We start from the raw sequence: 83,867 nt of genomic DNA, 5'->3' as shown, positions 1-83,867 counted from the left end.
AGGTTGTGACGGGTTTGTTCGAGCTCATGATTGATAAGGGAAAACTCGTCGCTGCCATAGGTGTGAATACGGTGATCCAGTACCCGCTCGGAGATGCGTTGCAGGCCCTGTAGCGATTGGTTGACCTGCTTGCGGATAGTGCGAGTCAGTAGTTGGACCAATGCCATCAGTAGGGCGAGGATCACCACCATCTGCTGGGTACTGCTCCAGAGGTACTGCTTGAAGGCGGTATCGGCACTATCCAGATAGATACCGGCACCGAGCACATAGTTACCGACCGGTATCAGATAGCTGGCTTTTTCCACTCGGCTTTGGCTGCCCGGTTTCGGGAAATCGTAGTGGATAAGTTGTGGTTGTTGCTCGGCAATCACATCGGTAAAGGTATCTGCCAGATAGCGTCCTGTCTCTTTGATCGTGGTGCGGGATACCGGTTTGCCCTCTTTGCTCGGGTCGGGAGAGAAACTGACAAAGCGACCCTCATTATCGACCAAAAAGAGATAACCGCTCTGGTTTTCACCCCAGCGTGCATTGTCCAGCAGTTGGTGGCTTTGTTGCAAAAAGGCTTCCGGCGTCAGCTCTTTTTGCATGGCTGCCAGCGTATTGGCGTAACTTTCTACCTGCGATTGGAGCCCCTCTTCGAGCGCACTCTTCACACTCTCTTTTGCGGCATTAGCATTGAGCAGAGCCCCGACTAGGCTCAGTACCAGCATCAGCAGCATAAGTAGATTCATCTTGGTTGCCAGGCTCAGGCGCGCCAGAGTGCGCATGGTCCTTGATGGACCCTGAGTTGGAACATTCTCGCTACATGTTGGTGATAACATCACACCATCCATAATTTATCTCACCCATAGATTAAACACTCAAATCGAGCGAGCGGATTTTAGACAGTGGTCCGATCAGAATACAATCTAATTCTGTGCATATATCACACTAATTACCTATGGCGTTTATTGACATTTCAACTTCATTTCCTGTTGGAGCTCTTTTGGTTGGCAATGGGATTCTTTTGGTGAGGGTTAATGTTTTAAACGATCGTGTGTCAATGCGGCGGGGATGAATAGCGAGATGACGTGTCGGTTGGGTGTCAGCAGTGGCCCATTAACGGCGAGTTAACAACTAGGTGGGGTGGGGGAGGCTGAAATGAAAAAACCGGGCGATTCGCCCGGCTTCACTTGAGGTTTATGCTTGGCCTCGCCACTCGAGGATGCGATGCCGCAGGCCTTCGGCATCCAGTCCCAGCTCGCGGTACATCTCCTCCTGGCTGCCCTGCTCGATGAAGCGATCGGGTAGTCCCAGCGCCAGCAGTGGCTTTTGCAGGCCATGGCGTTGCAGGGCTTCCCCTACCGCAGAGCCGGCTCCGCCCATCAGCGCGCCATCTTCCAGGGTGACCAAGGCATCATGGCTGGCGGCCAGTTCAGCCAACAGCGCTTCATCCAGGGGTTTGACAAAGCGCATGTCAACGACGGTGGCGTCCAGGGTTTCGGCGGCTGTGAGGGCATATTTAAGCAGCGGACCAAAACAGAGCAGCGCCAACTTCTGGCCCTGACGTACGACCTTGCCCTTGCCTATGGGCAGGCTACTCATAGTCTGCTCCGGGGGAATGCCGGTACCACTACCACGCGGATAACGCACTGCCGCCGGGGCGCCTAACTGATAGCCGGTATAGAGCATCTGCCGACACTCATTCTCATCGGAGGGGACCATGATGGTGAGGTTGGGCACGGTGCGCATAAAGGCGATGTCGAAGGCGCCTTGATGGGTGGGGCCATCGGCACCGACTATGCCTGCTCTATCTATGGCAAAGAGCACAGGCAAATTCTGCAGCGCCACATCATGGATCAGTTGATCGTAGGCGCGCTGCAGAAAGCTGGAGTAGATGGCCACCACGGGTTTTTGTCCACCAATGGCTAATCCGGCTGCCAGGGTCACCGCATGCTGCTCGGCAATGGCGACATCGAAGTAGCGATCCGGGTATTGCTGCGAGAAGGCGACCATGCCGGAGCCTTCGCGCATGGCGGGGGTGATGCCGACGAGCTTCTCATCCTGGGCCGCCATGTCGCATAACCACTGGCCGAAGATGGTCGAGAAGCCAGGCTTACCGCCCGAGCTCTTGGGCAGGCAGTCATCATCCGGGTTGAACTTGGGCACACCGTGATATCCGATAGGGTCCTTCTCGGCGGGCTCGTAGCCCTTACCCTTCTTGGTCATCACATGGAGCAGCTGCGGCCCCTTGAGTTGACGCATGTTGCGCAGTGTGGTGATGAGGGCATTGACATCGTGACCATCGATGGGACCGATATAGTTGAAACCAAACTCTTCGAACAGGGTGCCGGGGATCACCATGCCCTTCAAATGCTCCTCGGCGCGGCGCGCCAGCTCCTTGACCGGCGGCAGGCCGGAGAGCACTTTCTTGCCCCCTTCGCGTATGGTGGTGTAGAGCTGGCCTGAGAGCCAGCGGGCGAGATGATTGTTTAGCGCCCCCACGTTCTCGGAGATGGACATCTCGTTGTCATTGAGGATCACCAGCAGATCTTCATGCAGATCCCCGGCATGGTTGAGTGCTTCGAAGGCCATGCCGGCGGTCAAGGCACCGTCGCCAATGATGGCTACCGCTTTGCGTCCCTTGCCCTCTTTCTTGGCGGCTATGGCCATGCCCAATGCCGCGCCAATGGAGGTGCTGGAGTGGCCGACCGAGAGGGCGTCGTACTCGCTCTCTTCACGCCAGGGAAAGGGGTGCAAACCATCCTTCTGGCGTATGCTCTGCATGCGCTCCCTGCGTCCGGTCAGGATCTTGTGCGGGTAGGCCTGGTGGCCCACATCCCAGACCAGGCGATCAAACGGGGTCTGGTAAACATAGTGCAGGGCGACAGTGAGCTCGACCACGCCAAGGCCGGAGGCCAGGTGACCACTGCTGCGGCTGACCGAGCGCAGCAGGTAGCGGCGCAGTTCGTCGCACAGGAGGTTCAGACGTTCCTGGGGCAGTTGGCGCAACTCATCTGGCGTATTGGCCAGAGCCAGGGTCGGATAATGGGCTATATCAAGACTCATCGGTTACTTCTATTCGCGTTCAATAGGTACGCTCGACAATATAGTCGGCGAAGGCTCGCAAGAGGTGCGTATTGTAGGGCAAAGGCGCCAGCGCGGCTAATGCCTGACGGTGCAGGGCGTGGGCCAGATGCTTGGCATCTTCAAGCCCCAGCAGTGCCGGATAGGTGCTCTTCTCCAGCGCCAGATCCGAGCCTTGGGGCTTACCCAGGGTGGCGGTGTCACCTATGATGTCGAGAATGTCGTCCTGCACCTGGAAGGCTAGACCAATGGCCGCAGCATACTGTTGCAGGGCCGCCAGCTGTTCGCCCTGGAGTTGATGGTGGCAGAGGGCGCCCAGGGTGACGGCGCATTCGATGAGCGCACCTGTCTTGTGGCGGTGGATCTGCTCCAGGGCTTCCAGCCCCACCTTCTGCCCTTCGGCCGCTAAGTCCAGGGCCTGACCGCCACACATGCCAGCGTAGCCTGAGGCGCGAGCCAGTTGGCTCAGCATCTGGATCTGGTTGCGCGCCAGGGCTGAGGGCAGGGGATGGTCGGCCAGTATGCTGAAGGCCAGCGTCTGCAGGGCATCCCCGGCCAGAATGGCGGTGGCTTCATCGAAGGCCTTGTGCACGGTCGGGTGGCCGCGGCGCAGGTCATCATCATCCATGGCGGGGAGATCATCGTGGATCAGCGAGTAGGCGTGAATGCACTCTATGGCGGCCGCCGGGCCATCCAGCAACTCATCCGCCACGCCCAGCATGTTGCCGGTGGCGTAGACCAGGAAGGGGCGCACGCGCTTGCCACCCAATAGCAGGCCATGGCGCATGGCGGCTTTCAGATTCGGGGCAACATCACTCAGGGCATCAATATGCTGCTGTAACAGCCCATCTATGCGTTGCCGGTAGTGATGTGAAAAGGCATCCAGCGTCACTTATTCCTCTCCTTGGGTGGTAGTGAAGGGGGCCAGGCGCTCCTCGCCCTGTTCCGCCAACAAGATCTGTACCTTCTGCTCGGCCTGGTTCAGCTTCTGCTGACCGGCGCGTACCAGTTGGACGCCGCGCTCAAACTGTTTGAGGGCCTCCTCCAGCGGCAGCTCGCCCTGCTCCATCTGCTGGACTATGGTTTCCAGCTCATCCAGGGTGGCATCAAAAGTGAGGGCATCGACGCGTTTGCCGGCCATGGTGTCCTTCCTCGGTATCGGGGGCCATATTGTCGACATCTTAACATCTCTGCCGCCAATGGGGGAGCAAGCCGTGCCTTGGCTCGTGAGCTGAGCGGCTGGCCGGCTGATTTTTGTCCCCTATGCGCAATTAAGCAGATCTAAATCACACGCAAATTTTGGTCTTGCCCTCGGCTTGGGTATAATTCGCCGCCAAGCAGAGGTCGGGGTCCCCCCTGGACTCCTGGCTTCGGTCTCTGGCCCGGTTTTATCTGGTGTCAGGCCCTCCCTTCTGTGGTTAACAAGAGCGTTCGTTATGAAATTTATCATCAAGCTATTCCCTGAAATCACCATCAAGAGCAAGTCTGTGCGCCAGCGCATGACCAAGGTGTTACAGGGCAATGTCCGCAACGTGTTGCGCCGTGTCGATCCGCTGGTGCGTGTTCGTATGGATTGGGACAAGCTGGTGGTCACGTGTGACAACGAAACGCCCGCCACCCGCGAGGCGATGATCCAGATACTGGGTTGTACTCCCGGCATTCAGGCGTTCCTCGAGGTGCAGGAGTCCCGTTATAGCGATATCCACGAGATTTATACCCGCACTGCCGCCGTGTATGGCGACCAACTGGCAGGCAAGAGCTTCTGTGTCCGGGTCAAGCGCCATGGCAAGCAGCCGTTCACCTCCATCGAGGTGGAGCGCTATGTGGGTGGCGGCCTGAATCAGAACCATGTGACCGGCGGCGTGCGGCTGAAGAACCCGGATCTGCAGATCAATCTGGAGATAGAGGACGACAAACTCTACCTTATCACCGCCATTTACCCCGGTTTGGGTGGTTATCCGCTCTCCACCCAGGAGGATGTGCTTAGCCTCATCTCGGGTGGTTTTGACTCGGGGGTCTCCTCCTATCAGTTCATCAAGCGCGGTTGCCGGGTGCACTACTGCTTCTTCAACTTGGGTGGTGCCGCCCACGAGGTGGGGGTCAAGCAGGTGGCCTATTACCTGTGGAACAAGTTTGGCTCCTCCCACAAGGTGAAGTTTCTGGCCGTGCCTTTCGAGCCCATAGTGGCCGAGATCCTGGAGAAGATCGACAACGGCCATATGGGTGTGGTGCTCAAGCGCATGATGATGCGGGTGGCCTCCCAGTTGGCCGAGAGCATGGGCGTCGAAGCCCTGGTAACCGGTGAGAGCCTGGGCCAGGTCTCCAGCCAGACCCTGACCAACCTGTCGGTCATCGATCGGGTCACCGAGACCCTGATCCTGCGTCCGCTCATCGTCAGTGACAAGCAGGATATTATTGATTCAGCTCGCCGCATCGGTACCCTGGAGTTCGCCGAGACCATACCCGAGTATTGCGGCGTCATCTCCAACAAGCCTACCGTCAAGGCGCGGATGGACAAGGTGCTGGAGGAGGAAGCCAAGTTCGACTTCGCCATTCTGGAGCGGGTGGTGAGTGAGACGCGCTGGATGGATATCCGGGTCATAGCCGAGGAGACCCGCGAGCAGGTACAAGAGGTGGAGACGGTGCAGGCGTTGGCGGCCGGTGAGGTGATACTGGATATCCGCTCACCGGATGAACACGAGGAGCGGCCGTTTAGCGTCGAGGGTCATGAGGTGCGTCATCTGCCCTTCTACAAACTGGCTACCCAGTTTGGTGACCTGGATCAGTCCCAAAGCTACCTGCTCTACTGCGATCGCGGCGTGATGAGCAAGCTGCAAGCGCTGTATCTCAAGGAGCAGGGCTTTAATAACGTCAAGGTGTATCGCCAGGCGTGAGAAGCTAGCTGGATGAGTCAACACAACGGGCCCGATAGGGCCCTTTGTGTTCGTGGTGTGTATTCAACAGCCTATGTTAGACCAACAGACCGGCGGCGACCTTCTGGGCCAGCGTGGGGCCTTCTAGCACCCGGACGGCGGCGAGGGCGAAGGCCACGGCTGTGCCGGGTCCCTGGCTGGTGATGAGGTGCTCGGCTTCATCGACCACCACGGCTTGCGCCACATAGTTGACGAGCTGGCCCTCGGTGCCGGGGTAGCCTGTTACTTTGGCGGAGCCAAGCAGGTCATGGTGGGCCAGTACCACGGCGGGGGTGGCGCAGATGGCGGCGCGCCAGGCACCACGAGCGCGCTGGGCTTTGAGCATCTCGATGAGCTGCGGCGTGTCACGCAGGTACTCGGCACCGGGTAGCCCGCCAGGCAGCAGGATGAGATCAAACTGCTCCCGGGCCACACTCTCCAGCAGCACATCGGCCACCAGTTTGACGCCGCGGGAGGCGGTGACTTGCAGGCGGCCATGTGGACAGACAGAGGCGACCGTGACCTTGACCCCCCCGCGCACCAAAACATCGATACTGGCTACGGCTTCCAGCTCTTCACAGCCGGGGGCGATGACGACGAGGGCGTGTTTACTCATGGGAGTGCTCCTTGGCTTTGATGGCATGATATAGCTGTTGTTGTAGTGGCAATGGAATGCCCAGCGGCAGAGCCTGACGTAACAGATAGCCGCACATGTAGTCGATCTCGGTGGGGCGCTGGTGGGCCAGATCCTGCTGCATGGAGGAGTAGTTCTCGGCGGTGAGGCGGGCCACCTGCAGCACCTTCTCAACCCAGACTTCTTCACTCTGGGGCAAGCCCTGGCGCAGCAGCAGGGGCTGCAGTTCGTGACATAAGGCCTCGATCTCCTCCCGGCGTGCCAGCAAAGCGCCATTCTGCTCGCCGCTTAAGGCAGTCAGAGGGTTGATGATGCTGTTGATCACCAGCTTTTCCCACTGCTTGAGATGGATTTCACTGCTCCAGCCGGCGTGGGGCAGTGCCTGTGCCAGTACGTCAGCCAGGAAGGCATAGCCTTGAGCTGCATCGTTGCCTGGGCCTATCCAGGTTTCGCCGGGGCCGGTATGGCAAAACTCATCGACCCCCAGGCGCAGGGCGCCGTTGCTGGTAATGCCGAGCAGCAGGGGGTTCTCGGGAAAGGCACGCTGCACCCACTCTTGGGTGCCCATGCCATTGTGTAGTAGCAGTATGGGCGTGTGGCTGGGCAGGCGACCAATCAGTGGCTCCAGGGCCGGTTGTACCTGGTAGGCCTTGGTGGTCACCAGCAGCAGAGTGATGTTGTCGGCATCCTTGGGTTGCAGGAAGTCGGGTTCGAAGCGATAGCCGTGATCATCAAGATCCCACAGTTGCAACTGCAGGGGCAGGCGCACGGCACCGCCATCGGTGCGCAACAGGCTGATCTGATGGCCAGCTTTGGCGAGTAGCCCGGCCAGCACTCCCCCCAGGGCGCCACAACCAAGCAGGGTCCAGTGTTTCATCTGAGTTGCTCCCATTTGCGATACCCTTGGCGCAGTAGCAGGTAGGTGGCGACGCCTGCCAGATCCGCCAGCCAGTCGAACAGGCTGGCTGTATGCCGGGTGCCTATCTGCAACACTTCAATGAGCAGGCCGAAGGCCAGTACCCAGGCGACTTTATGCCACAACTTGCCGGGGAGGGCCTGTTCGCTGATGGCCAGCAGCAGGCCAAATGCCAGGCTATGCACCCACTTATCCATGTTAGATACATAATCGGGAATAGCAAAGGGGCCCAGCCCGCGCCAGAGCATCAGGGCGCAGATCAGTAGCAGCAGTAGACGAGCAAGACGAGGCGACATGGCAGACTCTTATGTGACTATTGGCGGGATTCTAGCAGAGAGAGTCATTCAGTGTGGCCCCCTTCTTATGCTAGATTATGGCCTTTTGTTGGGATAGACAGGAAGCACACCATGCCCTCTTTTGACATTGTCTCTGAAGTATCCATGAACGAGATGCAGAATGCGGTGGAGAATGCCAATCGCGAACTGCAGACCCGTTTCGATTTCCGCGGCGTTGAAGCCTCTTTCGAGTTTACCAAAGAGTCTATCAAGATGGCCGCCGATGCCGAGTTTCAACTCAAGCAAATGGAAGACATACTGCGCGACAAGGTACTCAAGCGCAACATTGATGCGAGCTCTCTGGATTTCGCCGAAGTGGTCCACTCCGGTCGGCGTTATTCGCAAGAGGTGAAAATTAAGGAAGGGATCGAGACCGAGATGGCCAAGAAGCTGGTCAAGCTTATCAAGGAGGCCAAACTCAAGGTACAGGCTGCCATTCAGGGCGACGAAGTGCGGGTGACCGGCAAGAAGCGGGATGATCTGCAGGAGGCGATGGCGCTGGTCCGTGGTGCCGATCTGGGTCAGCCCTTCCAGTTCACCAACTTCCGCGACTAAGCCTGTCAGTGGTTAACATCCAAAACGGAGCCAAGCGCTCCGTTTTTTTATCAGGCGCGCCCTGCTCTGGCCGCTGTTGTGCCCGCGCTTTCCTGTGCCCTGTCATGGCACAGTGACAGCCCATAGGGTATGGTAGCCGCTCCTTTTTGTTACCTTGTTATCCGTTATGAGTGATAAACCCTGGCTCGCGCTGCTGCTCTCCCGTCGCATGTTGATCTGTCTCTTCACCGGCTTCAGCTCCGGTCTGCCACTCTACTTGTTGCTGAACCTGGTACCAGCCTGGCTCAAGAGCGAGGGGGTGGATATCAAGGCCATAGGCCTGTTGGCGCTCATCCAGTTTCCCTACACCTGGAAGTTTATCTGGGCGCCACTGATGGATCGTTTCACCGTGCTGCCGCTGGGGCGGCGTCGCGGCTGGATGTTGCTCTGCCAGCTCATTTTGCTCTGCTCGATTGCCGGTATGGGGTTGCTCGACCCAGGCGGAGAATTCTGGAGCATAGCCGCCCTGGCGGGTTGCGTGGCCTTCTTTAGCGCCAGTCAAGACATAGTGCTGGATGCCTTTCGGCGCGAGATATTGAGTGATGAACAGCTGGGGTTGGGGACGTCGCTGCATGTGAATGCCTATCGTATCGCCGGACTGGTGCCGGGAGCGCTCGCCTTGATCCTGGCCGACCATCTGCCCTGGGCCCAGGTTTTTTTCATCACGGCGCTCTTCATGTTGCCCGGGGTGGCACTCACTCTGCTGGTGAAGGAGCCGCAACTGGTGCGGGTGCCGCAAACCCTGCGCGAGGCGGTGGTCGAGCCGTTTCATGAGTTTATGACCCGGCAAGGGTGGCGCAGTGCGCTGCTGATACTGCTATTTCTCTTTCTCTACAAGCTGGGGGACAGCATGGCCACGGCGCTGGCCACCCCCTTCTATCTGGATCTGGGCTTCAGCAAGACCGACATCGGCATCATAGCCAAGAATGCCGGATTGTGGGCCAGTGTGCTGGGGGGGCTGCTGGGGGGTATCTGGATGATCAGCTTGGGGATCAACCGGGCGCTCTGGCTGTTTGGCCTGGTGCAACTGGGGTCGATCCTGGGGTTTGTCTGGTTGAGTGGTTTGACGCCCAGCCTCTGGGCGCTGGGGCTGGTGATTGGGTTTGAAGCGCTGGGGGTCGGGCTGGGTACTGCTGCCTTTACCGCCTTTATCGCCCGCACTACGGATCCGCGCTATACCGCCACCCAGTTTGCGCTCTTCACCTCACTGGCTGCGGTGCCGCGTACCGTGGTGAATGCCAGCACCGGCTATCTGGTGGCGGCCCTGGGGTGGCAACATTTCTTCTGGCTCTGCACCCTGTTGGCCGTGCCGGGTATGGTGTTGTTGCTGAAGGTGGCGCCCTGGCATGACAAGAGCCCAGTCAGCAGTAGTCAAACCTAGCCCAGTCTCTTCTCCCAATAAAAACAGCCCGCACTTGCGGGCTGTTTTTATTGGTTAACCCAATGGCTAGGGCAGCAGCGTCACTTGCTTGAGCAGTATGGGTTGCTGCGGCACGTCATCGGCTTGCAGGTCAGGGTTAAAACCAGTTGGTTGGGCGGCAATTTTATCCAGCACCTCGATGCCGCTCACCACCTTACCAAACACAGTGTATCCCCAGTTGACTCCGCCATCCAGGGCCTCGTTGTTCTTCAGGTTGAAGTAGAACTGGCGGGTGGCACTGTGCGGATCGCCGGTGCGCGCCATGGCCAGGGTGCCGCGGCTGTTGCTCAGGCCATTCTTGGACTCATTCTCCACGGCCGGATAGTTGGGCAGCGACGTGAAGTGGCTGTCATAGCCGCCCCCTTGCACCACGAAACCGGGGATCACCCGATGAAACAGGGTGCCCTGATAGCTGCCATCCTTGACGTACTTGAGGAAGTTCGCCACCGTCTTCGGTGCCTTGGCGCTATCGAGCTCCACCACCAGCTTGCCGTAGCTGGTCTCCATCTCGACTCGCACCACTTTGGCGGCGGGCGCCACGGTCTGCGCCTGCGGCGCGGCCAGAACCAGAGTTGGCAGCAGGGCCAACATAGCTAACCATGATTTCATCAGTTACCGCTCCGAATGTAGTTGCGAACCTGGCTGTCACCCAGCATCTCGTTGAGCAGAGTCGCGATCTGCTCGTTCAGCATCACTTCTATGTCGCCGGTATCCGGCAGGGTCGCTGTCTCCTGCATGGCTGACTTGCGATACTCCTTGGTGATGTGGGAACCATTGTGCTCGGCATTGAGTTTGACGCGGATAGCGATCCGGGTCTTGTAGACCAAGCCCGGCTTGGTCACCTCGGCCTGCAACTGCTCTATGCCCAGGGTCAGGTGGTTTTCCGCATCATTGGTGATGATGGCTCCCTGCTTGGCATACCCCTTGGCCAGACGATCGGCCAGCAGAGTGGCGGGCGCCACATTGTTGGGGATCAGCACCTCAGGCTTGCCGCTGAGCTTGATCTTGATGATCTGGCTACCAACCCGGGCATCATTGCTATCCACTTTGATGCGGGTGCCCTGAGGCAGTATGTTGTCTGGCTGATCGTTGAGAATGGGGTTCAGGCTGGCCGACTCGGGCCAGGTGGTGCTGCAGCCACTCAGAGCGAGGGCGAGCAGGGCAAACAGTAGTGGTTTCATAACAGCTCCCTAAGATTTTATGGCTCGTAAAATAACAAATTTTTGGTTGTTGGCGATAGTTTGTACCTGGCCAAAGAGTCGCGGTAACTTGCTGTGGTAGCCCAGATGGCGATTGCCGACTATCCACAGTTCACCTCCTGAAACCAGACAGCGTTTGGCATCGCAAAACATCTGCCAGGCCAGATCATCAGTGAGGGTGTGTTGCTGGTGGAAGGGGGGGTTGCACAGCACGGCTTGCAGCGACTCATCCGGTTGCTGCTCCAGGGCATTACCCAGCATAAAATCACAGCGTCCCAGATCCTGGGGCCGGTTATGGGCCACATTCTGCCGACTGGAGGCGATGGCCATATGGGATTCATCGACGAAGAGCAGCCTGGCCTCCGGATTTTGTGCCAGTGCCGTCAAGCCAATCACGCCGTTGCCACAGCCCAGATCGGCTAGGGTGCCCGTCAGCTGGGAGGGCAGATGCTGCATGAAGAAGCGGGCACCAATGTCCAGGCTGCCACGGGAGAAGAGATTGGCATGGTTGCTGATGAGATAGCCATTCTGCTCCTCCTGCCAGCAGGTAGGATAGGGATTTTCTGGTGCCCCAGGTTTGCTCACGCTACAGAAGATGAGCCGGGCCTTTTTCCAGGCCAACGAGGTGCGAGTAGGGCCGAGGATGCGCTCAAACAGCTGCAGGGTAGAGCTGTGAATATCCCGGCTCTTGGCGCCCGCCAGGATCAGGGTCTGCTCGGTGACCACCTCACGCAGTTGCAGCAGTTGTTGCTCCAGCAGGGCCAGGGTCTTGGGGATCTTGATCAGCACCACAGCGGGATGCTCCGGCAAGGGCGCGAGCACATCTTGCTGCGTGACCCGCTCGGCGGCCAGTTCATTCCTGGCCAGGTTGCGGCGGCTTGCCTCCTGCGCCAAAAAGGAGTCGCTGACAGAGAAGGGGTGACGTTCGTGTAATGCGCAGGCCAGGGCACCGAAGCCATCGTTGAAAATGAGCACAGGGCCAGAGGCCAAGGGCAAGCGCGCTTCCTGTTCGGCCAACTGCTGTAGTAGAAACTCATCTGCCGCTTCCCAGGCCTGGAGGCTGGCATCCAGGGTGGTTGGGTAGCGCTCCAGGGTGAGGGCATGGCCTCCCAACTCGATTTGACTCATGGTGCTGTTAATTGCCTAGGCTGCGATTAGAATGGCGCTATTCTACCTGCCCGCAGGTGATTCACCAATCTATGCCCATATGAGGCTAGGCTCACCCTGCCCGTCTGGTCAGCCAGAAGTACCAGAGTACCATTGAGGAGAAGATGATGACCATGCAACAGCAGATCGAGCTGAAATTGCAGCAGGTGTTTGCCCCCACTCATCTGGAGGTGCGTAATGAAAGCCATATGCACCGTACCGAGCCCGGCGCCGAGAGTCACTTCAAGGTAGTGCTGGTCAGTGAGCGCTTTACCGGGCAGCGGCTATTGGCGCGCCACCGGGAGGTCAATGGCGTGTTGGCGGAGGAGCTGGCCGGCGCCATCCATGCGCTGGCGCTGCATACCTATACCCCCGAAGAGTGGCTGCTGCAGGGCGCCGCGCCGCGCACCCCCTCCTGTGTGGGCAAGCCAGAATAAGATGGTAAGGTTTGCCGTTTACGGCCTCGCTCTGGGGCTCTGGCTACCCTTATTGGCACAGGCTGACACCCTGCTGATGGCCAATGGCGATCGCTATTCAGGCAGGGTCAGCCAGCAGGGCGATAGGCTGCTGATCGCGCTGGATTATGGTGGCAATCTGAGCCTGCCGCGCAGCGCCGTCAGTCAGTGGCAGCGCAGCAACAGGGCCGCTGCCCCCGACCAGGGCGCTGCGGTGTCGACCGTAACGGCCACGACAGCCGCAACGGTGGCCGTATCACCGGCGCTGGCCGACGCAGCTAAACCCGAGGCTACGGATCAGTGGAAACTGGGCGGTAATGGCGATCTGGATATGCGGCTAAAGCGCAACAGCAAGCAGACCAATAACTTCTTCTTCAAAGGCGATCTGGAGCTGGAGAATGCCAGTTGGCGTCATACTCTGGCGGGCGAGTACACCTATGAAACCTCCGATGATGTCACCAAGACCCATAAGTACAAGCTCGAACCCTCGGTGGATTACTTCTTCAATCACCAAGCGTTCTGGCGCAGCACCATCAGTTACAACTACGACCTGCTCTCCCCCATTTACCTGCAGCTCGATTATCTGACCGGTCCTGGCTATCGCTTCTGGAATGATGACAAGAAGAAACAGCGGCTGGAGCTGATTGCTCAGGGGGGCATAAGTTCGCTGAACTGGAGTGATGCGGCGCCAGCGCTGGTGCTGCTCTATGGTCACCATAGCGCCGGCTATCCGGTGGCGCGGCTGCAGTGGGATTACCGCCAGCCGCTGTTTGACAAACAGCTGGAGCTCTATAGCGAAGGAACTTACCAGAAATACCTGCACCAGGCTTCGTCCTACATCTACATCAATTGCTCCATTGATGGTTCGGTTGGTTTGCGTTACTACCTCAATGACCATCTGCGTATTGGTTTGTTCCAGGAGCTGGAGTGGGATGATGCTTGGCTGCAGGTCAATTCGATAAAGTATCCGCTCAATGAGAAGGAGTGGCGGCAGAAGATCAGTCTGGGCGCCCAGTTTTGAGCAGAACCCGACTTGAAAGAAGCGGCTCAAGCGGTTTGCTCAGTCACGCTGATGGTAAATGTAGACCTGAGTAAAAATGGCGACTCCCCTGATACAGAAGAGTCAGCAGGAGAGTCGATAGGCGAGTTAGCGTGAAGCAGAATAGTAGCTTAGACCCGCAGATCCAGCTGTTGCACAGTTCCCGCCTTGCCATCCTCTGTCAGATACAGGCCAGTCTGGCGCAGTACGGCGGGGCTTTGGCCTATTTGGCCATCTCCCTCGCTTGACGTGGTGGGATCCGCTGCCAAGTGCATAAACGGGGTGGCCGCGTTTTGCAAGAAGATGGCGCCTATCTGCTTGTCGCCCATCGTCAGCAGGGCCTCGCCGGGTCGGTAGAGGCGCAGTTCGGCAAACTGCTTGTCACCCTCGTCGAGCACGCCATTGCCATCCTGATCCAGGGCTGCCAGATCGGCAAAGCCATTGCCAGATTGCACACCAAATAGCTCGGTGCCGTTATCTATCTGGCCATTGTTGTTGCGATCCATGGCTAAAAAGGCGGAGCCTGCGGCCAGTTGCGGCAGCTCCTCCTGCTGGCCATCCCCCTCCAGATCGAAGCTGAACTTGCCCGAGGTGAAATCGGCGACCAGCCCATCCAGATTGAGCACCAGGGGGTCTTTCAAGGCGCCAGCCCGGGTGAGCCGATCGCTGGCGCTGACCAGTTGGTAATCCAGGGCAAAGCCCAGCTCCAGCTTGATCTCCCGACCATCGGCCGTGGTGACACTGCCATGGGCGGCAAATTTAAGTTGTTCCTGCTCCAGTTTGAGATCGGTGACGCGTACTGCGGCATTATCCTGTGGGTTGCCGCTGGCCTCCGGCGGCGCTTGCTGGGGCGTGGCGGCCCCACCATCGCTGGCTGGGGTACTGTCACCAGACGTTTGCATGGTTTTGGGCAAACTGATCTTGATGCCGGTGAGCGATTCGATCATCACCTTCATCAGGCGTAGCTGGTTGGGTAGGGAAAGCTCTTGCTGCTCTTCATCGGTCAGTTCATGGCTGGCGCCAGTGGCGGCCGGGTCGCTGCTCTTTTTCTCCGGAACCTCTTCTGACTTTATTCGCCCCAGGTTGAGCTTCATCTGTTGTTGCAGTTGTTTGCGATTGAGCTGGGTATCCCGCAGCAGCGCTTCGCTACCGGGATCGCTGGTTCGCTTGCCCAGGTTGGATGCGCTTTGGTTGCCGCGCCACTCTGCTTGGCTATAGCTCTCCTGGTTTAATGTCAGACTCTGCTCCTGCCCTGGCTGCAGTGTGCCGCCTAACTGTTTGACTTCGCGCTGTTGCAGAGTACGACTCTGATACTCGGCATTCAGATCCAGTTTTTGTTCTGTGATGCGCATGAGTGACTCCACAAATGATTTCTCCGGCTCTTAGGTTATCGGCACCGTTAGCCCAGGGTTTAACATCATTTACGCATAACAAAGAGGGCTGATAGATCAGCCCTCTCTAATTACCCTGTGAGTGCTTACTATCGCCAAGTGGGTGGCAGGCAGAGACCTGTGCCTGCCAAACCACAATACCCTCCGGGATTCTTGGCCAGATATTGCTGGTGGTAGGTTTCGGCAAAATAGAAGGGGGAGGCTTCGACTAACTCTGTGGTGATGGCTCGTGTGTCTCCGGCCTGGTTCATCACGTGTTGAAACGCCTGACGGGTGGCTTCTGCCTCAGCGGCTTGCGCCTTGGTGAGGGTAAAGATCATGGAGCGATACTGGGTGCCCACATCACCGCCCTGAGCCATGCCCTGGGCGGGATCATGTTGCTCCCAGAACAGTTTGAGCAACTCGCCATAGCTTAGCTGGCGCGGGTCAAACACCACCAGCACGCTTTCGGTGTGGCCCGTCATCCCAGAACACACCTCCTGATAGCTGGGGTTGGGGGTGGTGCCTCCCTGATAGCCGACGGCGGTCACGTAGACCCCGCTCTGCTGCCAGAACAGACGCTCCACGCCCCAGAAGCAGCCCATGGCAAAGTAGGCCCGCTCCAGGCCTGCCGGGTAGGGCGCCAGCATGCTGTGGCGGGAAACAAAGTGCAGCGGATTGAGTGGCATGGCCTCACTGCGGCCCGGCAGTGCCTCGGCCGGGCTAATCATCTGGGTCTGGCGCATGGGCGCTCCTCTGGTTCGATTCGGTTTAGATACCAAACCCTTCATTACGCAGCTGGGCGAAAGCCAGATCGGCGGCATGGAGGGTGGCATCGATCTCGGCGTCCCCGTGGGCTAACGAGAGAAACCCCGCCTCGTAGGCACTGGGAGCCAGATAAATACCCTCTTCGAGCATCAGGTGGTAGAAACGTTTGAAGGCAGCCAGATCGCAACGGCTCAGCTGTTCGAAGCGCGTAATGACGGGCTCTTTGGTGAAGAAGAAGCCGAACATGCCACCGACCTGGGTGATCGTCAGAGGGATGGCGTTGCGCTCGGCCGCGAGCTTGAGCCCCTCCGCGACCCGGCGGCTCTTGTCATTGAGAGCCTCATAGATACCGGGTGCCTGGATGGCTTTTAACATGGCAAGCCCGGCGGCCATGGCCACCGGATTACCGGAGAGGGTACCCGCCTGGTAAACCGGGCCGACCGGCGCCAGATGTTCCATCACATCCCGACGCCCGCCAAAGGCGCCCACCGGCATGCCGCCGCCGATGATCTTGCCCAGTGTGGTCAGATCCGGTTGGATGCCATAGTAGCCCTGAGCCCCTTGCAGGCTGACGCGAAAGCCGGTCATCACCTCATCAAAAATGAGTAGTGCGCCGAACTCATCACACAGGGCGCGCAACCCTTCCAGGAAGCCGGGCTCGGGGGGAATACAGTTCATGTTGCCCGCCACTGGCTCCACTATGATGCAGGCGATCTCGTCTGGATACTGGGTGAAGGCACTGCGTACCGACTCCAGATCGTTATAGATGCAGGTGAGGGTGTGTTTGACAAAATCGGCGGGCACCCCAGGTGAGTTGGGCTGCCCCAGGGTGAGGGCACCCGAGCCGGCCTTGACCAGCAGGGCATCGGCATGACCGTGGTAGCACCCTTCAAACTTGATAAACTTGTCGCGACCGGTGAAACCACGAGCCAGGCGAATGGCACTCATGGTCGCCTCTGTGCCCGAGTTGACCATGCGGCTCATCTCCATGGTGGGCAGCAGGCTATGCAGGGTTTCCGCCATCTCCACCTCCACGGCGGTGGGGGCGCCGAAACTCAACCCCTTTTCGACCGCTGCCAGTACGGCGGCCTTGATGGCGGGGTGGTTATGCCCTAGCAGCATGGGGCCCCAGGAGCCGATGTAGTCCACATAGGCTTTGCCATCCACATCATAGAGATAGGCGCCATCAGCATGGTCGATGAAGCGCGGGGTGCCGCCCACGCCGTTGAAGGCGCGAACCGGTGAGTTGACGCCGCCCGGTATGGTATGGCGAGCCTGATCGAAGAGTTGGGCGGAGCGAAGATGTTGTTCTGTCATGGATGGGTCCTCAGCAATTGCGGTGCCTGGCAGGGGGGGCCCTGTCGTCATGACCGCCGGTGAACATGGCCGACTAATGATAATGACCGACTATAGCAAAAACCGCGGTCAGCAGATATCAGCCCCGTTGTCGGCCAGGTGTGAGTGGGGTATGGACTCAATTAGCCTAGCTGGCTTTTGGCCAGAGTCACAGCCGGGCCGCGTATTGGGATCTTTTCTACTTACCTGATGGCCTGTGGCGGTGAATACTTGAACTGTGAACTAGGGTATTGGATAATCCCGCTTAATTGTGTAAGAGAGGTCAACAATGAGCGAGATAGCCGAGGTTCAATTCCCCATCCAGATGACGGATGCGGCCGCCAACAAGGTCAAGAGCCTGATCACCGAGGAAGAAAACCCGGATCTCAAGCTGCGCGTCTATATTACAGGCGGCGGTTGCTCCGGTTTCCAATACGGTTTCACCTTCGATGAGAAGATCAATGAGGGGGATACCGTCATCGAGAAGAGTGGGGTCACCCTGGTCATCGATGGCATGAGCCTGCAATATCTGGTGGGTGGCAGCGTGGATTACATCGAAGGGCTCGAAGGCTCCCGCTTCCTGGTCACCAACCCGAACGCCACGGCTACCTGTGGCTGCGGCTCATCCTTCTCTATCTAGCTTGCCCGATCCAGCTTGCCACTCTGGCCAGCTGGCTCGGTAGCCCGGAGGCTCTATGTCTGCACTACCCCTGACCCATGATCTCAACCGCCTCGCTCTGTATATGCGCCCCTCCTGCCCCTATTGTGTACGCGTGACCGATTTTTGCCATGAGGCGAAGATTGAACTGGCGTGCCGCAACATAGCTGAAGGCGAACATCTGGAAGCCCTGATGGTGGGCGGTGGCAAGCGCCAGGTGCCCTGTCTGCGGATCCTGGATGGCCAGGGGCAGAGCCACTGGCTCTATGAGTCGCTGGATATTATCAGCTATCTCAAGCAGCAGTTTCCGGCGGTTTGAGTTAGCCCAAAACGAGAGAGGGCTGCAGCGAGGCCCTCTCTATATGCAAATCTCAACTTGTCATAGAAGTTTCTCGCATTTGTCATGTGACAAAACTGTCATAATTCCCTGCTATGCTGGCGCTCTAATTTTCCGGTGGAGCTGGACCATGCGTGCTGTCATTTCCCTGTCGTTCTTACTGTTTACCCTCTCATCCCTGGCGGCGACGCTGGAGCTGCGCGGCCCATTGCAGCTGCTGGCGACCACACCCGAGCAGTCGGTCGAGGAGAAGAGCCTGACTCTGGCTCCGGGTGAGCATCAGCTGCTGGTGCGCTATCTGGATGTGATCCCCTCGCGTAGCAACTCGGAAAATGATCAGGAGTTTCGCTCCGAGCCACAGGTGGTGCGCTTTACCGTCTCTGGCGACGAGAGCCTGACCCTGAGCGCCCCCGCCTTGAATAACCAGGCCGCCATGGAGCAATACGCCAAGCAGCCCAAGCTGGAGCTCAACGGCTTGGCCACCCCGGCGGTTCAGGATGTGTTGCCTGTGAAGGGGTTTATGTTGGGTGTGGATTATCAGGATCTGCTGGCCAACTATAACCGGGGAAGTGGCTCTGCCGTGTTAGCCAGCGGCGTTGCGGCCACTTCTACGACGGCAGCAACCGCCACGACTGCGACCGTCGCCACGACGGCGGTAGTTGCCGGGGCTAGCGCCGTGGCCGCGGCGAAACCTGCCCCATCGGCCCCGTCCACCACGGGCGCCAAGGAGCAGGCACTGCAGCAACTCTTCTTGCAAGCCACACCAGCTGAGCGCAAGCGTTTCATGAGCTGGGCGGTACAACAATTATAAGTAGGGACGGCAGGGTTTTTTTGCTTTGTTTGCCGGGGCAGGGCGAGTAAGCTCTGCCAACGAATCGCCTGCGAGAGCCTGACATGTCTGAACTGAGTGCTGCCTTTTCCCTTCATCCTACCCTGGCCGCTGACACTGTCTGGCTTGGGGATCTGCCCCTGAGTCGGGTGTTGCTGGCCCGGGAGAGCCGTTACCCCTGGATCATACTGGTGCCTCGGCGCGCCGGCATGCGGGAGTGGTACGAGCTGGAGGATGAGGCGGGTGTGCTGTTGGCCGAATCGTGTAGCATAGCGCGGATGATGCAGGTCTCCCTGATGCCGGATAAGCTCAACATAGCGGTGATAGGGAATGTGGTGGATCAGTTGCATCTGCACCATGTGGCGCGCTTCCATGAAGATGCGGCCTGGCCCAAGCCCATCTGGGGCTTGTTGCCAGCCAAGCATCACACGGATGACTCCCTGCAGGCGGCGGTGAAGCGCTGGCAACAGTGGTTGGCGGTCTTGCCCGAGTTCACCAAGGCGAGCTAGTGTTAGCGTCACCTTCCTTTTTATCGTCACAAAAAAGCCCCGCATAACTGCGGGGCTTTTTTGTGGCTCTCTTTTCGTGGCTGTTGTTGGCGCGGGTTAGCCCGCCGGACAGAGGCAGCCCAGTATGGCCTGACGGCTGGCGCCGGTGACCGCAGAGAGATTGCCGGCACGGCCATCCAGGAAGCTCTTGGCAAGCCAAGCGAAGGCGATGGCTTCAACCCAATCCGGGTGCAGCCCCAAGGCATCGGTAGAGTCCAGATGCCAACCAGGCAGCAGATCCATCAGCCGGTAGACCAGGGCATCGTTGTGTACGCCGCCGCCACAGATGAAGAGTTCCGGCGCCTTCACTCCGCTAGCCAGGGGCAGCAGGGCATCGCTAATGGAGCGGGCGGTGAATTCCAGTAGCGTGCGCTGGACATCCTCCAGGCGCATGGGGGGCCGCTCGGCGAGGAAGAGCTCCATCCAGGGCAGCGTGAAGGTTTCACGCCCCGTGCTCTTGGGGTGCGGCATGTGAAAGTAGGGGTGTCCCAGCAGGCGGTTCAACAGATCGCTGTTGACCCAACCACTGGCGGCCCAGGCGCCCTTGGGATCGTAATGGCCGCCTTTGTGCTTGCGATACCACTGATCCATCAGGGTATTACCGGGGCCGGTATCGAAGCCGAAGACCTGATCATCCGGGCCTGGCAGCACAGAGACATTGGCGATGCCGCCTATGTTGAGGATCATGCGCGGCCCCGTTTTGGAGCCGAACACCGCCTGATGGAAGGCGGGGACCAGGGGGGCGCCTTGGCCACCCAGGGCGACATCCTTGGCGCGAAAATCACAGATCACATCTATGCCGGTCTCCACCGCCAGGCGGGCGCCGTTGCCGATCTGCAGGGTGAAGCCCAGCTCGGGTCTATGACGTATGGTCTGGCCGTGGGAGCCGATGGCGCGGATCTGACTGGGGTGGTGGCCGGTTTTGGCCAGCAGGGCGCGCACCGCCCCGGCAAAATGGACGGCGACTATCTGATCCATCTCGCCCATGCGGTCAATTTCATTGGGGCCCGGGTTACACAGGGCATGCAGCCGGTTGGTCACCTTCACCGGCCAAGGATGGGCATGGCTGGCCAGCAGCTCGGGGCGCTCACCGTGAAAACGGACCAGTGCCGCATCTATGCCATCCATGCTGGTGCCGGACATCAGACCGATAAAGAGATCGCTCATGGCTTACTGCTCCTCTGGCCTGGTGTGGCGGCTATCCTTGGGGCTGGGCAGCGAAGGGTCGCTGACGCTGGCATAAGCCTGGTCAGTGACGTGAGACAGCGTTCGCGGCGCGCGATGATACAAAAATAGGTACAAACCAAACTGCCATGTTCTGATAAAAGGACAAAAAGAGAGCGGAGTCATGCTAGTTAGCACGCAGGCCGCGCCAGTTTACAGGCTTTCCATTGCCGCCGCCATTCCGTAAGATGGCTGGGTTTTTTCATTTATGTATGGAGTAGCAAATAATGTCCCAGCTGGAAGCCGCGCTCGCCGAGATAAAGCGCGGAGCCGAAGAGATACTGGTCGAAGCCGAGCTGGTCGCCAAGCTCAAAGAAGGCCGTCCCCTGCGCATCAAACTGGGCATGGACCCGACTGCACCGGATATTCACCTGGGTCACACTGTTATCCTCAACAAGCTGCGTACCTTTCAGGACCTGGGTCATGAGGTGATACTGCTGATTGGTGATTTCACTGCGCTGGTGGGGGATCCCTCCGGCAAGAATTCCACCCGTCCGCCCCTCTCCGAAGAGGCGATCCAGGAAAATGCCAAGACCTATGCCGAGCAGGCATTCAAGATCCTGGATCCAGCCAAGACCCGGATTGAGTACAACTCCAGTTGGCTCAAGGAGCTGGGCGCCACCGGCATGATCAAGCTGGCGGCCAAGCAGACCGTGGCCCGCATGCTGGAACGCGACGACTTCAAGAAGCGTTACAGCAGTGGTCAGTCCATCGCCATCCATGAATTCCTCTACCCGCTGCTGCAAGGCTATGATTCAGTGGCGCTGAAGGCGGATGTGGAGCTGGGCGGGACCGATCAGAAGTTCAACCTGCTGATGGGGCGCGAGCTGCAAAAAGATGCCGGTATGGCCACCCAGTGCGTCTTGATGATGCCGCTGCTGGTAGGGCTCGATGGCGTCAAGAAGATGTCCAAGTCCGCCAACAACTATATCGGCGTTCACGATGCGCCCAACGACATGTTCGGCAAGATCATGTCCATCAGCGATGAGCTGATGTGGAGCTACTACGAGCTGCTCTCCACCCGCCCACTTCCGGAGATCTGCGAGTTCAAGGCCGGTATCGCCGCTGGCACCCTGAACCCGCGGGATGTGAAGATTTGGCTGGCCAAGGAGATCATCGCCCGTTACCACGATGAAGCGGCTGCCGAAGCGGCGCACAACGACTTCACCCAGCGCTTCTCCAAGAACGCCATTCCCGACGAGATGCCGGAAGTGACGGTTGAGGCTGGTGCCGAAGGCATGGCCGTGGGCAATCTGCTGAAAGAGGCCGGTTTGGTGGAAACCACCTCCGAAGCCCTGCGCATGATCAAGCAAAATGCCGTCAAGCGTGAGGGTGAAGTGGTCAGCGATGGCAAGCTGCTGGTCACCGCTGGCACTAGCGTCTGGCAGGTCGGTAAGCGCAAGTTTGCCCGGATCACTGTTGCCTAGCGCTTGTGGCAGCTAGTCGTTGATAAAAACCCCGGTCGTCACTGACTGGGGTTTTGTTTTTTAGGCGCTAACGTGCCCCAGTGGCCGCCCCGCAACCGCGCTGAGCTGTAGATTTCTCTTGGCCTTCAACCCCTCACCCCTGTAACAGAGCTCGGAATAGCCGAAAGGACAAGCCGGGCTGCAACTTGCATACTCATCCTTTTTTCCGTCAAGAGATGCGCCAGACATAGACCTAATGAATCCGTTTATCACCTGACGGAACCCCGCTTTATCACATTACAGAGGAGGCCATAGTGGTAACACAGCAACCATCCCTAGCACCCCGTTGTACGCTTTCACTCCCTATCCTGATCCCCAGTCTCATTCTGATCGGCGTACTGCTGCTGATCTGCTCCCTGCAACCCGAGGCGGCGGCTCGTTTCTTTGGCGCCGGTCAAAGCTGGATCACCCAGCACTTAAGCTGGTTCTATGTGCTGGCGGTGGGCCTCTTCCTGATCCTGCTGTTGGGGCTGGCCTTTAGTGAATACAGCTCCATACGTCTGGGGCCGGATGACGCCCGGCCAGAATTCAGTTTCGCCTCTTGGCTCGCCATGCTCTTCGCCGCTGGCATGGGGATAGGGCTGATGTATTTCGGGGTGGGTGAACCCATGATGCACTTTATCGCTCCCCCGCAAGGGGCGTCCGGCACGCCGGCGGCGGCGAAAGAGGCCATGGTCACCACCTTCTTCCACTGGGGCTTCCACGCCTGGGCTATCTACGGCATTGTCGGTCTGGTGCTGGCCTATTTTGGCTTTCGCTATAATTTGCCCCTCACCATTCGCTCCGGTCTCTATCCCATCTTCAAGGAGCGTATTCACGGCCCCATTGGTCATGCGGTGGATGTGTTTGCCCTGGTGGGTACCATCTTCGGGATCGCCACTACCCTGGGTTACGGGGTGGTGCAGATCTCGGCCGGCATCACGCGGCTGACCGGGTTTGACACCTCGGGCGATCTGTTCCGGTTTGGCCTGATTGCGGCTGTAGTCGGCCTGGCGGCCATCTCGGCTGTCAGCGGTCTGGATAAGGGGGTGCGCCGTCTCTCTGAGTTCAACCTGCTGCTGGCTATCGCCCTGCTGCTATTTGTGCTCTTTGTCGGTCCAACCGAGTTTATTCTCGGCGCGTTGTCGGAAAACATCGGCAACTATGTCTCCCAGTTAACCGAGCTGACCTTTCGCACCTTTACCTACTCCGAGCCCAACCAGAGTGGCTGGTTTGGCAACTGGACCCTGCTCTACTGGGCCTGGTGGATCTCCTGGTCGCCCTTTGTCGGCCTCTTCATCGCCCGTATCTCCCGGGGGCGGACTCTGCGCGAATTTATTCTCGGTGTGCTCTTTGTCCCGACCGCCTTCAACCTGCTGTGGATGACGGTGTTTGGCAACAGTGCCATCTGGCTGACGCTCTATGGTGGCCAGCCGGCGCTGACCGATGCGGCCAGCAATGTGGATGCGCTGCTCTTCACCTTCTTCGATCTGCTGCCGGGCTCGGATATCACCTCGGCCCTGGCTGTGGTGCTGATTGCGGTCTTTTTCATCACCTCGGCCGATTCGGGAGCCTTTGTCATCGACAATATTGCGACTCAGGGTCATGTGCGCTCGCCTATCTGGCAACGCCTCTTCTGGGCTGCGCTGTTGGGGCTGACGGCGGCCATTTTGATGGCCACCGGCGGCCTGGCGGCACTGCAGTCGATGACGCTCATCGCCGCCCTGCCGTTTACCTGCATCATGCTGTTGCTCTGTTACAGCCTGTTGCGCGGTCTGCAGGCGGATCGCGCCCACTCCACTCTGAGCCTCTCGCCCGCCTCCGACTTCTGGAATGGCAAACATTGGCGCTCACGTCTGGATAGATTGGTGCGGCATACCGGCTCCCGCGAGGCGCGGAGTTTCATCGAGAAGCGGGCGCTGCCAGCCCTGCAGAGTGTCAGCGACGAGCTCTCGCAGCGCGGGGTGGCCTGCCGGGTAGAGCAGGCAGACGAGATGCAGATCGCCCTGGTGCTGCCTCAGGAGGGGCGCCGTGACTTCCTCTATGGCCTGCGCATTGAATCCCGACCGGCCCCGGCCTTTAACCCGCTGGCGGCAGCCCACAGTGGCGATCAGGAGCTGTGTCTCTGCGAGGTGATGACCTTTTTTGCCGATGGTCGCGCCGGTTACGATATTCAATATCTGACCCAGGATGAGATCAGCGCCGATGTGTTGCGCCAGTATGAGCGTTACCTGAGTTTGCAGCAGAACGACCATATCGAGCTGCTCAACTCGGCCCCGGAGCATACCCCCGAGCCTCCCGCGCCAGCGGCATAAGCGAATAAAAAGGATCCTGCGGGATCCTTTTTCCTTTTGTGCTGCTGCGCTGGCGTGGGGCTAAATGGATCTTGGCCCTTTCTCTAGTCATAACGGCGGGTTAATTTTGTGGTTCTGGCGGAGGCGGTGCGGCATAGTTTGTCATGAACCAGAGAGAAGATTAGCACTCTGGCTGTCCAGTAGAGGCGGAAAGATGAGTACAAGTGAGCGCGTGAAGATTAAAGAGGTCAGAGTCCTCTCTGATGACTGGTATCTGCTGAAGAAGACCACCTTTGACTATTTACGCCGTGATGGCCATTGGCAAACCCAGAGTCGCGAGACCTATGATCGTGGCAATGGTGCGGTGATCTTGCCTTATAACAAGGCGCAGAAGAGTGTCATCCTTATCCGTCAATTTCGCTTTCCAACCTATGTCAACGGTCTGGCCGATGGCATGTTGATTGAGGCGTGTGCCGGATTGTTGGAGCAAGATCACCCCGAGGCGTGTATCAAGAAAGAGGCGGAGGAGGAGACGGGTTACCACTTCGAGTCGGTGACCAAAATTTTTGAAGCCTACATGAGCCCAGGTGCTGTGACCGAGCGGCTCTACTTCTTTATCGCCGAGTACACCTCGGCCGCGAAACTCTCCGTCGGCGGCGGTAATAGAGGCGAGGGGGAAGATATTGAAGTGTTGGAGTTGCCGCTGGAAACCGCCCTGCAGATGATTGAGCGGGGTGAGATCATAGATGGGAAAACCATCATGCTGCTGCAGTACCTAAAGCTGCACCAAATAGTGGCTTGAGTGTTTAGACTCCAGTCAACAATCAGGGCGCCTCATGGGCGCCCTGATTGTTGCTGCTCTTAGGCGGCGCCTGTCAGGCATTGATGCTAAAGCGGTATGAGTCAGATGGTCCCTCTCCTGCCCTGACTCTTAATGCACAGCTTCCGCCACTTATTTTTAAGGGGAGGGAGTTGGGCCTGTGAAACATCAAGAGCCAGCCTCTTTCAACGTGTTGGATAGATAGCTCCCCTCCTCGTGCCGACCCGATTTTCGGAAAGGTCCGTCACCGACTATGGCTTAGTTTCTTGCCATTTTATTCACCCCGGGGGCGATAGGGATTTGCAAGCGGGTTGTCACGAGGTAGAGTGGTTATCCAAGTGACACCTTTTGGGGTGTTTGTGACTTGGGCTCCCCCCCAATGGTCCCCGCAATGCCAAGGGCGGTAGCTTGGATGGGATACAGTGGCTTGATCTCGATTATTCCCCCCAGCTGTTGCTGGGTTTATATCGGTTGCGTATCGATATATGCCGAACCCAAGCAAATGAGGGTTTGCAGAAAGATTGCAAACGGTAAAATAGACGGCATCTACTGGTTACGGTGATATAATTTTAATCTCGGGTGTAAAGTGAAAAGTGAAAAGTATCATACTTAAAATTCAAAGATACACAGCGTTGATTTATGCGGTGGTGCTGATTTTTTTATCGGCCGACTTAATATGGGCTACTTTTTTTATTGAACAAGTCCCCATGATTTTTGGCCGAGTGGTCATTGTCATCTGTTTGATGGTCTTGGCAGTGTCTCTTGCTTTGAACAAGGTTTCAGCATTAAAAATAACGGGTGCGTTATGTATCGTCTTTTCGATATTTGCACCCTTGGCTTTGTTCAATCCGTTCAGTGTTGGCGATTTGTTGCTGGCGGGTAAGGCACCGCCAGATGTAGTCTATTCATTAGCATGGTTTATCCCTTTAGAAATTCTGCTTATTTTTTCAGCCTATTTTCTTGACTATCAACCTACGGATAAAGAAAGACCAATGTTAGCCAAGGAGGTTATTTTTTCAGTTCAAGGAAAGTGGCCATTAATGTTTAGTCGAGCCAAGCTATTCCTGGGGCTGGTTTATATATTCTGGGTGGCTTTTACACCATTACATGGTACGTCCGCTAATTTTTTTAAGGGGATATTTATACTATCGGCTATCCTTGTGTTAGCCAGTGCTTTAATTGGTGTAGTTAAATGGTTCTATGTAAGAAGCAATGGTCAACCTTTCTTCTCGGTTCGTTTGCTCCATTGTGGCATATTACTACTGGCGTTATTAATAGCGTTGATCCGTATTATCAGTATTGAAAATCAGGCGATTGCTTATCTGACAGGTAAGGCCGATGAGATAAAATTACTTTGCGATAGCCAAAAGGTATGCCCCTCAGGCATTCCGGATTGGAAAGATGGGAAATATTACGACTTTCAGAGTAAGGATGGAACGAGTTTCTTGATGCGCTATCAGCCGGATAAAACCAAATTCAATATATTGATAAATTATGGTCTTGATGCGGGCTATTTTTTACATGGTGGTATTGGTATGCCGGTGGGCAACGGTTTGCTGGATATATCACTTGAGAACAATAGAACGCAAACACCATCTACTGCTTGTAAACGCTAACTATATCCTTGATATCTCATAGGTACGCAACGAAGTGTAATCGTATGAATGAGATAATAAATGACAACATCAGTTCGTAGCTTGGGCTTCGAGAGCTGAGCCTACGAAGCTCAACGGGCTACAGATAAGTAGTCTTATTAAATTTTAAGGTGGGTGTGTGAAATATATATTATTGGTTTTATCATTGTTTATGTTGGTGGCGTGTAGTGCGGTTACGCCGGTAAAAAACGACTCTCAATTATATTTATCCGGTGCTAATAACAATCAGTCGACACAGTATGGATGGTATCAGGTAAATGAAACTACTCTAGGTTTTAGAGGTGCTATTGTACCTGGTGCCTATGATGAGTTGTTAAAACACTATCAACCTAAAATTAACACCCTGATTGTTAACTCGGGAGGTGGGGCCGTTGATGATGCAGCAAAAATTGGTCTGTTAATTCATAAAAATAAGTTGTCAGTCATAGTGGATGGATATTGTATTTCATCTTGTGCTAATTACTTTGTAACCGCTGCTTCTTCGGTTTATCTTCTAAATGGGTTAATTGGTTACCATGGAAACATCACCAGTTGTGTCTCAATATATGGTGGTGTAGATAAGTTCATATTGAAAGGCGTGTCGGATCCAAACAGTATCAGCTCCGATGAATTGAATGTAGCAAAAAAACAAACCATCAATACGATTGAACGTGAAAAGGATTTTTACGATGCGATTGGGCTTCCGCCTCTATATTTGAGTCGCTCATGTAAGCCTGATAAAGGGGTGGGTGATGGTGTGACATATGCCTTTATAGCCCCCCCGCTTGAAGAGTTAAAGCAGTATCATGTTAATATCACTGGTGGTGTGCAATCCAATGATAGAAAAAATGAATATGAGCTTTCATTTAATGCTCATGTTTTGGTGGGTAAACTCTAGAGTTAGATTGCGCATCTCCGATTCTCTCTCTTATACACATAGTTGGCTGATTGGTGAGATAAATGCCGAAGAAAGCTTCGAACAGCTCCTCCCCCTGCCAAGGGGGAGGTTGGGAGGGGGTGGCTTTTGATGTTTCACAAGCTAAAAAGCAAACCCTACCCCAACCCTCCCCTTGAAAAAAGGGGAGGGAGCCTCAGCTTCCCTGGATTTCTCATTAACGGGATGGGCGTTGTGTATAAGAGACAGCGGTTATCCCGCCACCCCATCGTCAGCCGTTACCCTCCCGTAGGTCCGATTAGCGAAGCGTAATCGGACGCATGGGGTCATCTCTCTGGTGACAAATGCAAAGGAGAGCCCAGATGAGAGGTTTTTTTTCGAGAATGATGTTACGCATAAAAACTTACGCAGCGGTGTGGCAATGATTTTATGGTATGGTTTGGCTGTTAATTAATCGATAAATGTTGGATGTTGGACTTAGAAAATTCAGCCCAACGAGATGAATCATTATGGTAATAAAGGTGAGTTAATGAATGTTCAACATAATATCTTGTTTATAAAACTTGGTGAAAAAGGGGCTTTTGAATCAGAGTGCATAGAAGAAAAAGGTATCATAAAGCTTGGCTATAGAGAAATACCGCATGAGTTATGTGAGAATAATAAGTGGGATGATGTTGATGTTATTGTTGAAGATAAATATAACACTAATAAGGGGGCTACAACAAATCACAGGAATCAAATAAAGAAGTTTTATACAGAACCACAAACAACAATGTGGATAACATTTTTTAACGGTAAATTATGGTATTGCTATGCTTGTCCAGAAGTTATCTATGATGTTAAAGAGAAAACAAAATCGAGAAAAACTGTTGATGGTTGGCATTCTGTTGACTCAAATAATAACCCGCTATTCATTCAAGGGTTAAGTGGAAAACTTACCAAGGTTCAGGGCTTTAGAGGAACCATCTGTGATGTCTTAGAGAAAGATTATCTAATAAATAAAATCAACAATACTCAAAATCAAGCAATACAGAATGTTGAAGATAATCTTTTTGCTCTAAAAAATAGTGTTGCGCAGTTGATTAAGAATCTTTCACCACAAGATTTTGAAATATATGTTGACCTGATATTTAGAAATGCTGGCTGGTCAAGGGTTGGTTTCCTTGGTAAAACCATCAAAACAATCGATATTGAGTTGTTAGCCCCAGTTACAGGTGAACGTGCTATTGTTCAGGTTAAATCACAAAGTGACCTGAAATTATTTCATGAATATAGAGAGCGCCTTCTTAGCCATTCAGGCTATCACCGTTACTTTTTTGTTACACATTCGCCAACAAAACAGCTAGAAGAATATATAGACAATAATGCTGTTGGAGCTATAAATATATGGGATGCAAAGAAATTGGCGGAGTTATCTATAGATGGTGTTTTAATTGATTGGTTGACTAGCACAGTTGGTTAGTAGCTAAAAAGGATCCCTGAAGGATCCTTTTTAGTTTAAGCAACCAATCGCCAATTAGCGGTTAAGCTTGGCCTTGATAATGGCAACGACCTCGTCGATGGCCACTTCGCGTTTTTCGCTACCACGGCGCTGCTTATATTCGACGATACCGCTGTCGATACCGCGCTCGCCGATAACGATGGCGTAGGGGATGCCGATGAGTTCCATATCGGCAAACATCACGCCCGGGCGCTCCTTGCGATCATCAAACAATACATCGATACCGGCGGCCTTGAGTTCGCTGTAGAAGCGCTCGGCCAGCTCGGCGACGCGGTGGGACTTGTGCATGTTCATGGGGATGATGGCCACTTCGAAGGGCGCAATGGCATCTGGCCAGATGATACCGGCGTCATCGTAGTTCTGTTCGATGGCGGCGGCGACCACGCGGGAGACACCGATACCGTAGCAGCCCATCTCCATGACGGTGGACTTGCCGCCTTCGTTGAGCACAGTGGCCTTCATGGCTTCGGAGTACTTGGTGCCAAGCTGGAAGATATGGCCCACTTCGATACCGCGCTTGAGCAGCAGGGTGCCCTGGCCGCAGGGGCTGGGATCGCCTTCCACCACGTTACGGATATCAGCTACTTCATAACCGCTGATATCGCGATCCCAGTTGGCGCCGGTCAGGTGCTTGCCGGTCTCGTTGGCACCGCAGATAAAGTCTGCCAGATGGGCGGCGGCGCGATCGACGATAATGCGACCGGCAAAACCGACAGGACCGATGGAGCCCGCATCACAACCGGCGGCGGCCTTGATCTGTTCGTCATTGGCGAAGGTGAGCGGCTTGGCGATGCCCGGCAGCTTCTCGGCCTTGACGTCGTTGAGCTCATGGTCGCCACGCAGCACTAGGGCGATGACCGCCTGTTGCTGCTTCTCATCCTCTTCGCCCAGCACCAGCAGGGTCTTGGCGATGGCAGTCGGTGCCACCTTGAAGAAGGCCGCCACCTCCTCTATGGTGTGGACGTTCGGGGTGTCGACTGTGGTCAGGGCCGCGCTGGCGGCTGGGCGCTCACCGGCGGGTGCCAGGGCTTCGGCCATCTCGATGTTAGCGGCATAGTCTGAGCCGGTGGAGAAGGCGATGAGATCTTCACCGCTGTCGGCCAGCACCTGGAACTCGTGGGAGCCGGTGCCACCGATGGAGCCGGTGTCGGCCTGTACCGGACGGAAATCCAGTCCCATGCGGCTGAAGGCGGCGCAGTAGGCGGCGTGCATCTTGCCGTAGGTGTCGACCAGGCTCTCCTTGTCGATATGGAAGGAGTAGGCGTCCTTCATCAAAAATTCACGGCCGCGCATCACGCCGAAACGGGGGCGCACTTCGTCACGGAACTTGGTCTGGATCTGGTAGAGGTTCAGCGGCAGCTGCTTGTAGCTGTTCACTTCATAACGAACCAGATTGGTGATCACCTCTTCGTGGGTCGGGCCCAGCACGAAGGGGCGGTTGTGGCGGTCGGTCAGGCGGCAGAGCTCGGGGCCATACTGCTCCCAGCGTCCAGACTCTTCCCACAACTCGGCGGGTTGTACCACCGGCATGGAAACTTCAATGGCGCCTGCCTTGTTCATCTCTTCGCGCACAATATTTTCAACCTTGTGCAGCACCCGCAGACCGGTGGGCAGCCAGTTGTAGAGACCGGAGGCCAGTTTGCGGATCATGCCGGCGCGCAGCATCAGCTGGTGGCTGATCACCTCGGCGTCGGAGGGGGTTTCCTTCTGGGTGGAGAGCAGGTATTGGCTGGTACGCATGGATGGGTAACCTTGTGTGGCCGCCAGGGCATGGCGGCGTGGCTAAAATCAGTGGGGCGAAATTCTAGCAGGCGGTTCGGTTGAACTTAAGGGGAAAATGCGTTTGCCGCAAAAAGCCTGGCCTCTTGCCTCTAGCTTCACGGCCGCGGGCGCACCGAATAGTCAGGGCGCCCCAGAAAGGAGTCTCTCTATTGTGTGTCAACGGGCTATGCTCAAGAGAGTCGGAAATAGGAGGTCAACCTATGGGGTCTTGCTGGGGATTCAAGCTCATATTGCGACTTTTCCTGGTGTGGGCGATGGCTTTGGCGAGTGCGCATGCCGCCCAGACCTCGGTGCTGTTTCTCAACCCGGGTAAAGTCCAGGAGAGCTTTTGGGGGGATGTGGATGAGCTGATGGCGGCCGCCGCAGAGGATTTGGATCTCAAGTTGGAGGTGTTCCACGCGGCGCGGGAACACTATCGGATGGCCGAATTTCTAGCGGACCGCCTGAAGCGACCGCCCTTGCCGGATTATGTGGTGCTGACCAATGAGAAACAGGTGGGCCCCAAGTTACTGCAACTGTTGCACTCTTATCCCATTCCCGTCTTGTTCATCTTGAACGATCTGGCTCCTGAGCCGCGAGTCGAACTGTCGCGGGATCCCCACTGGCTCCAATATCTGCTGCCGGCCGTGGTGCCGGATAATGGCTGGGTTGGCGAGCAGACCATGGCCAAGTTGCTGAGCCTGGGGACGGCAAGAGCTCCTCTGGTGGTCATGCTCTCTGGTGACAAAGTGACACCCGCTTCCGTAGCGCGGGACGCCGGGGCTAAGGAGGCGCTGCTGCACCATGCGCAGGCTCACCTGTTGCAACAGGTCTATGGCCAATGGGATGAGCCCATGGCTTATGCCCAGATGCAGGTGCTGCTCAGACGCTATCCGCAGTTGACCCATGTCTGGACGGCCAATGACCATATGGCGTTTGGTGCATTGCGCGCCCTCCAGGAAGCTGGCCGAACCCCGGGGCGGGATGTCTGGCTGAGTTCGGTCAATACCTCGGCTCAGGTGCTGCAATTGCGGCGCCAGGGGAGTATCTCTGTGCTGGGGGGCGGCCACTTTGTGGCGGGAGCCTTGGGCTTGCTCTTGATCGATGAGCACAGAGCGGGACGGCCACTGCCCTCCGTCACCGATCTCTCCTTTTTTGCACTCATTGAGCCGGATACCCCGCTATTTGCAAGGTTGGTGCAGCGGCAGTGGCGGAGTATAGAGTTCAAACGCCTGGAGCAACGACAAGAGCAATTAATCCATTTGGAGACGTGGTTCTATTGATGATGCACTGGATTAACCATCGACTTGGCCGTCAGCTGTTGTTGAGCATGCTGGGGCTGGCTCTTCTCTTGACCCTGCTGATGAGCGCGGGACAGCTAGCTTATTTTTATCACCGGGCTCAGCACCAAGGAGAGCAGGAAGTCGAGCGTCTGGTAAGGGGGAAGCTGCAACTGCTGGCGCAGGATATGTGGGAGCTTGATTTCCCACGCATTCAAAGCGCGTTGGGGGATATTCTGGCGCATCCCCTTGTCTCATCTGTTGCTTTGGCGGGGCAAGATGGGATCGGCTTGGCGTTGGGGGTCTCACATCGGGGCGACAGAGTGCATGACTATCCTATTTACTGGCATGGCGCGATTGTGGGTACCTTGACCGTGCATCTGACCCTGTCGCGTCTCTATGCTCCGCTGTGGCAGGATATCCGTCTGCAACTGCTGCTGAACCTGCTGGCGCTACTGCTGGTGTGTGCGGCCCTGTTCTGGTTGATACAGCACTGGATCACCCGGCCGGTTAAAGCGTTACTGACTCTTACCCAGGGGTTGGATCTGGCCTCCTTGGATAAGCGTCCGCTACCCGACCCGGTAGTGCACAGCCGTAACGAGTTCTATCAGTTGGGGATGGCGTGGCTGGCCATGCGTCAGCGTTTGCGCAGCGGCTTGGCTCAGCGATTGCGCGCCGAGCGGCGATTAAGTCAGCAACAGGATGAGCTGGAGATCCAGATAGCCGAGCGCACTCTGCAACTGGCCTGGCATGGCGCCATGGATGAGCTCATTGCCGAGCTCTCCATGTTGTTTCTGACCAGTACCATAGAGTATACCGAACCCATTTTAGCCAAGGCGATGGGGAAAATGACCCGCTTCATGTCGCTGCGGCACTTCCAGCTTATTGAATTCCATGGCGAATTATTCTGCTATCGCTATGGTGATGACACAGATAGCATAGCGCCTCTGTTGACGAGTGACACGCCAGCAGGGGCCCGACTGCGCCAGTGGTTGCGGCAGCCCGGTCCCTTATTTATCGAAGATGGGCTGCAACTTCATGCTGGCACTCAGTCGCGACTGGTGTTGCAGGCACTGGGTTGGCGTTCCCTCATTATTCTCCCCCTGTTGGATGGCGCCTTGGGCAAGGAGCGGGCCTTTGGGGCCTTGCTACTGGGTTGGCCTGATACGCCCTGTTACTGCACTGATGAGCTACGGGGAGGCTTGCGCCGCATCGCTAACCTGATCAGTCTGCTGCTGATCCGCGAGCGCCAGCAGTTGCGCATGGAGCAGATGCAAAGCGATCTGCGCCATGCCAACGCCAGGTTGCGGGAGCTGGCAGATCGCGACCCGCTGACTGGGCTCTATAATCGCCGCCCCTTCGATCAACGGGTCAATCAGGAGCTGACAGAGGCGGTTCCCTTTGCCCTGCTCATGTTGGATATCGACTTTTTCAAGCGCTACAACGATCGTTATGGCCACCTGGCAGGGGATAAAGCGCTGATGGCTGTGGCTGAGGTGCTGCAGGCCGAATTACAGGAGCAGGAGCTGGTCTCCCGGTTTGGCGGTGAAGAGTTTTCGCTGTTGTTGCGAGTGACGGATCCCCAGCTGTTGCGGCAACGGATCAGCGCCATTCTGGTTCGGGTGGCGCAACTGCGTTTGCTGCACGAGGATGCCCCTCTGGGCTGGCTGAGTGTCAGCATAGGGGCCGTTTTGTGGCAATCGGAGCCGGGGTTGAGCTGCGCTCACCTCTTGCATCGGGCCGATGAGGCACTCTACCTGGCCAAGCGCAATGGGCGATGTTGTGGTTATCTCGGTAATTTACAGATTCTGCCGCTGGGTGAGCCAATCACGCTAGCGGATTATCTGGCGGGCAAAAAATAAGGCAGCGCTTTGTGATATGCTAACGGCAGAGTTTGCCGCTGGAGCACAACATGATTAGATATCCGGTTGATATTCATAGCCATACCCTGGCCAGCACTCATGCCTACAGCTCCATCCACGACTATATCGCGGCCGCCCGAGCCAAAGGTATCCAGTTGTTTGCCACCACGGATCACGGCCCCGAGATGGCCGATGCGCCCCATTTTTGGCATTTCATCAATTTACGGGTCTTGCCACGCATGGTCGATGGGGTGGGGATCTTGCGCGGCATTGAAGCCAATATCCAGAACGTATTCGGAGAAATAGACTGTAACGAGCGGATGCATGCCGGGCTAGACATAGTGTTGGCCGGGCTCCACGAGCCGGTGTTTCCGCCCAGTGACCAGGAGAGCCATACCCGGGCCATGGTGAATGCCATGGCCAGCGGCAAGGTGGATATCATCAGCCACCCTGGCAATCCGGCGTTTCCCATCGATATCGAGTGCGTGGTGCGGGCTGCGGCGCAACATAATGTGGCGCTGGAGATCAATAACTCCTCCTTCAGTCACTCTCGAACTGGCAGTGAGGCCAACTGCTTGGCTATCATAGCGGCCGCTCGAGATCTGGGGGCGACGCTGGTGTTGGGGTCCGATGCCCATGTGGCGTTCTCTTTGGGGGAGTTTACCCAGGCCGAGCAGTTGCTCGCGGAAGCCAAATTCCCGGTAGAGCGACTGCTCAATGTCTCGGCGCGACGCTTGCTCACCTTTCTTGAGCAGCGTGGTCACCCGCCTATCGCCGAGTTCTCTGCTCTGTGATGGTGGTAGGGCTGCTTTTTTGGTGAACAGGGAGCTAGCATGAAATTATGGTGGGTGTGGGCACTGCTGCTGGTGGCGATGACCTTGACCATGCGACAGCTGGCCAGTTATCAGGATGCGGCTGATCTGCAAGCGATGCAGGTTGCCCCGATTGGCCTGAGCCATACGCTTCCTCCTGAACTGCTCGAGAGCGATCGGGATCATGCCAGTTGGTTGGGGAAAACCGGCTTAAGTGCCAACGCCGAGCTGGAACTCATCGCCTATCTGCGGATGAAATTGGGGGAGGCGAGCGACGATCCCTCGGCTATCCAGCCTGAGGATATGCTCTATCTGGGGGCATTCGAGCAGGATGATGGTCAGGTCTATTATTGGCTCTTACCCCATCAGGGGATGGGGGATCACTATGCCACCGCCTCGGTTCCCTCCAGTGGGCGCGTGATCTTCGGTCTGGCCTCAACCCCCCCGCAGACACTGGAGAGCGGCAACCAGCCGCCTATGGAGCCCGATCTCAATCCAGCCGAAGAGGAGAGCCTGTTCGCCCTGCCTTGAGCTGAGCTCCTCTGCATTCGCGATCCGCGCAAATTAAAAGCCGCACTCGTTACCGGGCGCGGCTTTCGGTTTTTGGGGCTGGCATGGTTACTGTTGCACCTGTTGCACCTGTTGCACCTGTTGCCAAAAAGCCGCACTTGTTACTGGGCGCGGCTTTCGGTTTTTGGGCTGGCGTGGTTACTGTTGCACCTGTTGCAAAAAAGCCGCACTCGTTACCGGGCGCGGCTTTCGGTTTTTGGGGCTGGCGTGGTTACTGTTGCACCTGTTGCAAAATGGCGGCTTGCTGGGCGCTGGCCGCCTGCTGCATGGTCTGCTCCACCTGTTTGGCTTTCTCTAGGGCCTGCATTTGGCTCTCCAGCAGCACATTTTTCTGGGGTGCTTTGGCGGGCTCCGGCTGGCCGCAGCCCACCATCAGCAGGGCCAGGCTAGCCAGGGCGGTAGAACGGTAGACAGAGCGGATATGGGTATGCATGGGACTCTCCTTGTGGTTGCACTTCACTCGATAAGATCGATGGCAACGACCTGATTGACGCCATCTGCCACCTGCCAACGGATATTGAACTCATGCAGATGCACGCCATATTCGCGTTCATCCACTTGCTGTTTGCGATACGCCGGGCGTGGATCCTGGGCCAGCACCTGGCGGATAAACTGCTCCAGCCGGGGGTAGCGAGCTTCCTGAGCGGCCAGCACGGCTTGGGCGGCGGGCAGGAAAGTCACCGCCATCTGCGGCGGGGCTTCGGCGGCAAAGCCGCCCTGGGCACAGGGCAGGCTGTCGGCATAGGGCACATAGGGTTTGATATCCAGTATGGGGGTCCCATCCACCAGATCTATGCCGCCCAGCTCTAGCCAGAGGGCGGCACCTTGTTGGGTGACCCCCTTGAGTTCGACCACAGACAAGCCCAGGCCGTTGGGACGGAACGGACTGCGGCTGGCAAACACGCCGACCCGTTCATTGCCGCCTAACCTGGGGGGGCGCACTGTGGGGTGCCACCCCTGCTCGGCACACTCATGGAACTGGAAGATGAGCCATAGATGGCTGAACTGCTCTATGCCGCGCAGGGTCTGGGGGTCGTTGTAGGGGGCGAGCAACTCCAACCGTGCCGTGGCACAGGTCACCAGACCGGGTTGGCGCGGCACGGCAAACTTCTCCCGATAGGGGGAGTGGATCACCCCGATAGGTTGCAGCGCCAGAGGTTGCAGGGCGGCGCCTGTGGTTTGCTGCGTCATGCTCACTCCTTGGGCGGGGCGACCTTCAGCGCCTGACCGTAGCAGACTACGCTGCTCAGACAGCCTGGCGTTTTATCCAGCGTCACACACTTGGAGAAGATCACGCCATTGCCGCCCATATCCGCCACTTTGATGCGGCCATCGGTGCGGGCATCGCCCTCAGTGGGGGCGGGTTGGTTGGCATCCTGTTGACAGGCATTACCCTCCACTGTACCCAGCACCAGATAGTTGAGATCGGCAATCTGCTCGTTCGTCACCACAGTCACAGAGCCGGGTTTGAAGTAGTTGGTGAAGTTCTCTTTATCCAGATTGGTGTGAAAGCTGTAGCCACTACAGCCTGCCAGCAGCAGGGCGGCCAGCAATAGGGGGCGAAGAGGGAGAGTCATGAGAAGTCCTGGCTTGCTTAAGAGGCGGTCATTATAGGGCCTGGGCACTACTGGCTCCAACTGTGCATTGCCCGGGCTGAGGCATAGTCGTGAAGAAAGCGTCGCTCAGCTTGGCGCGACGCCTTCCTCTGGGCGGGTGTTAGCGCAGCCGCTGTTGCAGGCTCTGGTAGTAACTATCCTGAGCCAGCAGCGTCTGGTGGCTGCCGCTGGTGCGGATCTGGCCGGCCTCCATCAGGGCGATACGATCCATTCGCTCCAGACCGCTCAGGCGGTGGGTGATCATCAACAGACTCTTGCCGCGAGCATGTTGGAAGATGAGATCCAATATTGCCTGCTCTGTGCTGGGATCCAACCCTTCGGTGGCTTCATCCAGGATCAGCAGTGGGGCGTCATGGAGCAGGGCGCGGGCCAGCCCCAGGCGGCGCAGCTCACCGCCAGAGAGCGGGCGCCCCCCTTCTCCTAGCCACAGGGCTAGAGCCTGAGCCGGGGCCATGTCGGAAAGCAGACTCTCCAGTCCCACGGCTTGCAGCACGGCCACCAGATCCGCATCGCTGGCGCTGGGGGCCGCCAGGCGCAGGTTCTCGGCCAGGGTGGCGCTGAACAGGTGTACGCGCTGGCTCACTACCGCCATGCTGGCGCGCAACGCCTCTTCGCTCAAATTGGCCAGTGGCAGCCCGTCCAGCCGCAGCTCGCCGCGATCGGCTTGCCACTCCCGACTGATGAGCCCCACCAGCGTGGATTTGCCGCAGCCGGTGGCACCGAGTATGGCCAGCTTCTCGCCTGGCGCCAGGGTGAGATCCAACCCACGCAGCACGGGTTCGGGCTGGCCCGGATAACTAAAGTCGAGCTGGTTCAGCGTCAGGGGGAGGGCCGCGTCTGTGGCCAGGGTCTCGTGGCCGAAGCGCAGGGGTTCGGCGTCCTGGGTGATTTCGTTGAGGCGCCGCGCCGAGCTGAGGGTGGTGGCCAGATGCTGAAAGGCACTCGCCAAGGGGGCGATGGCCTCAAAGGCTGCCAGGGTCACGAATACCATCAGGGCGATCAACGGGTCTGGCCCCCGGCCACCCACACCATCGGCACTGAGCCAGAGGATCGCCAGCATCAACAAGCCGCTGCCGAGGGTCAGCAGGGCGCTGGAGAGGCCGCTCAATAGACTCATGCGCCGTTGAGCGGCAATCAACTGGCTCTCTTCTTCCTGTAACTGAACACGCTGGCTGGCCTCGGCGGCAAACAGCAGCAGCTCGGCTTGATTATCCAGATACGCCACATAACCGGTGCGCAGTCGACTGCGGCTCTGGGCCAGTTGTCGCCCCGGTTGCCGCCCTAGACGATAGAGCAGGGTCGGGATGGCCAGGGCTATGGCTAGCAGGCTCAGGGTCACTATCTTGGCCAGGGCCAGATCCAGTTGCCCCAGGCTCAGCAGCAAGACACCCAGCGTGAGCAGGGCTGTGATGAGTGGTGTAACCAGCCGCAGGTAGATGTGATCCATGGCGTCAATATCGGCCACCAGGCGGTTGAGCAGGTCCCCCTGCCGGAAGCGTTGTAGGCTGGCGGCGGGCAGCGGGGCCAATTTTTCCCAGAATTGGATGCGCAAGCGGGTCAGCAGGCGGAAGGTGGCATCGTGGCTCACCACTCTATCTCCCCAGCGGCTGGCGGTGCGGACTATGGAGAGGAAACGCACGGCGCCGGCGGGTAGCAGGTAGTTGAACTCCTGCCGTCCACCCAGGGTCACGCCGGCCACGGCCGCCGCTGCCAGGAACCAGCCAGAGAGTGAGAGCAGACCTATGCCAGCCAACAGGGTGAACAGGGTGAGCAGCAGCCCCAGGCTGAGCAACAGCCAGTGGCGACGATAGAGGCTCAGGTAAGGTAATAGATCGCGCATCGGGGCTCCTTATGCCTTGGCCTGTGTCGGCTGGCGTTGCAGTAACTGCTGCAGCGCGCCTTGGGTGGTAGCGAGTTCGGCTGGGGTGCCCGCGGCGACCAGTTTCCCCTCCTCGAGCATCAGGATCTGATCGGCATCGGCCAACTGCTCCAGCCTGTGGGTCACCATCAGGGTAGTGCGCCCCTGTTGCAGTGGCGCCAGGGCGGTGAGTATCTTCTGCTCATTGAGACTATCCAGGCTGGCGGTGGGTTCATCCAGCAGCAGCAACGGGCAGGGTTTGAGCAGGGTACGAGCCAGGGCCAGGCGCTGAGCCTGACCCACAGACAGACCCGTGGCCCCATCGCCGATCAGGTACTCCCACCCCTTCTCTTGCACTATGTCGCTGGCCCCGGCTTGCGCCATCACCTCTTCGAGTCTGTGGTCATCCACTTGGCGCCCCAGCGTCAGGTTCTGCTTGAGTGTGCCATGCAGCAGCTTGGGGTTTTGCCCCAGCCAGCCGATGAGCGTTTGCCACTCTTCAAGCTTCAGGCTGGCCAGCTCCTGGCCGTTGATGGTCAGGCTGCCACGATAGGGTAAGAAGCCGAGCATGGCAGCGAGCAGCGAACTCTTACCCGAACCGGTCTTGCCCACCAGGGCGGTGCGGCTGCCAGCGGCCAGGGTAAAGCTTACGGGCCCAACCAGCACCTGGCCTTCCGGACTTAGCACACACAATTCATGGGCGCAGAGGGTGAGCTGCTCCGGGTTGCGCAGCGTCTCATGGCCTGAGCTAACCAGGGTCAGGGGTTCGGCGAGAAAGGCTTCAATCTCATCGGCGGCGCCTATGGCCTGGGCCTTGGCATGGTAGTGGGCGCCCAGCTCGCGCAGGGGCAGGTAGAAGTCTGGCGCCAGCAAGAGCACAAACAGCCCGGTGAACAGGGTGACCTTATGGCCGTAGTCGCCGAAGTTCAGGTGTTCCAAGTAGCTGAAACCAAAGTAGACAGCGATGATGGCGATGGAGACCGAAGCAAAAAACTCCAGCACGGCGGAGCTTAAAAATGCCAGGCGTAACACCTCCATGGTGCGTTCGCGAAAATCTTCCGAGGCGCGGGCTATGCTGTCGCGTTCGGCATCGGCACGTCGATAGAGGCGCAGGGTGGCCATGCCTTTCAGGCGATCGAGAAAATGGCCGGAGAGGCGGCGCAGGGCGGCGAAGTTACGGCGGTTGGCATCGGCCGCACCTAATCCGGTGAGTATCATGAAGAGCGGAATGAGCGGTGCCGTGCCGAGCAAGATGAGCCCGGCCGCCCAGTTTACCGGGAAAATCGCCATGAGGATCAGCAGGGGTTGCAGGCCGCTGAGTTGGGTCTGGGGCAGATAGCGGGCGTAGAAGTCATGAAGGTTTTCCACCTGCTCCTGCAGCAGGCTGGCCCAGCTGCCGGCTGGTTGTCGTTGGATATAGGCGGGGCCGCGGCGTTTGAGCTCATCCAGCAATTGAGCGCGCAGGGCGCAGCGTACCCGAGTGGCTCCGGTGAAGGCGCTCTGCTCTTTAGCCAAGGCGAGCAGGCTGCGCAGCAGCAGTAGGGCCAACAGCAGGGCAAACTGGGGTAGCTGACTCTGTTTGTCGAGGCCATTGACAATAAACCCCTGCAGCAGAGTGGCCAGCAGCCAGGCCTGGCCAATCAGCAGGCCGGCACTGAGGCCGCCAAGCAGCACAGTGATGGAGGGCCAGGGTTTGGCCAGCCGAGCCTGTTGCCGTAGCCAGCGGGTGAGGGTGCGTTGCCGGAGTTTATCCATAGTCATCTGCGTCGCCGATTAAAATTCAGGGCAAATCTATCTTTACACAGCTGGCTTGGCAATCGCTCATCGGCATCTGGATGATTTCGGGAGCGCCAGCTAGGGCGGGTTCCAGAGCGGATTGTTGCTATGCTTACCAGAGAGGGCCGCAGGCTTGGCTGTAAGGGTGGGGTGGTATGGCAGGGTTTTATTCGATCCGGCAGAAATTTGCACTCGTCTATTTCGGCATCCTGCTGCTGGGGCTATTGGTTTTGCTGCTCAACTACTATGGGCGGATCCACCCGTTGCTGGAGAAGACGGAGACACGCTTTGCCGAGGAGAAGCAGCACCGAGTCTCTTTGGTGTTGCAGCGAGAGTTGTTGGGCTTGCACCGGGTGGCTCATGATTGGGGCAATTGGAGTGCCATGGCTAATTTTGTACAAAAGCCCACGCCGCAATTTATTGCCGATAATTTCAGCCAGGCAACGCTGCAGGGTTTGGATCTGGCTCTGCTGGCGGTGTTTGATCGGCAGGCCAAGTTGCGCTATTTTTCGGCGGCCTTGGCTCAGGAGCCGGTTGCTTACTGGCAGAGCTTTCTGACCTCTCTCCAGGCTCGTCTGCCGATCGTGACCGCCATGCTCGCATCTGAGGCTGTGCCACCTTCCCTGAGTGGTTTTTTGTACACAGAGCAGGGGGTCGTGCTGTTGACCCTGCAACCGGTAACTCGCACAGATGGGCGCGACTCCTGGTTTGGCTTTGTGCTGATGGCCAAACGCCTGGATCCTGACTACCTGCTCCAGGTGGCAGGTCTTAACAATGCGCACTTCACCATGCGCCCCATGCCGGTTGCTGCCTCGTTAACCGGTGTGGAGCAGATAGAGGCTCATCGATACCGCTCCGGTCAGTATCAGATCAAGAATGGTGATACCCGGACTGAGCTGCAATTTCGGTTACTGGATATTAACCAGCAAAATAACCTGCTGGCGACGCTCACCTTTCCTCGCGAGCTGGATGAGATTAATGGCCGCAGTCTGGAGGCGGCGGCGTGGTTTATCTTCTGCTCTTTGGTCGGGGTGTTCTTGTTGCTGGGGTGGTGGATCAATAAATCAGTGCTGCACCCCCTGTTGATGTTGCAGCGTTATGTGCTGGCGGTGCGGCAGAGCAATGATTTTGTGGAGGAGCCGCTACTGCCCCAGGATGAGATAGGGGCGCTGGGCCGCAGTTTTACCGGGCTGTTGGATGAGCTCATTCTCAAGCAGCGGACTCTGACTGAGCTCTCCTACCGGGATCCGCTGACCGGGGTGGCCAATCGTCGCCATTTTGATGAGGCGTGGCGTCAGCTCTTTGTCAGGAGCCAGCAGCTGGGGCACCCCATAGCCCTCTTGATGATAGATATCGATTACTTCAAGCAATACAACGACTACTATGGTCACCCGCAAGGGGATGTGGCGTTGCAGAGGGTGGCGGCCTGTTTTGTTGACCTGGCGGTGGAGCCGCTGGATCTGGTGGCGCGCTACGGCGGCGAGGAGTTTGCGGTGATCCTGGCCGACTGCGATGAGACCCGAGCACTGTTCCTGGCCGAGAGCATGCGCGCTGCCCTGGCGCGGCAGGCGCTTCCCCACCAACGCAGCCGTTGTGCTCAGGTGATGACGATCAGTTGTGGTGTCATGGTCGGAGTGCCCGACGCACAGATGGATGCCAAGCGCTGGTTACTGCAGGCCGATGAGGCACTCTATCAGGCCAAGTCGTGCGGTCGCAATCGAGTCACGATGTTCCTCAATGGCCAGGAGGCCCAGTTGGGTGACTAATTCTCCGACGCTTTGCTCATTCCTTGCGCAAACGCACCAGAGTGTGAGCCCATAGCTGCTTTTCCTCGTTGATCCGAATGAAAAAACGCATATAGTAGTGCCCACACCAAGCGGGTGTAGTTCAATGGTAGAACTTTAGCTTCCCAAGCTAATAGCGTGGGTTCGATTCCCATCACCCGCTCCAAGTTCCTGCCTGGCGGGCATCGTATAATGGCTATTACCTCAGCCTTCCAAGCTGATGACGCGGGTTCGATTCCCGCTGCCCGCTCCAAGTTTTCCCCTGCATTTTCCAATCATTACCCTATTGTGCGGCGTTTCGCTGATCTGGCTCCGATGCTAGAATGACCCTCATTTGGTCGGGCTCGTCAGATCGAGCATCATTTGAAACAAGGCATCAAGCATGAAAGTCAAAACCCGTTTTGCCCCCAGCCCCACTGGTTTCCTGCATGTGGGCGGGGCTCGTACCGCTCTCTACTCCTGGCTCTTTTCCCGTCATCATCAGGGCGAGTTTGTCCTGCGTATTGAAGATACGGATCTGGAGCGTTCAACTCAGGAGGCCATAGACGCCATCATAGAGGGGATGAACTGGTTGGGTCTGAACTGGGAGGAGGGTCCTTACTATCAGACCAAGCGTTTCGATCGCTATAACGCGGTGATCGACGAGATGCTGGCCGATGGTCGTGCCTACAAGTGCTACTGCTCCCGTGAGCGCCTGGATGCGTTGCGCGAAGAGCAGATGGCCAGTGGCAATAAGCCGCGCTATGACGGTCGTTGCCGCGATAGCCATGAGCCCCATGCGGCCGATGAGCCGTGTGTCATTCGCTTCCGTAACCCGCAGGATGGCGTGGTGACCTTTGATGACCATGTGCGTGGTCACATCGAGTTTGCCAACAGCGAGCTGGACGATCTCATCATCCGCCGCACCGATGGCGCCCCCACCTATAACTTCTGTGTGGTCATAGATGACTGGGACATGGAGATCACCCATGTGGTGCGTGGTGAAGACCATGTCAACAACACGCCCCGCCAGATCAACATCTATCAGGCGCTGGGTGCCCCGGTGCCGGAGTTTGCCCATGTCTCCATGATCTTGGGTGACGATGGTACCAAGCTCTCCAAGCGCCATGGCGCTGTGAGCGTGATGCAGTATCGGGATGATGGTTATCTGCCCGAGGCGCTGCTCAACTACCTGGTGCGCCTGGGCTGGTCCCACGGGGATCAGGAGATTTTCAGCATGGCCGAGATGATCTCACTGTTTAGCCTGGATGCCATCAGCAAGTCGGCTTCAGCCTTCAACACCGATAAGCTCAAGTGGTTGAACAACCACTATATCCGCACTCTGGATGCAAGCTATGTGGCCAAGCACCTGGAGTGGCACATGGCGGATCAAAAGATTGATTACGCCAATGGTCCGGCGTTGAGCGCCGTTGTTACCCTGCTGGCCGAACGCTGCCATACCCTGGTGGAGCTGGCAGGCCAGAGCCGCTACTTCTACGAGGAGTATGAGGCCATAGATGAGGCCGCCGCCAAGAAGCATCTTAAGGCCGCCGCCCGCGAGCCGTTGGCTGTGATCCGCGACAAGCTGGCCGTGCTTGGCGAGTGGGACGTGGCGTCGCTGCACCATGTTATTCAGAGCACAGCCGATGAGCTGGGGCTGGGGATGGGCAAGGTGGGGATGCCGCTGCGGGTTGCGGTGACCGGTCTGGGCCAGTCGCCCTCCATCGATGCCGTAATGCAGCTGGTGGGGCGTGAGCGCGTGCTGGCTCGTCTGGACCGGGTCTTGGCCCTGTTGGCCAGCCAGAGCGAATAAGCTGACTTTCCAGTGAGTTAGTTAAGACCCCGGCCCAGCAGGCCGGGGTTTTTCTTTGGTGCCGCGGGTTAGCTATCGAGCCGACTGCCTGCCACTGCACATATGTTGCGCGACTGATGCAGCTAGCTACATTTTTTTGTTGACAGCTTTCGGTCTGCTGCCTAATATGCGCCTCGCTCGTCGGGTTAGCCACTCGACGGCAACCAGCTATCAGAAGACAAATTACCGTGCTGCGGTAAGAGTTGTGGGGTTATAGCTCAGCTGGGAGAGCGCTTGCATGGCATGCAAGAGGTCCGCGGTTCGATCCCGCGTAGCTCCACCATTAAACTCCTGTTATTCTGATAAGGTGTGCCGCACCTTAAACGGCAAGCAACATGCTACCTTGGTAGCCAAGTTGTGGGGTTATAGCTCAGCTGGGAGAGCGCTTGCATGGCATGCAAGAGGTCCGCGGTTCGATCCCGCGTAGCTCCACCAAATATTCCAGGCAGATGCTTAGGCATTTGACAGCAACACCTTTGTGGGGTTATAGCTCAGCTGGGAGAGCGCTTGCATGGCATGCAAGAGGTCCGCGGTTCGATCCCGCGTAGCTCCACCACTTTCCAGTCCGGTGTCTTTGACATCTGAACCTCTGATTTGGGGTTATAGCTCAGCTGGGAGAGCGCTTGCATGGCATGCAAGAGGTCCGCGGTTCGATCCCGCGTAGCTCCACCAAATCAAGAAAGCCCGTCCTCGTGACGGGCTTTTTCTTTTGTCCGCAAACTCGGCTCAGGCGGGGCGTGGCAGCGTGACTGTGATGAGCAGGCCACCTTGGGGCGCATTCTCGGCGGCGATAGTGCCGCCATGGGCCTCAATGGCTCGCTTGGCTATGGCCAGCCCCAGGCCATGGCCTCGGGTATCATCGGCATGGTGGAAGGGTTCAAAGATTTCGCCGAGCAATTCGGGTGGTACTCCTGGGCCTGTATCCTGGATCTGGATCCGGCACCCCTTGTCATCGGCGGAGAGCGCCAGCGTGACGCAAGCACCGGCCGGCGTATGTTGCAGGGCGTTGCGCAGCAGGTTATCGAACGCACGCCACAATAACTCACCGCGGCAAGGCAGCACGACCTCGTGCAGTTGATCCAGCTCCAGGCTGATGCTGTGGCCGCTGCTTTCGAAGCGGGCATCCTCTACCAGACTCTGCAGTAGGGCGACCAAATCCAGATAGTCACCCTGGGTGTAGGGAACTCCCGACTCCAGACGGGCCAGGGTCAACACCTCGCCTATCATGTTATCCAGTCGTCCAGCCTCATACTCCAATCGATCCAGCATCTCCTGCATGCGCTCAGGTTTCTGCCGAGCTAACCCTATGGCCACCTGCAGGCGGGCCAAAGGGGAGCGCAGATCATGGGAGATATCATTGAGCAGCCGCTTTTGGGAGCTCATCAGCTGCCCAAGTTGCCGGGCCATGCGATCGGCATCGCGGCCCAATTCGCCCAATTCATCGCGCCTGGCCCCCATCTGGGCACTCACCTCGATCTGGAAATCCCCTTCGGCTACCTGGTGCAGGCCATCCCGCAATATCTGGATTGGTCGCACCAGAGAGCGCGCCAATAGGGCACTGAAGAGCAGACTGGAGAGCAGGGCGCACAGCGGCAGGAGGAGGGGGGTATCCAGGATATCAAACAGCAGGAAATGCTCTTGATCGACCATATTGTTGAGGATAAACAGCAGCAGCGGCTGGCCATCGGCTGTGATGACATGGCGCACCGTCGCGTGAGGGTCATCGGCCTGTTCGCGGGCCAGATGTTGGGCATCACGCCATGCCTGTGAGGGAACAGGGCGCCCAAGCAGGTCAATGCCTTGTGGTGTCACCATCAACGGTAAGGTCTGGAATGGCCCCGGGTCTGGCCTACTGCCGGGGTTGGGCATGGTTGCAGGGGCGGGTGCCAAGCTAGCCGGATCCGGCTGTCCGGGCGGTGCGGTGAATATGGGGGGGCGCCGGGGGCCGAGATCGTGGCGCTGCCACTGCCCTATGACCACCTTGGCGTCAGCCAGGCGCAGATCCCGGGCCAGGTTATCCAGTATGAAGCCGACCCGTTTGTCCTGGGCCAACTGCTCGGGGTTACGCAGCTTGGCCTCGTTGTAGAGCATGACCACAGCTCCGGCTCCCAGCCCCATCAAGAGCAGAGATAACCAGAAGCCGCAGAGAATGCGCCAAAACAGGCTCATGCCTCCTCTCCGAGCAGTTGGTAGCCGATGCCGCGTATGGTTTCGATGGGGCTACGGCCATCGGCCCGTTCCCCCAATTTCTGGCGCAAGTTGCTGATGTGGACATCCAGGCTGCGATCGTAGCGGGTCAAGGGGCGACCGAGCACCTGCTCGGAGAGTTGCGCCTTGCTCAGGGATTGGCCTGCATGCCGGCAGAGATTTTCCAGCAGGTTGAATTCGGTGCTGGTCAGATCCAGCCGCTGATCCTGCCAATAGGCCAGCCGCCGTGAGGAGCTGAGTGTCAAGGCGCCAATCTTGAACTCGTCGTGACTCGGGGTGCCGAGTTTACCCGGGGCGCTGCGACGCAAAATGGCTCGAATACGGGCGACCAGCTCCCGGGGGGTACAGGGTTTGGCCACATAATCATCGGCACCTATCTCCAGCCCCAGTATCCTGTCCACATCATCGCCCTTGGCGGTCAGCATCAGCACCGGCAGGTTACTCTGTTGACGCAGGCGGCGTAGTAGCTCGGAGCCACTCATTTGGGGCAACATCTGATCCAGCAGCAGAATATCGTGCTCGCCGGACAGGGCGGCCGTCAGGCCGCTGGCTCCGTTATGGCACTGGTGTACGAAGAACCCCTCACTCTGCAGATAGTCAGCCTGCAGGTGACACAGCTCCACATCATCATCAACCAGCAAGACTCGGATCATGGTAACAACTCCCCTATGACAACAACCGCACCCCGGCTCATGCCGGGCTAGGGCTCATGATACGGTTTGCCTGAGGCGGGACAAGTCGCGGCCCGGTGACCGGTCGGCTTTTACCTATCTTTACATTTTAGGGGACTTTTTTGCGGACAGGATCTCGTTGGTCAGCAAGGGGGACAACTGCTTGACCAGCTGCTGTTGGCCTTGGGCATTGGGGTGAATACCATCTGGCAGGAAGAGTTCCGGCTGTCCGACCAGCGGCTCGAGCAGGAAGGGGAGCAGCGGGATCTTTTGTTGCTGGGCCAACTGGGGATAGATAGCTTCAAATAGCTGAATATAGCGCGGGCCATAGTTGCGCGGCAGACGGATCTGCATCAGTAGCGGTTTGGCTCCCGCCTGGTGAATTTGCGCCACCATCTGCTCCAGATTTTGTCGGGTCAATTCGGGTGACAAGCCACGCAGTCCATCGTTGGCCCCGAGCTCAATGAGCACGGCATCGGGCTTATGGTGGCTGAGTGCCTGGGGCAAGCGCTCAAGCCCGCCCTGGGTGGTTTCACCACTGATGCTGGCATTGATCAGTTGCAACTCCGGTTTTTCCTTTTGCCACCGCTGTTGCAGCAGGGCGGGCCAGCTTTGCCCGGTAGCGAGTTGATAACCCGCGCTTAAACTGTCGCCGTAGACCAGCAGGGTGGTAGCATGCAGTTGCGTGATAAACAGGATTGCAAACAGACAGAGGATCCGGGCCATGACAGAACCTTCGATGATAGTAGTGGAGCAGCTCACCCAGCGGGTGACCCTGGGCGCGGAAGAGTTGACCATACTTCAGGGGATCAACCTGGATGTCAAGGCGGGTGAAACCGTGGCGCTGCTGGGTGCCTCGGGGTCGGGCAAATCGACGCTACTGGGTCTGCTGGCGGGGTTGGATCTACCCAGTGAGGGCACCATTCGATTGGCTGGCATAGCGCTGGAGCAGTTGGATGAGGAGGGGCGCGCCAGGCTGCGGGCCCAGAAAATTGGCTTCATCTTTCAATCTTTCCTGCTGCTGCCAGGGCTCACCGCCCTGGAGAATGTGATGTTGCCGGGGGAGATAGCCGGTTTGCCCAGGACGCGGGCGTTGGCCCTCTCCCTGCTCGAGCAGGTGGGGCTGGCGGAGCGGTTACATCATCATCCGGCCCAGCTCTCAGGGGGTGAGCAGCAGCGAGTGGCTATCGCCCGCGCCTTCATGGGTCAGCCCGCGCTGCTGCTGGCCGATGAGCCCACCGGTAATCTGGACAGCCATACTGGCGAACGGGTGGCGGATCTGCTGTTTCGCTTGAACCAGGAGCACGGCACGACGCTGCTCATTGTCACCCATGATGCCCGGCTGGCCAGCCGCTGCGGACGGCGTCTGCAGCTGGACTCTGGGCAACTGGTGGCTGCCAGCGGGGGAGACGGGGCATGAAACCTGGGGCTAAGGTTGCTGGCCACGTTTCGAACCAGCCAGGGTTCGGACTTTGGCCCCTGGCAAGGCGTCTAGCCTGGCAGGAGGGGGTTCACGGCTCGTTGCGTGGTTTTGTGTTGGCGCTGGCGTTGTGTGTGGCGAGCATACTCTGTATCTCGCTATTGGCCGATCGCTTGCAGCAGGCCCTGGCGTTGGGGGGGCGGGAGTTTTTGGCCGCCGATCGGGTGCTGCAAAGTAATGCCCCCTTGGCCGCGACCCGAGTGAGCAGCTTGCCGCCAGGCGTGGCCATGACCCAGACCATCAGTTTCAACTCCATGCTGTTTGTCGGCGACGCCATGCAACTGGCCAGTGTCAAGGCCGTTGCCGGGGGGTATCCCTTCTATGGGGTGTTAAAGTTGGCTCCCCAGCAGACGGTGCGGCCGGGAGAGATCTGGCTTGCCCCCCGTTTGATGGCCCTGCTACAGGCCCGGATTGGCAGCGAACTTGAGCTGGGCGCAACCCGGCTCCGGGTCGCCGGTGAGTTGTTGCAGGAGCCGGATGAGGGCTTCTCGCCCTTTATGCTGGCCCCTCACGCCCTGATGCATCTGGATGACTTGGTCCAGGCCCAGGTGATACTGCCGGGTAGTCGTATCGAATACCGCTATCTGTTCCGTGGCGCTTCACGCCCACTGGGAGAGCTAGATCGTCAATTGCTCGCCAGTAAGTTACCAGGTGAGCGGTTGCTCAAGCCGGGGCAAGAGAGCGAGCTGCGCTCGCGACAACTGGAGCGCAGTGAGCGCTTCTTCCGTCTGGCAACCCTGATCGGTCTGTTGTTGGGGGGGCTGGCCATGCAAGTGGCCATGAGCCATTTTGCCGAACGCTATGGCCCTCAGTTGGCCCTCCTCAAAACGCTGGGGGCCAGCCGCCGCCAGCTCTGGGCTTGGTTGCTGGGGTTGCTCGGCTTGCTGATGGTAGTCGCATTGCTACTGGGGGGGCTGGTGGGTTACCTGCTGCATCTGGCCTTTATTCCTCTGCTGGGCGATCTGCTGCCCGCCGAGTTGCCGCCACCCTCCTGGCAGCCGTTTTTCGTGGGCTTGGGGATGAGCGGCTTCATCACCCTGTTGCTCTGCCTGGTGCCCTTTGGCCGCCTGCTCACCATGCCCGCGCTGCGGGTGTTGCGTCAGGAGCTGGGCTCTGTCATTCCCGCCTGGTTGAGTTTGCCCCTGGTGTTGGTGGGCAGCCTGCTTCTGGCCTGGCGTTTTACCGGTGATGCGCGGTTGAGCCTGGGATTGTTGCTGGGGTGTCTATTACTCTTGCTGTTGCTGGGAGCCCTGGCTTATCTGTTGTTATGGCTGTGGCCTAAGCCCAGAATAGGGAGTGCCTTGGGGTTGGCCCTGACGCATCTGCGGCGCGCCCGCTGGCAGAGTTTGAGCCAACTCTCCACCATAGCGCTGGTGCTCCTGCTGCTGGGGGTGCTCTGGGCCAGTAGAGCGGCCATCTTGGCGGGGTTTGATGCCACTCTGGCCGCCGATCTGCCCAATCGTTTTCTCATTAATCTGGCTCAACAGGATAAGCCTGCACTGGAGCAGCTACTGGCTAGCCACAAGATCAGCCATTCCCGACTCTATCCTGTCATTCGTGGTCGCTTGACGCACATAGCCGGGGAGGCCGTGGCGCAAGCCGAAGGCGAGAGGGGGCGAGAGGGGGTAAACCGGGAGCTCACCATGACCTGGCAGGCCCAGGCTCCGGCTCACAATACGCTGGTGGCCGGTTTGTGGTGGCATAGCCAGAGTCGGGGTGAGGTGTCAGTGGAGCAGGGGGTGGCTGAGCGGCTGGGGATCAAACTGGGTGATGAGCTGCGTTTTAGCCTGGGCGGCGAGCCGCTTACGGCTCGGGTCACCTCCTTGCGCAAGGTGAACTGGGAAGATTTGCAGCCCAACTTCTTTATGATCTTCTCACCGGATCTGCTGGCTCACTACCCGGCGAGCTGGATGGTCAGTTTGCGCATTCCCCAGGGGGAGAAACAGCTGGAAGTCGAGCTGGTTCGCCGGTTTCCGGCCGTCACCCTTATTGACACTGACAGCATAATGTTGCGTCTGCAGCGGGTGCTGGAGCAGGTCAGCCGGGCCTTGGCGTTGATGCTCTCCCTGGTCACCCTGGCGGCCGTGCTGGTGCTCTTTACCCAGGTGCAGGCGGATATGAGTCGACGTTGGCAGGAATTGGTGCTGATGCGCACCCTGGGCGCCAGCGCCCAGTTGCTGCAGCGGGCCTTGCGCTGGGAGTTGCTGGCCACGGGGCTACTGGCCGGGCTGACTGCCGCCTTTTGCTCGGAGCTAATCATGCTGTTGTTACAGCAGCAATGGAGTGAACTCACCTGGCAACCGCACCCTCTGTTGTGGTTGGGGTTGCCGGTGCTGGGTGCTCTGCTGGTCTGGCTGGCGGCCAGGGCGCCTATGCACAGATTGTTGCACTCAGTGCTGATCCGGCATCTGCGTTAGCCTGCAACCCACGCCCTTGGCCTGGCTCGCGTCGTTACATTTCGGGAAAATGCACGGGCTTATGACCGTTGTGCAACTGGTGTTTGAGCGCGGTGACCAGCTCGGTATAGCGGAAGCGAAAGCCGGCTTCCAGCAGGCGCTTGGGATAGACATTCTGACCATAGAGCAGCAGATCGGCCATCTCGCCCAGCAAGAGGCGCAACAGCCAGGCGGGGCTGCGCACCAAGTGCGGGCGTTGCAGGCTCCTGGCCAGTTGCAGAGAAAACTCCTCATTGCTGATGGCGTGCGGGGCGGTGGCGTTGTAGATACCCTGACACTCTTCGTGTTCCAGCAAGAAGAGGATGCTGGCAATCAGATCCTCCATGGCAATCCAGGAGACCATCTGCTGCCCCGATCCCAGCGGGCCGCCTAGCCCCAGACGATAAGCCGGCAGCATCTTGGCCAGGGCGCCACCATCGGCTCCCAGTACCATGCCAATACGCAGGATACAGACCCGGCAACCATACTCCTTGGCTTCCCGTGCCAGCTCTTCCCAGCGGCGACACACCTCATGGCTGAACTCGTTATGCACTTGGGTGCAGCTCTCATCTATCACCTGTTCGCCCTGGCGACCATAGAAGCCAATGGCCGAGGCATTGAGCCACACCTTGGGCGGGTTGCTGCAGTGACGCAGTCGCTCCAGCAGCCCCTCTGTCAAATGCCAGCGGCTTTCACAGATGCGTTGCTTCTGGTTCTTGCTCCAGCGCTTGTTGGCAATCGGCTCACCCGCCAGATTGATGATGGCATCGAAAGCATCCAGATTATCCAGCTCATCCAGGGTGGCGCATAAGGAGACCTGTTGCCCCAATCGATGGGAGGCACGGTTGCAGTCCCGGCTCAGGGCGGTGAGGGTATGCTCCTTGCTCAATGCCTGGATCAGATGGTGACCGATAAACCCTGTGGCTCCGGTGATCAGCACTCTCATGGCCATCTCCTGGGATCAGTTATTTCTTTGAGTCTAGCTCTCATTGGCATAATGATCCTTGCCTGAGCCTCTCTGCTGAGGTGGATCGAAGGTTGCTAATTGGCACCATGACACTTTTATGATCTTATCCACAATTTTTGGGGATAAGTGTGTAGATTACTGCTGCACTTCTTGCTGATAGATGGCGCTAGCCTAGGCGTAGTGCAGGTTGTGGGAATTGGCAAGGCAGGGGCTTGGGATCGGTGAAAATGCATATAAAAAAGGGAGCCGAAGCTCCCTTACCTGGATTTATCCAGCGCCGTCAGGCGCTCACCCTTGGGTGTGAGTGGCCAATTCGGCTTGAATGGCCTGCTCGGCTTGGATGGCGGTCAGGGCTATGGTGTAGACAATGTCGTCCACCAGGGCACCGCGGGAGAGGTCATTGACCGGCTTGCGCATGCCTTGCAGCATGGGGCCGATGGAGACCAGATCCGCAGAACGCTGCACTGCCTTATAGGTGGTGTTGCCGGTATTCAGATCCGGGAAGATGAATACGGTGGCTTGACCCGCTACCGGCGAGTTCGGCGCCTTGGAGAGTGCCACGTCAGCCATGATGGCCGCGTCGTACTGCAGCGGACCGTCAATGATCAGATCGGGACGCTTCTCTTTGGCCAGACGGGTCGCTTCACGCACCTTGTCTACATCGGCGCCGGTACCTGAGGTGCCGGTGGAGTAGGAGATCATGGCGACGCGCGGATCGATACCGAAGGCTGTGGCAGAGTCGGCAGACTGGATGGCGATTTCGGCCAGTTGTTCGGCGTTCGGATCCGGGTTGATGGCACAGTCACCGTAGACCAGCACCTGATCCGGCAGCAGCATGAAGAAGACCGAGGAGACCAGGGAGGAACCGGGCGCCGTCTTGATGATCTGCAGCGGTGGACGAATGGTGTTGGCTGTGGTGTGTACCGCACCAGAAACCAGACCATCCACCTCGTTGCGCTCCAGCATCATGGTGGCTAGCACCACATTGTCTTCCAGCTGTTCGCGGGCAACCACTTCGGTGATCCCCTTGGCTTTGCGCAGCTCTACCAGGCGCGGCACATAGCGCTCACGGGCGGCGATCGGATCTATGATCTCGACCCGGTCGTTCAGCACCACACCCTGTTGCTCGGCAACGCGGCGGATCTCGTCCGGATTGCCCAGCAGCACAGGGCGGGCAATGCCACGCTCGGCGCAGATGGCGGCGGCCTTGACTGTGCGTGGCTCATCCCCTTCTGGCAGCACGATGCGTTTGTTAGCGTTGCGCGCCAGCTCGGTGAGCTGATAACGGAAAGCGGGCGGGCTCAGGCGACGTGAGCGACTGGAGGCCGCGGTCAGGGATTCCAGCCAGTGTTTGTCGATGTGGCCAGCCACATAGTCCTGCACCAGCTCGATGCGTTCGATATCGTCAGCGGGAATTTCCACGTTGAAATTCTGCAGGCTGACCGCGGTCTGCCAGGTGTTGGTATCGATCATCATGATGGGCAGGCCGGTCTGCATGGCCTGTTGACACAGGGCCATCACCTGCGGCTCCGGATGATAGTTACCCGTCAGCAGCAGGGCACCCAGTTTGACGCCATTCATGGCGGCCAGGCAGGCGGAGACGATCACATCGGAGCGATCGCCCGAGGTGACCAGCAGGCTGCCGGGACGGAAATGTTCCACCATGTTATGGATGGAGCGGGCGCAGAAGGTGACCTGGTGCAGACGACGCTGATCCAGTTCGCCACGGTTGAGGATATGGGCATTCAGGTGGTGAGCCAGATCCTTGGCGCGCGGCGCGATCAGCTGAGTATTCCAGGGGATGCAACCCAGGATGCGCAGCGGGCTCTTGCCGAAGAATTGTAGCACTTCCAGGTTGTTGGCCAGCTCGCCTGTGCTGTGGTGTGCCTCGAACATCTCGGTCAGATCGGGGCGGGTGATGCCGTGTTCATCGACCGGGGCACCCACCTTGTTGATGATGCAGCCCACGATGCGCTTGTTGTGGACACCACCAAAATTGGAGCAGGCGAGCTCAATGCGTTCCTTGAGCTTCTGGCTGGAATCGTTACCAGGATGGGTAACAAAAACCATGTCGGCATCCAGGGCGCTGGCGATGTCGTAGTTGAGCTTGTTGGCAAACGGTTGCTTGTCGACAGGGACCAGACCTTCAACCACCACCACTTCGGCGCCACTCTCTTTTACATGATTCTCATACAGCGCCACTATCTCTTCGAGCAACACGGCTGTGTTACCTGAGGAGATCATGTTTTCTGCATAGTGGAGGGAGAGCGGTTCGGGAGGGGTGATGTTGGAGCCGGCACGGATGACGGCAGTTGAGGCTTCTGGGCCTGAGTGTGCGGGTTTCGGTTGAGCGACCGGTTTGAAGAAACTGACGTTGACACCGTGTCTTTCCATCGCTCGGACCATACCGAGACTCACGGAGGTGACGCCAACACCGGAGCCAATCGGGATAAGCATGATAGTGCGTGCCACTTTTGTATCCCCTTATTGATTTACGCTTTGGCTAAGGAAAAGGCAGCCCTAGGGCTGCCTTTTCTATTTTACCTAGTCTGAATCAGGCTTCCACCAATTCCAGCGCATCATGAGCAATTACCCACTCCTCGTTGGTGGGGATCACCATGGCCACAGTGCTGCCAGGCTCGGTGATGATACCTTGGCCGCCGAAGCGCGCCTTTAGATTGGCTTCATTATTGACCTTGAAACCCAGCAGGGCCAGACGATTCAGGGTCATCTCGCGGATCGGCGCTGAGTTTTCACCTATGCCACCGGTGAATACCACCGCATCCAGGCGACCATCCAAGGCTGCCACATAGCTGGCGATCGTCTTGGCCAGGCGGTAGCAGTAGAGATCCATGGCGCGCTTGGCCGCGGGCTCGGTTGCGTAGTTATCTTCTACGAAGCGACAGTCACTGGTGACCTCGGTCAGACCCAGCAAACCGGATTCCTTGGTCAGCATGGCGTTGATGTCGGCCAGGCTCATGCCCAGGGCATCATGCAGGTGGAAAATAATGGCCGGATCGATATCGCCGCAGCGGGTACCCATCACCAGACCTTCCAAGGGGGTCATGCCCATTGAGGTATCTACCGACTGACCATCCTTGATGGCGCAGACCGAGCCACCATTGCCCAAGTGGCAATTGATGATATTCAACTCGTTCACCGGCTTGCCTAATGCTTCAGCTGCTTGCAGGCTGATGTAGTAGTGGCTGGTGCCATGCATGCCATAGCGACGGATACCTTGCTGCTGGTACATCTTGTAGGGCAAGGCGTACAGGTAAGCATGTTCCGGCATGGTTTGATGGAAAGCGGTATCGAACACGGCCACGTTGGGTAGCTTGGGGAAGGCGTGTTGAGCGGCCTTGATGCCAACCAAGTGCGCCGGGTTATGCAGCGGCGCCAGGGTGATGCACTCCTCGATCCCCTTGATCACCGCCTCAGTGATGATGACGGAGGAGGTAAAGTGTTCCCCGCCGTGCACCACCCGATGGCCAATGGCAAACAGGTTCTCATTCAGTTCAGGTTTCTTTGCCAGTATCTCATGTACGATGAAGTGCATGGCTTCTTCGTGAGCGGCGCCAGGGCCCAGATCGGCTGCGCCTTTCTGACCCTCCTGCTTCCACTTGATGCGGGCATCATCCAGATGCAGACACTCGGCCAGGCCTGAGAGTTTTTCGTCACCGGTAGCGGCGTCAATTACGGCAAATTTCAGCGATGAACTGCCACAGTTAAGTACAAGAACCAGCTTGCTGCTCATTCGTAGTAAATCCTATCTATCTTTTTAACGGGTTTACTAGCTGGAAAGAGTATTTTTCCAGCAGAGTTAACGTATGCTTACATTAAAGGTGCTGGCAGCGTCCGGCTTATGACGTCTGCTCAGCCTCTAAGTTGCGAGGCTCGACAAGGCGAGAGTGCCGGATAATCAAGCGGCCAAAGAATACAGTGGAAGCATAAAAATAACAAAAAATCTTTTTATGAAGCATGTAACCATTTTCAAAGTGTGGTTATTTGCTACGGAGGTAGTCGATATGACTTTATGGCGAAAGAAGATAGAGATGGGGCAGCACTACCTGCAGCTGTGGCCCAAAGAGAAATCGCTGGCGGCCCTGTTCCCGGAAAATCGCGTCATTTCGGCGCTGGAGTGGGCGGTGCGGGTGCTGCCTGCCATGGTGGTGATGAGCCTGTTACTGCAGTGGCAATGGGGTAAGCCCGAGCTGTGGCCCGTGGTGGTCTCTAGCGTCTTCTTCATGTTGAGTCTGCCGCTGCAGGGCTATTACTGGTTAGGGCAAAGAGCCGAGACTCTGCTGCCACCCTCCCTATCGCGCTGGTATGTGGAGATCAATCAGAAGCTGGGGCAGGGGCAGCGCCGAGCTAATCCTCGATATCTGGAACTAGCGGAAACCTTGAGTCAGGCCTTCAAGACCCTGGATCGCTCCTTTATCTACTGAGACGCACTGTTAACGGAAGCCCCAATACGCAACAAGCCACCGAGAGGGTGGCTTGTTGCGTATTGGGTTGGATGGGCGATCAGTAGATCACATTCGGGTGATACTTGCCTATGATGTCGCGAATGGTATCCATGGTCTCCTTCTTGGGAGGGTGTACGCCATCGAGCATGTACTTCTCGCCCATGGCCTCCCACTTGTGTTTGCCCAGCTCGTGATAGGGCAGTAGTTCTACCTTTTCGACACAGCCATCCAGCTCATCGTGAATGAATTTGCCCAGTGCCTCGGCTCCTGCCACATCATCACTCCAGCTAGGTACCACTACATAGCGGATCCAGATCTTCTTGCCCTTCTTGGCCAGATAACGGGCAAAGTCGAGACAGTATTTATTGCTGACGTGAGTCAACGGAATGTGGATGTCATCGTTCATGTGCTTGATGTCGAGCAGTACCAGATCGGAGACATCCAGCAGGGCATCCAAGGCTTGATCATAGTGGCGAACGAAGCCGTTGGTGTCGAGACAGGTATGGATCCCCTTCTCTTTGCATGCCTTGAATAGCTCGGTGACAAACTCTTTTTGCAAGGTGGCTTCACCGCCTGAAGCCGTAATTCCGCCGCCAGAGGCATTAATAAAATGCCGGTAAGTCAGCAGATCCTTCATCAGCTCATCAACCGTCACCTCTTTGCCATCATGGGTATCCCAGGTATCACGGTTGTGGCAATAGAGACAGCGCATCAAACAGCCCTGCATGAAGACAATGAAGCGGATCCCCGGTCCATCGACCGTGCCGCATGTTTCAACAGAGTGGATCCGCCCCGTGATTGACATAGATATAGGCTCCCTAGAAGATCTATCAGCTTTGCTATTTTAATCGAATTCCCCAACCAGCACACGGACTTTACGGCCATTGTCTGTATAGGGTCAGCTCTCTTTGCAAGTGTAGCCAAGCAGGCAATAAAAAACCCCCGGCAAGCCGGGGGTTTTGCAAACCACTCACGCAATCCGTTATTACATGGATTGAGTGAAGGTCCGGGTGATGACGTCTTGCTGTTGCTCCTTGGTCAAGGAGTTGAAGCGGACTGCATAGCCAGATACGCGGATGGTCAACTGCGGATATTTCTCCGGGTTTTCCATGGCATCGAGCAGCATCTCACGGTTCATAACGTTGACGTTCAGGTGTTGACCGCCTTCGATATTGGACTCGTGATGGAAATAACCATCCATCAGACCAACCAGGTTCAGACGTTGGGACTCTTCTTGCTTACCCAGCGCGTTTGGCACTATGGAGAAGGTATAGGAAATACCATCCTTAGCGTAGGCGAACGGCAGCTTGGCGACAGAGGTCAGAGAGGCGACTGCGCCCTTCTGATCACGGCCGTGCATCGGGTTAGCACCCGGTCCGAACGGTGCACCAGAGCGACGGCCATCCGGCGTATTACCTGTCTTCTTACCATATACCACGTTAGAGGTGATGGTCAGTACAGACTGAGTCGGGATAGCGTTGCGATAGGTCTTGTGGGTCTGGATCTTCTTCATGAAGCGCTCAACCAGATCGCAGGCGATGGAGTCAACGCGCTCGTCGTTGTTACCAAACTGCGGGTATTCGCCTTCGATTTCGAAGTCGATGGCCAGGCCGTCTTCGTCACGGATTGGCTTGACCTTGGCGTACTTGATGGCAGACAGCGAGTCGGCGGTCACAGAGAGACCGGCGATACCACAGGCCATGGTACGGATCACATCACGGTCATGCAGGGCCAGCTGAATCGCTTCGTAGCTGTACTTGTCGTGCATGTAGTGAATGATGTTCAGGGCGGTGACGTATTGGGTCGCCAGCCAGTCCATGAAATGGTCCAGGCGGTCCATAACATCGGTGAACTCCAGGTATTCACCCTTCACCGGCTCGGTCTTCGGACCGATCTGGATCTTCAGCTTCTCATCGATACCACCGTTGATGGCGTACAACATGGTCTTGGCCAGGTTGGCACGAGCACCGAAGAACTGCATCATTTTGCCGATGATCATAGGCGAAACGCAACAAGCGATGGCGTAGTCATCGTTGTTGAAGTCGGCACGCATCAAGTCGTCGTTTTCGTACTGTACGGAAGAGGTATCGATGGATACCTTGGCACAGTACTTCTTGAAGCCCAGCGGCAGCTGTTCAGACCACAGAATGGTCATGTTTGGCTCAGGAGACGGCCCCATGGTGTAGAGGGTGTTCAGGTAGCGGAAAGAACTCTTGGTCACCAGAGTCCGGCCATCCACACCCATACCGCCGAGAGATTCGGTTGCCCAAATCGGATCGCCAGAGAAGAGGGTATCGTATTCCGGAGTACGCAGGAAACGCACCATACGCAGCTTCATCACCAGATGGTCAACCAGCTCTTGAGCTTGTTGTTCGGTGATCAGACCCTTCTTCAGATCGCGTTCGATGTAGGCATCGACGAAGGTAGCGGTACGGCCGAAGGACATGGCCGCGCCGTTTTGTGACTTCACGGCACCCAGGTAACCGAAGTAGGTCCACTGCACGGCTTCTTGTGCGGTAGTGGCCGGGCCGGAGATGTCGCAACCGTACTTGGTAGCCATCTCTTTCAACTGACCCAGGGCGCGGTGCTGTTCGCAGATCTCTTCACGCAGACGGATAGTGGCTTCCAGGTCGTCACCGGCTTCCAGCTTGGCTTGCAGAGACTTGAACTGGGAGAGCTTGTCAGCCATCAGGAAGTCGATACCGTACAGCGCCACACGACGGTAGTCACCGATGATACGACCACGGCCATAGGCATCCGGCAGACCGGTAATGACGCCAGACTTACGGCAATTCATGATGTCCTTGGTATAGACATCGAATACGCCCTGGTTGTGGGTCTTACGGTATTCAGTGAAGGTTTTCTTCAGCTGCGGATCCAGAGTGCGGCCATAAACCTGGCAGGAGCTCTCAACCATCTTGATCCCACCGAAGGGAACAATGGCACGCTTGAGCGGCTTGTCAGTCTGCAGACCAACAATCTTCTCCAGACTTTGATTGATGTAACCGGCATCATGAGCAGTGATAGTGGAGGCAAGGTCAGTGTCGAAATCAACCGGCGCGTGAGTGCGGTTCTCTTCCTTGATGCCTTCCATGACCTTGTCCCACAGGGTAGTGGTGGCCTGGGTTGCACCAGCGAGGAAGCTTTCATCGCCTTCATACGGGGTGTAGTTCTTCTGGATGAAGTCGCGGGTGTTGACTTCAGTCTGCCAGGCTCCAGGTACGAAGCCTTCCCATGCCTTCAGACACTTTTCGTTAAGCTCTGCCATGTTGCATTACCTCTTCGGTATAGATGATCGAAGCTTCCGCTGCCATTAGTGGTGGCGACGGAAAATAAACCAATAAGTCAAACCAATCATACCACCACCACCTATGATGTTGCCGATGGTAACCGGGATAAGATTGTTGATGATGAAGTGGCCAATCGTCAGATCGGCATATTTAGCCGGGTCTGCGCCAATGGCTAGCCAGAATTCAGGGCCGGCGAAGGTCTGAATGGCGATGCCAACCGGGATCATGAACATGTTGGCAATGCTGTGCTCGAAGCCTGATGCTACGAACATGGCCACCGGCAGTATCATGATCAGGGCCTTGTCAGTCATGGTGCGGCCACCGAAGGCCATCCAGGCTGCGAGACAGACCATCAGGTTACACAGAATACCCAGCGCCACGGCTTCAACAAAGGTGTGATGGATCTTGTGCTGCGCCACATTTAAGGCGGTCAGACCCCATTGACCATTGGTGTTCATATACTGGCTGCTGAGCATGATGAGCGCCACCATGATGAGACCGCCTACCAGGTTACCGAAGTAGACAATGCCCCAGTTTTTCAGCATTTGCCCCCAGGTGATACGGTTGGCCGCACGAGCGACTAGCGTCAGCGTGGTGGAGGTAAAGAGTTCGCCACCCAGGATCACACAGAGGATCAAGCCAAGGGCAAAACAGATACCGCCTGCCAGCTTGCTACCACCTGTCGCAATGACAGTGATGTAGAAGACAAAGGCGATGGCGATAAAGGCACCTGCGGTGATGGCCAGCATAAAGGTCTTGGCGGCGGGCTTGGTGGCCTTGCCGTAGGTGATGTCTTCGGCAACGGCCGCGATGGCTTCTGGCTTCAGACAATCAAATGGAGATTCAGCTTTCACGTGATGGGCACCCGAGTTGAATTAATTTGGATTTGTACTGTCGTAATCATAGCAACAAAGCCAGGGGCCAAATTTGCCTTGGATCAATTTTGGCCAGATGCTTATGTAATTTTACTACATCTTTATCACACTATCTCGGGGCCGCTTTGTCCCATATGTGGCCAAATATTGTAGTTTAACTACACCTTGTGGGAGCAAATGGTGCTGAACCAGGTATCTGGACTACAGTTTGAGCTCGCTATTGCTCTAATAAATATACGCCCGAAAAGCTGAATGTAAAATGCAACAAAGAAAAAGCCCTCCGTAGAGGGCTTGAGAGGGCTTGCGGCCATAAACCGGCGAGGCTGTCGTTAGCGCCAAGTGGTAAAGCCGCGCTTGGCGGCTTGCAGTTTCTCGTAGGCGGCTAACAGCTTCTGGTGCAGAGGGTATTGGCTCAAGCTCAGATCCCCCGCCTGCAAGCCATAGAACCGCTCCTCACCGGCAATGTGGGCCCAGACTTGTTGCACCGTAACCGCCCCGTACAGGCGCTCAAAAGCGTGACGGTAGTGGCTGGGCTCGCGCCCGTCTGCGAGGTGCAGCTCCAGGCCCGCCTTCAGGCAACGGAAGAAGTTGGCGCGTGCTGGAGTGAAGACGGTGGCATTGAATTCCAGGGTCCAGTCGGTCCACTCCAGGGCTGTGGTCAGTTCACCGGCGGCCAGGGCCAGTAGACTCTTGAGCTCACCCACCCGCAGGGTCTGCCAGCCACTGCTTTTTTCGACTGCCAGGCCAATCAGTTCACGCACTCGAGTGCGATCATCGAAGCCCTCTTCATCTAGCATGTCGTAAAAAGCCATGTACTCATCGCGGCTGCCTTGGCTTTCCGGCAGCGCCAGCACCGCCTCCCGTAGACCGGCTCCCATATTGTTGTTGGCAATGACCAGATCCTCGGCTGGATAGATGTCGGACATGCCAGGTACCAGGATGCGGCAGGCATAGACGCCCAGGTGCTCATAGTCGGCAATATAAACCGGTTGTTCCAGCTCATGGAAGATACCAATCAGGTGGTTGAACTCCTGCTCTGTGGTGCCAGCAAAATTCCAGTCATTGAAGGGGAAGTCAGGCGTATCTTGGAACAGATCCCAGCTGATGAGCCCGGACGAGTCGATGAAGTGGGTTTCCAGGTTATGGTGATCCCCCACTTCTTCATTATTGAAGGAGGGGGGGGAGAAGACATCCAGATCTTTGAGGCTGCGGCCCTGCAGTAGTTCGGTGACGGTACGTTCGAAAGCCACTTCGAAGCGGGGATGGGCACCGAAGGAGGCAAAGCAGGTACCGTTGCTGGGGTTGAGTAGTATCACGCAGATGACGGGGAACTGGCCGTCCAGCGAGGCATCGTAGCAGAGGATGGGAAAGCCTTCGGCTTCCAGAGCGTCGATGGCCGCCTTGATGTCGGGGTAGCGAGCCACCACCTCGGCCGGAATGGTCGGCAAGCTGATGGCTTCGGCTATGACCCGATTTTTCACATAACGTTCAAATACTTCGGAGAGCGCCTGGGTACGCGACTCGGTGGCGGTATTGCCGGCGCTCATGCCATTGGAGACATAGAGGTTGGCCACTATGTTCATGGGAATGTAGACGGTCTGCTGGTTGTCTTGACGCACGAAAGGCAGGGCACAGATGCCGCGTTCTTCATTGCCCGATTGCAGGTCGATGAGCATGTCGGCGGAAAGTTCGCCTTCTGGATCGTAAAACTCCAGTGTGTACTCATCGAGCAGGCCGACAGGCAGCTCACCATCCTCCGGGATGGGGAACCACTGCTCGTTCGGGTAATGGACGAAGGGGCCATTGGCTACCGCCTCACCCAGATAGAAGTCGGCAAAGAAGTAGTTGGTCGAGAGGCGTTCAAAATATTCGCCCAGCGCCGAGGCCAGGGCCGCCTTCTTGCTGGCTCCCTTGCCATTGGTAAAACAGAGCGGGCACTCCTTGTCCCGGATATGCACAGACCAGACATGGGGCACGGGGTTGAGCCAGGAGGCCTCTTCGATGTCGAAGCCAAGGTCACGCAACTTATGTTGGAAACGTTCGATTGAGGCTTCCAGGGCCGCATCTTTGCCGGGAATAAAGGTCTGCATCAGGGGAGGTCTCTTGGAGTTGATTTGTTATCGGCCTGTTATCGGCCCGCTGGTGGCTAGTGTACTGATCCCCCGTGGCTCATGCCAGCTCGTAGCGGGCCGATTATTTAGCGCAGAAAGGAGATGATGCAGATATTGCAACAGACGGGATGCTGCATTGCAGAAAACGGCTTGCAGAGTTGCTGACAATCCGTAATCTGGTGAGTCAGATTTTTAATGTCTCCAGGGCAGGATGTAATGATGAAAAAAGTAGGCTTGATCGGTTGGCGTGGCATGGTGGGCTCGGTGTTGATGAGCCGTATGGTTGAAGAGAACGACTTTGCCAAGATCCAGCCGGTATTCTTCACCACCTCCCAGGCGGGACAGGCTGCACCGAATTTTGGTAAAGAGGCTGGCCAACTGCAAAATGCCTATGACATTGAGGCGCTGGCCGCTTTGGACATCATCATTACCTGCCAGGGTGGCGATTACACCAAAGAGGTCTACCCCAAACTGATGGCGACCGGTTGGCAAGGTTACTGGATCGATGCCGCCTCTTCACTGCGCATGGAAGAGAATGCGGTCATCATTCTGGATCCGGTCAATGGTCAGGTGATCGACCATGCTCTGGATCGTGGCATCAAGACCTATGTGGGCGGCAACTGTACTGTCAGCCTGATGTTGATGGGCTTGGGCGGTCTGTTTGCTAACAATCTGGTGGAGTGGGTCTCCTCTTCGACCTATCAGGCGGCTTCTGGTGCCGGGGCTCGTCATATGCGTGAGCTGCTGTCACAAATGGGTGCCCTGCGTGATGTGGTTGCTGCCGAGTTGGCCGATCCTGCCTCCGCCATCCTGGATATCGAGCGCAAGGTGACCGCTGCTATGCGTGATGAGAGTTTCCCGACTTCCCAGTTTGGGGCGCCCTTGGCGGGCAGCCTGATCCCCTGGATCGATGTGGCGCTGCCCAATGGTCAGAGCAAGGAAGAGTGGAAGGGAATGGCCGAGACCAACAAGATCCTCGGCCGCGATGGTAATCCTATCGCCGTCGATGGCAACTGTGTGCGTATCGGTGCCCTGCGTTGCCACAGTCAATCCTTCACCATTAAGTTGAAGAAGGATGTACCGCTGGACGATATTCACCAGATGCTGGCCAGCCACAATGAGTGGGTCCGCGTTATCGAGAACGATCGCGCCGTGACCGTCAAGGAGCTGACACCTGCCAAGGTGACCGGCACCCTGAATGTCCCCGTCGGGCGTTTGCGCAAGATGAATATGGGTAATGACTTCCTCTCTGCTTTCTCCGTGGGGGATCAACTGCTGTGGGGGGCTGCCGAGCCACTGCGCCGCATGTTGAACATACTGCTGGCTAAGGCGTAACTCATCGTTATTCGGTGTGATGAAAGACAAAGGGCTGCAAATGCAGCCCTTTGTCTTTCATCCGGCGTGAAATGAGAGGAAAAAGAGCATCAGGGGCGGGCCCAACAGGCTAAGTAAGAAGCCGGACACTACGGCTATGGGGACGACGGCCAAGCCACCCGCCTTTTGGATCACCGGCAGGGTGAAGTCCAGAGCCGTCGCGCCCCCCAGTCCGATAGCCGAGGAGGGGTGACGACGCATCAGGAGGGGGATCAATATGATGGCTAACAGTTCACGGGCCAAGTCATTGAGAAAGGCTATGCTGCCCAGCACGGGTCCCAGCTCACCCCCCACCACTATCCCCGAAAGCGAATACCAACCGAAGGCGGAGGCCAAAGCCAGGCTCTCATACCAGCTGTGTCCCAGCAGGGTGCCAGCCAGTAAGCCGCCAAGCCAACTGCTGAGGACTATGCTGCCCGCTATCTTAAGCGCCCAGCTGTTGAGCAAAATCTGTTTCAGGCTCATGCCGGAATTACGCATCTGGATGCCAATGAATAACAACAACACCATCAGGGCCCAGTTGCTCCAGGTGTGTACCGGTAAGCTCCCTTTTTCCAGCAGCAAGCCCAGCAAAAAACCGGCAATTACTACCAGCGCCATGCGTAGTGATTCGCGAGCCATCAGCCACTTGGATTGTGCGCTAAGAGCCTGCTCTTCGTGCAAGGGGGAACGCTTGCGATCCAACCACCAGAGCATGAGCAGGTTGGCAGAGCAGATGGCGCCAGCAAATAGCGCGGCACTTTGCAAAATCAGCACCAGATGTAGACCCAGATTTTCCACAAAAGCCAAGCCTATCCCCATCAGTGCGAGGATGAGGTAGACCATCTGGCTAGTGAGTTTTTGCAGGCGAGCAAGCCAGAGGCGAGAGTGCAGCGGAATGGCATATCCCAGCAGCAGAGGCAGCAGGATAAGCACTATATCGAGCAACATATCTGAACTCCGATAAAGGAAAAGATAGTGCCCGCCCAGAGCCAAAATGGCAATGAGCCAGAGAGCTAACGTCCTGCCGTAGCGTGAATTGGCGTGACTAGGGGATCTTTTAGTGAAAAGTGTGAGAAGGATGGGGTATTGACCTGTTAGATCCAACAGCCCGAAACCTAATACTTTTGACTATAATCAGAGACAAGTTTTGTGTACCGGTTACATCATTAAGGTCAGGGGGAGTTATGCAGGAATGTGGCGTGTCTGAGGTGAGAGCTGTGCCGGTCCACTCCACGCACGATCCTGTGCTTCGCGCCTGGATGAAAACCCAGGCTCCGGCCATGGTGGCTGCCCTTTCCCGCTTGATCCAACACCCCAGTTATTATCGCTGGGACGAGAGTGGCGCCCCTTTTGGTGCCGCCATCGATGCTTGTCTGGATGAGGCCATTGCCCTGGCAACCGAGATGGGATTTCGCACCTATCGCGACCCAGAGGGTTATTACGGTTATGTCGAGATGGGCACTGGGCCGGAGCAGCTGGCCATTCTGTGTCATGTGGATGTGGTGCCCGCAGGGGATGCCGCAGACTGGTTCAGTGCACCCTATGCCTTGGATGAGCGTCTGGGGCGGCTCTATGGTCGCGGTGTACAGGATAACAAGGGGCCGCTCATTGCCGCCCTGTATGCCATGAAAGCCTTGCAAGAGGCCGAGACACCACTGCGTCATACTATTCGTCTTATCCTGGGTACAGATGAAGAGAGTCTTTGGCGGTGCATCAGCCGGTATAAGGAACTTGAGCCGCTGCCGGATGCCGCCTTTACCCCTGATTCGGCTTTCCCCGTCATCAATGCCGAAAAGCGGCTGATCCAGGCTTATCTCTACGGCCCCCCTTCTGAAGAGTTAACCCTGGATTGTGGTGAGCTGTTCAATATTGTTCCGGATCGTGCTGGCTATGCCGGCCTGAAACAGAAGGCGTTGCAAAAACAGTTGGACAAGCTGGGATACCCCTGGCACGAGGTTCAGGGCAAGACTGTGGTGTTGGGCCAACAGGCCCATGCCTCGCGCTGCGATCGGGAAGGGATCAATGCCATTGTTCGTTTGACCCGAGCCCTGCAGGGGATTGGTTACCAGCATCAGGCGCTAGGTTTTTGCAGTTTGGTGGTGGGGAGTGATCCTCATGTCCGTGCCTTGCTGGGTGATGTATCCGATGAGGTGAGTGGCAAGTTAACCCTCAATCTAGCCTCGTTGAAGATGGATGAAACCGCCACTCAGATTGGCGTCGATATACGGGTGCCTGTCACCCTGCCGTTGGCCGACTTTCAAAAGATGATGCGGCAGGCGGTTAACCGCTTGGGCTGGCGCTATGAAGAGTATGATCATCTGGAGCCATTCTATACCCCCGCCGATTCCCCTCTGGTGTCGTCCCTCTGCAAAAGTTATAGCCAGGTCACAGGGCTGTCGAGTCAGCCCATTGCCTCTGGTGGCGTGACCTATGCTCGAGCGCTGCCGAATTGCATCCCCTTTGGTGCTCGTTTTCCCCATCAGCGCAGCCAGGCGCATATGCCCAATGAGAGCGTCATGCTCGAGGATCTGCTGATGGCCGCTGAAATCTACGCCCACGCTTTGTCGCATCTACAGCAGTTTGCACTGCGATCCAATTCGGGGCCCCAAAATTGAGATAACGCACTCTTATGCGTTCTTTTCGGCTGTTTATTGCATATGCAGCTTTTTTTTTGAATTAAAATTCGGTCTTGTGCTTCTCAATCCCGCATTCATCTTGTAATTTGTGAGCGTACTGGTTTTTTCAGACGCAAGCCTGGCGATTTCCTGAGCGAGGAAGCATCTGCCAGGGCTGTCTAACGCAAGAGACAAGGTTGTTGAGCATGAGCGACGTGGCCACACTGGAAGTCAAAGAGTTACATAAGTTTTTTGGCTCCCACGAGGTGTTGAAAGGCATCAATCTGACTGCCCACAAGGGTGATGTCATCTCCATTATAGGTTCATCCGGTTCCGGAAAATCCACCTTCCTACGTTGCATCAATCTGCTGGAAACACCGACCTCCGGTGACGTGCTGATCCATGGTGAATTGATCCGCATGAAGAGTAATCGCCTGGGTGAGCGACAAGCTGAAGATCGCCGTCAGGTTGAGCGTATCCGCTCCCGCTTGGCCATGGTGTTTCAGAGCTTCAATCTCTGGTCCCACATGACTGTGCTGCAAAATGTCATCGAAGTGCCCATCCAGGTGCTCAAGGTGCCCCGAGCCGAGGCTACCGAGAAGGCGGAGGCTTTGCTGCATCGAGTCGGCCTCTATGAGCGTCGTGACTACTATCCCGGCCATCTCTCTGGCGGGCAACAACAAAGAGCGGCCATAGCCAGGGCGTTAGCGGTTGACCCTGAAGTCATGCTGTTTGACGAGCCCACCTCGGCCCTGGACCCCGAGTTGGTAGGCGAAGTATTGCAGGTGATGCGCAGTCTAGCGGAAGAGGGGCGCACCATGCTGGTCGTCACTCATGAGATGGCTTTTGCCAAGGATGTGTCAAATAAGGTCATGTTCTTGCATCAGGGAATAGTCGAGGAGGAGGGAATACCGTCCGAGGTGTTTGCCAACCCCAGTTCCGAGCGTTTCAAACAATTTATTTCATCTGTGTATTAAGAGATTGCGAACCATACATCAAGGAGATAGACCATGAAGAAGGCATGCCTGGCGGTATTAGTAGCCATGACAGTAGTGGGTGGGGTTCAGGCCAAGGAGTGGAAGCAGGTTCGGATCGGTATTGAAGGTTCCTATCCCCCCTTTTCGCGTACTGAGGCCAATGGTGATCTGACCGGCTTTGATGTGGATATGGCCAAGAGCCTGTGTGAACAGATGCAGGTGAAGTGCACCATAGTGCAACAGGATTGGGATGGCATGATCCCCAGTCTGCTGGCTCGTAAGTTTGATGCCATCATCTCCACCATGGACATCACCCCGGAGCGACTGAAGCGTGTCGATTTCTCCGACAAGTATCAGCACGTTCCCGCACGCTTTGCCACTAAGAAGGGCACCAAGCTGGAGCTGACGGCCGATTTCATGAAGGGTAAAAAGGTGGGTGTACAGCGGGCTACCTCCATGGACTCCTACATCTCTGACAACTTCCCGGCTGCTGACATCAAGCGTTATGGCACAGCCGAAGAGGCTTACCTGGATCTGAAGTCCGGGCGGGTTGACTATGTGCTGGCTGACTACGCCTCGCTGCTGGATGGCCTCATCAAGAAAGAGGGGGGGGAAGGGTACGAACTGGTGGGGCCTGGCTTGACCGATCCACGCTGGTTCGGGATTGGTGCGGGTGTCGCTTTGCGTAAGGGCGATGGGGATCTGAAGGCCAAGTTTAACCAGGCCATCAAGGATCTTCGCGCCAATGGCAAGTATAAGGCGGTCAATGATAAGTACTTTGACTTTGATGCCTACGGCGAGTAACCCTCTTCCCATCTGCGTTGTTGGCGGGCCCAGTGCCCGCCTTTTCTGGATAAATTGATGTTTGATTTAAAAGGCTATGAGAGCTCACTGCTCGAGGGCGCCTGGATGACCTTGCAGGTTGCCCTGCTGTCGCTTTCCCTGGCGGCAGTGCTTGGCATGCTTGGTGCGTTGGCCAAGCTCTCGCGCCATCGTATGGCCAAAGGGGTGGCGACCGTCTATACCACTGTGGTCCGCGGTATCCCGGATCTGGTGTTGATGATGCTGCTGTTTTTTGGCGGTCAGGTCTTTGTCAATTTTCTTTGCACCCAGATCAATGAAGGGGTGAATAACTGGCTTACCCAAGGCAACCCTCAGCATGAGTGGACGGCCTATGTACCGGAATATATCGATATCAGCCCCTTTATTGCCGGTGTGCTGACCATTGGCTTCATCTTTGGCGCCTACATGGCGGAGACCTTCCGTGGTGCCATTCTGGCGGTCGATAAGGGACAACTGGAGGCGGCCCATGCCTATGGCATGTCACCGTTTCAGGTGTTTCGCCGAGTCCTATTTCCACAGATGGTACGGCATGCCCTGCCAGGCTTTGGGAACAACTGGCTGGTATTGCTCAAAACCACGGCTCTGGTCTCTGTGATAGGGTTGGATGACATGGTGCGCAAGGCGGCACTGGCGGCCGGCACCACCCAGTTGCCCTTTACCTTCTACATGGCTGTGGCCTTGATCTTTTTGGTTTTTACCGCCATCTCCACCACCTTGCTCAAGTGGGCAGAGCGCCATTACGCCATTCAGACGAGGTAGGGCATGTTTGATTTTTCCATTATTATTCAAGAGTGGCCTACCTACCTGCAAGGGCTAGGCAATACCGTCTGGTTGGTGGCGGTCTCGCTGCTGTTCGGGCTCTCCATTGCCCTTCCGCTAGCTATTTGTCGCAATAGTCAGAATCCGCTGCTGCGCCTGCCTGCCTGGGCTTACATCTATTTTTTTCGTGGTACGCCCATGCTGGTGCAGCTCTTCATTATCTATTATGGCGCGGGGCAGTGGGATGGACTGCGCCACTCCTGGGCTTGGGAGTGGTTCCAGGAGGCCTGGTTCTGTGCTCTGCTGTCGTTTTCGCTGAATACGGCAGCCTATACGGCGGAAATCATTCGTGGGGCGATCCGCACCATACCCAAGGGTGAGATTGAGGCGGCCCAGGCCTTTGGCATGACGCCTTGGCAGACCATGAGATGCATAGTGCTGCCCAGTGCGTTTCGTCGCGCCTTACCGGCTTATAGCAATGAGGTGATCTTCATGCTGCACGGCTCGGCTGTGGCGGGGATCATCACGGTTGTGGATCTGACTGGCGCGGCGAAGATCATCAATGCCCGTTATTACAGTCCGTTTGAGGCTTTTATCACGGCAGGACTCTGTTACATGGTGCTCAGCTTCATGATCGTCTGGTGTTTCCGGCGATTAGAGTTGCGTTGGCATGCCCATTTACGGCCAAGAAGCCTCTAGGTTCTACTGCCCTGAACACGGTGACATGCTATTATGTCACCGTTTGTTCATCTCCAAGGTTCTTAAGGATCCTCCTCTTGCGCGCCATCTTGATCTCCCTCGTTCTACTGTGCCTTGGCTTTTCTGTGCAGGCGGCAGAGCAGGTGCTTTTCGCCGCCGCTCCCAGTTGGTTGCAACCCATATCCATACCGCAAAGTTCCAGTCAGGCGCCGATAGAAGGTCAACGTTACCTGCTGGTGGACCGTCAGTACTATCTGGACTCACAGCAGATCCAGCGTTTTAACCGCTACGTGGTGCAGGTCACCAGCACAGAGGGGTTGGAGAAAGCGGCTCAGCTCACCTTTGATTTCGATCCTGGTTATGAGACCTTGACTATCCACCAAGCGAGGGTTTGGCGTAATGGTCAGCCGCTGGATCGCCTGGAGCCCCAAGAGTTGCGCCTGTTTCAGCGTGAGGCCAACCTCGAACATTTCTTATATACCGGCACCAAAACGGCTTATCTGATCCTGCCGGATATCCGGGTGGGAGACATACTGGAATACAGCTACACCATTCAGGGGCACAACCCTGTCATGGATAATCGCTATGGTGAGAAGATCCCCCTGGATTGGGATATCCCTGTGGCGCAAAACAACTTGCGTCTGGTGGTGGCTCCCAGTCGTGCCCTCTATTTCCAGGCTCCTAAGGCCAGCGACTCCTTTCTCAAGGTGAGTGAAATTGCCGGGCGGCGCGAGATCATCTGGCATCAGGAAAATGTGCCGGCCGTGCAACGGGATAGTGATACGCCAGCCTGGTATAGCCCCTATCGCTCTCTGACGGTGAGTGAGTTTGCCGATTGGGGGGATGTGGTGAAGTGGGCTAAGCCCCTCTACGATGAAGCGGCTGTGGTGGATCCGTCCGTGCAGTTGTTGGCCGATGCACTGATGAAGCAGGCCCAAAGCGATGCTGAAAAGGTGATGTTAGCCCTGCAGTTCGTGCAGCAGGAGGTTCGCTATTTGGGGATGGAAGATGGCATGGGATCCCATCGCCCACGCAAGGCGGCAGATACCCTCTATCGTCGGTATGGTGATTGTAAGGATAAGACAGCACTGCTGTTGGCGCTGCTCAAGGCTATGGGGTTTTCACCCACAGCCGCCTTGGTCAGTCTGGAGCAGGGCTCGCAATTGCCTGCTGAGTTGCCATCTCCCTATGCCTTCGATCATGTCATTGTCACGCTACTGCTGGAGGGCAAGCGGGTCTGGCTGGACGGCACCAATCTGAATCAGGGCAATCGCCTGGAGACGGTTGGCTTTCCCTATTTACGTTATGCTCTGCTGGTGGCGCCTGAGGTGAAGAGCCTAAGCTCCATGGATGGCGAATTCCGCCCCTCGGATATTCAGGTACGGCAGGAGTTGTGGGTGCAGAATGATTCTAATCGCCTGCAGATTGAGAGTAGTTACAGTGGTGAGCAGGCCGAGCAGCAGCGTAGTCAGTGGCGTAACACTTCGGTGGAAAATCTGGGCCGAACTTTTGCCGATTACTACAGCAAGCTCTATACGGATGTGGATCCAGTGGGTTTACCCCTGCTACATGACGACCTAGGGCAGAATCAGCTGGTCATGCGTGAGGTGTACCAGGTGGCGGGGGGGCGCGATGCGCTGACCCAATATGGCTTGGATATCTACGCCGATCTGGTGGACTCCTATCTGAAGTCATTTAGCGACAGTCGTCGTCAGCCTCTGGAGTTGACGCCACCAGTGCGTGTGCAGCAGGAGTTTGTCCTGCACTTTCCGCAACCTATCAGCATCACCCCTTACCGAGGCACGGAAGAGAATGCCATCTACCGCTTTGCCCTGCAGGTGGAGCCGGTGGATCCCACCCAGCTCAAGGTGACCTATCGCTATGAAAATTTGCGTGATCATGTTCCCGTGAGTGAGCTGGCTCGTTATCGGGAGAGCGTTCGCCGCATCAAGGAGCAGTTGAGCCTCAGTTTCTCTGTGCCCAGCAAAACGACAGCCGAATAGGTGAGCCCATCGCCGCCAGTAAGGCCACTGGCGGCGGTTTGCGGTTATGCGAACTCGGCCCAGATGGGGGCATGATCGGAGGGTTTGTCGTGACCGCGCAGTTCATAATCTATGCCGCTGTGATTCAGGCGGGCGGCTAAGGGGGCGGTGGCCAGGATGAGATCGATGCGTAGACCTCGATTATCGTCGAAGCCCTTGCTGCGATAATCAAACCAGCTGTAGCGATCTACGGCGTCCGGGTGTTGCTGGCGGAAGGTATCGATAAGCCCCCACCCCTTGAGCCGTACCAGCCACGCTCGCTCCTCTGGCAAGAAGGAGCATTTCCCCTCTTTTAACCAGCGTTTGCGATTGGCTTCGCCTATGCCGATGTCACTATCTTCGGGCGAGATGTTGATATCCCCCATCACCACTAAGTCTTCATCCGCTTGATGCTGCTGCTCCAGATAGGCTTGCAGATCGGCGTAAAACTTGGCCTTGGCCGGAAACTTGGTGGCATGCTCGCGATTCTCCCCTTGGGGAAAGTAGCCGTTGAGTACGGTCAGCTTACGGCCATTGGCTTGCGTGAAACTGGCCATGATCATGCGCCGTTGCGCCTCTTCGTCATCACTGGGGAAGCCGCGCTGGATCTGCTCCGGTTGCTGCTTGCATAACAGTGCTACCCCGTAGTGGGCCTTCTGGCCGTGAAAGAAGACGTGATAGCCCATGGCCTCGACTTCGGCACGAGGAAACGCCTCATCGTGAACTTTGATCTCCTGCAGGCCGATCACATCCGGTTGATGGGCATCGATGAGGGCTTGTAATTGGGGCAGGCGGGCACGCAGGCCATTGATGTTGAATGAAACTAGCTTCATGAAACCTCTTGTTGGGCACGGCGTGGATGTTAACGTATTTTCTGTTTATGCAGATCTTCTTGCAATTTTTTCAGACGCTCCTGTTGGGCGGCATTGAGCAGCACTCCATCCAGCAAGGCTAGCGTGATCTTGCACTCATCGATAAGCTCGCCAGGCTTCTTGCGATCCTTGATGATTTGCAACAGGGCTTGCGCCTTATTCAGGGCGGCACTGGTATTGGCGGGAGCCTTGCGCAGGGCATCGCGGAAGAAGCCTAGTGCCTCTTCATAGCGTCCGGCTGTGTAGGCGGCAATCCCCTGCTCGTTGAGCTCCAGGTACTTCTGGTGGCGCTCCTGCTGGGAGTGATCGTTATGCACCGACTGGATACACTGCTGTAGCAGGGGGTCCATGGCCCCCTGTTCACACAACAGGGGTTGCAACTGCTCTGCATACTCGAAGTCACCCAACTGCATCAGCGCCAGCACCATGCCGCTCAGCAGTGGCGTGGCCATCTGGGAGGGTTCATCGCCATAGTTGTGGCCTGCCTTGTAAAGCATTCGCTTGCCACGGATCAGGTCGCCCCGAGCCATCTGCACCCGGGCCTGGCAGATCTGCTCGAAGCTGTTGTAGTCAAAGTCGGTCTCCAGCAGGGCCTGGCGACAGCGATAGAGGGCACTGTTGACCTGTTTTTGCAGGTTGCCGATATGAAAGGGGTCATCGCTGTTCATGGCATGCAGGATCAGGCAGTGCACATAGCTGCCGATAAGCTGGGGGTTGCGCTCGGTGGCGAAACGGTTGAGCTCGATCATGGTGGCCAGAGATTCGCGGGCTTTACGATAGTCGCCTTGGGCCAAACTGATCTCGGCTAACTGACGGTGCAGTATTCCGGATTGTGGCGAAATTTCGGTGGCGCGGGTGAGGGTCTCTATGGCCTCGGTGCCTGAGCCGGTGGCCAATTGGGAAATAGCGAGCCAGCGGTAGGCTTCGACCATCAAGGGGCGCAACTGCAGGGCGGCGTTCAGGTGGGTGATGGCCTCTTCATGCAGACCCAGCATCTGACACGCCTTACCCAGGCCAAGACGCAGCCAGCTGGATTCGCCAGCCGCCAGGCCAGAACGCAGGATATGGCGAGCCTCGGCGGCATCCCCCATCTTCATGTGCATGTCCGCCATCAGGCAGCGGCAATAGTTACCGAAGCGCGTACCATTACCCAATACCTGTTCGCAACTCTTGATCACCTCGGCCGGGTCATCATTGGCCAGTGCGACGAAGACCTCCTTGAGCTCCTGCTTGCGCAATAGCGCCCGTTGCAGACGTTGACGCAGCTGCTCCTGGGAGAAGGGCTTCATCAAGTAGTCATCCGGCTCACTCTCCAGGGCGCTCAGTACCATGCTGCGGCTGTTATCACCACTGATGACAAAGACGGTAGCATCGGCTGGTAATAGCTTATTTTCCCGCAAATGATTGAGTAGCTGACGGCCGTTTTCACCCATCCCCAGGTTGTAGTCGATGAGATAGATGTCAAACTGCTCTTTTTGGCAACGACGGCGGCCTTCTTCGGCCGAGGTCAGCAGGGTGACCCGGTTCAGCCCTATGTTCATCAGGGTGGCTTTCATCATTACCTGAAATGAGCGCTGGTCATCGATGAGCAGCACTCGTTTGTCTTTGAAGAGAGCGGCTGCCGCGGCGGCGACCGTGCTATTTTCAGCGGTTGGAAAGTCGGTCATCGCACCATATTCAATATCAGGGCCTGTCAGGCGATGTTTTTACTATAACGAGTTTACGGCGAACCTGCCGTAGAGTTTGTCGTAAGCGGATTAGAAATGTAGATGAGGTCGTAAGGCGAGAAGAATGGTGGAGGGAGAAGGATTCGAACCTTCGAAGGCAGAGCCGTCAGATTTACAGTCTGATCCCTTTGGCCGCTCGGGAACCCCTCCACGGGATAACCTGGTAATGCTTGATGTACTAAAAGGAAGATGGTGGAGGGAGAAGGATTCGAACCTTCGAAGGCAGAGCCGTCAGATTTACAGTCTGATCCCTTTGGCCGCTCGGGAACCCCTCCACGGGATAACCTGGTAACGCTTGATGTACTAAAAGGAAAATGGTGGAGGGAGAAGGATTCGAACCTTCGAAGGCAGAGCCGTCAGATTTACAGTCTGATCCCTTTGGCCGCTCGGGAACCCCTCCACGGGATAACCTTTTTAATGCACTTGATGGTGGAGGGAGAAGGATTCGAACCTTCGAAGGCAGAGCCGTCAGATTTACAGTCTGATCCCTTTGGCCGCTCGGGAACCCCTCCACAAGTGCGGGCGCATAGTAGCAGATTCTCTTGGGATGTGAAGCCCCGAATTTAAAACTTTTTGCTCAAACTCTGGCAAAAGTGGCCGATAAACAATTAGATGCCTATTTTTCAAACTTTTGCGGATGATAGCAGATGATATCTGAATCGGTTCGCCAACATTGTCTGGTCGATGAGCTGCAGCTAGGGCAGGGGTTAAACCATGCTCTGCAGCAGGGCCACAGAGCCGAGTTTTCGCTGCTCTTGTCCCTGCTCTCGCCTGATGTGCAGGACCAGGCCTGGGTGCGCGATCCGCCACCGCCGGAGATCTCCAGCGTGGATTGGCGACGGCGATTCACCCTGCCTCCGGCTAAACCTCTGGAGGCTGATGCCGCGAGCCAGGAGCGAGCCGTGGTGCTGGCCGAGCAGTTGGCCGCAGGCGGTATTGCCGCCGTGCGCCTGCAGGAGTATATGCAGCCTGAACCGCTGAGCCTGAAACAGTACCTTATCCCCGAGCCGGTGTGGAATAACCTGCCGCCCCTGGTGCAAGCCAAGTACCAGCGCCACAAGGCGGGGGAGGAGCTGATCCGCAGCGAGCCCTCGGCCGCGCCAGCCGCCATGCTGGACTCTATCGCCGATGCCGAACACTACCCTGAGCTCAAGGTCCGCTATTTTCACGCCGCCTGAGTTTGTATGGGGCTAGCGTGCGTAAGCACTCTGGTAACGCTTTAAATCTGGAGCGGATCAAGCCAGGTTTGCTCCTGGCTGATATACTTGGCCCCTGATTTGGTCGACATCCTGGCGTTTGGCTCCAGGGTGTTACCCGCCCCCCGTTTCTTCTGGTTTTGACTCGATTGGCAGACTCTATGACTCGTACTTCCCATCCGCTGGAGCTGCTCGCTCCGGCCAAGGATCTTGAATTTGGCATGGAAGCCATTCGCCACGGTGCCGATGCCATCTATATAGGTGGCCCTACCTTTGGCGCCCGGGCCGCGGCAGGCAACAGCGTGCAGGATATAGCGCAGCTGTGTGATTTTGCCCATCGCTTCGGCGCCCACGTCTATGTGGCGTTCAATACCCTGTTGAAGGATGAGGAGCTGGCCGCAGCCGAACGACTCACCCACCAGCTCTACGAGGCGGGAGCCGATGCCCTGATAGTCCAGGACATGGGCTTGCTGCAGCTCGATCTGCCACCCATAGCCCTGCATGCCAGCACCCAGACCGATAATCGCAGTGTGGAGAAGGTACGCTTTCTCGAGCAGGTGGGCTTCTCCCAGGTGGTGTTGGCGCGCGAACTCTCCTTGTTACAGATCCGCGAGATAGCCGATGCCACCGATGTGGCGCTGGAGTTCTTCATTCATGGCGCCCTGTGTGTCAGCTATAGCGGCCAATGCTATATCAGCCATGCCCTGACCGGGCGTAGCGCCAACCGCGGTGAGTGTGCCCAGATCTGCCGTTTGCCCTGCACTCTGGAAACCCAAAAAGAGGGGGAAACCCTGGCGCACCACAGCCATCTCTTGTCGCTCAAGGATATGAACCAGACCCACAACCTGCGGCAACTGATCGACGCAGGGGTGCGCTCCCTGAAGATTGAGGGGCGGTTAAAGGGGCTCGACTACGTCAAGAATGTCACTGCCTGGTATCGCCGTGAGCTGGACTCCATCTTGGCCGAGCGGCCCGAGCTGGCGCGCGCCTCGGTGGGGCGCTCGACGTTCAGCTTCACACCCGATCCGAACAAGAGCTTCAATCGTGGCAGTACCGACTACTTTTTGCATGGCCGCCAGCCGGAGATCACCGGCTTTTTGAGCCCCAAATATACCGGGGAGCCCGTGGGCGTACTGCAGGACTCCGGCAGTCAGGGCAAGCCGGGGTCCCACTGGCTTAGCCTGAGCAAGGTGCCGCCGGGGGTGGAGTTTCATAATGGGGATGGTCTGACCTTCTTTGCCCCTAATCGCACTTTGACCGGGTTGCGGGTTAACCGGGCCGAAGGGCATCGCCTCTTTCTGGCCGAGCCTGTCTCTGGCCTCACGTTGGGGATGCCACTCTATCGCAATCACGACCACGCCTTCTCGACACTCTTGGCCAAACCCTCGGCCGAGCGGCGGATCGGGGTGGTGCTTACGCTGGCCGAGAGTGAGGCAGGGGTGTCGCTGCAACTGCAGGATGAGTCTGGCGTCTCGGCCCGAGTCGAGCTGTTGCTAGAGAAACAAGCACCCAAGGATCCCGAGCGTGCTGTCACCACGCTGCGTGAGCAGTTGGCCAAGTTGGGTAATACCGATTTTTACGCCAGCCAAGTGGTACTGGAGCTGGCTGAACCCTGGTTTATCCCGGTTGGCCAACTGAACCAGTTGCGCCGCGAGGGAATAGCCGCGCTGGAGGCGGCGCGTCTTGCCGCCTACCAAAGACCGGCCAAGGCACAGATCCAGTTGCCTCTGCCCATGGTCGGTGTCTCGGACCTGAGCTATCTGGGGAACGTCTACAACAGTGCGGCCGCCGCCTTCTACCGCCAGCATGGAGTCGAGCAGATAGCCCCGGCCTATGAGAGTGATGAGCTCAGTGATGAGGTCTCCTTGATGATCACCAAGCACTGTCTGCGTTACAGCTTCAATCAGTGCCCTAAAGAGCAGGGGCCCGGTTTTAAGCCCGACTCGCTGCAGTTGAAGATCGGCAACGATACCTTCCGCCTGCGCTTTGATTGCAAGCGTTGCGAGATGCATGTCTTGGGAAAATTAAAACCCGGCAAACGCTGAGTCGCTTAGCTCTGCCTTGCTCGGTTTGCGCTGAGCAAAGCGTGATCTTGGGCGGTAAAGTGAGGCATGGGGCTAGGGATGCGGGGCGCGTGGGGCTAGGCTGGGCGTTTTGCGACGACAAGACGGGAAGCACTTTATGCAGTTGGATAGGTCCATGTTGCAACAGGCGGTCACGCAAGGGGTGCTACAGGCTGAACAGGTGGCACCGCTTTGGGCCTTGATTGAAGAGGCCAATGCTGGGCGACCGGGGTTTCGTGCCAGCCACTTGCTCTACTACTTTGGTGGCCTGCTGGCCATAGGGGCCATGACCCTGTTTATGAACCTGGGGTGGGAGTCGTTCGGTGGTTGGGGGCTGCTGACCATCTGCCTGGGCTATGGGGTGATCGGCCTGGTGGTCACCGAGGCGCTGCTCAAGCGGCAACTGGCTATCCCGGCCGGGATCTGCGCCACCTTCGTCCTGGTTTTGACGCCATTGGAGGTCTACGGTTTGCAAAACGGGCTGGGGGCCTGGGCCGGTGAGCATGAGTATCAGGATTATCACCGCTACATCGACTGGCGCTGGCTCATGATGGAGCTCTCCACCCTGGCGGTGGGGGCCATCTTGCTGTGGCGCTATCGCCTACCTTTTCTGGTGATGCCTATCGCCGTCACCCTCTGGTATTTGAGTATGGATCTGACCCCCTTCCTCTTCGGTCAGGAGGATTACGACTGGCTGCTGCGGCGCTGGGTCAGCGTCTACTGCGGTTTGCTCATCATGCTGCTCGGGTTCTGGGTCGATATTCGCACCCGTCATACCCAGGATTACGCCTTCTGGCTCTATCTCTTTGGTCTGATGGCGTTTTGGGGCGGGCTCAGCTCCATGAGTTCGGAGAGCGAGTGGAACAAGTTTATCTATCTGTGCATCAATCTGGGGTTGCTGCTTATCGGGGCTATCCTCTCCCGCCGCGCCTTTGCCGTGTTTGCCGCCTTTGGCATAGCCGGTTACTTGGGCTACCTGGCCTATGATGTCTTTGCGCAGAGCATGCTCTTCCCCTTCGTCGTCACCTTTGTCGGGTTTGCCATCATCTATCTGGGTATTCTCTGGCAACGCCATGAGGTGATGCTCACGCAGCGGTTGCGTGGCTTACTGCCCCAGGCGCTACGCGAGCTGATTGAGCAGCGCAGCGGCTTTTAGGGTGAAGGCCAACCCAAACGCCTTAATTACTCTGTTTGCCTTCCAGCTGCAGTAAGAACTGCTTGATCTGCAGCCCACCAGCATAGCCGGTGAGGCTGCCGTTTTGGCCTATCACCCTGTGGCAGGGAACTATGATGGCCAGCGGATTGCGGCCATTGGCGGCGCCCACGGCGCGTACCGACCTGGGGTTGCCGATCTGTTGAGCTATGTGGCCATAGCTGCGGGTCTGGCCATAGGGAATGGTGAGCAATGCCTGCCATACCTGTTGCTGGAAGAGGGTACCCGTGGCAGCCAGAGGCAGCTCGAAGTGTTGCAGGCGGCCGGCAAAGTAAGCGGCGAATTGTTCGCTATAAGGAGCCAATGCGGCGGCATCCTGTTGCCAGGTGTCGCCAATCACCACCGGCTTGGGGCTGAGGCAAAAATCCACATGGCGCAGCCCCTGTTCATCGATCACCAGCAGCAGGGGGCCGCATGGGGTGGTAAGGGTGTGATAACGCAACATAGGGGCTCCGGCTCGTTGGAAGTAGGCCGGTTCACACCTCTTTTCAGGCGCGAACCAAGCTATGGGGTGGGCTCGGTATAGACGCTGCTTGCTGGCCGACTCATCACCTGACCAGCAAGCAGACTCATACTACGGAGGGCGGTTGAGCCGTCTCTTTAGCCCAGATAGCGTTGCTGCAGATGGGTACGGAAGTGGGCCGCATTCAGACTCTCGCCCGTGGCCCGGATCACCAACTCATCTGTGCTGTGGAAGCTGGCCTGGCTCCAGATATGACGCTGCAGCCAGGCGAACACCTGTTGCAGCCCCTCTTCGCTACCGAGCAGGGAGGTGAAGCTGCCCAACTCGCGCTGCAGGGCGGCAGCAAATTGCGCCGCATACATGGCGCCCAGCGTGTAGCTGGGGAAGTAGCCGAAGCTGCCATCGGTCCAGTGGATGTCCTGCATACAGCCGTTGCGGTAGTTACCGGCGGTGCTCAGCCCCAGATACTCTCTCATGCGCAGATCCCATAACTCGGGGATCTCCGCCGCCTCGATTTGACCCTCGATCAGCTTCTGCTCAATTTCGTAACGCAGCATCACATGAGTTGGGTAGGTCACCTCATCGGCATCCACCCGGATAAAGCCCGGCTCGACCCGGGTGTAGAGGCGGGCCAGATTGCGACTCTCAAAGGCGGTTTGCTCGCCAAATGTGGCGTTAACCAAGGGCGAGAGGCGCGCCATGAAGGCGGGATGACGGGCCAACTGCATCTCGAAGAAGAGGCTCTGGCTCTCGTGTATGCCCATGGAGCGTGCCTGACCGACGGGCAACTGCAGCCACTCTGCAGGCAGCCCCTGTTCATAGCGGGCGTGGCCGGTTTCGTGGATTATACCCATCAGGCTCTGGGTGAAGTCGCTCTCATCGTAGCGGGTGGTGATGCGCACATCGCTGGGTACACCGCCGCAGAAGGGGTGGACGCTCACATCCTGACGCCCACGCTGGAAGTCAAACCCCAACAGTTGCATCACCTGCTTGCCCAGCGCCGCCTGTTGGGCGGTAGGGAAGGGGCCTTGGGGGGGAAGCAGGGTTTCGTGGCGCTGACGCTCGGTCACCTGCTGGATCAGGTTGGGTAACCAGCCTTTGAGATCGCCAAACAGACCATCCAGGCGGGCGCTGTTCATGCCGGGTTCGTAGAGATCCAGCAGGCTGTCATAGGGGCGCAGACCGCTGGCCGAGGCGCGGATCTGCGCCTCTTCCCGCGACAGTTGCACCACCTCGCGGAAGTTGGTCAGAAAGCCCTGCCAGTCATTATGTTTGCGCTGCTCGCGCCAGGCATGTTCACAGCGTGAGCCCGCCAGGGATTTGGCCTGCACCAGGGCTTCGGGTAGCAGGGTGGCCTGTTGCCATTGGCGTTTCATCTCTCCCAGGCTGGTGATCTGCTCTGGGCTCAGCGACTCCTCCTGAGCCGTGGCAAACCACTCCGCCAGTTCGGGGGCGGTGAGCCGTTGGTGCATCAAGACGGAGAGTTCGGCCAGGGCGGCAGAGCGGGCTTCGTTGCCGCCATCTGGCATCATAGTGGCGCGATCCCAACCGCAGATGGCGCCCAAGTGGGCAAAGTGGTGTAGTTGGGTGAAGCGTTGGGCGAGTTTGCTATAGCTCATAGGTCTCCTTGCATCATGATACCGGGGCTGGCCTGCGGCCTCTCGTTCTCTGTTTACAGCTGCAACTCAGGGCTGACCGGGTTAGCGGCTAACCCGTTATTCGTGAGCGTCGGTCACTACCTGTAACTGATACCCCTGTTGGCGCAGCAGCGTCAACAGGCCATCGGGGCCGTAGAGGTGCAGGGCACCCACCACCAGGAACTGGTTTTTCTCCGGCATGGCCAGGAGTTTGGGGAGCCAGTTGTGGTTACGCTCCTTGAGCAGGCGCCGCTCCATATACTCCTGCAGGGCGGCAGAGGTGCCCTGCTCCTGGCTTAAGAGCTTCTGCAGGGCGGGGCCATCACCCGCTTGCCAGGCTTGCAGCAGCTTGGGGACCTCGGCATCCATGGTGCCAATCTGCTCCAAGGTGGCCTGCAGGAACTCATCCTCTTGCTGGCTCAAACCCGCCAGATAGGCAAACTGCTCGGGCACGCGCTCCAAGCCGCGAATGGGGGTGCCCAGGCGCATGGCTTGAGAGGCAAAGTGTTCATCCACGCCCAGTTCTGGCTGATAACCGGCTCGTTGCAAGGCTTGCTGGGTCAGGGTAATGGCCACGACCCAGGGTTGCATCTGATTGATCTGTGCATCGGGCAGACCATAGAGGCGGGTTTGTTTGAGCGTCTGTTGATAGAGGGCCGGAGGCAGTGTCGTGGCCAGGGTGCTACCGGCGGGCAACTGGCTCATGGTGGCGATCTGGGCGGATTCGTTGGCCGAGATATCCCGCATGTCCGTCTCCAGGATCAGCACATCGCTCTGTTTCCAGGCCTGCTCTATGGGGGCCGGCAGGGGGTAGAAGTTATCCAGCCCCACATGGATGGAGCCCAGGATCCAGAGGTTGCGCCCCTCCTTGCTGGCATGCCAGAAGCCGGGTTCGGCCAGGGCCATGACAGGGAAGAGTAGCAGGGTGCAGAGCCCTTTTTGCCAGCGTTGACGGGTATGTTTGGCTTGGCTTGCCGCTTCCATCGCCTCGGAGGCCACCGTATCATAACGCTGTTTTTCGGAGTCTGATCTGGACTTGTCTTGTTCACACATGGAGATGTTATGCCTCACTTACGTTTTCGCGGTATCGAGCGGGAACCGCTGGCGCGCCTGAGTGGCGAACTGGTGGCACAGCTCAGCGAGCTGACCGGAGCCCCCGTGGCCCACTTCACCCTGGAGCGGGTGCAGAGTGAATTCATTATCGCCGGAGAGACCACCCCGGGCTATCCCTTCGTGGAGCTATTATGGTTCGACCGGGGCCAGGAGGCACAAGATGCCGCCGCGCGGCTCATCACCTCAGCCGTGAAAGCCCAATTGGGCGAGGCCCAGGAGGTGGCCGTGGTGGTGTTGCCCCTGACTCGCACCGCCTACTACGATAATGGCCAGCACTACGGGCGCTAATCTGAATCGAGGCGACCACAGGGGCGCCTCTATTTTTCAGCCGTTACTCGGTTTTCACTGCCTTTCTTAACTCTGTTTGGCGACCAAGGCATCGAGCCAGCGGCTAGGAAGCCAACCGCGCAGCAGGGCTAACAGCTTGCTGGGCGTGGTCACCTGGTAGCGGTTGCGAGGACGCTTGGCCTTGAGCGCATGAAGCAGGGGCGGAATGCAGGCCTCCGGCGACAGGGTAAAGCGATTGCCGGGCACCACCTGCTCCAGGCGTGCCAGGGTCTGGGCATAGACGTCGGCATGGCGGCTATGCTGCAGATCGATGTGCTGATGCAGGGCGGCCAGGGCATTGGCGCGAAAGCGGCTGTCGATAGGACCGGGCTCGATCAGGCTGACATATACCCCGCTGCCGCGCAGCTCCAGACGCAGAGTGTCACTATAACCTTCGATGGCAAACTTGCTGGCGTTATAGGCCCCGCGATATTTCATGGCCACCAGCCCCAGCACCGAGCTGTTCTGGATGATGCGTCCTTCACCTGCGGCCAGCATAGGCGGCAAGAGTTGCCGGATCAGCTCATGCCAGCCAAAAAAGTTGGTCTCAAATTGGGCGCGCAGGGCGGCGGTGGGTAGATCTTCCAGGGCACCTGGTTGACCATAAGCGCCATTATTGAACAGGCCATAGAGCCGTCCCTGGCACAGGCTCAGGGTTTGGGCCACGGCGGCGGTGATCGAGGCGTTATCGGTCAGATCCAGTTGAACAGCGGTGAGCCCTTCAGCCTGTAGTCGGGCCACATCTTCGGCCTTGCGCGCCGAGGCGATGACGGCAAACCCCTCTTGTTGCAGCCGCAGGGCGGCATGATGGCCTATGCCACTGGAGCAACCGGTAATAAGCAGATAACGAGGCACAGTATCGCTTCCTGATGGGAATGGAGCAGCCAGTATATGCCAGTGGTCGAGGGGGGCAAGTTGTGGCCGTCCGGCCCTTATCCCGCTTGGCAGGCATGAGCCCA

General features: G+C 57.4%; 72 protein-coding genes and 10 tRNA genes. 41 read left to right on the top strand and 41 right to left on the bottom strand.

Annotation, left to right across the window (positions count from 1 at the left end; all coding sequences use genetic code 11):
* The 4 genes from ACZYTD_RS06775 to xseB form a co-directional block, all read right to left on the bottom strand.
* A partial coding sequence (locus ACZYTD_RS06775) for a cache domain-containing protein (protein ID WP_463890535.1) occupies positions 1 to 767 on the bottom strand: 767 nt, incomplete at its 3' end.
* Between the two features lie 412 nt (positions 768 to 1,179).
* On the bottom strand, positions 1,180 to 3,048 hold the full coding sequence (gene dxs / locus ACZYTD_RS06770; protein ID WP_463890533.1) for a 1-deoxy-D-xylulose-5-phosphate synthase: 1,869 nt from the start codon (positions 3,046 to 3,048) through the stop codon (positions 1,180 to 1,182).
* A 19-nt stretch (positions 3,049 to 3,067) separates the two neighbouring features.
* On the bottom strand, positions 3,068 to 3,958 hold the full coding sequence (gene ispA, locus ACZYTD_RS06765) for a (2E,6E)-farnesyl diphosphate synthase (protein WP_463890531.1): 891 nt from the start codon (positions 3,956 to 3,958) through the stop codon (positions 3,068 to 3,070).
* Positions 3,959 to 4,207, bottom strand: a complete 249-nt coding sequence (gene xseB / locus ACZYTD_RS06760; RefSeq protein WP_463890529.1) for an exodeoxyribonuclease VII small subunit — start codon at positions 4,205 to 4,207, stop codon at positions 3,959 to 3,961.
* 295 nt (positions 4,208 to 4,502) lie between these two features.
* Between xseB and thiI the strand changes: the two genes are divergently transcribed.
* Positions 4,503 to 5,960: a tRNA uracil 4-sulfurtransferase ThiI gene (thiI, locus tag ACZYTD_RS06755; RefSeq protein ID WP_463890527.1), complete on the top strand. Its 1,458-nt coding sequence runs from the start codon at positions 4,503 to 4,505 to the stop codon at positions 5,958 to 5,960.
* Between the two features lie 76 nt (positions 5,961 to 6,036).
* Here the strand turns inward: thiI and ACZYTD_RS06750 are convergent, their stop codons facing one another.
* The 3 genes from ACZYTD_RS06750 to ACZYTD_RS06740 are packed head-to-tail and all read right to left on the bottom strand — an operon-like array spanning position 6,037 to position 7,824.
* Positions 6,037 to 6,594: a DJ-1 family glyoxalase III gene (locus ACZYTD_RS06750; protein ID WP_463890525.1), complete on the bottom strand. Its 558-nt coding sequence runs from the start codon at positions 6,592 to 6,594 to the stop codon at positions 6,037 to 6,039.
* On the bottom strand, positions 6,587 to 7,489 hold the full coding sequence (locus ACZYTD_RS06745; RefSeq protein WP_463890523.1) for a ketopantoate reductase family protein: 903 nt from the start codon (positions 7,487 to 7,489) through the stop codon (positions 6,587 to 6,589). Before ACZYTD_RS06745 ends, ACZYTD_RS06750 begins: the two co-directional genes overlap by 8 nt.
* Positions 7,486 to 7,824 (bottom strand): VanZ family protein, encoded by a 339-nt coding sequence (locus ACZYTD_RS06740; RefSeq protein WP_463890521.1) that lies wholly within the window; start codon positions 7,822 to 7,824, stop codon positions 7,486 to 7,488. The genes ACZYTD_RS06745 and ACZYTD_RS06740 overlap by 4 nt, the downstream gene beginning before the upstream one ends.
* 111 nt (positions 7,825 to 7,935) lie before the next feature.
* Between ACZYTD_RS06740 and ACZYTD_RS06735 the strand changes: the two genes are divergently transcribed.
* Complete coding sequence (locus ACZYTD_RS06735) at positions 7,936 to 8,418, top strand: YajQ family cyclic di-GMP-binding protein (RefSeq protein ID WP_463890519.1); 483 nt, start codon at positions 7,936 to 7,938, stop codon at positions 8,416 to 8,418.
* Between the two features lie 166 nt (positions 8,419 to 8,584).
* Positions 8,585 to 9,838, top strand: a complete 1,254-nt coding sequence (locus ACZYTD_RS06730) for an AmpG family muropeptide MFS transporter (RefSeq protein WP_463890517.1) — start codon at positions 8,585 to 8,587, stop codon at positions 9,836 to 9,838.
* A gap of 66 nt (positions 9,839 to 9,904) precedes the next feature.
* Here the strand turns inward: ACZYTD_RS06730 and ACZYTD_RS06725 are convergent, their stop codons facing one another.
* From ACZYTD_RS06725 to rlmG, 3 genes are read right to left on the bottom strand one after another with little or no spacing between them, the layout of a single operon-like run.
* Entirely contained in the window at positions 9,905 to 10,486 is a 582-nt protein-coding gene (locus ACZYTD_RS06725) for a peptidylprolyl isomerase (RefSeq protein WP_463890515.1), read from the bottom strand.
* A complete protein-coding gene (locus ACZYTD_RS06720) occupies positions 10,486 to 11,058 on the bottom strand; it encodes a YajG family lipoprotein (RefSeq protein ID WP_463890513.1) in 573 nt (190 codons plus the stop codon). The genes ACZYTD_RS06725 and ACZYTD_RS06720 overlap by 1 nt, the downstream gene beginning before the upstream one ends.
* A gap of 9 nt (positions 11,059 to 11,067) precedes the next feature.
* Positions 11,068 to 12,204: a 23S rRNA (guanine(1835)-N(2))-methyltransferase RlmG gene (rlmG, locus tag ACZYTD_RS06715; RefSeq protein ID WP_463890512.1), complete on the bottom strand. Its 1,137-nt coding sequence runs from the start codon at positions 12,202 to 12,204 to the stop codon at positions 11,068 to 11,070.
* Positions 12,205 to 12,350: 146 nt separating this feature from the next.
* Between rlmG and ACZYTD_RS06710 the strand changes: the two genes are divergently transcribed.
* Both ACZYTD_RS06710 and ACZYTD_RS06705 read left to right on the top strand, forming a co-directional pair.
* On the top strand, positions 12,351 to 12,659 hold the full coding sequence (locus tag ACZYTD_RS06710; RefSeq protein ID WP_463890554.1) for a BolA family protein: 309 nt from the start codon (positions 12,351 to 12,353) through the stop codon (positions 12,657 to 12,659).
* A gap of 1 nt (position 12,660) precedes the next feature.
* Entirely contained in the window at positions 12,661 to 13,698 is a 1,038-nt protein-coding gene (locus ACZYTD_RS06705; protein WP_463890510.1) for a DUF481 domain-containing protein, read from the top strand.
* A 149-nt stretch (positions 13,699 to 13,847) separates the two neighbouring features.
* On the opposite strand, the gene ACZYTD_RS06700 is transcribed toward ACZYTD_RS06705, so the two are convergent.
* From ACZYTD_RS06700 to hemL, 3 genes are all read right to left on the bottom strand, one after another.
* A complete protein-coding gene (locus tag ACZYTD_RS06700; RefSeq protein ID WP_463890508.1) occupies positions 13,848 to 15,068 on the bottom strand; it encodes a hypothetical protein in 1,221 nt (406 codons plus the stop codon).
* A gap of 128 nt (positions 15,069 to 15,196) precedes the next feature.
* Positions 15,197 to 15,832, bottom strand: a complete 636-nt coding sequence (msrA, locus tag ACZYTD_RS06695; protein ID WP_463890507.1) for a peptide-methionine (S)-S-oxide reductase MsrA — start codon at positions 15,830 to 15,832, stop codon at positions 15,197 to 15,199.
* Between the two features lie 25 nt (positions 15,833 to 15,857).
* The gene (hemL, locus tag ACZYTD_RS06690; protein ID WP_463890505.1) at positions 15,858 to 17,171 is read right to left on the bottom strand and encodes a glutamate-1-semialdehyde 2,1-aminomutase; all 1,314 of its coding nucleotides are present in this window, start codon (positions 17,169 to 17,171) and stop codon (positions 15,858 to 15,860) included.
* A 307-nt stretch (positions 17,172 to 17,478) separates the two neighbouring features.
* Here hemL and erpA point away from each other — a divergent pair, with 307 nt between their 5' ends.
* From erpA to ACZYTD_RS06670, 4 genes are all read left to right on the top strand, one after another.
* A complete protein-coding gene (gene erpA / locus ACZYTD_RS06685; protein WP_463890503.1) occupies positions 17,479 to 17,829 on the top strand; it encodes an iron-sulfur cluster insertion protein ErpA in 351 nt (116 codons plus the stop codon).
* 55 nt (positions 17,830 to 17,884) lie between these two features.
* Positions 17,885 to 18,166 (top strand): glutaredoxin family protein, encoded by a 282-nt coding sequence (locus tag ACZYTD_RS06680; RefSeq protein ID WP_463890501.1) that lies wholly within the window; start codon positions 17,885 to 17,887, stop codon positions 18,164 to 18,166.
* 148 nt (positions 18,167 to 18,314) lie between these two features.
* The gene (locus tag ACZYTD_RS06675; RefSeq protein ID WP_463890499.1) at positions 18,315 to 18,995 is read left to right on the top strand and encodes a DUF2057 domain-containing protein; all 681 of its coding nucleotides are present in this window, start codon (positions 18,315 to 18,317) and stop codon (positions 18,993 to 18,995) included.
* Positions 18,996 to 19,078: 83 nt separating this feature from the next.
* Positions 19,079 to 19,522, top strand: coding sequence for an HIT domain-containing protein (locus tag ACZYTD_RS06670; RefSeq protein WP_463890497.1), 444 nt, complete (start codon positions 19,079 to 19,081; stop codon positions 19,520 to 19,522).
* Positions 19,523 to 19,618: 96 nt separating this feature from the next.
* On the opposite strand, the gene ACZYTD_RS06665 is transcribed toward ACZYTD_RS06670, so the two are convergent.
* Positions 19,619 to 20,728 (bottom strand): anhydro-N-acetylmuramic acid kinase, encoded by a 1,110-nt coding sequence (locus ACZYTD_RS06665; RefSeq protein ID WP_463890495.1) that lies wholly within the window; start codon positions 20,726 to 20,728, stop codon positions 19,619 to 19,621.
* A gap of 284 nt (positions 20,729 to 21,012) precedes the next feature.
* Here ACZYTD_RS06665 and tyrS point away from each other — a divergent pair, with 284 nt between their 5' ends.
* The 6 genes from tyrS to ACZYTD_RS06635 all read left to right on the top strand — a co-directional run bounded on the left by tyrS (position 21,013) and on the right by ACZYTD_RS06635 (position 29,335).
* A complete protein-coding gene (gene tyrS, locus ACZYTD_RS06660; protein ID WP_463890493.1) occupies positions 21,013 to 22,212 on the top strand; it encodes a tyrosine--tRNA ligase in 1,200 nt (399 codons plus the stop codon).
* 293 nt (positions 22,213 to 22,505) lie between these two features.
* On the top strand, positions 22,506 to 24,545 hold the full coding sequence (locus ACZYTD_RS06655) for a BCCT family transporter (protein ID WP_463890491.1): 2,040 nt from the start codon (positions 22,506 to 22,508) through the stop codon (positions 24,543 to 24,545).
* Between the two features lie 193 nt (positions 24,546 to 24,738).
* On the top strand, positions 24,739 to 25,326 hold the full coding sequence (gene nudK / locus ACZYTD_RS06650) for a GDP-mannose pyrophosphatase NudK (protein ID WP_463890490.1): 588 nt from the start codon (positions 24,739 to 24,741) through the stop codon (positions 25,324 to 25,326).
* Between the two features lie 611 nt (positions 25,327 to 25,937).
* Positions 25,938 to 26,960: a hypothetical protein gene (locus ACZYTD_RS06645; protein ID WP_463890489.1), complete on the top strand. Its 1,023-nt coding sequence runs from the start codon at positions 25,938 to 25,940 to the stop codon at positions 26,958 to 26,960.
* 157 nt (positions 26,961 to 27,117) lie between these two features.
* Positions 27,118 to 27,876 carry a hypothetical protein gene (locus ACZYTD_RS06640; protein ID WP_463890488.1) on the top strand — a complete coding sequence of 253 codons (759 nt, stop codon included), beginning with the start codon at positions 27,118 to 27,120 and terminating at the stop codon, positions 27,874 to 27,876.
* 526 nt (positions 27,877 to 28,402) lie between these two features.
* The gene (locus ACZYTD_RS06635) at positions 28,403 to 29,335 is read left to right on the top strand and encodes a restriction endonuclease (protein ID WP_463890486.1); all 933 of its coding nucleotides are present in this window, start codon (positions 28,403 to 28,405) and stop codon (positions 29,333 to 29,335) included.
* Positions 29,336 to 29,389: 54 nt separating this feature from the next.
* On the opposite strand, the gene ACZYTD_RS06630 is transcribed toward ACZYTD_RS06635, so the two are convergent.
* Positions 29,390 to 31,114, bottom strand: a complete 1,725-nt coding sequence (locus ACZYTD_RS06630) for a proline--tRNA ligase (protein WP_463890485.1) — start codon at positions 31,112 to 31,114, stop codon at positions 29,390 to 29,392.
* Between the two features lie 296 nt (positions 31,115 to 31,410).
* On the opposite strand from ACZYTD_RS06630, the gene ACZYTD_RS06625 reads away from it, so the two are divergent.
* Genes ACZYTD_RS06625 through ACZYTD_RS06610 form a run of 4 tightly spaced genes read left to right on the top strand, consistent with a single transcriptional unit; the run spans position 31,411 to position 35,620 of the window.
* Positions 31,411 to 32,418, top strand: coding sequence for an ABC transporter substrate-binding protein (locus tag ACZYTD_RS06625; protein ID WP_463890483.1), 1,008 nt, complete (start codon positions 31,411 to 31,413; stop codon positions 32,416 to 32,418).
* Complete coding sequence (locus ACZYTD_RS06620; RefSeq protein ID WP_463890481.1) at positions 32,418 to 34,277, top strand: GGDEF domain-containing protein; 1,860 nt, start codon at positions 32,418 to 32,420, stop codon at positions 34,275 to 34,277. The genes ACZYTD_RS06625 and ACZYTD_RS06620 overlap by 1 nt, the downstream gene beginning before the upstream one ends.
* A gap of 53 nt (positions 34,278 to 34,330) precedes the next feature.
* The gene (locus ACZYTD_RS06615; RefSeq protein WP_463890551.1) at positions 34,331 to 35,071 is read left to right on the top strand and encodes a PHP domain-containing protein; all 741 of its coding nucleotides are present in this window, start codon (positions 34,331 to 34,333) and stop codon (positions 35,069 to 35,071) included.
* Positions 35,072 to 35,110: 39 nt separating this feature from the next.
* The gene (locus ACZYTD_RS06610; protein WP_463890479.1) at positions 35,111 to 35,620 is read left to right on the top strand and encodes a hypothetical protein; all 510 of its coding nucleotides are present in this window, start codon (positions 35,111 to 35,113) and stop codon (positions 35,618 to 35,620) included.
* A gap of 250 nt (positions 35,621 to 35,870) precedes the next feature.
* On the opposite strand, the gene ACZYTD_RS06605 is transcribed toward ACZYTD_RS06610, so the two are convergent.
* From ACZYTD_RS06605 to cydD, 5 genes are all read right to left on the bottom strand, one after another.
* Positions 35,871 to 36,092: a hypothetical protein gene (locus tag ACZYTD_RS06605; protein WP_463890477.1), complete on the bottom strand. Its 222-nt coding sequence runs from the start codon at positions 36,090 to 36,092 to the stop codon at positions 35,871 to 35,873.
* A 23-nt stretch (positions 36,093 to 36,115) separates the two neighbouring features.
* Positions 36,116 to 36,850 carry a tRNA (N6-threonylcarbamoyladenosine(37)-N6)-methyltransferase TrmO gene (tsaA, locus tag ACZYTD_RS06600; RefSeq protein ID WP_463890475.1) on the bottom strand — a complete coding sequence of 245 codons (735 nt, stop codon included), beginning with the start codon at positions 36,848 to 36,850 and terminating at the stop codon, positions 36,116 to 36,118.
* A gap of 2 nt (positions 36,851 to 36,852) precedes the next feature.
* Positions 36,853 to 37,236, bottom strand: a complete 384-nt coding sequence (gene rcsF / locus ACZYTD_RS06595; RefSeq protein ID WP_463890473.1) for an Rcs stress response system protein RcsF — start codon at positions 37,234 to 37,236, stop codon at positions 36,853 to 36,855.
* 139 nt (positions 37,237 to 37,375) lie between these two features.
* Positions 37,376 to 39,115 carry a heme ABC transporter ATP-binding protein/permease CydC gene (gene cydC, locus ACZYTD_RS06590; RefSeq protein WP_463890471.1) on the bottom strand — a complete coding sequence of 580 codons (1,740 nt, stop codon included), beginning with the start codon at positions 39,113 to 39,115 and terminating at the stop codon, positions 37,376 to 37,378.
* Positions 39,116 to 39,124: 9 nt separating this feature from the next.
* Complete coding sequence (gene cydD / locus ACZYTD_RS06585) at positions 39,125 to 40,888, bottom strand: heme ABC transporter permease/ATP-binding protein CydD (protein ID WP_463890469.1); 1,764 nt, start codon at positions 40,886 to 40,888, stop codon at positions 39,125 to 39,127.
* 176 nt (positions 40,889 to 41,064) lie between these two features.
* Here cydD and ACZYTD_RS06580 point away from each other — a divergent pair, with 176 nt between their 5' ends.
* From ACZYTD_RS06580 to ACZYTD_RS06545, 8 genes are all read left to right on the top strand, one after another.
* On the top strand, positions 41,065 to 42,675 hold the full coding sequence (locus tag ACZYTD_RS06580) for a sensor domain-containing diguanylate cyclase (RefSeq protein WP_463890467.1): 1,611 nt from the start codon (positions 41,065 to 41,067) through the stop codon (positions 42,673 to 42,675).
* Positions 42,676 to 42,785: 110 nt separating this feature from the next.
* Positions 42,786 to 42,859, top strand: a tRNA-Gly gene (locus ACZYTD_RS06575).
* Positions 42,860 to 42,871: 12 nt separating this feature from the next.
* Positions 42,872 to 42,946, top strand: a tRNA-Gly gene (locus ACZYTD_RS06570).
* Between the two features lie 129 nt (positions 42,947 to 43,075).
* Complete coding sequence (gltX, locus tag ACZYTD_RS06565) at positions 43,076 to 44,485, top strand: glutamate--tRNA ligase (protein ID WP_463890465.1); 1,410 nt, start codon at positions 43,076 to 43,078, stop codon at positions 44,483 to 44,485.
* 246 nt (positions 44,486 to 44,731) lie between these two features.
* Positions 44,732 to 44,807, top strand: a tRNA-Ala gene (locus ACZYTD_RS06560).
* 76 nt (positions 44,808 to 44,883) lie between these two features.
* Positions 44,884 to 44,959, top strand: a tRNA-Ala gene (locus ACZYTD_RS06555).
* A 45-nt stretch (positions 44,960 to 45,004) separates the two neighbouring features.
* Positions 45,005 to 45,080: transfer RNA gene (locus tag ACZYTD_RS06550), tRNA-Ala, on the top strand.
* Between the two features lie 40 nt (positions 45,081 to 45,120).
* Positions 45,121 to 45,196 (top strand) — tRNA-Ala (locus tag ACZYTD_RS06545).
* Between the two features lie 54 nt (positions 45,197 to 45,250).
* On the opposite strand, the gene ACZYTD_RS06540 is transcribed toward ACZYTD_RS06545, so the two are convergent.
* The 3 genes from ACZYTD_RS06540 to ACZYTD_RS06530 all read right to left on the bottom strand — a co-directional run bounded on the left by ACZYTD_RS06540 (position 45,251) and on the right by ACZYTD_RS06530 (position 48,129).
* Entirely contained in the window at positions 45,251 to 46,693 is a 1,443-nt protein-coding gene (locus ACZYTD_RS06540) for a HAMP domain-containing sensor histidine kinase (RefSeq protein WP_463890463.1), read from the bottom strand.
* Positions 46,690 to 47,385: a response regulator gene (locus ACZYTD_RS06535; protein WP_463890461.1), complete on the bottom strand. Its 696-nt coding sequence runs from the start codon at positions 47,383 to 47,385 to the stop codon at positions 46,690 to 46,692. The genes ACZYTD_RS06540 and ACZYTD_RS06535 overlap by 4 nt, the downstream gene beginning before the upstream one ends.
* Positions 47,386 to 47,505: 120 nt before the next feature.
* Complete coding sequence (locus ACZYTD_RS06530; RefSeq protein ID WP_463890459.1) at positions 47,506 to 48,129, bottom strand: arylesterase; 624 nt, start codon at positions 48,127 to 48,129, stop codon at positions 47,506 to 47,508.
* Between ACZYTD_RS06530 and ACZYTD_RS06525 the strand changes: the two genes are divergently transcribed.
* Positions 48,128 to 48,823 (top strand): ABC transporter ATP-binding protein, encoded by a 696-nt coding sequence (locus tag ACZYTD_RS06525; protein WP_463890457.1) that lies wholly within the window; start codon positions 48,128 to 48,130, stop codon positions 48,821 to 48,823. The genes ACZYTD_RS06530 and ACZYTD_RS06525 overlap by 2 nt on opposite strands.
* Positions 48,820 to 51,300, top strand: a complete 2,481-nt coding sequence (locus ACZYTD_RS06520; protein ID WP_463890455.1) for an ABC transporter permease — start codon at positions 48,820 to 48,822, stop codon at positions 51,298 to 51,300. The genes ACZYTD_RS06525 and ACZYTD_RS06520 overlap by 4 nt, the downstream gene beginning before the upstream one ends.
* A 34-nt stretch (positions 51,301 to 51,334) precedes the next feature.
* Here the strand turns inward: ACZYTD_RS06520 and ACZYTD_RS06515 are convergent, their stop codons facing one another.
* From ACZYTD_RS06515 to ACZYTD_RS06505, 3 genes are all read right to left on the bottom strand, one after another.
* Positions 51,335 to 52,264 (bottom strand): TIGR01777 family oxidoreductase, encoded by a 930-nt coding sequence (locus ACZYTD_RS06515; protein ID WP_463890453.1) that lies wholly within the window; start codon positions 52,262 to 52,264, stop codon positions 51,335 to 51,337.
* Between the two features lie 309 nt (positions 52,265 to 52,573).
* Complete coding sequence (gene pta, locus ACZYTD_RS06510; RefSeq protein WP_463890549.1) at positions 52,574 to 54,742, bottom strand: phosphate acetyltransferase; 2,169 nt, start codon at positions 54,740 to 54,742, stop codon at positions 52,574 to 52,576.
* Between the two features lie 97 nt (positions 54,743 to 54,839).
* Entirely contained in the window at positions 54,840 to 56,039 is a 1,200-nt protein-coding gene (locus ACZYTD_RS06505; RefSeq protein ID WP_463890451.1) for an acetate kinase, read from the bottom strand.
* Between the two features lie 271 nt (positions 56,040 to 56,310).
* On the opposite strand from ACZYTD_RS06505, the gene yfbV reads away from it, so the two are divergent.
* On the top strand, positions 56,311 to 56,730 hold the full coding sequence (gene yfbV, locus ACZYTD_RS06500) for a terminus macrodomain insulation protein YfbV (RefSeq protein WP_463890449.1): 420 nt from the start codon (positions 56,311 to 56,313) through the stop codon (positions 56,728 to 56,730).
* 79 nt (positions 56,731 to 56,809) lie between these two features.
* On the opposite strand, the gene pflA is transcribed toward yfbV, so the two are convergent.
* From pflA to ycaO, 4 genes are all read right to left on the bottom strand, one after another.
* The gene (pflA, locus tag ACZYTD_RS06495) at positions 56,810 to 57,556 is read right to left on the bottom strand and encodes a pyruvate formate lyase 1-activating protein (protein ID WP_463890447.1); all 747 of its coding nucleotides are present in this window, start codon (positions 57,554 to 57,556) and stop codon (positions 56,810 to 56,812) included.
* 180 nt (positions 57,557 to 57,736) lie between these two features.
* Positions 57,737 to 60,019 (bottom strand): formate C-acetyltransferase, encoded by a 2,283-nt coding sequence (pflB, locus tag ACZYTD_RS06490; protein WP_463890445.1) that lies wholly within the window; start codon positions 60,017 to 60,019, stop codon positions 57,737 to 57,739.
* 45 nt (positions 60,020 to 60,064) lie between these two features.
* Positions 60,065 to 60,895 (bottom strand): formate transporter FocA, encoded by an 831-nt coding sequence (gene focA / locus ACZYTD_RS06485; RefSeq protein ID WP_463890443.1) that lies wholly within the window; start codon positions 60,893 to 60,895, stop codon positions 60,065 to 60,067.
* A gap of 350 nt (positions 60,896 to 61,245) precedes the next feature.
* Positions 61,246 to 63,006, bottom strand: a complete 1,761-nt coding sequence (gene ycaO / locus ACZYTD_RS06480) for a 30S ribosomal protein S12 methylthiotransferase accessory factor YcaO (RefSeq protein ID WP_463890441.1) — start codon at positions 63,004 to 63,006, stop codon at positions 61,246 to 61,248.
* 240 nt (positions 63,007 to 63,246) lie between these two features.
* Between ycaO and asd the strand changes: the two genes are divergently transcribed.
* Complete coding sequence (gene asd, locus ACZYTD_RS06475; protein WP_463890547.1) at positions 63,247 to 64,362, top strand: aspartate-semialdehyde dehydrogenase; 1,116 nt, start codon at positions 63,247 to 63,249, stop codon at positions 64,360 to 64,362.
* Between the two features lie 57 nt (positions 64,363 to 64,419).
* Here asd and ACZYTD_RS06470 read toward each other — a convergent pair whose 3' ends face one another.
* On the bottom strand, positions 64,420 to 65,331 hold the full coding sequence (locus tag ACZYTD_RS06470) for a LysO family transporter (RefSeq protein ID WP_463890439.1): 912 nt from the start codon (positions 65,329 to 65,331) through the stop codon (positions 64,420 to 64,422).
* Positions 65,332 to 65,582: 251 nt separating this feature from the next.
* On the opposite strand from ACZYTD_RS06470, the gene ACZYTD_RS06465 reads away from it, so the two are divergent.
* The 6 genes from ACZYTD_RS06465 (at position 65,583) to ACZYTD_RS06440 (ending at position 72,279) form a co-directional block, all read left to right on the top strand.
* On the top strand, positions 65,583 to 66,998 hold the full coding sequence (locus tag ACZYTD_RS06465; RefSeq protein ID WP_463890437.1) for a Sapep family Mn(2+)-dependent dipeptidase: 1,416 nt from the start codon (positions 65,583 to 65,585) through the stop codon (positions 66,996 to 66,998).
* 206 nt (positions 66,999 to 67,204) lie between these two features.
* The gene (locus tag ACZYTD_RS06460) at positions 67,205 to 67,975 is read left to right on the top strand and encodes an ABC transporter ATP-binding protein (protein WP_463890435.1); all 771 of its coding nucleotides are present in this window, start codon (positions 67,205 to 67,207) and stop codon (positions 67,973 to 67,975) included.
* Between the two features lie 33 nt (positions 67,976 to 68,008).
* Complete coding sequence (locus tag ACZYTD_RS06455; RefSeq protein WP_463890433.1) at positions 68,009 to 68,779, top strand: ABC transporter substrate-binding protein; 771 nt, start codon at positions 68,009 to 68,011, stop codon at positions 68,777 to 68,779.
* A gap of 57 nt (positions 68,780 to 68,836) precedes the next feature.
* A complete protein-coding gene (locus ACZYTD_RS06450; RefSeq protein WP_463890431.1) occupies positions 68,837 to 69,577 on the top strand; it encodes an ABC transporter permease in 741 nt (246 codons plus the stop codon).
* A 3-nt stretch (positions 69,578 to 69,580) separates the two neighbouring features.
* Positions 69,581 to 70,276, top strand: a complete 696-nt coding sequence (locus ACZYTD_RS06445) for an ABC transporter permease (RefSeq protein WP_463890429.1) — start codon at positions 69,581 to 69,583, stop codon at positions 70,274 to 70,276.
* 77 nt (positions 70,277 to 70,353) lie between these two features.
* Positions 70,354 to 72,279 carry a DUF3857 domain-containing transglutaminase family protein gene (locus tag ACZYTD_RS06440; RefSeq protein WP_463890427.1) on the top strand — a complete coding sequence of 642 codons (1,926 nt, stop codon included), beginning with the start codon at positions 70,354 to 70,356 and terminating at the stop codon, positions 72,277 to 72,279.
* Positions 72,280 to 72,323: 44 nt separating this feature from the next.
* On the opposite strand, the gene xthA is transcribed toward ACZYTD_RS06440, so the two are convergent.
* The 6 genes from xthA to ACZYTD_RS06410 form a co-directional block, all read right to left on the bottom strand.
* On the bottom strand, positions 72,324 to 73,130 hold the full coding sequence (gene xthA, locus ACZYTD_RS06435; RefSeq protein ID WP_463890425.1) for an exodeoxyribonuclease III: 807 nt from the start codon (positions 73,128 to 73,130) through the stop codon (positions 72,324 to 72,326).
* 29 nt (positions 73,131 to 73,159) lie between these two features.
* Entirely contained in the window at positions 73,160 to 74,836 is a 1,677-nt protein-coding gene (locus ACZYTD_RS06430; protein WP_463890423.1) for a tetratricopeptide repeat protein, read from the bottom strand.
* A 125-nt stretch (positions 74,837 to 74,961) separates the two neighbouring features.
* A tRNA-Tyr gene (locus tag ACZYTD_RS06425) sits at positions 74,962 to 75,046 on the bottom strand.
* A gap of 40 nt (positions 75,047 to 75,086) precedes the next feature.
* Positions 75,087 to 75,171: transfer RNA gene (locus ACZYTD_RS06420), tRNA-Tyr, on the bottom strand.
* 40 nt (positions 75,172 to 75,211) lie between these two features.
* Positions 75,212 to 75,296 (bottom strand) — tRNA-Tyr (locus ACZYTD_RS06415).
* Between the two features lie 27 nt (positions 75,297 to 75,323).
* Positions 75,324 to 75,408, bottom strand: a tRNA-Tyr gene (locus tag ACZYTD_RS06410).
* A gap of 135 nt (positions 75,409 to 75,543) precedes the next feature.
* On the opposite strand from ACZYTD_RS06410, the gene ACZYTD_RS06405 reads away from it, so the two are divergent.
* The 3 genes from ACZYTD_RS06405 (at position 75,544) to ACZYTD_RS06395 (ending at position 79,311) form a co-directional block, all read left to right on the top strand.
* The gene (locus tag ACZYTD_RS06405) at positions 75,544 to 76,074 is read left to right on the top strand and encodes a VC2046/SO_2500 family protein (protein ID WP_463890421.1); all 531 of its coding nucleotides are present in this window, start codon (positions 75,544 to 75,546) and stop codon (positions 76,072 to 76,074) included.
* Between the two features lie 179 nt (positions 76,075 to 76,253).
* Positions 76,254 to 78,137 (top strand): peptidase U32 family protein, encoded by a 1,884-nt coding sequence (locus tag ACZYTD_RS06400; protein WP_463890419.1) that lies wholly within the window; start codon positions 76,254 to 76,256, stop codon positions 78,135 to 78,137.
* Between the two features lie 136 nt (positions 78,138 to 78,273).
* Positions 78,274 to 79,311 carry a DUF2157 domain-containing protein gene (locus ACZYTD_RS06395; RefSeq protein ID WP_463890417.1) on the top strand — a complete coding sequence of 346 codons (1,038 nt, stop codon included), beginning with the start codon at positions 78,274 to 78,276 and terminating at the stop codon, positions 79,309 to 79,311.
* Between the two features lie 22 nt (positions 79,312 to 79,333).
* Here the strand turns inward: ACZYTD_RS06395 and ACZYTD_RS06390 are convergent, their stop codons facing one another.
* The 3 genes from ACZYTD_RS06390 to ACZYTD_RS06380 all read right to left on the bottom strand — a co-directional run bounded on the left by ACZYTD_RS06390 (position 79,334) and on the right by ACZYTD_RS06380 (position 82,521).
* Positions 79,334 to 79,813: a methylated-DNA--[protein]-cysteine S-methyltransferase gene (locus ACZYTD_RS06390; protein WP_463890415.1), complete on the bottom strand. Its 480-nt coding sequence runs from the start codon at positions 79,811 to 79,813 to the stop codon at positions 79,334 to 79,336.
* Between the two features lie 155 nt (positions 79,814 to 79,968).
* A complete protein-coding gene (locus ACZYTD_RS06385; RefSeq protein ID WP_463890413.1) occupies positions 79,969 to 81,450 on the bottom strand; it encodes a carboxypeptidase M32 in 1,482 nt (493 codons plus the stop codon).
* Positions 81,451 to 81,546: 96 nt separating this feature from the next.
* Positions 81,547 to 82,521 (bottom strand): TraB/GumN family protein, encoded by a 975-nt coding sequence (locus ACZYTD_RS06380; protein WP_463890411.1) that lies wholly within the window; start codon positions 82,519 to 82,521, stop codon positions 81,547 to 81,549.
* Between the two features lie 9 nt (positions 82,522 to 82,530).
* On the opposite strand from ACZYTD_RS06380, the gene ACZYTD_RS06375 reads away from it, so the two are divergent.
* The gene (locus ACZYTD_RS06375) at positions 82,531 to 82,869 is read left to right on the top strand and encodes a DUF1904 domain-containing protein (RefSeq protein ID WP_463890409.1); all 339 of its coding nucleotides are present in this window, start codon (positions 82,531 to 82,533) and stop codon (positions 82,867 to 82,869) included.
* A 66-nt stretch (positions 82,870 to 82,935) separates the two neighbouring features.
* Here the strand turns inward: ACZYTD_RS06375 and ACZYTD_RS06370 are convergent, their stop codons facing one another.
* Positions 82,936 to 83,763, bottom strand: a complete 828-nt coding sequence (locus tag ACZYTD_RS06370) for an SDR family oxidoreductase (RefSeq protein ID WP_463890408.1) — start codon at positions 83,761 to 83,763, stop codon at positions 82,936 to 82,938.
* Positions 83,764 to 83,867 lie beyond the last annotated feature (104 nt).

The organism is Pseudaeromonas sp. HNCC25DJ180 (assembly GCF_055413345.1).
Note: the sequence above shows the minus strand (reverse complement) of the source record. Positions and strands in the feature narration are given on the sequence as shown.

Bases quoted from the DNA above. Each gene is read 5' to 3' on its own strand.
- dxs (WP_463890533.1), bottom strand. From the start codon at position 3,048: ATGAGTCTTGATATAGCCCATTATCCGACCCTGGCTCTGGCCAATACG.
- xseB (WP_463890529.1), bottom strand. From the start codon at position 4,207: ATGGCCGGCAAACGCGTCGATGCCCTCACTTTTGATGCCACCCTGGAT.
- thiI (WP_463890527.1), top strand. From the start codon at position 4,503: ATGAAATTTATCATCAAGCTATTCCCTGAAATCACCATCAAGAGCAAG.
- ACZYTD_RS06750 (WP_463890525.1), bottom strand. From the start codon at position 6,594: ATGAGTAAACACGCCCTCGTCGTCATCGCCCCCGGCTGTGAAGAGCTG.
- ACZYTD_RS06745 (WP_463890523.1), bottom strand. From the start codon at position 7,489: ATGAAACACTGGACCCTGCTTGGTTGTGGCGCCCTGGGGGGAGTGCTG.
- ACZYTD_RS06740 (WP_463890521.1), bottom strand. From the start codon at position 7,824: ATGTCGCCTCGTCTTGCTCGTCTACTGCTGCTACTGATCTGCGCCCTG.
- ACZYTD_RS06735 (WP_463890519.1), top strand. From the start codon at position 7,936: ATGCCCTCTTTTGACATTGTCTCTGAAGTATCCATGAACGAGATGCAG.
- ACZYTD_RS06730 (WP_463890517.1), top strand. From the start codon at position 8,585: ATGAGTGATAAACCCTGGCTCGCGCTGCTGCTCTCCCGTCGCATGTTG.
- ACZYTD_RS06725 (WP_463890515.1), bottom strand. From the start codon at position 10,486: ATGAAATCATGGTTAGCTATGTTGGCCCTGCTGCCAACTCTGGTTCTG.
- ACZYTD_RS06720 (WP_463890513.1), bottom strand. From the start codon at position 11,058: ATGAAACCACTACTGTTTGCCCTGCTCGCCCTCGCTCTGAGTGGCTGC.
- rlmG (WP_463890512.1), bottom strand. From the start codon at position 12,204: ATGAGTCAAATCGAGTTGGGAGGCCATGCCCTCACCCTGGAGCGCTAC.
- ACZYTD_RS06710 (WP_463890554.1), top strand. From the start codon at position 12,351: ATGACCATGCAACAGCAGATCGAGCTGAAATTGCAGCAGGTGTTTGCC.
- ACZYTD_RS06705 (WP_463890510.1), top strand. From the start codon at position 12,661: ATGGTAAGGTTTGCCGTTTACGGCCTCGCTCTGGGGCTCTGGCTACCC.
- ACZYTD_RS06700 (WP_463890508.1), bottom strand. From the start codon at position 15,068: ATGCGCATCACAGAACAAAAACTGGATCTGAATGCCGAGTATCAGAGT.
- msrA (WP_463890507.1), bottom strand. From the start codon at position 15,832: ATGCGCCAGACCCAGATGATTAGCCCGGCCGAGGCACTGCCGGGCCGC.
- hemL (WP_463890505.1), bottom strand. From the start codon at position 17,171: ATGACAGAACAACATCTTCGCTCCGCCCAACTCTTCGATCAGGCTCGC.
- erpA (WP_463890503.1), top strand. From the start codon at position 17,479: ATGAGCGAGATAGCCGAGGTTCAATTCCCCATCCAGATGACGGATGCG.
- ACZYTD_RS06680 (WP_463890501.1), top strand. From the start codon at position 17,885: ATGTCTGCACTACCCCTGACCCATGATCTCAACCGCCTCGCTCTGTAT.
- ACZYTD_RS06675 (WP_463890499.1), top strand. From the start codon at position 18,315: ATGCGTGCTGTCATTTCCCTGTCGTTCTTACTGTTTACCCTCTCATCC.
- ACZYTD_RS06670 (WP_463890497.1), top strand. From the start codon at position 19,079: ATGTCTGAACTGAGTGCTGCCTTTTCCCTTCATCCTACCCTGGCCGCT.
- ACZYTD_RS06665 (WP_463890495.1), bottom strand. From the start codon at position 20,728: ATGAGCGATCTCTTTATCGGTCTGATGTCCGGCACCAGCATGGATGGC.
- tyrS (WP_463890493.1), top strand. From the start codon at position 21,013: ATGTCCCAGCTGGAAGCCGCGCTCGCCGAGATAAAGCGCGGAGCCGAA.
- nudK (WP_463890490.1), top strand. From the start codon at position 24,739: ATGAGTACAAGTGAGCGCGTGAAGATTAAAGAGGTCAGAGTCCTCTCT.
- ACZYTD_RS06635 (WP_463890486.1), top strand. From the start codon at position 28,403: ATGAATGTTCAACATAATATCTTGTTTATAAAACTTGGTGAAAAAGGG.
- ACZYTD_RS06630 (WP_463890485.1), bottom strand. From the start codon at position 31,114: ATGCGTACCAGCCAATACCTGCTCTCCACCCAGAAGGAAACCCCCTCC.
- ACZYTD_RS06625 (WP_463890483.1), top strand. From the start codon at position 31,411: ATGGCTTTGGCGAGTGCGCATGCCGCCCAGACCTCGGTGCTGTTTCTC.
- ACZYTD_RS06620 (WP_463890481.1), top strand. From the start codon at position 32,418: ATGATGCACTGGATTAACCATCGACTTGGCCGTCAGCTGTTGTTGAGC.
- ACZYTD_RS06610 (WP_463890479.1), top strand. From the start codon at position 35,111: ATGAAATTATGGTGGGTGTGGGCACTGCTGCTGGTGGCGATGACCTTG.
- ACZYTD_RS06605 (WP_463890477.1), bottom strand. From the start codon at position 36,092: ATGCATACCCATATCCGCTCTGTCTACCGTTCTACCGCCCTGGCTAGC.
- tsaA (WP_463890475.1), bottom strand. From the start codon at position 36,850: ATGACGCAGCAAACCACAGGCGCCGCCCTGCAACCTCTGGCGCTGCAA.
- rcsF (WP_463890473.1), bottom strand. From the start codon at position 37,236: ATGACTCTCCCTCTTCGCCCCCTATTGCTGGCCGCCCTGCTGCTGGCA.
- cydC (WP_463890471.1), bottom strand. From the start codon at position 39,115: ATGCGCGATCTATTACCTTACCTGAGCCTCTATCGTCGCCACTGGCTG.
- cydD (WP_463890469.1), bottom strand. From the start codon at position 40,888: ATGGATAAACTCCGGCAACGCACCCTCACCCGCTGGCTACGGCAACAG.
- ACZYTD_RS06580 (WP_463890467.1), top strand. From the start codon at position 41,065: ATGGCAGGGTTTTATTCGATCCGGCAGAAATTTGCACTCGTCTATTTC.
- gltX (WP_463890465.1), top strand. From the start codon at position 43,076: ATGAAAGTCAAAACCCGTTTTGCCCCCAGCCCCACTGGTTTCCTGCAT.
- ACZYTD_RS06540 (WP_463890463.1), bottom strand. From the start codon at position 46,693: ATGAGCCTGTTTTGGCGCATTCTCTGCGGCTTCTGGTTATCTCTGCTC.
- ACZYTD_RS06535 (WP_463890461.1), bottom strand. From the start codon at position 47,385: ATGATCCGAGTCTTGCTGGTTGATGATGATGTGGAGCTGTGTCACCTG.
- ACZYTD_RS06525 (WP_463890457.1), top strand. From the start codon at position 48,128: ATGACAGAACCTTCGATGATAGTAGTGGAGCAGCTCACCCAGCGGGTG.
- ACZYTD_RS06530 (WP_463890459.1), bottom strand. From the start codon at position 48,129: ATGGCCCGGATCCTCTGTCTGTTTGCAATCCTGTTTATCACGCAACTG.
- ACZYTD_RS06520 (WP_463890455.1), top strand. From the start codon at position 48,820: ATGAAACCTGGGGCTAAGGTTGCTGGCCACGTTTCGAACCAGCCAGGG.
- ACZYTD_RS06515 (WP_463890453.1), bottom strand. From the start codon at position 52,264: ATGAGAGTGCTGATCACCGGAGCCACAGGGTTTATCGGTCACCATCTG.
- pta (WP_463890549.1), bottom strand. From the start codon at position 54,742: ATGCTTATCCCGATTGGCTCCGGTGTTGGCGTCACCTCCGTGAGTCTC.
- ACZYTD_RS06505 (WP_463890451.1), bottom strand. From the start codon at position 56,039: ATGAGCAGCAAGCTGGTTCTTGTACTTAACTGTGGCAGTTCATCGCTG.
- yfbV (WP_463890449.1), top strand. From the start codon at position 56,311: ATGACTTTATGGCGAAAGAAGATAGAGATGGGGCAGCACTACCTGCAG.
- pflA (WP_463890447.1), bottom strand. From the start codon at position 57,556: ATGTCAATCACGGGGCGGATCCACTCTGTTGAAACATGCGGCACGGTC.
- pflB (WP_463890445.1), bottom strand. From the start codon at position 60,019: ATGGCAGAGCTTAACGAAAAGTGTCTGAAGGCATGGGAAGGCTTCGTA.
- ycaO (WP_463890441.1), bottom strand. From the start codon at position 63,006: ATGCAGACCTTTATTCCCGGCAAAGATGCGGCCCTGGAAGCCTCAATC.
- asd (WP_463890547.1), top strand. From the start codon at position 63,247: ATGAAAAAAGTAGGCTTGATCGGTTGGCGTGGCATGGTGGGCTCGGTG.
- ACZYTD_RS06470 (WP_463890439.1), bottom strand. From the start codon at position 65,331: ATGTTGCTCGATATAGTGCTTATCCTGCTGCCTCTGCTGCTGGGATAT.
- ACZYTD_RS06460 (WP_463890435.1), top strand. From the start codon at position 67,205: ATGAGCGACGTGGCCACACTGGAAGTCAAAGAGTTACATAAGTTTTTT.
- ACZYTD_RS06455 (WP_463890433.1), top strand. From the start codon at position 68,009: ATGAAGAAGGCATGCCTGGCGGTATTAGTAGCCATGACAGTAGTGGGT.
- ACZYTD_RS06450 (WP_463890431.1), top strand. From the start codon at position 68,837: ATGTTTGATTTAAAAGGCTATGAGAGCTCACTGCTCGAGGGCGCCTGG.
- ACZYTD_RS06445 (WP_463890429.1), top strand. From the start codon at position 69,581: ATGTTTGATTTTTCCATTATTATTCAAGAGTGGCCTACCTACCTGCAA.
- xthA (WP_463890425.1), bottom strand. From the start codon at position 73,130: ATGAAGCTAGTTTCATTCAACATCAATGGCCTGCGTGCCCGCCTGCCC.
- ACZYTD_RS06430 (WP_463890423.1), bottom strand. From the start codon at position 74,836: ATGACCGACTTTCCAACCGCTGAAAATAGCACGGTCGCCGCCGCGGCA.
- ACZYTD_RS06405 (WP_463890421.1), top strand. From the start codon at position 75,544: ATGATATCTGAATCGGTTCGCCAACATTGTCTGGTCGATGAGCTGCAG.
- ACZYTD_RS06400 (WP_463890419.1), top strand. From the start codon at position 76,254: ATGACTCGTACTTCCCATCCGCTGGAGCTGCTCGCTCCGGCCAAGGAT.
- ACZYTD_RS06395 (WP_463890417.1), top strand. From the start codon at position 78,274: ATGCAGTTGGATAGGTCCATGTTGCAACAGGCGGTCACGCAAGGGGTG.
- ACZYTD_RS06390 (WP_463890415.1), bottom strand. From the start codon at position 79,813: ATGTTGCGTTATCACACCCTTACCACCCCATGCGGCCCCCTGCTGCTG.
- ACZYTD_RS06385 (WP_463890413.1), bottom strand. From the start codon at position 81,450: ATGAGCTATAGCAAACTCGCCCAACGCTTCACCCAACTACACCACTTT.
- ACZYTD_RS06380 (WP_463890411.1), bottom strand. From the start codon at position 82,521: ATGTGTGAACAAGACAAGTCCAGATCAGACTCCGAAAAACAGCGTTAT.
- ACZYTD_RS06375 (WP_463890409.1), top strand. From the start codon at position 82,531: ATGCCTCACTTACGTTTTCGCGGTATCGAGCGGGAACCGCTGGCGCGC.